We start from the raw sequence: 111,179 nt of genomic DNA, 5'->3' as shown, positions 1-111,179 counted from the left end.
GCAATTTGCGCTTCTTGAGGCGGGCGATCTGCAGTTGGTCGCGCACGCCATTGAGAGACAGCGCATCGATGGCGGCGTCGAGATCGCGGTGTTCGATACGCAGCGCCGCGAGCCGCTTGCGCATTTCCTCTTCGGTCACGTTACGCCAAACTCCTTCGACCCGGTAAACCGGTGCTTGCGCAAGTCTTACGGTCAAACCCGTAAACCTGCACGCTCCGACGCGGTTTGACTTGCAAGATACGGCGATTGTGGGAGCATGACAACGCGCCGCCTGAACGAGTCGGGCACAACACCGATCAAGGCGTCGCCGCCCCCGCACGGGGCAGGCCTGTGCGGGTATCTGACGGGGGCTTTCCCCTTAGGAGGACAACGCATGGAATCGACGCATCTCAGCGCACTCCAGATGAAGCACGCCGGACTTGAAAGGCAAATCCAGATGGAAATGTCCCGGCCCCTCCCCGATGATACGCTGGTGGCCCAGCTCAAAAGAAAGAAGCTGAAACTCAAGGAAGAGCTTTCCCGGCTCAATTGAGCGCCATCCAAGAGGCAAGTGCAGAGCCGCCCCGCAAGGGCGGCTCTTTTGCGTCATGGCAGGTGAATAGCTATCCGCTCCACAATGGTGGACGTATCGGATTGTGCGCAACATTCCCAAAGCGCGCGCACTAGGCTAATCCGTGTCCCATGCTCAGCGCCGTGACCGCCGCCCGCCAGATTCTCACCTCCCTCCACGAGGTCATGGCCTCGCGTGCCGGCGCGCAGGCCAAGCTCAACCAGATCGTCGAAGTGATCGGCAACAACCTCGATTCCGAGGTCTGCTCGATCTATCTCCTGCGCGAGGGCATGCTCGAACTCTTCGCCACGCGTGGCCTCAACCAGGCGGCAGTGCACGTGACGCGCCTTGCCGTGGGCGAGGGTCTGGTCGGGACGATCGCGGGCAATGTCGAGACGCTGAACCTTGCCGAAGCGGCCGCTCATCCGGACTTCGCGTTCCGCCCCGAAACGGGCGAGGAAAAGTTCCACTCCTTCGCAGGCGTGCCCATCGTCCGGCGCGAACGGGCCGTAGGCGTGGTCGCCGTCCAGCATGTCGAGCCGCGCCGCTACGAAGAAGTCGAGATCGAGGCGCTGCAGACCGTGGCGATGGTGCTTTCGGAACTCATCGCCAATGCCGAGCTGATCGACGACGAGGAAACGCTCGGCGTTCCCGCGCACCTCACCGGGCCGGACCGGCTCAAGGGGCTGACGCTGGTCAAGGGTCTCGCCAGCGGGGTCGCGGTGTTCCACCAGCCCCGCGTGACGATCGAGCACGTGGTCGCCGAGGATACCGAGGCCGAGCGCCAGCGGGTCTATCTCGCGTTCGACAAGATGCGCGAGCAGATCGACCGGATGGCCAGCCAGGCCGAGTTCGGCGTGGGTGGCGAGCACGAGGAGGTGCTCGAGACCTATCGCATGTTCGCCTACGACGAGGGCTGGTCGCGCCGCATCAACGAGGCGATCGATTCAGGGCTCACTGCCGAAGCCGCGATCGAGCGGGTCCAGCAGCGCACCCGCATGCGCATGCGTCAGATTGACGATCCGCTGCTGGCCGATCGCATGCACGATCTTGAAGACCTCTCGAACCGGCTGCTGCGCACGGTGTCCGGGCAGGTCGGCACGGCGGCGAGCATGGGGCTGAAGGGCGATGCCATCCTGATCGCCCGCAACCTTGGCCCTGCCGAACTGCTGGAATACGATCGCCGCCGGTTGAAGGGCGTGATCCTCGAGGAAGGTTCGCTCACCGCGCACGTGGTGATCGTGGCGCGTGCCATGGGCATTCCCGTCGTGGGGCGGATGCGTGCGCTTCGCGGGAAGGTGCGCGAGGGCGATCACCTGCTGCTCGACGGCGATCAGGGCGTGGTGGACGTACGCGCCTCACCCAGCCTGATCGAGGCGTTCGAGGCCCGCTTTGCCAAGAACCGCGAACGTCAGGCCCATTACGCGACGATGCGCGAGGTGGAGCCGTTCACGCGCGACGGCACGCGAATCACCGTGCTGATGAACGCAGGCCTGCGCGACGATACGCCGATGCTGGGGATGACCGGGGCAGACGGCATCGGCCTGTTCCGAACCGAATTCCAGTTCCTCGTCTCGGCAACGCTCCCGTCGCGCGAACGCCAGACGCGGCTCTATCGCGACGTGCTCGATGCCGCCGGAGACAAGCCGGTGGTGTTCCGCACGGTCGACATCGGCGGCGACAAGGTCCTGCCCTATCTTCGCCACAACGATGGCGAGGCCGAGGAAAACCCGGCGATGGGCTGGCGTGCCCTTCGCGTTGCGCTCGAACGCGATGGTCTGCTCAAGGTACAGGCGCGCGCGCTCCTCGAAGCTGCGGGCGGGCGCACGCTCAACGTCATGTTCCCGATGGTGACCGAGCCCTGGGAGTTCGATGCGGCTCGCGCCGTGTTCGAAAGTCAGCTGGCTTTCCTGCGCCAGCGCAAGAAGATCCTGCCCGAGGCGATCCGCTATGGCGCCATGCTCGAAGTTCCGGCGCTGGCGGAATGCCTTGATATCCTGGCACCCAGGCTGTCATTCCTGTCGATCGGCACGAACGATCTGACGCAGTTCCTGTTCGCCGCCGATCGCGCGAATCCCAAGCTGGCCGAGCGTTATGACTGGCTCAGCCCCGCCATCCTGCGCTTCCTGCGCCGCGTGGTGAACACGCTTGCCCCGTTCGGTACGGATGTGACCGTCTGCGGTGAAATGGGCGGACGCCGTCTCGAGGCACTGGCCTTGCTAGGCCTTGGCATAACCCGGTTGTCGATCACGCCTGCCGCAGTCGGGCCGGTCAAGGAACTGGTTCGCAAAATTGACGTGAACGAGATTCGCGCCGCGATGAACGGCTGGCTTTCCGAACCGCCTGCCGACTTGCGCTCCGCCATAGCCGAATGGGCGTTCTACCGTGGCATAGAGTGTGATTGACACATGATCGTGATTTGACGCGTGCGCGGCTGGCACCGGCAAAAGTGCGTTTCGTCGCCGAATTCCGCCATTTTTCACCCAAGGGCGTTGACTTTCACGGCATTGCAGCGAAGCCTTGTTAAAGGGTTGCTAAGCACAAGTTGAAGACGGGAGCCACGCCTTGGCTGAAGCCGGCGGTCTGCAGGACATTACCAATGACGATACCACGCTCACGCCCGCCGGAGAACCTGGCAGGCCGCGCGTGAACGACACTCTGCGCGCGGCCCGCGAGGCTGCAGGTCTGGATATCAAGCAGCTTTCCCAGCTTACACGCGTCACTTCACGCCATCTTGAGGCGATCGAAGCGGGTGACTACGCTTCGCTGCCAGGTCGACCCTATGCGCTGGGCTTTGCCCGCAGCTATGCAAAGGCAGTCGGACTGGACGAAAGAGTGATTGCCGATGCGGTACGCGCCGAACTCGACACCCATGCGCCACCGCCACCGCCACGGGTGATAAACCAGTTCGAGGTCGGCGATCCGATCAAGACGCCTACACGGCTGACCGGCTGGTTGGCGGCGGGCCTTGCTCTTGCCATAGCGCTCGCTGGGCTGGTGTTCTGGCGCAGCTATTACCTGCCCTCTGCCGAACTGCCCTCGCTGGTCGGGCCTGAGGAAGCCACGCCTGCGGCTGCGCCCTCTGCTGCGGCTGCCCCGGTCACCCCGCCGATACCTTCCGGACCGGTTGTCTTCACGGCGACCGAGGACCGTATCTGGGTCAAGTTCTATGACGGCCAGGGCAAGCAGATCCTCCAAAAGGAACTGGCCAAGGGCGAAAGTTTCACTGTTCCGGCCGATGCCCTGGACCCCAAGCTTTGGACGGGGCGGCCCGATGCGCTGTCGATCACGATCGGTGGTCAGGCAGTGCCACGGATTGCCGAGAAGGAAGGCATCGTGAAGGACGTGCCCGTGACGGCGTCGGCGCTGCTGGCTCGCGCGGCGGTCCCTGCACCGACGGTCACGGAGAATGCCGTGTCGGCGACCAGACAGCCTGCGGCACCAAGGCGGACGACTGCACGCCGTCGTGCGGATACGGCAGCGACAAGCGCTCCGGCCGAAGGATCGGCGCCGGTCGCTGCGCCGACACCCGCTGCGGCGACGACTGCACCTGCATCCACGGCCTTGCGCTGACACCGTCTCGACTTGGCGGCCCTGATCGGGCAATCTTCGGTTAACGGCTGAACAGCGTTCGCGGGATCGTGCGAGCGCCGCTGTACCGGGCCGCAGTACGGGAATGACCATGACGATGACTCTCCGGCGCGCCGCGCCGCTTGCTGCTATACTGATGGGACTGACTGTCCCTGCCGTCACGCCGCTGTTTGCGCAGTCGGCTGCTCCGAAGGCCTCTGCCGCGCCGGTCGATCCGGAAATGCGCCTGCGCCGGATCGAGGCGGAAATCCGCGCGATGCAGCGCAAGGTCTTCCCCGATGGCGCGGGCAAGACTTTCGTGCCCGAAATCACGCCCGGCCAGGCTGCTGCCGCCCCTGCGACTGCCCCAGCCTCGTCGGCGGTAAGCGATATCCTTGCGCGGATGGACGCGGTCGAAGCGCAGATGTCGCGCCTGACCGCGCAGGTCGAGGAAGGTCAGAACCGGACCGCCAAGCTCGAGGAAAGGCTGGCGAAGCTTGAGGCTGCTGCCGCGTCGGCTGCCGAGCCAGTGGCAGAGTCTCCGGCTCCCCAGGCCACGCCAGTTGCAACGCCTGCCGCGCCAGCGCCCAAGCCTGTCGCGACACCACCTGCAAAGCCCGCTGCAACACCTCCGGCCAAGCCTGCCGCAGCGCCTGCCGCCAAGCCTCTCACACCCTCGGCAGCACGCGTCGCCGCCGTTCAGGCGATCGAGAAGCCCGCCACTGCCGATGCCGGGATGGACGACTACAACTACGGTTTCCGGCTGTGGGAAGCCAAGTTCTATCCAGAGGCGCAGCAGCAGTTGCAGATCTACGTCGATCGCTATCCCAAGCACAGCATGATCAGCTTCGGTCGCAACCTGCTCGGCCGCGCATGGCTCGATGATGGAAAACCAGGCACCGCGGCGCAGTTCTTCCTGCAGAACTACCTTGCCGACAAGAAGGGCGCGCGTGCACCTGACAGCCTGCTTTATCTCGGCATTGCCATGGTCAAGCTCAAGGACACCGAGAAGGCCTGCGGTGCGTTCGCCGAACTCGCCTCGACCTACCCGGACGAGATCGCCGGTCGCCTCAAGGGCCAGTATGATGCCGCGCGCGGCTCGGTGAAGTGCAAGTAATGGTCTCGGGAATAGCCTGACCGCTGCGGCTGCGCGCTTTGCCGCGCAGTGGGCAGCGGTTGCTCCTGAAGGTCGCGTCGGGCTTGCCGTATCGGGCGGGCCGGACAGCCTCGCCATGCTGCTGCTGTTCCACGAAGTTGCGCCGCGCGACTTCTCCGTGGCGACGGTCGATCATGGTCTGCGCCCGGAAAGCGCGAATGAGGCGGCGATGGTCGCTGGCCTCTGCGCGGAACGCGGCATTGCCCACACGACGCTGACGATTTCGCTCGCCAAGGGCAGTGCCGTGCAGGAGCGGGCGCGGGCGGCGCGGTATCACGCACTGGCAGGATGGATGCGTGAACAGGACTTGTGCGCCCTCGTCACCGCCCACCACGCCGACGATCAGGCCGAGACGATGGTGATGCGCCTGAACCGTGGTGCAGGCCTGCGCGGACTTGCCGCAATGCGCAGCGTGGCTCAGGTGCCGGGCGCGGCCGAACTGCCCCTGCTGCGCCCGCTGCTGGGGTGGCGGCGGGCAGAGCTTGGCGCGGTAGTCGAAGCCGCCGGAATCGCCCCGGCACTCGATCCATCGAATCACGACGCCAGCTATGAGCGGGTGCGGGCGCGTGAAGCCATGACGTCAACACAAGCTTTCGACGCCAATGGCTTTGCGACAAGTGCCGCGCATCTGGCGCAGGCCGATGTGGCGCTCGACTGGGCACTGGCGCAGCTGTGGACGCAAGTTGCCGTCGACGCATCCGCCATTCACATCACCCCGCCGCCAGACCTGCCGCGGGTGCTGGCGCTACGCTTGCTGGAACGTGTGATGGCGCATTTCAACGCCCCGTCCCCGCGCGGGGGCGAGCTCGTCCGCTGGCTCGAGTCGCTTGAAGCGAAAGGGGTGGCGACGCTTGGCGGAATCAAGGCCGATGGCCGCGACGGGGCATGGCGTTTTACCCTTGCGCCAAAGCGCCGCGACGCCTGAACCTGCCCTAGCGGGACAGGTCGCTGAAAAACCGCAATTGCTTTATATAGCGATTCAGGCGTTATTGAGATTCTGAAGGCCAATCCTACATTGGCTTCATACCCGCCCGCGTCCCCGGGCGATTGCGGAAAGACAGCGATGAACGACGACCAGCCCCAGGGCAATCCGTGGATCAAGAGCCTCCTCGTCTGGGGCGGGATATTCCTCGCACTCCTGCTCGTCGTCTCGATGTTCGGTTCGCGCGTCGATACGACCGCGACGACCATTCCCTATTCCGCTTTCCGCAGCCAGGTGAGCGAAGGTCTGGTCCGCTCGGTCGAGATCGCGCCGGAGCGGATCACGGGCACGCTCAAGAACGGTGGCCAGTTCGCCACGGTGCCGGTGCCCGGCGATTCGGACCTGCCCAAGCTGCTGGCCGACAACAACGTGCAGTACGCGGGCAAGGCGGCAGAACAGCCGAACATGCTGATGTACATTCTGTTCAACTCGCTGCCGTTCCTGCTGATTCTCGGCGTTGCCTTCTTCGCGCTGCGCCAGATGCAGAAGGGCGGCGGTTCGGGCGCGATGGGCTTTGGCAAGTCCAAGGCCAAGCTGCTCACCGAACGGTCGGGCCGCGTCACTTTCGATGACGTTGCCGGCATCGACGAAGCGCGTGAGGAGCTGGAGGAAATCGTCGAGTTCCTGCGCGATCCATCGCGCTTCTCCAAGCTCGGTGGTCAGATCCCCAAGGGCGCGCTGCTGGTCGGTTCGCCCGGCACCGGCAAGACCCTGCTCGCCCGCGCGATCGCCGGTGAAGCAGGCGTGCCGTTCTTCACAATCTCGGGCTCGGACTTCGTCGAGATGTTCGTCGGCGTCGGCGCAAGCCGCGTGCGCGACATGTTCGAGCAGGCCAAGAAAAACGCGCCATGCATCGTGTTCATCGATGAAATCGACGCCGTCGGCCGCCACCGTGGCCACGGCCTCGGCAATTCGAATGACGAGCGCGAGCAGACGCTGAACCAGCTGCTGGTCGAGATGGACGGCTTCGAGGCCAACGAAGGCATCATCATCATCGCGGCAACCAACCGCCCTGACGTGCTCGACCCTGCGCTGCTGCGTCCCGGCCGATTTGACCGTCAGGTGGTCGTGCCGATCCCCGATATCGAGGGCCGCGAAAAGATTCTCTCGGTGCACATGAAGAAGGTGCCGCTCGCGCCCGACGTCAACCCGCGCACCATCGCGCGCGGCACGCCGGGCTTCTCGGGCGCGGACCTTGCCAACCTCGTCAACGAGGCCGCCCTGCTCGCCGCGCGCCGCAACAAGCGCCTTGTTGCCATGCAGGAGTTCGAGGACGCCAAGGACAAGGTCATGATGGGTGCGGAACGCCGCTCGATGGTCATGACCGACGACGAAAAGAAAATGACCGCCTATCATGAGGCTGGCCATGCCATCGTCTCGGTGCAGGAACCGGCATCCGACCCGATACACAAGGCCACGATCATCCCGCGCGGCCGCGCGCTGGGCATGGTCATGCGCCTGCCTGAGCGTGACAGCTATTCCTATCACCGCGACAAGATGCACGCGAACCTCTCGGTCGCCATGGGTGGCCGCGTCGCCGAAGAGCTGATCTTCGGGCACGACAAGGTGTCGTCGGGCGCTTCGTCGGACATCCAGTACGCCACTTCGCTGGCGCGCTCGATGGTGACAAAGTGGGGCATGTCCGACAAGCTTGGGCCGCTGCAGTACGAAGATCAGCAGGAAGGCTACCTTGGTATGGGCGGATCTGCCCGCCTGTTCGCCTCGGACGAGACCAACAAGCTGATCGACAGCGAAATCCGTGGCCTTGTCGACGGTGCCCATGCGCGGGCGACCGACATCCTCAAGACCAACGAGGACAAGCTCCACCTTCTTGCCCAGGCGCTACTCGAGTATGAGACGCTGACGGGCGACGAGATCAAGGATCTGCTCGAAAGCGGCAAGCTCGACCGTCCGCAAAGCCCGAGTGGCCCGGCCCGTCCGGTCTCGGCACAGGGCTCGGCCGTTCCCCGCGCCGGACGCAAGTTCGGCGGTTCGGCCAGCCCGCAGCCGGCCTGATTCAAGCTTGATCGAAATGCGAAAGGGCGGGGGGAAACCTCCGCCCTTTTCGTTTGCGCGACAGCCTTATCCGCCCGCCTCAACCAGGATTACCAACGCGAACAGCATCATCGCCAGAAAGGCGAACATGCTGAGGAACCACGTCCGCCACCACGCGCCGAACCACGAAAGTCCATAGGCCCCGCGCAATTGCAGCAGCATGTGGATCGGCGGAAGGATGGCGATTACGCCGATGTTTGCGATGCCGAGAGTGTTCCCGATCGTCGCCACGATGCCAAGCAGGGTCATGAAGCAGAGCGAATAGGTGACGAACACGGTGTGATCGTAGAGCCCGAAGCGGCGACTGAACGGGAACAGCAGCCACAGGAACGGTACCGAGATCGGGATCAGTGCCCAGCTCAGCTTGTAGCTGTAGGTCTGCACCTTGTAGAGCGCGAGGCCGGGATTGGCCTTTGCCTTCTTCACCGCCTCGTTGATCCAGCCGATGTCGCTCGCCGTCTCGAGGCCGCTGGTGTCGATGTTCGAAACGCTGACGCCGCTCGCTTTCAGCTTTTCCATTGCGGCGATGTTGTCATTCGATTCGGCGATGCCCTTGTCGATCCTGGCGAGCAGTTCGGGATCGCCAGCGGCTTCCTTGCGCGAGGCCACCAACTCGGCGAGGTCCTTGCGTTCGTTCTTCAGCGCCTGATCCACGGTTACGTTGACGTTGGCGCCGATGTCCCCGCCCAGCGAATTGATCGTGGTGAACAGCAGGAACACGCAGAACAGGAAAAGCGCGATGGGCGAGACGTAAGAGGCGCGCTTGCCGTCAATGTATTCGCGGGTGAGCCTTCCGGGCCTGGCCACGAGCATCGGCAGCGTGCGCCAGATCTTGCCTTCGAAGTGGAATACGCCGTGCAGCAGGTCGTGAAAGAACGCGCCAAGCGTCTTGTGAACGTGTGCGGCCTGCCCGCAGGCGTGGCAGTGGCTGCCGACAAGTGCCGTGCCGCAGTTCAGGCAGGCGGATTCATGGGTGTGACCATCGCTCCGGTATTCTCCAGCCGTCGGCTCGACGGTGCGTGCCGCTGCCAATGCCCCTGCCATGTCGCCGAGTGTCTCGGTTCCGCTCAATGCCATTCCCCCTGTTGCGCTCTCAGCATAACGACCCCGGGCTTGCCCTGCCACACCCTTGAGACATCACGATTTCACCGAACATTAACCTTGAACGTGCAGTCCGGAGCCCAAGAGGGTAAGCAGGACACGTGTTCACGCCACGAGATCAGATGATGGCGCTCGCCGGAGCGGGTGGGGGGAGCGGCTTCGGCCAGCGCACTGCCCCGCCGCGTGCGCCTGTCCTGCCCTCGCGTGCGCAGCGTCTGCTTCGTACGTTCGAGCAGCGGTTAGCACATCATTGGCCCCGCGTGATCGCACCGGTCGAACGCTGGTTCGCGAAAGTCGATCTTGCGCCCGATCTTGCTGAGGACATCGGTAGCGCCCGCTGGTTCCGCGGGTTTGGAACGATGCTCGGTCTTGGCGCAGCGGCTGTGCTGATGTGGCCCGACTTCGCGCCGTTGCAGGCTGCGCCGCTCACTGTTCTCGATGAGGCGGCGCAGGCTGAAATGCGCGTGCAGGGCATCCGTCCACTCGCGCTCGGCGCCGACAATGGCCGCCACATGACCGCGACCTCTGCCGTCATCCCGCTGGCTGCGGCGCCTGAGCGGCCCAGCATCGATCTTTCTGCAACGCTCGGTGCCGGCGACAGCTTCCCGCGCATGTTGCAGCGCGCAGGCCTTGCCAGCACCGACATCGTCCGCGTCATCGATCTGGTGGGCGGGCAGGTGAAGCCCGGCGCAATCCCGGAGGGTACACGCTTTGCTATCAGGCTCGGCGCGCGCTCCAGTCCGGCCCAGCCACGTCCGCTGGAACAGCTCTCGTTCCGTCCGCGCTTCGATCTTGCACTGGATATCCGGCGCAGTGGCGGCGGGCTGGTGCTGGCGTCGAACGCCATTGCGGTGGACACTTCGCCCATGCGCATTCGCGGCATCGTCGGGGCGAGCCTATATCGTTCTGCCCGCGCAGCAGGTGCACCGCCGTCGGCCGTGCAAGACTACCTGCGCACCATCGACGAGCACATGGCCTTCGAGGAAATTGCCCCGGGCGACGAGTTCGACCTCGTCTTTGCCAACCGCCGTGCCGGAACCGGCGAGGAGCAGGCGGGCGACCTACTTTATGCAGGCGTGGTCCGCGCCGGAAAGCCGGTTCTGCAACTGCTGCGCTGGGGCAATGACGGCGCGTTCTATTCGCCGCAGGGCATGGCTGAGGGCGCGCAGGAGACCACCGGCTTCCTTGGCGCGCCGGTCAATGGTCACATCACCTCGGGCTACGGCGCACGCCGCCACCCGATCCTCGGTTACGTCCGCATGCATGCCGGGATAGACTTCGCCGCCAGCTGGGGCGCTCCGATCTATGCTGCCACCGACGGGCGCGTGAGCTTTGCCGGATGGCACGGCGGGCACGGCAACTACGTGCGGCTCGATCACGGCGGTGGCATTGGCACAGGTTACGGTCACATGAGCCGCATCGCTGTGGCTCCGGGCATGAGCGTGCGGCGTGGTCAGGTGATCGGCTATGTCGGCTCGACCGGCCTCTCCACCGGCCCGCATCTGCATTACGAGATGTATCGTGGCGGGCAGACGGTGAACCCGCTGTCGATGACCTCGATCGTGCAGCGCGCCGCGGTTGACCCGGCGCAACTGGCGGCGTTCCGCAGCAAGCTTGCCCAGATCACGGCGATCCCGGCAAATCGCAGCCGGTGATTGCAGCCGCATCGCTGGTTCGCTACGCCTGCAACCATGACCAGCTATCCGATGATCCGCCTGCGCCGCACCCGTGCCACCGCGTGGAGCCGCGCCATGCACCGCGAGGTGCTCGTCACGCCTGCCGACCTGATCTGGCCGTTGTTCGTGACCGAAGGGCAAGGCGTCGAAGACCCGATTCTTTCGCTTCCCGGCGTATCGCGCTGGTCGGTCGACGGGATCGTGGCGCGGGCAAAGGAAGCGGTGGCGCTCGGCATTCCCTGCCTTGCGCTGTTTCCGAACACGCAGGCTGACCGCCGCAGCGAAGACGGCAAGGAAGCCCTGAACCCCGACAACCTGATGTGCCGCGCCATCCGCGCGATCAAGGACGCCTGTGGCGACGACATCGGCGTGCTGACCGACGTCGCGCTCGATCCCTATACCAGCCATGGCCAGGACGGGCTGATTGACGAGCAGGGCTATGTCCTGAACGACGCAACCGTCGAGATGCTCGTCGGCCAGAGCCTCAACCAGGCGGCGGCGGGCGCTGACATCATCGCGCCATCGGACATGATGGATGGCCGCATCGGTGCGATCCGCGAGGCGCTGGAAGGTGCTGGCCACGCCAACGTGCAGATCATGTCCTATGCGGCCAAGTACGCCTCGGCGTTCTATGGTCCGTTCCGTGACGCCGTGGGGTCAAGCGGGCTGCTCAAGGGCAACAAGAAGACCTACCAGATGGACCCGGGCAATGCCGAGGAAGCGCTGCGCGAGGTCGAGATGGATCTGGCCGAGGGCGCGGACAGCGTGATGGTCAAACCGGGCCTGCCTTACCTCGACATCGCATGCCGCGTTAAGGAAACGTTCGGCGTGCCGGTCTTCGCCTATCAGGTGAGCGGCGAATACGCGATGATAGAGGCGGCTGTGGCGGCGGGTGCTGCCGATCGCGACGCGATGGTGCTCGAAACGCTAGTGGCGTTCAAGCGCGCGGGCTGCTCTGGCGTGCTGACCTACCATGCTGCCCATGCGGCGCGCCTGATGAGCAAGTAAATGACCTATCCCGACGTTTCGATCATTCCGTTCAATGGCAAGATGCCGCGCGTCCACGAATCCGCGTTCATTGCGCCGGGCTGCCGGATCATCGGCGATGTCGAGATCGGGCCGGACGTATCCATCTGGTACAACTGCGTGCTGCGCGGCGACGTGAACGCCATCCGCATCGGCGCGCGCACCAATATCCAGGACGGCAGCGTCATCCATGTCGACAGTCCGGCGCCGAACAAACCCGACGGTTTCCCGACGATCATCGGCGAGGACGTGCTGGTCGGCCATCTTGCCATGGTCCACGGCTGCGTGATCGAGGATCGCGGTTTCGTCGGCCTCGGCGCCATCGTGATGAGCGGCGCGCATATCGAGAGCGATGGCATGCTGGCGGCTGGCGCGATGCTGACCGGTGGCAAGCGCGTGCTTTCGCGCCAGCTGTGGAGCGGACGCCCCGCAGCGTACATGCGCGATCTCAACGACGTTGCGATCACCGAGATGCAGCGCGGCGTGCAGCACTACGTCCAGAACGGACAGGCGCATAAGGCAGCTGTCCTTGGCACGACCGAAGGCTGACCTCCCGTCGCCCGCTGCCTTGCGGGCGCTTGCGGACAGTGAAGGACGGCTGGCCGTGCGGGTGACGCCAGGCGCGCGCAGCGAAGGCATCGAGATCGAAGAGGGCCGCGTATCGGTCAAGGTGCGGGCCAAGCCTGAGGACGGCAAGGCCACGACCGCCGTTCTCGAACTGCTGGCGCTGGCGCTGGAAGTCGCGCCGTCGAAAGTGGAAATGTTGCGCGGCGCAACTTCGCGCGAAAAGCTGTTCAGGATTCCTCTGGAACCCTGAACGCAATGGCTACCATCAGCGCGGACCATGCGCTGGCGATCCACAGGCAGCCCATAGGCAGGCGGTCCTGCAGGAATGCGCCCAGCACCGCGCCGGCCAGCAGCCCCATCCACAATTGTGCCCAGGATGTCCAACCGCTCTGCCGCTTGCCTGCCAGCTGCCCCGCCAGCCCGATGCCGAGCTTGACCAGCGCTCCCGTCATGTAGGTAAGGCCCACCGTCACTTCGCCATCGCGCTGGAACGTGTTGTTGAGCGCACCCATGGCGAGAACAAGGCCGCCCATCATCATCGCGTCATGATCAAGGGCGCGGGCGAGCGATGCGGCGAGCAGCAGCAATGTGACCAGCGCCAGCACGGCGGGCTTGCGCAAGACGCCCGCGCGCTCCGAAACGAGAGCGCCACCGGTCACGCCGGATATGAATCCGAGGATCAGCAGGGCGGGCACCAGAGCATCCGCTGGTGCCGTACCGAGCGCTACGCCAAGCCGGGTGGTGTTGCCCGACATGAACGAGACGAAATAGCCGTGCGCCGAGAGGAAGCCGACCGAATCGACGAAGCCGGCCATCGCGGCAAGGGCCATGGCAAAGGCGCGGCGCTGTCGGTCATTGAGGATCACGCAGGCCTTCTAGCGGGCCTGTGCCCGGCTGGGAATCAGTTGCGTGCCATGCCGCGCGCCATCTGTCCCAGCACCTGGCTCAGCCCTTCGGCAATCTCGCGATCGTCCGGCGCGACATCTGTGATGGCGCGGGCCATGCAATCGGCCCATTGCGTCGCCGTTTCTCGCGTGATCGGGAAGGGCTTGTGCATCGACATCATGCACTTGCCGGGATTGGCCTCGAACCACTGGCGCGGGCCGCCGCTCCATCCGGCAAGGAAGCCGGGAAGCGATTCGCGCATGGGGCCAAGATCGGCTGCATGCATATCGCGCAGCGCCTTGTAGGCCGGGTCCGTATCCATCAGGTCATAGAAGCGGTCGGTTATCTGGCGCAGCACGTCGATACCGCCAAGGCGCTCATAGGGACTCGTTGCAGGTGCTTGGGTGGCCAAGGGTCGGGCTCCGGGGGAAGGAATCTGGAGCCTCGGTCCTGCCCTGCCGTTGTCCAAGCGGCATTGACCGGGATCAATCCCGGTGAGGAAGCGCCTTTGCGGCAAGCCCTGCCGCCATGCCACCGAGCACGGCACCGATCGCCCAGTTCGTCGCCACGGCATCCCATTGCCGATACCGCGTCCACTCGCTTCCGGTGCGCAGCGATGCCCAGGCGAGGCGGCCCAGCGCATAGGCGGGCGCGGCGAGCAGAAGGTTTGCCATTATCGTTCTCTCCCGGATAGTTACCGGGAAACGGCACGGCGCGCGCGTGGTTCCGTGAAAGCTCAGTCCGCAATCAGACCTTTGAGCGTCTCCAGCCGATCCGCTTCATGCGCTGGCTTGTCGGTGCGGATGCGGCTGATGCGGGGGAAGCGCATGGCGACGCCCGACTTGTGGCGCTTGCTGGCATGGACCGAATCGAACGCCACCTCGAATACCAGCGACTTGTCGGTCTCGCGCACCGGGCCGAACTTGGCGATCGTGTGCTGACGGACGTGGCGGTCGAGGAACTTCAGTTCCTCGTCGGTGAAGCCGAAGTAGGCCTTGCCCACCGGCAGCAGTTCCGCGCCCGCATCGGGATCGCCGTTCCAGCAGCCGAAGGTGAAATCGGAATAGAAAGATGAGCGCTTGCCGCTGCCCCTTTGCGCGTACATCAGCACGCAATCGATCAGCAGCGGATCGCGCTTCCACTTGTACCACAGCCCGGTCCGCCGCCCCGCCACATAAGGCGAATCGCGCCGCTTCAACATGACGCCTTCGATGGCGTCATCCCGCGCCCGCGCACGGATCTCGGCGAGATCATCGAAGTCCTTGGCCGCGATCACTTGTGAGAGGTCGAACCGACTCGAGTCGAGGCGCGGCACCAGCGCTTCGAGCCGTGCCCGCCGCTGCTCCCACGCCCACTCGCGCAAGTCCTCGCCCTCGTCGATCAGCAGATCGTAGAGGCGCACGAAGGCGGGATAATCGGCGAGCATTGCCTTCGACACCGTCTTGCGGCCCAGGCGCTGTTGGAGCGCATTGAAACTCGCCGCCCCCCCGATCTCGCCACCCTGATGTGCTCCACGCACGAGCAATTCGCCATCGAGCACGCAAGGGATTGTCAGCGCGGCGGTCACTTCCGGGAATGTCCCCGAGATGTCGTCGCCACCGCGCGAATAGACGCGCGTTTCGCCCGCAACGTGGACGATCTGCACGCGAATCCCGTCCCACTTCCACTCCGCCGCGAATTCCGACAGGTCGAGGCTTTCCGCCTCCAACGGATGGGCGAGCATGAACGGCCGGAACAACGGCAGCAGATCGGTTCGCGGCGGGGCCGCACCATTTGCCGCCCAGTCGAACAGCGGAATGTAGGGCGGGGCCTGCCCGTGCCAGTACTCCTCGACGTCTTCCACGCTGACGTCGAAGGCTTGGGCAAATGCCACTTTCGCCAGCCTTGCGGAGATGCCGATGCGCATGGCGCCAGTCGCAAGCTTCAGAAAAGCATAGCGACCATTGACGTCAAGACGGTCCATGAGCTCTGCCACGACGGCAGGCGCGGTGCTGCGTGTGGTGGCGTGCAGTGTATCGACCACTTCGGCGACAGTCGGCGTGGGATGTTGAACACCCACAGGTTCCGGCCAGAGCAGGCTTGCCGTCTCGGCAGTATCGCCCACGTAATCGCGGCTGAGCGTCCACAGCACCGGATCAACCCGCTCGGCCATCAGGCTGCGGATCAGGCTGGCCTTCACTGCCGGAAAGTCCAGCCCGTCGGTCAGTGCGGCCAGCGCCCAGCCCCGGTCCGGATCGGGCGTTTCGCGCAAGTAGTCGGCCAGCAGCGCCAGTTTGGCATTGCGCGATGGGGTGAGCACGAGCGCATCGAGCAGGGCGGCGAAGCGCTCCATCAGTCGTCCTCATCCTCATACCCCACCAGCGCCAGCGCGCGGGCCTTGCGCTGGGTCAGTTCGCACCAGCGCAACAGCGCTTCCTCGCGGCCATGGGTGACCCACGTTTCGGACGGGTTTACTTGCGCGATGGTCTGGGTCAGCTCGTCCCAGTCGGCATGGTCGGAGATGATCAGCGGCAGTTCCACGCCGCGTTGCCGCGCCCGCTGCCGCACGCGCATCCAGCCTGACGCCATGGCGGTGACCGGATCGGGCAGGCGCCTGCTCCAGCGATCATTGAGTGCAGAGGGCGGGCAGACCACGATGGCGTTTTCCAGCGCCGCCTTTGCCACCCCTGCCACCTGCCTCAGATCGCCAAGATCGACGCCGTGCTCCTCATAGAGCCTGCACATCCGCTCCATCGCGCCGTGCAGCCAGATCGTCTCATGATACCCGGCGGCGCGAAGCTCCGCGATTACCCGCTGCGCCTTGCCCAACGCATAGGCCCCGACCAGCACGCACCGCCCAGCGTCATTCTCGCGCGCGGCGAGAAGCTTGGCCATTTCGTCGGCAATCGGCGGATGGCGGAACACCGGCAGGCCAAAGGTCGCCTCGGTCACGAAGACATCGCAGGGCGTCACCGCAAACGGCGGGCAGGTAAGATCGGCGCGGCGCTTGTAGTCGCCGGTCACGACCACACGCTCACCCGCATGTTCGAGCAGGATCTGCGCCGAGCCGAGGACATGGCCTGCCGGGACGTAAGTTGCGCTGACACCACCTTTCAGCCGCACCGTCTCGCCATAGGCCACAGGCGTCGCGGCCGTTTCCAGTACGCCATAGCGCAGCGCCATGATCGCCAGCGTCTCGGGCGTGGCGATGGTGAGCCCATGCCCACCGCGTGCGTGATCGGCGTGGCCGTGCGTGACCAGCGCCGTATCCACCGCCCGCGCCGGGTCGATCCACGCATCGGCGGGGGCAACGTAAAGCCCGTGCGGTTCGGGTCTCAGCCAGGAGAAGTGCAGCGCCATCATCGTGAAATGGACGGTTCGGCCTTTGGGTTCCAGTGCCCTTCGTGCCGTGAAGTTGCGCTGCGCAACTTTGCATCTCTGCGGGAAACCCCTTCCGAAAAAGAAAAAGGCCCACCCCTGATGGGGCAGGCCTTGATCTCTTGCGCGAGGAAGAAGCTTACTCGGCTTCGTCGGCGCTCGGCTCTTCAGTCGCGGCGGAGCCCGCCTTGCCCTTCTTCGCCTTTTTCTTGACCAGCTTGGGTGCGGCCGGGGTCAGCTCGAAGGAGAGCGCATCCTCCTTCAGGCTGACGTGGACCTCGCCGCCATTGGCCAGCTTGCCGAACAGCAGTTCCTCAGCGAGCGGCTTCTTGACCTTTTCCTGGATCAGGCGGGCCATCGGGCGGGCGCCATAGAGCTTGTCATAGCCCTTCTTCGCCAGCCAGCTGCGCGCGTCGGCATCGAACTGGATGTGGACGTTCTGTTCGGCCAGCTGGAGTTCGAGCTGCAGGATGAACTTGTCTACCACGCGGCTGACGACTTCGGTTGGCAGGTAGCTGAACGGCACGATCGCATCGAGACGGTTGCGGAATTCAGGCGTGAACATCTTCTTCACCGCCTCATCGCCCGCGTCGGCCTTCGACACGTCGCCAAAGCCGATGCCCTGCCGCGCCATGTCCGATGCGCCCGCATTGGTGGTCATGATCAGGACCACGTTGCGGAAATCAACGGTCTTGCCGTGGTGGTCGGTCAACCGGCCATTGTCCATCACCTGCAGCAGGATGTTGAACAGGTCGGGGTGGGCCTTCTCGATCTCGTCGAGCAGCAGGACGCAGTGCGGCTGCTGGTCGATGGCATCGGTGAGCAACCCGCCCTGATCGAACCCGACATAGCCCGGAGGCGCACCGATCAGGCGCGAGACCGAGTGCCGCTCCATGTATTCCGACATGTCGAAGCGCTGCAGCGGGATGCCCATGATCTGGGCAAGGCTGCGCGCGACTTCGGTCTTGCCGACGCCGGTGGGGCCGGAGAACAGGAACGAGCCGATCGGCTTGTCTGCATCGCGCAGGCCAGCGCGGCTGAGCTTCATCGCCGAGGACAGCACCTCGATGGCCTTGTCCTGACCGAACACCAGACGCTTGAGATCGCGGTCGAGATGCTCAAGCACCTTCTTGTCGTCCGAGCTGACCGACTTTGGCGGGATGCGCGCCATCGTCGCGATGACCTGCTCGATCTCGCGGGCGGTGATGGTCTTCTTGCGCTTCGAAGGCGGCACCAGCATCTGCATCGCGCCCACTTCGTCGATCACGTCGATCGCCTTGTCGGGCAGCTTGCGGTCATTGATGTAGCGCGCCGAGAGCTCGACTGCGGTCTTGATCGCATCGGGCGTGTACTTGACCTTGTGGTGCTCCTCGAACGCGGTGCGAAGGCCGCGCAGGATCTTGATCGTGTCCTCGATGGTCGGCTCGTTCACGTCGATCTTCTGGAACCGGCGCAGCAGGGCGCGGTCCTTCTCGAAGTGGTTGCGGAACTCCTTGTAGGTGGTCGAGCCGATGCAACGGATCGTGCCCCCCGAAAGCGCGGGCTTGAGCAGGTTCGAGGCGTCCATCGCGCCGCCGCTGGTCGCGCCGGCACCGATCACGGTGTGGATCTCGTCGATGAAGAGGACCGCGTGCGGCATCTTCTCGAGTTCGGAAACGACCTGCTTGAGGCGTTCCTCGAAGTCACCGCGATAGCGCGTGCCGGCGAGCAAGCTGCCCATGTCGAGCGAGTAGATCACCGCCTCGGACAGCACTTCGGGAACGTCGCCTTCGACGATCTTGCGCGCAAGGCCTTCGGCAATCGCCGTCTTGCCCACGCCCGGATCGCCCACATAAAGCGGATTGTTCTTGGAGCGGCGGCACAGGATCTGGATCGTGCGGTCCACTTCGGGGCCACGCCCGATCAGCGGATCGACCTTGCCGTTCAGCGCCTTCTCGTTGAGGTTGACGCAGAACTGGTCGAGCGCGGTTTCCTTCTTCTGGCCCTTGGCGTCGGCCTTCTCCTCCTGCTGCTTGGGGGCCTCTTCCTCGGCGCCCTTGGGCGTGCGGCCTTCGACCTGACGGCCACCCTTGCCGATGCCGTGGCTGATGAAGCTGACGGCATCCAGGCGGCTCATGTCCTGCTGCTGGAGGAAATAGACCGCGTAGGAATCGCGTTCGGAAAACAGCGCGACCAGCACGTTCGCTCCGGTCACGGTGTCCTTGCCCGAGGACTGCACGTGAAGGATGGCGCGCTGGATCACCCGCTGGAACCCGGCGGTCGGCTGCGGATCGGCCTTTTCCTGCGTCTTGAGCGACTGGTATTCCTGATCGAGGTACTGGCGCACCACGTCACCCAGATCGCCAAGGTCCACGCCGCAGGCCTGCATGACCTGCGCCGCATCCGGATCGTCGATCAGGGCCAGCAGGAGATGCTCGAGAGTCGCGTACTCGTGGCTGCGCTCGGATGCATTGGCGAGCGCGGTGTGCAGCGTTTTCTCGAGGCTCTGGGCGAAACTGGGCATGTTGCGGCTACTTTCTGGCTGGCGCCGATGGGTTCCCTGAAGGGGAGAGTGCACACGCGTTATTAACCGTGGCTAAACCACGTGTGAGGGTGAAGACAGATGTCCTGAAGACATCGTCATATCCGGCGATATGGTGACGCCCTCCGGCAAAAGGAAGGGCGTCGCACATCATCCCGCTTCACCTGAAGGCGGGGGCTTTCCGAACAGGGCTTCTGCGGCGGCGCGATGGGCGCTGGCCTTGTCGCGATGCGCTACGGTGCGCATGATTTCCAGCTCGAGCAGGCGGATGCGCTCGTTCAGTTCATCGTGCGAATAGGGGTCGAGCAGCTCTGTTGCCAGCTGGCTGGCCAGATCCCCTTTCGGGCGAGGGCGCTCGTCAATGTCCATTGCGGGCAGTTTGTGCATTGCAGTGCCTTGCTGTCAACGCCTAGCGTGGGCTAGCCAGACGCAAATTGGTATTCGCGCGGACGAGGGTTTTGGATGAGCGGCATTCCTGCAACTATGACGGCAATCGGCTGGGATGCGCCCGGCGGGCCGGACGTGCTTCGTCCCGAACAGGTGGCGGTGCCCGTGCCGGGGCCGGGTCAGGTGCTGGTCAAGGTCGCCTTTGCCGGGGTCAACCGGCCCGACGTGATCCAGCGTCAGGGCTTCTACCCGCCCCCGCCCGATGCCTCGCCCCTGCCGGGACTGGAGATTTCGGGGCAAGTCGTCGCCATGGGCGAAGGCGTGACCTGGCCGTTCACCGGCACGATGGTTTGCGCGCTTGTCGCAGGCGGCGGCTATGCGCAATATTGCATCGCCGAAGCCGCCCAGTGCCTGCAGGTTCCCACCGGCCTTTCGCTGGCAGAGGCGGCGGCGATTCCCGAAACGCTGTTCACCGTCTGGCACAACGTGTTCGAGCGCGGCATGGCGGCGCCGGGTGAGACGATCCTCGTCCACGGCGGCACCAGCGGGATCGGCTCGATGGCGGTGCTGCTGGGCAAGCTGTTCGATGTAAAGGTCATCGTCACCTGTGGTGGCGCAGACAAGTGCGCGCAGGCGCTGGCCATCGGCGCGGCCCACGCGATCGATTACAAGGCCAGCGATTTCGTCGAGGAAGTCCGGCGCATTACCGAAGGCCGGGGTGTCGACATGGTGCTCGACATGGTCGCGGGCGATTACGTGGCGCGCAACATCAAGTGTCTGGCTGACGACGGCCGCCATGTCACCATCGCGGTGCAGGGCGGTCTCAAGGCCGAGATCAACATGGCCGAAGTCATGCGCCGCCGCATCACCCTGACCGGCTCGACCCTGCGCCCGCGCTCGAAGGCGTTCAAGGCGGCGCTCGCTTCCGAGATCCGCGAGACCGTCTGGCCGCTGGTCGCCACAGGCGAACTGCGCCCGATCATGGACCAGACCTTCCCGCTGGCAGAAGCCTCCGCCGCCCATGCGCGGATGGAGCAGGGCAGCCATATCGGCAAGATTGTGCTGGCGGTTTAGGCTGCAGTCGATAGTCGCGCTGCGCGCGATGCCCACCCCCAGCCCCTCCCGCCTGCGGGAGGGGAGTAAAAGCGCAGTGCCGTCATCCCCCCTCCCGCAAGCGGGAGGGGTCGGGGGTGGGAAATGGCGATAGCCAATGAAAAAGGCCGCCCCTTCGCAAGGGCGGCCCTTTCAAACCAGCAATCAGCCCAGCCTCAGCTGTCCGAGATGCCCTCGGCGCGGCGGGCGGCGAGCCAGGCGGCGGCTTCGGCTTCCTGCGCGGCTTCCGATGCGGCCTTGGCCGAGGCATCGCGCTCGGCGCGCAGTTCCTCGATCAGGGCATCGCGATCCGAACCCAGGCGCACGGCGGCAAGGCCGTCGTCCTCGATGCCGGCCTTCTTCGCGGCCTTGGCCACCAGCGAATCCAGTTCGCGCTGCGAGCACAGGCCCAGCGTCACCGGGTCTTTCGGGTTGATGTTCGAGATGTTCCAGTGGCTGCGATCACGGATCGCGGCGATGGTCGTGCGCGTGGTGCCGATCAGCTTGCCGATCTGCGCATCCGAAACTTCCGGATGATTGCGCAGGATCCAGGCAATGCCGTCTGGCTTGTCCTGACGCTTCGAGACCGGCGTGTAGCGCGGCCCCTTGGTGCGGCTGACCGAGATCGGCGCGCGCTGCATCTTGAGCTTGTATTCGGGGTTTGCCTGACCCTTGTCGATCTCGGCCTGGTTGAGTTCGCCCGAGTGGATCGGATCGCGCCCGGTGTACTTCTGGCCGGCCAGATCATCGGCCATCGCCTGCACTTCAAGGATGTGCAGCCCGCAGAACTCGGCGATCTGCTCGAACGTGAGTGCGGTATTGTCGACGAGCCACGACGCGGTGGCGTGCGGCATCAGCGGATACGTGGGCTGGGTGCTCACGGACAATCTCCCGGAAGAGGGACGCCGCAAATGCGGGTCACCTGAAAAGCGGATACAATAAGGGCCGCCCCTTGCGGAGCGGCCTTGAACGGGGTCGATGTAAGACGGGAATGGCGAATCGGCAAGTTTTGTTTTGGAACCCCTCAGCTGACCAGCGTGAGCGAGGGCTCTTCGCCCGCATGGACGCGATGGGCAAAGCGGCCATCGACCTGCGCGCCCTGTTCGATCGTCAGCGCGTCATAAGACACGTCGCCATGAATGCGCGCGGTCTTGAGGATCACCAGTTCGCCCGCCTCGATGGAGCCGTGGACCGTGCCCGAAAGCCGCGCGCTCTGCGCCTTGATCGCGCCGGTCACCGTGCTCTTCTCGCCCTGAACGAGCGCGGCGCAGGTGATGTCGCCCTCGACCGTGCCGTCGATGTGCAGATCTGCACTGGCCGAAAGATCGCCCTTTACGGCAACATCGGGACCCAGAACGGAGAAGGTCGCGGCCATCGTCGTGTTACTCCCCGTTGGTGTGCGCGGTGCTTCCGGCGCGGATTTCCTGAACATGCCTGTTTGCCTCAAGGAACGGGCGCGGGTTGACCGGACGGTCGTTGATCCGCACTTCGAAATGGAGATGTGGGCCCGTGGAGCGCCCGGTATTGCCGATCTTGCCGATCTCGCTGCCGGCCTCGACCTTCTGGCCAAAGCGCGCTTCGGTGCGCGACATATGCGCATAGCGCGTCATCAGGCCGTTGCCATGGCTGACTTCGACGACGTTGCCATAACCCTGCCGCTGACCGACAAAGCTGACCGTCCCTGCTGCTGCGGCATAGATCGGAGCGCCCACCGGACCGCGGAAATCGAGGCCTGCGTGGAACGCAGGGCCACCGGTGAACGGGTCGGAACGATAGCCGAAGCCGCTAGAGATGTATTCGAGGCTCGCGGGCAGCGTGTTGGGGATGCGGCGAAGGCCCTTTTCCAGTGCGGCCATGCGCTCGAGGCTCGCGCCGAGGCGGGCAAAGCGCGGATCGACCGTGTCGTCGCTGCCGGTGAACAGGCGGATCAGCGGGCCGCCCATTCCGTTTTTGGCCTGACCTTCGCGGGCCGAGGCGCGCAGCATCGCGGGGTTGAGCCCGACGCGGCGGATTGCCGTCTCGGCCTGTGCCGAGCGGGCATCGGCAAATCGGGTCAGGCGTTCGATAAAGGCGAGCTGGCGCGCTTCGACTTCGGCGAGGCTTCTGGCTTCGGGCAGTTCCATCGAAATCTTGCGGACCGTCTTCTGCGCTTCGGCGCTGCTGTCGGACACTGTGCCTTGCGGGAGGTCCTTGGGCAGTTCGCCGATCGTCCCTTCGATGGCCTTCTCGATGAAGTCCTGACGGCGGTTGAGATCGTCCGCCACGCCTTCCAGCCCGCCACGATACTTCGCAACGCGGCTTTCTGCCGATGCAACGGCGGCTTCGCGCTCAAGCAATGCGGCGCGGTCGCGCGATGCGGTGAACTGGGAAATCAGCGTTGCCGCCATGACCACGAGCCAGAGCAGCACGGCCCCGGCAACGGCTCCCGCCACAGTCATCTGCAGGCGCGAGGATATGCGGATGAACCGGACCTGCCCTTGCGAGCGCATGAAGAATTCGCGTTCGGGGAACCAGACGCGGACGCGCGCTATCGCATCAGCCACGGCTGGCACAGCCGCAAAGCGGGCAGGCTTTATGGATGGCACAGGCAGGCGACCCCCGAGTCGTTATTCGTGTGGCTTGGTTAATGCAGTTCCCGTCGCGGCGCGGACTAGCCGCCGGGTTCCCGGCTGGCGAATCGGAATCCCGCCAAGTGCGCCGAGTCGTGTGAGTCCCCCGATGAATCGTTTGCATTCTTGTGATGCACCGCATTGCCGCATGTGCACCATTCTCCGAAGCGCTCGCGCCGTAATCCATCCGGATGACAGGCCTTGCCCCCGGTGCTAGGGCGCATCGCATGTCTACTGCATCCGTGTCCCAGCCCGAATCCGTGACCGATCTTGTCGAAGGTCTCGCCCGTTCTTCCCGCGCAGCCCAGCGCGTTCTGGCGCGGATGGATTCGCCAGCCAAGGAACATGCGCTCAAGCTTGCCGCCGCAGCCCTGCGCGCGGCTGAGGCAGACATTCTGGCGGCTAACGCCCGCGACATGGCCAATGGCGAGACCAACGGCCTGACCGGCGCACTGCTCGACCGGTTGAAGCTTACGCCCGAGCGGCTTGCAGGTATTGCCGATGCGGTGGAGCAGGTGGCCAGCCTTGCCGACCCGGTCGGGGAAGTGATCTCGGAAGGCTCGCGTCCCAACGGAATGGTCCTGCAGCGCCTGCGCATTCCTGTGGGCGTCATCGGGATCATCTACGAAAGCCGCCCCAACGTGACCGCCGATGCCGCCGCGCTCTGCGTGCGCTCGGGCAACGCCACGATCCTGCGCGGCGGGTCCGAGGCGGTTCATTCAAACCGGGCGATCCACAAGGCGCTGGTTTCAGGACTCGTTGAAGGCGGCGTTCCCGCCGAGGCGGTGCAACTCATGTCTACGCAGGACCGTGCCGCTGTCGGCGCGATGCTGGCGGCTGCCGGGCTGATCGACATGATCGTGCCTCGCGGTGGCAAGAGCCTCGTCGCCCGCGTGCAGGCCGATGCCCGCGTGCCGGTGCTGGCCCACCTCGATGGCATCAACCACACGTTCGTCCACGCCGCTGCCAATCCTGCCATGGCCAAGGCCATCGTGCTCAACGCCAAGATGCGCCGCACCGGCATTTGCGGGGCGATGGAAACGCTGCTTATCGACGCGACCTATCCCGATCCGCACGGTCTCGTCGAACCGCTGCTCGATGCCGGGTGCGAATTGCGTGGCGATGCCCGCGCCCGCGCCATCGATCCTCGCATCGTGCCGGTCGCCGCTAACGACTGGGACACCGAATATCTCGACGCGATCCTTTCGGTTGCCGTGGTCGATGGCCTTGATGAAGCGCTTGCCCATGTCTCGGCCCATGCCTCGGGCCATACGGACGCCATCGTGACCGAGGATCAGGCCGTGGCTGACCGCTTCCTCACCGAGGTCGATAGCGCGATCGTCATGCATAACGCCTCAAGCCAGTTTGCGGACGGAGGCGAGTTCGGCCTCGGCGCGGAGATCGGCATTGCTACGGGCCGCCTGCATGCTCGTGGTCCGGTCGCGCTCGAAGGTCTCACCACCTACAAGTGGCTGGTGCGCGGTTCGGGGCAGGTCCGCCCCTGAAAGCGCCTGCGGCTCCCCTGACCGGCCTGTTCGGCGGCAGCTTCAATCCTGCGCACGGCGGCCATCGCCGGGTCACGCTGTTTGCGATCGAGGCGCTCGGGCTTGATGAAGTGTGGTGGCTGGTCTCGCCCGGCAACGTGCTCAAGCCGGTGGAGGGTATGGCCCCGCTCGAAGCGCGAATGGCATCAGCCATGGCGATGAGCCGCAATGCGCCGATCCGCGCGACGGCAATCGAGCGCGAACTCGGAACGCGCTTCACCGTCGACGCACTGCGCGCGATCAGGCATCGATACCCTCGGCGGCGGTTCATCTGGCTGATGGGCGCGGACAACCTTGCCCAGTTCCACAAGTGGAAACACTGGCGACAGATCGCGCGCGAGATGCCGATTGCGGTGATCGCGCGTCCGGGTTATGATTCGGCTGCCTTGGCAAGTCCTGCCATGGCCTGGCTGCGCCGCTGGCGTCAGCGGCCCGGACAGTTTGTTTCCGGCGCAATGCGGAGCGCTCCGGCGCTGACCATTCTTCGCTTCGATCCTGACCATCGGTCCGCCAGCGCGATTCGCGCCTATGATCCTGATTGGTCGCACCGCATGTCCGCTGCGGTCCTGCGCGATGCCGTCACGCATCGTCAGGTAAAAGGATCGATTGTAAAGCGAGGAAAATCCTGACCGCGCAATGCCTTTGCTGCCCTTCCACCATGGGGTGGAGAGGTGAAACTCTTGCGCGTTCCAACCGTTATTCCTTGACTCTTGAGCCACGGAGGCCATTTCGCGCGACATGACCAGCGTTCAACCGCTGTCGGCCAAGGCCGACACAGCCCAAAAGACCCCCTACACGCCCGCCGCGCTGCACGATCTCGTGCTGCAGTCGCTTGACGATGATCAGGCGCAGGAGGTCGTTTCGATCCCGCTCGAGGGCAAAAGCTCTGTGGCCGATTACATGGTGATCGCCTCGGGCCGCTCGACCCGTCAGGTCGCCTCGATGGCGCAGAAGCTGGCCGAGCGCATCAAGCACGGCGGCTTCGGCCACGTGCGGATCGAGGGGCTTCCGGCGGCTGACTGGGTGCTGATCGATGCCGGCGACGTTGTCGTCCACCTCTTCCGCCCGGAAGTGCGCACGTTCTACAACCTCGAACGCATGTGGGCCTTCGGAGACGCGGGCGCGGCGTAACTTGCGGTACGCCTTTGGCATCCGCCAAGGGCTTGCGGCGCGGCTTTCTGTTTTTGGCCCACTCCCCGGCCCGACCACCCAGAGCCTACCCGGTGAGGTGATCGTGCCGGGGGAGCGGACTGGTGCCGCTGCTTTTTCGCCAAGGGATTCTCTTGTCGCCGATTCCCGGCTAGACCAGCCCCATGCTGCTCCACGTCATCGCTCGCGGAAAGATCGGCCGTTCGCCCGAGGCGGAGTTGGTCGAGCGCTATGCCAAGCGCATTTCGTGGGGCTGGAAGGTCAGCGAACTGCCTGATCGGGGCGGCACTGTCCCGCAACCCTCGCAAACCCCATCGCGCACCGTGGCGCTTGATGAGCAGGGCAAGCAACTCACCTCCAGCGAGTTTGCCGCGATCCTCGGGCGTTGGCGCGACGATGGCGTGCGCGAGACGCGGTTCCTGATCGGTGCGGCGGACGGCCATGATGACCCTTTGCGTGATTCCGCCGATCTCCTGATCGCTTTCGGCAAGGCCACCTGGCCGCACATGATGGCCCGCGCGATGCTGGCCGAACAGCTCTGGCGGGCAACCAGCATTCTTGCTGGCCATCCCTACCATCGCGAGGGATAGCTGGCGGCATGACGTCACGTTTCCTGTTCATCGCCAGCCTGTTGGCCCTCGCCGGGATTGTCGGCTGGCAGGCCACCGCACAGCAGGGCACGCCCTATGCCGACGCGGGCGAGGCCGGTGAGGTCCTGCGCCGGGCAGGGCAGGCCCTCGCCCAGTCGCGTACCCGTGCCGAGCAGCTCGAACTGGCCGCGCGCAAGGCAGGCGCCGAAGCGGATCGTACCGCGCAGGAAGCCGCCGCCGTCGCCGCACGCATTCAGCAGTCCGAAGCCGAGATCCAGCTCGCGCAGGCCAAGATCACTCTGATCGACCGCCAGCGCGAACGCTTGCGCGCTCGCATGGCCGAGCGGCAGGAGCCGGTCGTGCGGCTCACCGCAGCACTGCAGATGATGGCCCGCCGCCCGCTCGCTTTCAGCCTCGTCCGCGCCGAAAGCTTGCGCGATACGGTGCACTTGCGCGCGGTGATGGAGACCATGCTCCCCGAAGTCCGCCGCCGCACCGCAGGCCTGCGCGCCGAAATCCTGCGCGGTCGCCGCCTGCAGGACGAAGCGCGCCTTGCCGCCAACCAGCGGCGCGAGGGAGAGAAGGGCCTCGCCGCGCGCCGCATAGAGCTTGCCGCACTCGAAAGCCGCCAGCGCCTCGCCTCGCGCGCCGCACAAGGCGTGGCGAGCCGTGAGACCGACCGCGCCCTCGCGCTGGCCGAACAGACCCGCGACCTCTCGGCGCTGATGTCCCGCCTCGAAGCCGATGGTGCCCTGCGCCAGAGCCTTGCCGCACTCCCGGGCCCGGTGCTGCCACCCTCTCGCCCCGGTGAAGTCCTCCGCGTGATCGACGCGCCCACACCGCTGGCGGCAACGGGATCGCCAAAGCTCCCATGGATCATGCCCGTCTCCGGCCAACTCGTGGCCGGCTACGGCGAGAAGTCCTCGACCGGGCTCACCACTGGCGTAGCTCTCGCTCCGGCGGGCGGCGCGCAGATCATCTCCCCCGCCGACGGGCGCATCGCCTTTGCCGGCCCCTATCGCGGCTACGGGCGGATCGTGATCATCGAGCATGCGGGCGGCTGGACCACGCTCGTCACCAATCTTGGCCAGATCGCCGCAAGCGTGGGCGAGAAGGTGGTGCAGGGCTCGCCCATCGGCACGGCCGGGCCTGGACGCCCGGTGCTGACGGTTGAGCTTCGCCGCGATGGCACCCCGGTCAATCCACTCGATCTGCGCGGCTGAAGTCGGCGCTGGTCGAAGCATATCGGCGGTTCATGGCGCTTGCCCTGTCCCAAAACCTCATCTGGCGTTAATTCATCGCCGGTTATAGAACACTTGCAATGAATGCCTCTTCGCGAAAGGCCCCCGGGCACATGAAGTTCGCCCCCTTCCTGCGCGCAACCGCGCTCGTCACTGCCGTCGCGCTGATTCCGGTGGCGACCACCGGCCTTGCCGCGGTCGATGCAAAGTCCGGCCCAGAATTCGGGAAGTTGATGGCCGTCTATGAGCGGATCAAGGCCAACTATGTCGAGCCGGTTGACGACGACAAGCTGCTCAAGGGCGCGATTGACGGCATGCTCGCCACGCTCGACCCGCACAGCGCCTATCTCGATGCCCGCGATTTCGAGAACCTGCGCACACAGACCGAAGGTTCCTACGGCGGCCTTGGCCTGTCGGTGACCATGGACGACGGCGCGGTCAAGGTGATCGCGCCGACCAAGGGCAGCCCGGCTGACCTCGCCGGGGTCAAGGCTGGCGATTTCATCACGCACCTCGATGGCAAGCTGATCTATGGCGGCTCGCTCGACGAGGCGGTTGACCAGATGCGCGGCGTTCCCGGCACGCAGATCAAGCTCAGCGTGTTCCGCCCCGGCCGCGACGAACCGTTTGACGTGACGATCACCCGCAAGATCATCGAACTGAAGCCGGTCGAGTGGGAACTCCAGGGCAACGTCGCGGTGATCTCTGTCTCCAGCTTTAGCGCCGACGTCGGTGCCTCGGTCCAAAGGGCGTGGAACGATGCCAGGGCCAAGGCTGGCGGCAAGGTCACTGGCCTCGTGCTCGACCTGCGCGGCAATCCGGGCGGCTTGCTTGATGAAGCGGTGGCCCTGTCTGACCTGTTCCTCGATCACGGCACCATCGTCTCGCAGCGCGGCCGCTATGCGCGCGATACCGAAGTCTATCCCGCCGAGATCGACACCAAGGGCGACATCGCCAAGGGCGTCCCGATGATTGTGCTGATCGACGAGGGCTCGGCCTCGGCTTCCGAAATCGTTGCGGGTGCCCTGCAGGACCAGCACCGCGCCGTGGTCATGGGCCAGCGCAGCTTCGGCAAGGGCAGCGTGCAGACGCTGATCCCGCTGACCCGCGATACCGCCGTAAAGATCACCACCGCGCGCTATTACACGCCTTCGGGCCGCAGCGTGCAGGAAGGCGGCATCGATCCCGACATTGCCGTGCCGCAGATTTCCGACCCCGACCTGCGCAAGCGCCAGCTGCGCTCCTACCGCGAGAGCGACTTGCGCGGCCACCTGATCAACGAGATCAAGCTGGACGACAAGGATCTCGAAAAGGACAAGGTCGAAGACCCACGCTTCAAGATGACGCCGGAAGAGCTGAAGGCCAAGAACATCAAGGATTTCCAGCTCTACTACGCGGTACAGACGCTGGGCCGCACCGTCCCGAGGAGCGCTCTTGCCGCAAAGCTGAAGCGGTAATAGGGCACGGCCCATGACCTCGCATCAGTCCCGGATCGCCGCCTATGCGCTCGCCCTGATCGTACCCGCAGCCCTGATGGGCGGGGCACTGATCTCGCAGTTCGTGTTCGGGCTCTATCCGTGCCAGATGTGCTGGTGGCAGCGTTATCCGCATATCGCCGCAATCGTGCTCGCGCTTCTGGCGTGCACGATGAAGGGCAAAGGATCAGGCGATCTCACGGTCACGCTCGCCGCCATTGCCATCGGCATTTCCGGCCTGATCGGGGGCTTCCACGCAGGCGTCGAATATGGCTGGTGGGAAGGCGTCACCGCCTGTTCGACCGTGGCAGGCGGCGGCAATCCGCTTGATGCGATCATGAATGCGCCGGTCGTCCGCTGCGATGTTGCCCCTTGGGACCTCTTCGGAATCAGCCTCGCCGGGTTCAACTTCCTGATCTCGATCACCGGCGCGATCCTCGTGCTTGCGCTGCTCGGCAAAGGCCGCAAGGGAACCTGATATGTCCAAAACCGCCGAAATGCTTCGCGTCGACCAGGCCGGCGAATTCGGTGCGACCCGCATCTATGCAGGCCAGCTTGCGGTCATGGGCAATCGTGGCCCTCATTCGGCAGAGATCGCCGCGATGGCCGAACAGGAAGCTGGGCACCGCGCCAAGTTCGATGCCCTGCTTGCCCGTCGCGGCGTCCGTCCCACCGCGCTGCAGCCGGTATGGTCCGCTGCCGGGTTCGCTTTGGGCGCTGCCACCGCGCTGATCGGCCCTGAAGCGGCGATGGCCTGCACCGCCGCGATCGAGACAGAGATCGACCGGCACTATACCGAACAGCTCGAAGAACTGGGCGACCAAGACCCCGAACTCGCCGACATGATCCGCGAATTCCGCGACGACGAACGCGAGCACCGCGACGCTGCGCTTGCGGCGGGTGCGGAGAAGGCTCCTGCTTACCCGCTGATGTTCCACGCCATCCGCCTCGGTTGCCGCGCTGCCATCGCACTTTCAAAGCGGATTTGATTCCCCGCAACGACCGCGCTTCATCTACCATTCACTGCAGGCGCGCCCTATATCGGGCAGAGCCTGACCGGAGACCGATGATGAAGCGCCTGATCCCTGCCGCCCTGCTGCTTTCGAGCGCGCTTGCCGTCCCTGCCCTTGCGCAAGGCGCTGACCAAGGGCTCATCGATCCGGCCGGCGAGAAGGTCAATCAGCTGATCGTCTATGGCGACGATCCCTGTCCCAAGTCCGAAGGCAACACGATCACCGTCTGCGCGCGCAAGGAAGAGGAAGAGCGTTTTCGCATCCCCAAGCCGCTGCGCGACAATCCCAACGCGCTGGTCAATCAGGCGTGGAGCCAAAAGGTTCGCGCCTATGAAACGGTCGGCAACTTCGGCACGAACTCTTGCTCAGCCGTCGGCGCGGGTGGTGCCACGGGCTGCCTCACTCGCCTGATCGACCGCGCATATGCCGAGAAGCGCAACAGCTCCGACGTTCAGTTCGGCAAGCTGATCGAGGAAGAGCGCGCCAAGCGCCTTGAAACGATCGATGCCGATGCGGCTGCCGAACAGGGCCGGGTTGAGCAGATCGAGAAGGAATACGAAGCCCGCCTGAAGCGCGAACGTGAGCAGGCAGGCGAACAGGCTACTCCGCCCGTGGCGACGCCAGCTCAACCCTGATTGCCCACCCCGCTGCGACTAAGCTCGCCTACGGCTCCCTAAGTCTCGCGGCCCTCCCGCCTGCGGGAGGGCAGGCGCTGTGCCTTGTTCCCCCCTCCCGCAGGCGGGAGGGGTTGGGGGTGGGCACCGGCGACAGCCGGTAAATCAACCCAAGGCAATATCCGGCGCGTCTTCCTGCTTCATGCCGACGGTGTGGTAGCCCGCGTCCACGTGATGCGTTTCGCCGGTCACGCCCGATGACAGGTCGGACAGGAAATAGAGCCCCGCGCCACCGACGTCCTCGATGGTCACGTTGCGGCGCAGCGGGCTGTTCAGCTCGTTCCACTTGAGGATGTAGCGGAAGTCGCCGATGCCGCTGGCAGCCAGCGTCTTGATCGGGCCTGCCGAGATCGCGTTGACGCGCACGCCTTGCGGCCCGCAGTCGTTGGCGAGGTACTTCACGCTGGTTTCCAGCGCCGCCTTGGCCACGCCCATCACGTTGTAGTGCGGCACGACCTTTTCCGCGCCGTAATAGGTCAGCGTCAGGATCGAACCGCCATTGGGCATCATCTCGACCGCGCGCTTGGTGACGGCAACCAGGCTGTAGGCCGAGATGTTCATCGTCATCAGAAAGTTGTCGAGCGTGGTATCGTAGAACTTTCCGCGCAGCTGGTTCTTGTCTGAATAGCCGATGGCGTGGACGATGAAGTCGATCGTCGGCCAGCGCGCCTTGAGCGTCTCGAAGGTCTGGTCGAGCGCGGCCATGTCGGACACGTCGCATTCGATCAGGAAATCGCTGCCAAGGCTCGCGGCCAGCGGACGCACGCGCTTTTCCAGCGCCTCGCCCTGATAGGAAAAGGCCAGTTCCGCGCCATGTTCGTGCAGCTGCTTGGCAATGCCCCAGGCGAGCGACTTGTCATTGGCGAGGCCCATGATCAGCCCGCGCTTGCCTTGCATAAGTCCGGTCATGCGTTCTCGTTCTCGCTTCTTGTCTCGTTCCCGGCGCGGCCCTGTTGAGCGCGCGCGCGATTGTCGGCCTGTCCCAGCATGTCGCGCTCTTCCGGCGTTTCGGCAAGTGCGGCGTTGAGTTCGGCCCCCACGACCATCCCTAAGCCGACCAGCCAGAAAAAGAAAAGGGCGATCATCACCCCGGCAAGGCTGCCGTAGGTCAGATCGTAGGAGAAAAAGGTGCGCAACGCAGTTGGGAGCGCCGTGGTCACCGCGATCCACCATGCCGTCACGAACAGCGCGCCCGGCCATTTCGGATAGTCCCGACCGCGATAGGCGCCCGGCGTGAGCGAGATGAACAGCAGCCACAGCGCGCCGTAGAGTACCACCGCAGGCACGAAGCGTGACAGCGACAGGCTGCCCACGAACGAACCGAATTGCGGCAGGAAGGCCTCGATCACTTCCTGTGCCGCACCGATCAGCACCTGCGCGAAGATCGCCAGCAGGATCAGCACGACCGACGCCAGCGTGATTCCCGTAGAAGCGAGGCGATAGCGCCAGAAGGCATGTTCCCAGCGCGTGCCATAGGCCCGCCGCAGGATGTCGCGGATCGTCTCGACCAGACTGCCCACAGTCCACAGACCGACCACACCGCCGATCCACAGCAGCCAGCCGGTGCGCGCCTCGATCACGCTGCGCGCCACCGGCTCGATCGTGGTGGCGACAACCGGGGGCAGGGCGATCAGCACCGTGTCGATCGCGGCCGACCGCTGGCTCGCCTCGCCGATGAACGAGAACAGCGCTGCCCCGGTGATGAAGAACGGAAACAGCGCGATCACGATCATGTAGGCAAGGTTTCCGGCATGGATCGAGCCATCGTTGAACACGCCGGTCCACACGCGCTTGATCACTTCCCACGCCCGGCTTCCCGGCCCGAGCCGCTGGCGCGCTTCGGAGAGGCCTGAACGCCAGCGCAGCGCTTCACGCCGCCGGGCTTCCGGCGACAGGTCGGGAAGGTCGACGAGAGGACGTGCCCCCGGCGGTGTCTGGCCGGAAGCGCTCATGACGGGAGCGTGTCCTCAGACACCAAGTTTGCCGCGAAGGTTGCGCATGTCCGCCCAACCCTCGAGACGCGCTTTCAGGTCCCCGTCATCGGCAGGAAGATCGATCTGCAGCGTGACCAGCTGGTCCCCGCGCGTGCCGTCCTTGCGGGTGAAACCCTTGCCCTTGAGGCGAAGCGTGCGCCCGCTCGAACTTCCCGGCGCGACGGTGAGCATGACGGCGCCGTCGACCGTCGGCACTTTCACCTTGGCCCCGTTCAGCGCTTCGGCGAGGCTGACCGGCAGGTCGAGCCGGATGTTGTCACCATCGCGCTCGTAGAACGGGTGGCTGCCGATCTCGATTGTCACGATGGCATCGCCATTGCCGCCCGGGCCCGGCTCGCCCTTGCCGGCAAGGCGCATCTGCTGGCCGCTTTCGAGGCCGGCAGGCAGCTTGAGGTCAACCGTCTTGCCATCGGACAGGGTGATGCGCTGATTGGCGCGGGTCGCTGCGTCAACGAACGAGACCTGCAGCCGGTAGTTGACGTTGGCACCCTTGGGTGGGGGGCCACGGCGCGCGCCGCCCATTCCGCCCATGCCACCGGCTCCCATACCTCCGCGCCCGCCGAACAGGCCCTCGAAGATATCGCCGATGTCGATGCCTTCCGGCCCTCCGCCGAAGCCGCCCTCGAAACCCCCATCGTGCCGGAAACCGCCTTGGGGGCCGCGAGAGCCGCCAAAGCCGCCGCCAAACGGGCCCATCGGATTGCCGTCGGCGTCGATTTCGCCACGGTCGAACTTGGCCCGCTTGTCCTTGTCCGACAGCAGGTCATAGGCGCGGGTGACCTCGGAGAAGCGCTCCGTGGCCTTGGGATTGTCCTTGTTGGTATCCGGGTGCAGTTCCTTGGCCAGCTTGCGGTAAGCGGACTTGATGTCCTTCTCGCTCGCGCTGCGCGGAACTCCCAGGATCGAATACGGATCTGCCATGGCATCCTAGCTAGGGCGCGCAGGGCCTGCCCGCAAGGTTGGCTTTCCTACATTGCGCGAGAAGAGTAGGCCGGACCCATGCAATTGATCCCGGTCATGGAGAAGCGCCCGAATTCGCGCAGAGTCCCCGCGAAGGCGGGGACCTCGGCGAGCGTCAATCAACGCCCGTCAGGCCCCATGACGGTTCCTCTCTGGACAGTGTAAACAGCGTAAACCCTTTCAGGAAACTCCCGTGAAGTCTGAACAGAATTCCGACGCTATTCCCCACGCCGATCCTTTCGCGATCTTCGAATCATGGTTTTCGCAGGCGCAAGCGAGCGAGCCCAACGACCCCAACGCGATGGCGCTCGCAACGGCGACGCCCGATGGCCATCCTTCGGTGCGCATGGTGCTGCTTAAGGGCCACGGCCCCGACGGCTTCGTGTTCTACACCAACTTCCACAGCCGCAAGGGCGGGGAACTGGCCGCGAACCCCAACGTCGCGCTGCTGTTCCACTGGAAGTCGCTCCGCCGCCAGATCCGCATCGAAGGTGCGATTGCCGAGGTCACACCGGAAGAAGCCGACGCCTACTTCGCCAGCCGCCATCCCGAATCGCGGCTGGGTTCGGCAGCGTCTGACCAGTCCCGCCCTCTGCCGGACCGGCAGGCCTATCTCGATCGCGTGGCAGCGCTGCGCGAGCAATACCCCGATGGCAACGTGCCGCGCCCGGCGCACTGGTCAGGCTATCGCGTGACGCCTGTGGCCATCGAGTTCTGGCAGGACCGCGACTATCGTCTGCACGAACGCCGCCGCTTCGTCAGCGATGGCGCAGGTGGCTGGACCAGCACCCTGCTTTACCCCTAAGGCGCCCGCCATGGACATGACCCGCGCCGACACGCACAACGACCTCAACCGCAAGGCCGCGCTTGCCAGCACCTCGGTGGCAGTGCTTCTTGTCGGCCTGAAGGTCTGGGCGGTGCTCTCGACCGGGTCAACGGCAATGCTCGGGTCATTGGCCGATACTGCGCTCGATCTCGTTGCGAGCCTTGCCACCCTGCTCGGCGTCTGGATCGCCTCGCAGCCCGATGACCACAACCACCGCTTCGGACACGGCAAGGCCGAGGCGCTGGCGGCGATGTTCCAGGTCGTCCTGATCTCGATCTCGGCCATCGGCCTCGCCTTCCGCGCGGTCGGCCAGTTCGTCGGGCAGGCTGAGGTGGCAGAGGCCGAATCGGGCGTGATTGTCTCGACCATCGCGCTGGCCGCAACCTTCGCGCTGCTGGCCTACCAGCGCCACGTGATCCGCCAGACCGGCAGCCTCGCGATCAGCACCGACAACGTTCATTACAAGTCGGACCTGTTCCTGAACCTCGCGGTGATCGCAGCCCTCGTCATCGATACCTACGTCGGGATCAAGGGTGCCGATGCGGTGTTCGCTTTCGGCATCGCGCTGTGGCTCGGCTGGGGCGCATGGAGCGCGTCGCAGGAAGCGATCGAGCAGCTGATGGACCACGAATGGCCGCTGGAAAAGCGCGAGCGCTTCCTTGAAGTCGTGGCCCAGCACCCGGAACTCAAGGGCCTGCATGACTTGCGCACCCGCACCAGCGGCAACCGCGATTTCGTCCAGTTCCACGTCTGGGTCGACGGACGCATGACCGTGACCGAGGCGCACCGTGTTATGGATGAGATCGAGGACAAGCTGACGGCGGAGTTTCCCGGCGTCGAAATCCTCATCCACCCCGATCCGGAAGGTCTGGTCGACGAGGACATGATGGGGGCGGAGAACCTGCTCAATCCCGGTCCTGACGGCACCAGCCCCGCCATCCTTGCCCAAGGTTCGCCAAGCACGGGAGCGCCTGCAACGTGAGCGATTCCAGAGTCCCCTACTTCCACGTCGATGCCTTCACTGCCCGAGCGCTTGGCGGCAATCAGGCCGCAGTGATGATGCTCGAAGCCTGGCCCGACGACGCGACGCTGCAGGCCATCGGCGCGGAAAACATGTTCGCCGAAACCGCGTTCCTCGTGCCCGACCACACCGGGGTGGCGGACTTCGAGCTGCGCTGGTTCACTCCGGCCGTCGAAGTCGCGATGTGCGGCCACGCCACGCTGGCGTCTGGCCATGTGGTGCTTGCGCAAGACCCGATGCGTGGCCGGGTCACCTTTGCCACGCGCAAGGCCGGCATTCTCGAAGTGGCGCGCGATGGCGCACGCTATGTGCTGTCGCTGCCAGCGGTGCCGACCGCACCGGGCGCGTTCGACGAAGCGGTGCCGCTGCTCGGTCAGGGCCAGCCGACAGAGGTGTGGCAGGGCGATGGCTACAACCTGTTCCACTATGCCACCGCCGACGAAGTCCTAGCGCTTGCTCCGGATTTCAAGGCGCTGCTTGCCTTCGGCGACGTGCAATTCATCGCCACCGCTGCCGGATCGGGCCACGTATCGGGTGCCGATATCGTCAGCCGCGTGTTCGTGCCCGGAGGCGGGGTTGATGAGGACGCGGCGACCGGGTCTGCCCATGCCGCGCTGACACCGTTCTGGGCGGCCCGGCTCGGCCGCAACACCTTCAGCGCCCATCAGGCATCGGCGCGGGGCGCGGATTTTGCCTGTCGTCTCGAAGGGGGCCGCGTGCTGCTGGGCGGCGATTGCGTAACCGTGGTCGAGGGTCTTTTCCGTCTACCCTGATCCGGTCTGGCCCTAGCGGTAGAGCGCCACGATATCGCCAAGCCCGTCGACAACCGGCGGGAGCTTGTCGTCCAGCGTCTTGCCGAGGCGGACCACGGTAAGGCCGCGGCTCGGGCTGACCATCACGTACTGGCCGAGATGGCCGATGCACGCGAACAGGTCCTTGGGGCCGCGATCCGGGAAGAGCGAGGCATCGCCGTTCGTAGGGTTACGATTGAGCCAGATCTGCGCACCGTACTGCGCCTCGCGCGGGGAAGGCGTGACCATGAACTCGATCCACTGCCGCGGAATGATCTGCGCGCCCTTGACCGAGCCCTTGTTGCGCAGGAACTCGCCGAACCTGCCCCAGTCGCGCGCGGTGCCGTGGATCAGCGATCCGCCGACGAGCGTGCCCGAGGCGTCGAATTCGGGAAGCATGGATTTCATCCCCGCCGGTTCGAACAGGCGCGTGCGCAAGTAATCGGCTACTGCACGACGGCGGCTTTCGGGATCGCTCGCCGGGCTGAGCACGCGCGCGGCGAGGTCTGCGAGGATCACGCTGGTCGCGGTGGAATACTCGAACTTGCGCCCCGGCTCCGCCTCGAGCGGCTGGTCCTCGGCATAGCGTGCCATGTCGTCACGCCCGTCAAGGAACAGCATCCGCACTTCGTCCGCCTCGTAGACGGGATCGATCGCCTCCGCGTGGCGCAGGCCCGAGCGCATCTGCAGGAGCTGGCGCACTGTGATCTCGCCCCGCGGGTCGCCTGGGCGCTGCCAGGCGGGAACCGGGGCTGATTGATCAAGCCGCAGGCGTCCGTCCGAAACCAGCATGCCGATCATCACCCCGGTGACCGACTTGGCCATCGACCAACTGACGAAGCGCGTGTTCTCGTGGTAGCCCTCGGCATAGCGCTCGGCCACGATCCGCCCGTTCTTCATCACGATCACCGCGCGCGTCTCGCCCATTTCGGGCGCGAACAGGGCATCGACTGCGCGGGCGAGCCTCTCGCGGTTGACGCCGGGGTCCTTGACTACCGCCTTAAGCGCGGCTTCGGAAACCGGCGGCGGAGCATCGGGCGCATTCGTCCCCTGCGAACATCCTGCCAGGACTGGCAGCAGCGCAAGGCTGAGGATAAGGGAGAGCGAGCGGCGGGCCATCGGGCCTGTCCTTTCGTCCAGAATCGGTATCCATGGCAACCGGCAACCACAGTTCCCCCACAGCTCCGTCGCTGACCATCGCCCCGCGCCGCAGCTGGCGGCTTCGCGCTGCGCTGATCGTGGTCGTGCTGCTGGCAGCACTGCTCGCGACGTTCTGGTCCTCGATCCGGGGCTACGGGCAGACCGGGGCGAGCTACGGCGCACGCGTTGCCTGCTCCTGTCGCTATGCCGGTGGCCGCACGCTTTCGGATTGCAAGAAGGATTTCGAGCCGGGAATGGAGCTGGTTACTCTGAGCGAGGACGCCGAGGCGAAGAGCGTGACCGCACGTTTCGCGCTGATGTTCGGCCAGACCGCGACCTATCGCGAAGGCTCGGGCTGCGTGCTGGAGCCGTGGAAGCGCTGACCCCTAGCTGTCCCAGCGTTCGGTCGAATCGATCCAGCCGCCGCCGACTACACGCTCCCCGGCATAGAGCACGGCGGCCTGCCCCGGTGCGACACCGTATTCGGGCTGGAGGAAGCGGATGCGCGCGCTGGCGCCATCGCCGAACGAGCCTTCGAGCGTGACCGGCACTGGCTTTGCCAGCGAGCGCACCTTTGCCGTCAGCGGGCCTTCCGGAAGGGGGCCGATGCGGTTGGTCTCGGTGATCAGCGCGCTGCTCACGGCCAGCATCGGGCGCGGGCCGACGAGGACACGACGCGACGGCGCGTCGAGACCGACCACGTAAAGCGGCTCGGGCTGCCCCCCGATCTCGAGGCCACGGCGCTGGCCCACGGTGTAGTGGATAATGCCGCGATGATGTCCCAACACTTCGCCGCTGGCCGCATGGACGATGTCACCCGGCGCAGCGCCTTCGGGACGGACCGCGCGCACGATCTTGGCATAGTCGCCATCGGGCACGAAGCAGATGTCCTGGCTGTCGGGCTTGGCCGCGACGACAAGACCCATCTGCTCGGCCATTCGCCGGGTTTCGCTCTTGGGCAGGCCACCCAGCGGAAAGCGCAGGAAATCGAGCTGCGCCTCGGTCGTGCCATAGAGGAAGTACGACTGGTCGCGCGCGGGATCGAAGGCGCGGTGCAGTTCGGCGCCGGCGGGGCCCATCACCCGGCGGACGTAGTGCCCGGTGGCGAGGCAATCGGCACCCAGTTCGCGCGCCATGGCCAGCAGGTCGGTGAACTTGGGCCCCATGTTGCAGCGGACGCAGGGGATAGGTGTGCGGCCGTTGAGATAGTCGTCGGCAAATCGCTCGACCACTTCCTCTCGGAAACTCGACTCGTGGTCGAATACATAATGGGCAATACCGAGGCGGTCGGCGACGGCTCGGGCATCGCGAATGTCGTCACCGGCGCAGCAGGCACCCTTGCGGCCGGTTGCCGCACCATAGTCATATAGCTGTAGCGTCACGCCGATGACTTCGGCACCGGTCGCAGCCGCAAGTCCGGCCACGACCGAGCTGTCGACTCCGCCCGACATGGCAACGACGATTCGCCGGGCCGAAAGTGGTCCGGGCAGGTCGAAAAGGTCTGTCTGGGCGAGAGTATCAGGCATCGCGCGCCCATAGGCGTTTTCGCGAAGAAGGGCAAAGTGCCTGTGTTGCCGGGGCCAACTGGGGATAAATCGGTCCTTGCTCCATGAACAAAAGCTAAATTGCTCCTTTACCGGACCTTAGCCATCTCCTGCCTAGAAGCGTGGCATGGACATGAGCTTCAACGATCCCGGCGGATTTGCCACAGGAGAGGGCGCCATCGGGCTGCGCCCTTTAACGTGGCACGGACTGTGCGCGCGCATTTCTGCCGCCCAGGATCTGCGCCGGGCACTCTCGGCTGTCGGGGCAAGCTCTGGCGCAAGTGCGCCGGGCAGCTCCGTTCCTGCCACCGGGAGTTTCCACCGGCAGGCTGCCGCGTTCATCGCATCGGGAATTCCGGGCGTTCCGCCGCACCTGAGCGCGGGTGAACACATCGTTAACCCAAACTCTTCAGCGAATGGCAAAGCGAACCCGGGCACACCGGAAGACCTGAATACAGGGGTGCGGTCCAGCCGCGCCGAAGCATGAGATTCCTATGATCGAGAACCAGAAAATCCGTCCGGCACAAGTGATCGGCCCGCTCGGAGAGCCGCTGACGATCGACAGCCTGCCGCCGCCGAACACAACCCGCTGGGTCGTTCGGCGCAAGGCCGAAGTCGTGGCGGCGGTCAACGGCGGACTGCTGACGATCGACGAAGTCTGCGAACGCTACGGCCTGACGCTCGAAGAGTTTGCCTCGTGGCAGCGAGCGGTTGACCGTTCGGGCATGCAGGGCCTGCGCGTGACCCGCATCCAGCACTACCGCGATCTGTACGAGCGCCAGCTCAAGTACTGATTGCGCCAACCAGCTCCATCCGCAACGGTCGCTTCCACCCGGAAGCGGCCGTTGTTCTTTTGGGCGTCTGTTCTGCACCGCCCGGTCATTGCACAGCGGCATCCTTGCTGCGGCAAAAGCGTTACAAAAAGTTACAGGTGCAAGAAAGACACGGTCCTGAATTGGGCATAAGTCCTTCGTCGAGACGGAATTGCACCTCGTCGGAAGCAGGTCTATTGCATCGGCTTGGCCTGCCAATACGGCGGGGCCGCGTGTTTGCGGCGAGTGCGTTGCGGATGTGACACACCTACTCGAGTTTTGAAGGGGCCGGCCCTCGCCCCGCCAAGGGACGAAGGCAGTGACGAACATGAACTACGAAACGACCATCAATGCCGAAGGACCGCTTTCGCCCCAGTTTTCGGGAGACGAGGGCAGGCCGGGCAACACACGCCGCTTCTGGATCATCGGTGCGCTTGTCGCTGCCGTTGTGGTCGCTGCATGGTTCCTGATGCACCGTGGCAGTGATGCAGGTGCAGGCGACAAGGCAGCGCAGGCGCAGGTCGTGACCGTGGTGGTTCCGGGCGCGACGACGATCACAGGCACGATCACGGCCAGCGGCACGATTGCGGCCCGTCGCGAAATGCCGGTCGGCGTGGCAGGCGAAGGCGGACAGATCGTCAGCGTACTGGTCGACGCGGGCGATTGGGTGAAGGCAGGGCAGGTGCTCGCCGTCATCGACCGCTCGGTGCAGAGCCAGCAAATCGCGAGCCAGGCCGCCAACGTCGAAGTCGCAGCCGCCGATGCACGCCTCTCTCAGGCCAATCTCGACCGTGCGCTCAAACTGGTCGAGCGCGGGTTCATTTCGAAGGCTGACGTCGACAGGCTGACCGCCACGCGCGATGCCGCCGTTGCCCGGGTCCGTGTGGCGCGGGCGAGTCTCGGTGAACTGGGTGCGCGTGCGGCGCGGCTCAACATCGTTGCACCTGCCGCCGGTCTCGTGCTGACCCGTGCGGCAGAGCCGGGCCAGATTGTCAGCCCCGGCAGCGGCGTGCTGTTCTCGATGGCGCGCGATGGACAGATGGAAATGCAGGCCCGCCTTGCCGAATCCGATCTCGCCAGGCTCGCGGTCGGCGCCTCTGCCAAGGTCGTCCCGGTCGGCTCCGAGCGCACGTTTGACGGCCAGATCTGGCAGCTTTCCCCAACCATCGACCAGACCAGCCGCGAAGGCATTGTCCGCATTGCCCTGCCTTATGACCTTGCGCTGCGTCCGGGTGGCTTTGCCACGGCCACGCTGGCTTCGGGCACCGTGACCGCGCCGCTTCTGCCTGAATCGGCGATCCTGAGCGATGACAAGGGTACCTTCGTCTACGTGATTGGCAGCGACAACAAGGCCGAGCGCCGCCCTGTAAAGACCGGGGAAGTGAGCGCACGGGGCATTACGGTGATCGAGGGGCTTTCGGGTCGCGAGCGCGTGGTGCTGCGGGCCGGCGGCTTCCTGAATCCGGGCGACAAGGTCCAGCCGGTCGTTCAGAAGTAAGGGCTGGCGATGAACTTCCAGAACATCTCGGCCTGGTGCATCCGCAACCCGGTCGTCCCCATCGTCCTGTTCATCGGGCTGACGCTCGCGGGCATTGTCTCGTTCATGGGGATGAAGGTCCAGGACAACCCGGACATCGAGTTCCCTGTCGTCATCGTCCAGATCTCGCAGCCCGGTGCCGCGCCGACCGAGATCGAGAACCAGATCACCCAGCGGGTCGAATCTGCCGTCCGGTCGATTGCCGGCGTCGACACGCTGACTTCGACCGCGTCGGAGGGCAGCAGCCAGACGCAGGTCCAGTTCAAAATCGGCCAGGACATCAACGCGGCGGTCAACGAGGTCAAGAACCAGGTCGACCAGATCCGTTCGGACCTGCCTGAAGGCATTCTCGAGCCGCAGGTGTTCAAGGTCGAAACATCGTCCAACCCGATCGCGTACTATGCTGTCGTGGCCGACGATATGACCATCGAGCAGCTTTCGTGGTTCATCGACGATACCATCGCCAAACGTCTGTTGACCGTGCCGGGCATGGCCGAAGTCAGCCGCTCTGGCGGGGTCAATCGCGAGATTGCCGTCACGCTCAACCCGGCGAAGATGACCGCGCTTGGCGTGACTGCAAGCCAGGTCAACGCCGCGCTGCGACAGGTCAATATCAACGCCGCGGGCGGCAAGACGGAAGTTGCCGGATCGCGCCAGTCCGTGCGCGTGCTGGGCAATGCCAAGACGGCCTATGACCTCTCGCAGACCGAAATCTCGCTCTCGGGCAACCGCACCGTGCGTCTGGCCGACGTCGCCGATGTGCGCGATGCCTACAGCGAGCTCACTTCGGTCGCGAAGTTCAACGGCAAGGGCGTGGTCACCTTCTCGTTCTCGCGCGCTCGCGGGGAATCCGACGTCTCCGTCTATGACGGGGCGCTGGAGGAAATGAAGAAGATCGAGGCGGAGCAGGGCGGCAAGATCCACTTCGAACTGCTGTTCACCTCGGTCACCTACACCAAGGACCAGTACCGCTCGTCGATGAACGCCATGGTCGAGGGCGCGGTGCTCGCGGTCGTCGTGGTGTTCCTGTTCCTGCGCGACTGGCGCGCGACGATCGTTTCGGCGCTGGCCATTCCGCTTTCCTCGATCCCCACGTTCTGGGTTCTCGACCTGATGGGCTTCACGCTCAACCAGATGTCGCTTCTGGCCCTCGGCCTGGTTGCAGGTGTGCTGGTGGACGATGCGATCGTCGAGATCGAGAACATCGTCAGACACATGCGAATGGGCAAGAGCGCCTATCAGGCCGCCATTGACGCGGCCGACGAGATCGGCCTGGCGGTGGTGGCCACGACCTTCTCGATCGTCGCGGTGTTCTTCCCCGTCGCGCTCATGCCCGGCGTTTCCGGCCAGTTCTTCAAGAACTTCGGCCTGACTGTGGTCATTTCCGTGCTGTTCTCGCTGCTCGTCGCGCGCATGATCACGCCGATGGTCGCGGCCTACTTCCTGCAGGCCCATGGTGAGGCCGAGCATGGCGGCGGGCCGTGGATGGACAAGTACATGAAGGTGCTGGGCTGGTCGCTCGACACTTCGAAAGCCGCGGCCTACCGCGCCGAGCATCCGCGCCGCCGTTTCCGCGCGCGCCTGCGCGATCATCGCATGTGGATGATGGGCATCGGCATAGGCGCATTCGCCCTGACGATCGTCATGTTCGCCTCGATCCCGGCACAGTTCTTCCCCGATGCGGACAGCGATTCCAGCACCGTGACCATCGAAATGGTGCCGGGGACGACGCTGCAGCAGACCGAGCGCAAGGTTTCGGAAGTCGTATCGCTGCTGGCAAAACAGCAGGAGGTCGAATCGCAGCTTGCTTCGGTGCGCGAGGGGCGGGCCAATATCTACGTCAACCTCCGGCCCGATCGCGTGCGGACCAGCCTCGATTTCGAGCGCGAGCTGACCCCGCAGTTGCAGGCGGTCCCCGATATCCGCGCGAACTTCCAGGCGCAGGGACCAAGTGGTCCAGGTGGCGGTTCGGGACGCCCGATCAGCATCATGCTGGCGGGGTCGGATCCGGAACTGCTCCAGAAGACCGCGCAGACGCTGGTGGACCAGATGGGCACGCTGCCCCTGCTGGTTGCCCCGCGCATCAGCGCCGACTTGCGCCGCCCCGAAGTGATCATCAAGCCACGGCTTGATCTTGCGGCCAATCTCGGCGTGACGACACAGGCACTCAGCCAGGTGATCCGCATCGCGACGCAGGGTGAAATCGACCAGAACAGCGCGAAGTTCTCGCTGTCGGACCGTCAGGTTCCGATCCGCGTGAAGCTGCCTGAATCCTCGCGCCGCGATCTTTCGACAATCGAGAATCTGCCGGTGCCGACAGCCTCGGGTGGCTCGGTGCCGCTATCGCGCGTGGCAGAGATCGGGTTCGGCTCCGGTCCCACCCAGATCCAGCGCTACAACCAGAGCCGCCGCGTCTTCGTTGGCGCCGACTTGCGGCCCGGCGTGGTCAAGGGCGATGCCATGGCCGCCATTGCCAAGCTGCCGATCATGAAGAACCTGCCGCAGGGCGTTTCCAACACGGCGGCCGGTGAAGACAAGTTCCAGGCCGAACTGATGAAGAACTTCGGCATCGCAGTGGCCTCAGGCATCCTGTTGGTGTTCTCGGTTCTGGTGCTGTTGTACCATCGCTTCATCTCGCCGCTGGTCAACATGGGTTCGCTGTTCCTCGCCCCGCTGGGCGGTCTGCTTGCGATCTGGCTGTTGGGTGAGGCCCTGTCGCTGCCGGTGTTCATCGGCATCCTGATGCTGTTCGGCATCGTCGCGAAGAACTCGATCCTGCTGATCGACTTCGCGATCGAGGAAATGGCCACAGGCAAGGACAAGCTCGCCGCCATTACCGAGGCCGGCCACAAGCGCGCGCAACCGATCATCATGACGACGGTCGCGATGGTGGCGGGCATGATCCCGACCGCCGTTTCCGTCGGCGGCGATGGCGGATGGCGCGCGCCGATGGGCATCGTCGTGATTGGCGGGCTGACTCTGTCGACCGCGCTGACCCTGCTGATCGTTCCGGCAGGTTTCAGCCTTGCCGATGGCGTCGAGAAGCGCATCGGACCATGGCTTGCCCGCAAGGTTCTCGGCTACCAGCCGAACGACCGGGCGGACTCCGAGCGGAACGAACCGGTGCGCGAGGCATTACCGGCGGAGTGATTGCAACAACGCCCGAGCCAGCCGGGGCAAGACTCCGGGCCAGCGCGGATTTCACCGCATGACGTCCGGCCGCCTTGCTTCTCGACCTGCAGGCCCGGTGGATCGGGCGCGCCGGATGCGGGTAGTGGCAACATCCCTGCTGCTGGCCATGGCGGTGGTCTACGCTCTGACCCGGCGTTACGAAGGCCTTCATCCCGCGCTCGGCTTCGTCCGCGCCTTTGCCGAAGCCGCGATGGTGGGCGGCCTGGCTGACTGGTTTGCGGTCACCGCGCTGTTCCGCCATCCGCTGGGCCTGCCGATCCCGCACACCGCGATCATCCCCGAGAACAAGGACCGCATCGCCGAGACGATGGCGGCGTTCCTGCAGGCCAACTTCCTCACGCCGCAAGTCGTCGCGCGCAGGATGGGGGCGGTCAACGTTGCCGCCGCCGCTGGCACTTTCCTTGCCGATCCCCGCACCGGTGAGAGCCGATTGCGCGACGGTGCGGCAGGACTGCTGGCCGACGTGCTGGAATCGCTCGATCCGGAAGAGCTCGGCGGCCTCGCCAAGGGCGCCTTGCGGGCGCAGCTGGAGAAGATCGAACTCGCGCCGCTGCTCGGCCAGCTGCTCGGCGCGGCGATTGCCGACGGGCGGCACATGCCGGTGATCGAGAGCCTGATCCGCAAGGCAGCCGAAACGATTGAGGCCAACGAACCGCTGATCCAGGCCACCATCCACGAGCGTGCCAACACCATCCTGCGCTGGACTGGCCTCGACGAGAAGCTCGCCAACGCGATTCTCGACGGGCTCTACAAGCTGCTGGCCGAAACGCTGGTGGTCCGCGACCATCCCCTGCGCCGCAAGATCGAGGAAGGGCTCGAAACCCTCGCGCACGATCTCGTCCATGATGCAGAGATGCGCGCGAAGGTCGAGCGGATGAAGCACGAGGTTCTTGCCAATCCCGCATTCGGACGGTGGCTCGACGGTTTGTGGGAGCGGGGTCGCACGCGCCTGCTGCAGATCGTGCGCAATCCGCGCGGGGCGCTGGGCGGACAGTTCGGCGCAAGCCTTGCCGAGCTTGGTAGCGCGCTGAAGGATGACGTGCGCCTGCAGCGCGTGGTCAATCGCTTCGCCCGCCGGACCATGGTTGGCGTTTCCACGCGCTACGGTGCCCAGATCGTCAGGCTGGTGTCCGAGACGGTCAAGCGCTGGGATGCGCGCACGGTTACTGACCGGATCGAAGGTGCGGTCGGTCGCGACCTCCAGTTCATCCGCATCAACGGCACGCTAGTCGGCGGGCTCGTTGGCCTCACTCTCCACGCACTGGATCTTGCGCTGTGACTCCCGTGATCGAGACAACTCGCCTGACGCTTTCCGAACCCGGACGCGAGGACTACGTGCTCCTGCGCGATCTGGTGTCCGATCCGGAAGTGCACCGCTTCCTCGGCCCGCGGCCGGAAGAACCCACCACCGACATGTTCTCGCGGGCCTTGCGGGCGGCAGGCTCCTGGCATTTCTACGGCTACGGCCTGTTTCTTGCGCATGAGAAGGCGACCGGGAGCTTCGTCGGACAGTTGGGCGTGTTCCACTCCATGCGTGGCTTCGGCAAGGGCATGGACGACATGGTTGAAGCGGGCTGGATCGTTGCGCGCGAGCACTGGGGCAAAGGCTTTGCGCGCGAGGCCATGGAAGCGGCGCTGGCCTGGGTCGAGAAGATGCATGGCATCACGCGGGTCGCCTGCATGATCGAGCGTGGAAACGATGCCTCGGTTGCACTGGCGGAGCGGCTCGGTTTCGTCAGATACGGCGAGCACGAGATCGCCGAAGACGTGGTCGTCGACCTGTTCGAGAGGTTCAGCCCTCGGGGTTGAGCCCTCCGTCACCACCAAGCAGCTTTGCGGCGCGGCGCTGAAGCTCGTCGATGGGGAAGGGCTTGGTCAGGACGTCCACCCCCTGCTCCATCGAATCCTTTTGCAGGACCACGCTGTCGGCATAGCCGGTGACGAACAGGACGCCGAGGCCGGGGATGCGGCGGCGGGCCTCGTCGGCGATCTGACGGCCATTGAGCCCCCCGGGCAGACCGACATCGGTGATCAGCAGGTCGATCCCGTCCTGACGGTCCAGCAAGGCCAGTGCCGCCGCGCCATCACTGGCCTCGATGCAGTTGACATTGATCAGGCCCAGGCCATCGACGATCATCATTCGGACAGTCGGCTCGTCGTCCACCACCAGCACGGTTGCGCCCGGTAGCGCATGAGGCGAACGGCGCGAACTCGCAGGAACGGGTGCCTCTGCCTCGGCATCGTGGCGCGGGAGGTATATGCGCACTTCCGTGCCAAGCCCTGGCGTTGAACGAAGGCGGACCAACCCGTTGCTCTGCCGGGCAAAGCCGTAGACCATCGAAAGGCCAAGGCCCGTACCCTGCCCGGTAGGCTTGGTGGTGAAGAACGGTTCGAACACGCGGTCGAGGTCTTCGGCCGGAATGCCGACGCCTGAATCGCCGACCGTGATGGTCACATAGTCGCCCGCAGCAAGGCCGCGCTTGTCGGCTTCCTCGTCACACAGCGTGACGTTGAGCGTGGAAATCGACAGGCGGCCGCCATCCGGCATGGCATCGCGGGCGTTGATGCACAGGTTGAGCAGCGCATTCTCGAGCTGGTTGGCATCAACCAGAGCAGGCCAGAGCGCAGGGTCAAGTTCGGTCTCGACCGTGATTGCCGGCCCCATGGTGCGGCGCACGAGATCGATGAAGTCCTCGACAAGGCGGTTGGCAGGCGTGGCACGCGGGGAGAGAGTCTGGCGCCGGGAGAAGGCCAGCAGGCGATGGGTCAGCGCGGCCGCACGCTGCGCGGCCCCGAGACCGGCTTCGACATAGCGCGGAACCTCGCCGGTCCGGCCCTGCTCCACGCGGCGGCCGATCAGTTCGAACGAGCCGGTGATCCCCGCGAGCAGGTTGTTGAAATCGTGCGCGAGGCCACCAGTCAGTTGGCCCACAGCCTCCATCTTCTGCGCCTGGCGCAGTGCGCTTTCTGCAAGCTCGCGCTGTGCGAGAGCATCGGCAACCCTCTGTTCGAGCGTTTCGTTGAGCTGGTGCAGTTTTCCTTCCGCACTGACACGTTCAGTGACGTCCTTGAACAACACCGCAACGAGCCGGTCCTCGAAGCGGCCGATCCTGAAGGATGACACTTCAAGATAGCGACCAGTCGCCACCAGTTCATTGCGGAACCGGATCGGCTCACCAGTATGGAGAACCTTGCCGTAGAAGGCGATCCAGTCATCCGCCTCGTCCGGAACCATTTTGCGCAAGTATTGGCCCACCACATTGGGGATGCCGGTGTGACGCTCGTAGGCGGGGTTGGCGAGGACATGGACGTAGTCGCTCAACGGTCCATGCGGACCATCGACGAACTCGATCACACAGAAGCCGTCTTCCATGTTTTCGAACAGGATACGGTATATCTCACGGTCGATTGCCGCGCCTCGGGAAGGACCCGAGGCCGGGAGTGTCGCTGCCGCAAACCCGTTCTTCACGGGTGGACCGGGGCCGGAGTCGTATCGCAGGCACAATTCATCGCTTGCCAAACGCAGTCCGTCGCGTCCGGTTCCCGGAATACTTTCTGCCCGGTGAACGAAAAGGGCCGGAAGGATTGCTCCCTCCGGCCCGATTTCTGTCAGCGAGAGCTGGCTTGGACTTAGAAGTCCATGCCGCCCATGCCGCCCATGCCACCACCCATCGGCGGCATCGCGGGCTTGTCGTCCGGACGTTCGCTGATCGCAGCTTCCGTGGTGATCAGCAGGCCCGAGACCGAAGCTGCGTCCTGAAGCGCGGTGCGCACGACCTTGGTCGGGTCGATAACGCCAGCGGCCTTGAGGTTTTCGTAGACGTCGGTCGAGGCGTTGAAGCCCTGGTTCTCGTCATTCTCGCGCAGCAGGTTACCGGCGACAACCGCACCGTCGTGCCCGGCGTTCGCGGCGATCTGACGCAGCGGGGTCTGGATCGCGCGGCGCACGATGTCGATACCCTTGGTCTGGTCGTCGTTGGCGCCCTTGAGGCCTTCGAGAGCCTTGGTGGCATAGAGCAGCGCGGTACCGCCACCGGGGACGATGCCTTCTTCAACGGCTGCGCGGGTTGCGTGCAGCGCGTCGTCGACGCGGTCCTTGCGCTCCTTGACTTCGACTTCGGTCGCACCGCCGACCTTGATGACGGCAACGCCGCCAGCAAGCTTGGCGAGACGCTCCTGCAGCTTCTCGCGGTCGTAGTCCGAAGTGGTGACTTCGATCTGCGCACGGATCTGCTCGACGCGGGCCTTGATGTCTTCGGCAGCACCGGCACCATCGACGATCGTGGTGTTGTCCTTGTCGATGGTGACCTTCTTGGCCTGGCCGAGCATGGCAAGCGTGACGCTCTCCAGCTTGATGCCGAGGTCTTCGGAGATCATTTCACCGGCGGTCAGCGTGGCGATGTCGCCCAGCATGGCCTTGCGACGGTCACCGAAGCCAGGAGCCTTGACGGCAGCGATCTTCAGGCCACCGCGCAGCTTGTTGACGACGAGCGTTGCGAGCGCTTCGCCTTCGATGTCTTCGGCGATGATGAGGAGCGGACGGCCCGACTGCACAACCGCTTCGAGGATCGGCAGCATCGCCTGGAGCGACGAGAGCTTCTTCTCGTGGATGAGGATGTACGGGTTCTCGAGTTCGACCGTCATCTTCTCCGGGTTGGTGATGAAGTAGGGCGAGAGGTAGCCGCGGTCGAACTGCATGCCTTCAACGACATCGAGTTCGAATTCGAGGCCCTTGGCCTCTTCCACGGTGATCACGCCTTCCTTGCCGACCTTTTCCATGGCTTCGGCAATCTTGTTGCCGACTTCAGCATCGCCATTGGCCGAGATGATGCCGACCTGGGCGATTTCCGACGAACCGGTCACCGGGGTCGAACGTGCCTTGAGGTTCTCGACGACCTTGGTCACGGCGATGTCGATGCCGCGCTTCAGATCCATCGGGTTCATGCCGGCGGCAACTGCGGTCATGCCTTCGCGAACGATCGCCTGGGCGAGAACGGTCGCGGTGGTGGTGCCGTCACCGGCTGCGTCGTTGGCCTTCGAGGCCACTTCGCGCAGCATCTGGGCGCCCATGTTCTCGAACTTGTCCTTGAGTTCGATTTCCTTGGCGACCGAAACACCGTCCTTGGTGATGCGGGGTGCGCCGAAGCTCTTGTCGATCACGACGTTGCGGCCCTTGGGGCCCAGCGTGACCTTCACGGCATCAGCGAGAATGTCGACGCCGCGCAGAATGCGTTCGCGGGCGTCGCGGCCGAACTTTACGTCCTTGGCAGCCATGATGTGTTCCTTTGAATTTCTTGAGTGGAGTTCAGGACAGCAGCGTCGATCAGCCGATCACGCCGAGGATGTCCGATTCCTTCATGATCAGCAGGTCTTCGCCTGCGACCTTGACTTCGGTGCCCGACCACTTGCCGAACAGGACGCGGTCGCCGACCTTGACGTCCAGCGGGGTGATCGTGCCGTTTTCGGCGCGCGCACCGGTGCCGACGGCGACGATTTCGCCTTCAGCGGGCTTTTCCTTGGCGCTGTCGGGGATGATGATCCCGCCAGCAGTCTTTTCCTCGGCTTCGACGCGGCGTACCAGCACGCGGTCGTGCAACGGACGGAACGACATGGGTTTCTCCCTCTTCCATACTAAAAAAACGGGGCTTGGCACTCTCAGTGGGAGAGTGCCAGCGGGCGGGATATGGGAGCAGGCCTGAGGGGCGTCAATGGTCTTGCGCGAGATTCTTTTCACGCTGATGAACAGATCGACTGCCAATCGTTGGGGCGCCCGTCCGCTCAGGCGGGAAGCAGGCCGAGCCTTGCCCTCATGCTCCAGCGCCAGTGCAGCAGCGCGGCAACGAAGATCAGGCCGACCAGCAAGCCGATCCACACCCCAAGGCCGCCGATGTCCGTGAACAGACCCAGCCACAGCGCGGTGCCGACACCGGGCACCCAGTAACCGAAGATCGCGATCAGCATGGGCACGCGCGTATCCTGAAGGCCGCGCAACTGGCTGGCGCCCACCGCCTGCGCTCCGTCGAACAGCTGGAAGGCAGCCGCAACCATCATGTATTGTACGGCCAGCACGACGACGCGCGCATTCTCGGGCGCTGCAGGATCGATGTAGAACTTCAGCAATTCCAACGGGAACAGCAGCATGATCCCGGCCGACAGCGCCATGAAGCCGATGCCGAGCTGCGTGGCGACCCTTCCGGCCAGCGCAATCGCCGCGTTGTCGCGCGCGCCATAGGCAAGGCCGACCCGGATCGTTGCCGCCTGTCCGACGCCGAACGGGACCTGGAAGGCGATGGCTGCGAACTGCAGCGCCAGCGTGTGCGCGGCAAGCTCGACTTCGCCGATGCGGCCCATCGCGAAAGCCGCGCCATTGAACATGCCTGCCTCGGCAATGATCGTGCCGCAGATCGGCAGCCCGATGCGCAGGACATCGGCAAAGCGCTTCCATTCCGGCTTCCACCAGCGTCCGAAGAAACGGTAGCGACGCAGGCGGCGGTCGAACTGGATGACGAGCACGAAGGCCGCCAGCATCGCGGTACTCGTCACCACGCTCGAGATCGCCGAACCGAGCAGGCCCAGTTCGGGTGCGCCAAGGTGGCCGAAAACGAAGATCCAGTTGCCGAGCGCATTGATCGCCACGGCCATGCCGGTGATCGCCGTGCCGATGCCCGGCCGCCCGAGCGTTGCTACCACCGTGCGCAGGAGCGCGGCCAGCACCGCAGGAATGGATGCCCACATCAGCACCTGCAGGAAGGGGACCGCGCGGGCAATCACGCCGGGGTCCTGCCCGGTGATCCGCATCAGCGTTCCGCCCAGCATGCAAACGCCCATGGCGACCAGGGCCGCAAGAAGCCCGGCCCAACCTGCCATGCGCACTGTGCGGCGGACCTCGCGAACCGCGTGGCGGCGGCTGCCCAGCTCGGCGGCAATCAGGGGGGAGGCCGCGCCAACGAGACCGGTCATCGACCAGATCAGCAGGCCAAACAGCGACACCGAGAGCGAGGATGCGGCAAGGGCTTCGGGCCCCAGCCTTGCGACGAAGACAACGTCGACCGCGAAGACCGCCATCTGCAGCAGGTTGGCACCGACGAGCGGCGCGGCGAGCCGCAGCATCGCGCGCATTTCATCGATCCAGCGGTGGGGCGGCTTCTCGAACATCGTGCGGGGCATAGGGCGGGCGGCGCGACAAGGGAAGGCGTCTTCGAGTCGTGCGTTGACCGGTCCAGCGCGACGATTCTCGGGTGGTGCATCAAGTGCAACTTGTGCGACGGATAGCGGCAAGCCTCTGATTTGCGACGTTTTGTCGTTACAAATGTCACAAATGATGTCCGAGGTGCCGCGGCGGTTGACCGCCCTGCAAGGTGGTGACAGCGTCCGCGCCATGGAAGGAACCGCCGATCTGGCAACCAGGCCGCGCGTGGGGCGAAAGTCGGGAGGGCAAGCGGCCGGTGGCTGGAGCCGCCTGCGCGCCTTTGTCGAGACACATCCCCCCCACGGCCCGAACCTGTCGCGCCTCGCGGTCCGGGCGGCGACGCTGCTGCTCGTGCTGGCGGCGGTCCAGGCCGTTGCAAGCCTCGCCTTCTACGATGTGATCGACAAGGAAACGCTGCGCGAGGACCACGCACGCCGCGTGGCCGAGCTGCTGGTGGTCAGCAATCGGCTGCACGAGCTATCGCCCGATTCCCTGGGTACCACGATGAGCACGAGCCATCTCGAGGTCGCACTTGCCGATCGGCCGCAAGCGATTCCGGGTCGCGAAGAGGAGGGCGTGGAGGAAATTCGCCGCTATATCCTGCGCTGGGAGCCAGATCTTGGGCGGCAACGGATCATGCTGGGGCTCGAACCCTCCCGTTTCGGCTACGGAAATCTCGTCGGGGCCATGCAGTTGTCCGATGGGCACTGGCTCAATTTCCGCTCGCGAGACGTTACCTCGGGCTGGCCGATTGCCCTGCGCGCGACCATTCTGACTCTGATCACTGCGGTGGTCGGCTTTGCCTTGGCGCTATGGTCTCTGCGCATCATCACCCGTCCCTTGCGCGAACTGACCGATGCAGCCGACGCCATCGGCATGGGCCAGGTGGTTCCCGTGCGCGAGAGCGGGCCTGACGATCTGCGCAGCCTCGCCCGTTCGATGAACGGAATGCAGGCGCGCATCGCCGGAATGCTTGAGGATCAGGCGCGCTCCTTCGAAGCGATCAGCCACGATCTGCGTACCCCGCTTTCGCGCGTTACCATTGCCGCAGACCTGATCGATGACGCGGAGATCGCAGGTCTTGTCCGCGACGCCACGCACGAGATGGAAGCGATGCTGATGTCGCTCCAGCTCTACCTGCGGGCGCAGCACCTTGCCGCCGAGCCGTTGACGATGGACCTCGGCCTTGCCGTCACCGATCTGGCGCTGGGGACATATCACGGGAAGGTGGATGTCGATGTCGCGCCCGGTGCGGTGGTGCGCACATGGCGCGAGCCGCTGCTGATGGCGCTGCGTCCGCTGGTCGAGAACGCGGTGCATCATGGCGGCAGCGCGCGGATTGCGGTGCGGCCCGATGCCGAAGGGCGCTGGACGATCACCATTTCGGATTCGGGGCCCGGCATTCCGGAAGACCAGTTCGAGCGCATCCTCGCCCCGTTTTATCGGATCGACGAAGCCCGGGCGCGAGATACCGCCGGCTTCGGCCTTGGCATCCCCACGGCACACCGTTTGCTGCAGCGCTTCGGCGGCGCGCTGTCGTTCGCGCGGGCCGAGGGTGGGGGGCTGTCGGTTACCGTGCTGGTACCGCAAGCGCCGGACGCCTGATCGGCTGTCGACCTGACGCACTGAAACGAAAAAGGCGGAGCCGAAGCCCCGCCCTTCCCATCCGCGAACGCTTCAAGACGCCCGCGAAACCTGCAAAGAAGATTACTTGATTTCGACGGTGCCGCCGGCTTCTTCGATCTTCTTCTTGATGTCTTCGGCTTCAGCCTTCGACACGCCTTCCTTGATCGCCTTGGGAGCCGATTCAACGAGGGTCTTGGCTTCGGTCAGGCCGAGCGAGGTGATCGCGCGGACTTCCTTGATGACCTGGATCTTCTTGCCACCGTCGCCGGTGAGGATCACGTCGAATTCGGTCTTCTCTTCAACCGCTTCGGCAGCAGCAGCAGGAGCTGCAGCGACGGCAACGGCAGCAGCGGCGCTGACGCCCCATGCTTCTTCGAGAGCCTTGGCAAGGTCAGCGGCTTCGAGGACGGTCAGCTTCGAAAGTTCTTCAACGAGCTTGGCGATATCAGCCATGGTATTTCACTCCTGATTTGGTGGCGTCCGGCGACTGCGCCGCCGGGCGGAATTCGAACAATCTTATGCGGCTTCCTTGGCGTAGGCGCCGAAGACGCGAGCCAGCTTGGCTGCCGGAGCAGTCGTGAGCTGGGCGATCTTCGTGGCCGGAGCCTGGATGAGGCCGATGAGCGTGCCGCGCAGTTCGTCGAGGCTGGGCATGGAGGCGAGCGCCTTGACCCCGGCTTCGTTGAGAACCTGCGAACCCATTGCACCACCGACGATTTCGATCTTGTCGGTGGTCTTGGCGAACTCGACCACTGCCTTGGCGGCAGCAACCGGATCGACGGACGCAGCGATTGCGGTCGGGCCGGTGAACAAGTCGACCAGACCTTCGTAATCGGTGCCCGTGGCGGCAAGCTTGGCAAGACTGTTCTTCGCAACCTTGTAGGTCGCGCCCGCTTCGCGGATCTTGTTGCGCAGGGCAGTGGACTGGGCCACCGTCATGCCGAGGTTGCGGGTGATGACCACCGCGCCGGCCTCGTTGAAGACACCGCTCAGGAAGGCGACCGATTCGGCTTTCTGCGAACGATCCATGCCTAACTCCTTCACAAATGACCGAACCGGATACCGGTGCGGTCGGCTACGTTTGTCGATGGCCCGAAGACCACCGGCGAGTCCGTGACAAGGGAAGGAGATGCGCCCGAAGGCGCGGGAGGCGCCACGTTCCATCGAGGAGCGAGGGGCCAGAAACTCTTTTCCCCGTCTAGGTTGGAGATTAAGTGCGGACGAATTCCGCACACCAACTGTCTCGGACGGATGATCGGCAAAACCAAAAGAGGCCCACCGGTCGGGGCGGGCCTCTGGCGGATTCGGCTCTGGAAGTCAAGCTTCGGGGGTGTCTGCCCCTTCCGCCTCATATCCCAGCACGTCCCCGGGCTGGCATTCCAGCTCCCGGCAGATCGCCTCGAGCGTGGAGAAGCGGATTGCCTTGGCCTTGCCGGTCTTGAGGATCGAGACGTTGGCCAGCGTCAGGTCGATGCGGTCGGCCAGCTCGGTCAGGGTCATGCGGCGGGCGTGGAGCAGGTCGTCGAGTTTGACATTGATCGGCATCACACGGTCCCTTCCAGCTCTTCGCGCATCTGCGCGCCGGTGCGGAACACGCGGGCCAGGATGAACAGGACCAGCGCGAGCAGCAGGCCATTGGTCGAGAAACCGGCATCGATGTTCACTGAACCGGCATCTCCGGTCGCCTCTTCGAGCATCGACCCGATAATGCCGACGGGCAGCGAAATCGCCTGGATGGCCACGGAAAGCCAAGCCATCACCCGCAGGCGCTCGGCATTGAGAGGCGTGAACGGCTCGCCTTCCTCGACCGTCCTGACGATGGCGCGCAGCTTCTCGACGAAGCGATAGCTGGCGGCGAGCATGACAGCGACAATGGGCAGCATGGCGAGAATGAGCCAGTAGCTCGATGGATCGGCGCCATTCTCGACCAGTTCGGCAACGACCCTGGCGTGCATGACGGCAACGGCGACGACGCCAATGCCGATGCCGACTATGCCGATCACGATCATTACCATCATGAAGGTGAGCAGGGCCTTGGCAAATCCCAGCAGCGGATCGGTTCGAAGTGTGGACATCTGGATACCCTCCTGTTGTGTGAGACGGTCAGGCGGCCAGCGGGAGCTGGTAGGTCGCCATGACCGGACCATCGGCGAGAGCAAGCGATGCCGTGTCCACAGTCGGCAGCCACAGCGTGGCGGCCAGCAGCAGCGAGATGATCGCGGCAGCGGTCTGGGGGATGAAGCGGGGCATTAATCGTTCTCCGATATGGTCGATATCGAAGTTCAATAATGTCGATTCGCCATATCTTCAATCAATAATATTGAAAAACGATATGAATCTTATCGTTTCTCGAAGGAGGCTATGCAGGAGGCGCAAAAAAAGGAGCGGTTCCGTCCTGGAGGGTGGACGGAACCGCTCCCCTTCACCGCGACGTGGCGGACGGGTGAAGTATGCTTCGCAAGCCTCAGACGTGTGCGTACTCGGGCATCTGGTCTGCGCGCGCGTTCTCGCTTGAGGCAGGAGCCTGCGTGGTTGTTGGAACCTCGCTGCGGGCGGCCATCGACTGCACCATGATCCGGGCGCGACGGCGGCGGGCCTTGCGCGAGGTGAAGGGATTGGCCGCATCCGGCGGCGAGGCGACGATGCGCTCGATCAGCGCTTCGCGCTCAGTCTGCGTCGCCACACGGGCGGGCGTGACGCCATGGGCTGGGTCGGTCGGGCGCGGTGGGGCGAGAGGTTCGCTGATCCGACGCTCCGGTCCACTTGCCGGACGCGTAACGACGGGCGGCACGAAGTCCACGTCTTCCTCATAGGGGCGGCGGCGACGGCGCATGGCCAGTGCCGCGCCACCCACGACGAGCAGGGTCGCTGCAGCGCCGACCGGCACGGCCCAATCGTTATCGGAATTGTCCTGCGCCACTGCCGGAGTCGCTGTTGGCGGGGGCGCAGCAGGCACCTCCTCAGCCACCGGCGCCGGTTTGGCAGGTTGTGCGACAGGAGCCACCGGCGCGCGCGCTTCGCTCGAAGGGGCGGCCGAAGGCCTCACCGCTCGCGTGGTGGCGCGCCTCGTCGGCGCAGTTTCCGCGCGGACAGGGGCAGCGGGGGCTGGCGCTGCGATTGCCGGTGCTGCGACGGGCTCCGGCGAGACTGTCGGGATGACGATCGTTGGGGCCGCCGATGGCGTAGCCAGGGTTGGCGCAGGAATCGCAACGACAGGTGCGTCCGTAACGGGCGGGTTCACGTCCTGTGCATGCGCCATTCCTGCAGAAAGCATCAGCATGGCTGAAATCGCCATGGTGTTGCGGGGCGATATGGTGTGGAGTCTGGTCATGTCCGGAAAACGCGACGAAATGCGATTCGGGTTCAGTATTGTCGACGAAGCGAGCCGTTGATGCCCGTGAGCTGCAGTCATTTGCGAACTGCGCAAGATTGTTTCATCTATTCTGAACATCGATTCATCGCAGTGATGTATTTCTTGCGGGCTTGTACCAACCTTAGGCTTTGCAAAATGGTGATGCGGACCAAGCTATCCGGACCGTGGTGCAAACCGGCGATGTCTGCACCTTTGACTTAATAGACCCGCGCTCCTATATGGCGCTCACGTCTGACGCTTCGAGCAAGGCCGTCCCATGCGCAGGGGATGGCTCGGGAAGGAAGCGGAAGGGCTATCCATCTGACGCAAAAGGCTGCGGGCCATGGCTTCCGTTGAACGGGGTGCTGTGCGCTGTGCGGCCTTTTCCCGTTTGGTGGCGCACCCCTTGCGTGTGGCAGGATTTTCGCCGGTTTTCCGGCAGTTTTTGAGAAGAGGCTCGTAACCTTTATGGCTACCAAGGCGACGTCTACCAAGGCGCCCGGCCGTCCCGGCGTGAAGAAGCGGATCCGCAAGATCTTCGGTGACATCCACGAAGTCGTGCAGATGCCGAACCTGATCGAGGTCCAGCGCGAATCGTACGAGCAGTTCCTCCGCTCCGATCCCGCCACGGGCTACGTCTCGGGTCTGGAAAAGACCCTGCGTTCGGTCTTCCCGATCCAGGACTTCGCCGGCACCGCCAGCCTCGATATCAAGGAGCGCGACGGTTACGTCCTCGAAGCTCCGAAATACGACGTGAACGAGTGCCGCCAGCGCGGCATCACCTATGCTGCCCCGATGAAGGTGACGCTCAAGCTCGCCACGTTCGAGGTTGACGCCGAGACCGAGACCAAGTCGCTCATCGATATCAAGGAGCAGGACGTCTACATGGGCGATATCCCGCTCATGACCGAGAACGGGACGTTCTTCATCAACGGCACCGAGCGCGTGATCGTCTCGCAGATGCACCGTTCGCCGGGCGTGCTGTTCGACCATGACCGCGGCAAGACGCACTCCTCGGGCAAGTACCTCTTCGCTGCCCGCGTGATCCCTTACCGTGGTTCGTGGCTCGATTTCGAATTCGACGCCAAGGACATCGTCAACGTCCGTATCGACCGCAAGCGCAAGCTGCCGGTCACGGCGCTGCTTCACGCGCTCGGCCTCGATGACGAAGCGATCCTGCACCACTTCTACGACACCGTGAACTGGGCGCGCGCCGAAGGTGGCTGGAAGGTGCCCTTCGTGCTCGAGCAGTGGCGCGGGTCGAAGCCGATGTTCGACATCGTCGATGCCAAGTCGGGCGAAGTGATCTTCCCCGCTGGTCAGAAGATCAGCCCCCGCGCTGCCAACAAGGCGGCCAAGGACGGTCTCGAAGCCCTGCTCATCCCGACCGAGGAAATCTTCGGCCGCTACGCCGCGCGCGACCTGATCGATGAATCGACCGGCCGCATCTGGATCGAAGCCGGTGACGAAGTCTCGCCGGAAAACCTCGACCTGCTCGACAAGGCCGGGATCGACACGCTCGAACTGCTCGACATCGATCACGTTTCGACCGGTCCGTGGATCCGCAACACGCTCAAGGCCGACAAGGCCCCGGATCGCGATCACGCTCTGGCCGACATCTACCGCGTCATGCGCCCGGGCGAGCCGCCGACGCGCGAAACCGCCGAAGCGCTGTTCGACGGCCTGTTCTTCGATCCTGATCGCTACGACCTCTCGGCCGTGGGCCGCGTCAAGCTCAACATGCGTCTCGGCCTCGATGCCGAGGACACCATCACCACGCTGCGCACCGAGGACATCCTCGCCGTGGTCAAGGAGCTGGTGAACCTCAAGGACGGCAAGGGCGAAGTCGACGACATCGACAACCTCGGCAACCGTCGCGTGCGTTCGGTGGGCGAACTGCTGGAAAACCAGTACCGCGTCGGCCTGCTGCGCATGGAACGCGCCGTTAAGGAGCGCATGTCGTCGGTTGACGTTTCGACCGTCATGCCGAACGACCTGATCAACGCCAAGCCGGCGGTTGCTGCCGTGCGCGAGTTCTTCGGTTCGTCGCAGCTCTCGCAGTTCATGGACCAGACCAACCCGCTGTCGGAAGTGACGCACAAGCGTCGCGTCTCGGCGCTCGGGCCGGGCGGTCTCACGCGTGAGCGCGCAGGCTTCGAAGTCCGCGACGTTCACCCGACCCACTATGGCCGCATCTGCCCGATTGAAACGCCCGAAGGCCCGAACATCGGTCTGATCAACTCGCTCAGCACCTTTGCGCGCGTCAACAAGTACGGCTTCATCGAAACGCCGTACCGCAAGGTCATCGACAACAAGGTCACCGGCGACGTGATCTATCTGTCGGCGATGGAAGAGCAGAAGCACACCGTCGCGCAGGCTTCGGCCGAACTGAACCCGGACGGTTCGTTCGTCGAGGAACTCGTCTCGGCTCGCCAGAACGGCGAATTCGTGATGAGCCCGCGCGATCAGGTCACGCTGATGGACGTTTCGCCCAAGCAGCTCGTCTCGGTTGCCGCCTCGCTCATTCCGTTCCTGGAAAACGACGACGCCAACCGCGCGCTCATGGGCTCGAACATGCAGCGTCAGGCCGTTCCGCTGATCAAGGCGGATGCGCCGTTCGTCGGCACCGGCATGGAAGAAACCGTGGCGCGCGATTCGGGCGCCGCGATCTCGGCGCTGCGCTCGGGCGTGGTCGACCAGGTCGACGCGACCCGTATCGTGATCCGCGCTTCGGGTGACATCGAACCCGGCCAGTCGGGCGTCGACATCTACCGCTTGCAGAAGTTCGAACGCTCGAACCAGTCGACCTGCATCAACCAGCGTCCGCTGGTGAAGGTGGGCGATCTGATCGAGAAGGGCGACATCATCGCAGACGGTCCCTCGACCGAGTTCGGCGAACTGGCGCTGGGCCGCAACGTGCTCGTCGCGTTCATGCCCTGGAACGGCTACAACTACGAAGACTCGATCCTGATCAGCGAACGCATCGTCAAGGAAGACGTCTTCACCTCGATCCACATCGAGGAGTTCGAGGTCATGGCCCGCGATACCAAGCTCGGGCCTGAAGACATCACCCGCGACATCCCGAACGTCGGCGAGGAAGCCCTGCGCAACCTCGACGAAGCGGGCATCGTCTATATCGGCGCGGAAGTTCACCCCGGTGACATCCTCGTCGGCAAGATCACCCCGAAGGGTGAATCGCCGATGACGCCGGAAGAGAAGCTGCTCCGCGCGATCTTCGGTGAAAAGGCCAGCGACGTGCGCGACACTTCGCTTCGCCTGCCCCCGGGCGTTGCCGGCACGATCGTCGACGTTCGCGTCTTCAACCGTCACGGCATCGAGATCGACGACCGTACCCGCGCCATCCAGAACGAGGAAATCGAACGCCTCGCCAAGGACCGCGAGGACGAGCGCGCCATTCTCAACCGCGCAACCTTCAACCGCTTGCGTGACATGCTGCTCGGACAGGTTTCGGCAGCAGCGCCCAAGGGCATCAAGAAGGGCGAAGTCATCGACGAGCAGGTGCTTGCCGATGTCGAGCGTTACGAATGGTGGAAGTTCGCGGTGGCCGACGATGCGCGCCAGCAGCAGCTGGAAGCGGTCAAGGCGCAGTACGATACTGCGGTGAAGGCGATCCAGGAGAAGTTCGAGGACCGCAAGGAAAAGCTCGAGCGTGGTGACGAACTCGCCCCCGGCGTGCTCAAGATGGTCAAGGTCTTCGTCGCGGTGAAGCGCAAGCTGCAGCCGGGCGACAAGATGGCCGGCCGTCACGGCAACAAGGGCATCATCAGCCGCATCCTGCCGCAGGAAGACATGCCGTTCCTCGAGGACGGTACGCCTGTCGACTTCGTGCTCAACCCGCTGGGCGTGCCTTCGCGCATGAACGTCGGGCAGATCTTCGAAACGCACCTTGGCTGGGCCGCCCGCGGCCTGGGCAAGCGCATCGGCGAGGCACTCGACGCATGGCGCGAGGCTAACCCGAACCCCGAAGCCGGCCAGCCGCCGGAAGCGGTGCGCGAGCTGCTCAAGGAGATCTACGGCTCGAACTACACCGACGAGATCGACGCCCGCAACGACGAGCAGATCATCGACTTCGCCCAGTCGGTCCGCCTCGGCGTGCCGATGGGCTCGCCGGTGTTCGACGGCGCGGTCGAGAAGGACGTGACCGACATGCTCCGTCTGGCAGGGCTCGATGAATCGGGTCAGGTCACGCTCTATGACGGCCGCACCGGCGATGCGTTCGACCGCAAGGTGACCGTGGGCATGAAGTACGTGCTCAAGCTGCACCACCTTGTCGACGACAAGATCCACGCACGTTCGATCGGGCCGTACTCGCTCGTCACCCAGCAGCCGCTGGGCGGTAAGGCGCAGTTCGGTGGCCAGCGCTTCGGCGAAATGGAGGTCTGGGCGCTCCAGGCCTATGGCGCGGCCTACACGCTGCAGGAAATGCTGACGGTGAAGTCGGACGACGTGGTCGGCCGCACCAAGGTCTACGAAGCGATCGTCAAGGGCGACGACACCTTCGAGGCCGGCATTCCCGAAAGCTTCAACGTGCTCGTCAAGGAAATGCGCTCGCTCGGCCTCAACGTCGAACTGTCGTCGATCGACGACACGGATGACGACGGTCTCGCGCAGGCGGCGGAGTAAGGATCATGGGCGGCGGCTCGTCCGCCGCCCTCCCCTTCGCAAAGAAATTCACGTCCAACGCCTCGTCATGAGGCAAGGGAACGGCACCAAATGAACGACCTGACCAAATTCACCAACCAGATCGCCAAGCCCGAGACTTTCGACCAGATCCAGATCGGTCTGGCGAGCCCCGAGCGCATTCGCAGCTGGTCCTTCGGCGAGATCAAGAAGCCGGAAACCATCAACTACCGCACGTTCAAGCCCGAGCGTGACGGCCTGTTCTGCGCGCGCATCTTCGGCCCCGTGAAGGACTACGAGTGCCTGTGCGGCAAGTACAAGCGCATGAAGTACAAGGGCGTCGTCTGCGAAAAGTGCGGCGTCGAAGTCACCGTGACCAAGGTGCGCCGCGAGCGCATGGGCCACATCGAACTGGCAGCGCCTGTCGCGCACATCTGGTTCCTCAAGTCGCTGCCTTCGCGCATCGGCCTGCTGCTCGACATGCAGCTCAAGATCCTTGAGCGCATCCTCTACTTCGAAAGCTACGTGGTCACCGAGCCGGGCCTGACCCCGCTCGAAAAGTACCAGACGCTGACCGAGGACGAACTGCTCGATGCGCAGGACGAGTATGGCGAAGACGCCTTCTCGGCCGGCATCGGTGCCGAGGCCGTCAAGCACATGCTGATGAACCTCGATCTCGAGCAGGAGCGCGATGATCTGATGGAAGAGCTGCGGACCACCAAGTCCGAGCTGAAGCCCAAGAAGATCATCAAGCGCCTCAAGGTCGTGGAATCGTTCATCGATTCAGGGAATCGCCCCGAATGGATGATCCTCGACGTCGTGCCGGTCATTCCGCCCGAACTGCGCCCGCTGGTGCCGCTCGACGGTGGCCGCTTCGCGACCTCGGACCTCAACGACCTCTACCGTCGCGTCATCAACCGCAACAACCGCCTCAAGCGCCTGATCGAGCTGCGCGCGCCGGACATCATCGTACGCAACGAAAAGCGCATGCTGCAGGAAGCCGTTGACGCGCTGTTCGACAACGGCCGCCGTGGCCGCGTGATCACCGGCGCCAACAAGCGTCCGCTGAAGTCGCTGTCCGACATGCTCAAGGGCAAGCAGGGCCGCTTCCGCCAGAACCTGCTCGGCAAGCGCGTCGACTATTCGGGCCGTTCGGTCATCGTGACCGGTCCCGAACTCAAGCTGCACCAGTGCGGCCTGCCGAAGAAGATGGCGCTCGAACTGTTCAAGCCGTTCATCTACGCGCGTCTTGATGCCAAGGGTCTGTCGATGACCCTGAAGCAGGCCAAGAAGTGGGTCGAAAAGGAACGCAAGGAAGTCTGGGACATCCTTGACGAGGTTATCCGCGAACACCCGGTCATGCTGAACCGTGCGCCTACGCTGCACCGTCTTGGCATCCAGGCGTTCGAGCCGGTCCTCATCGAAGGCAAGGCGATCCAGCTGCACCCGCTCGTCTGCTCGGCCTTCAACGCCGACTTCGACGGTGACCAGATGGCCGTCCACGTGCCGCTCTCGCTGGAAGCCCAGCTTGAAGCGCGCGTGCTGATGATGTCGACCAACAACATCCTCTCGCCCGCCAACGGCAAGCCGATCATCGTGCCTTCGCAGGACATGGTTCTCGGTATCTACTATCTGTCGATGGACCGTGCCGGTGAGCCGGGCGAAGGCATGATGCTGGCCGACATGGCCGAAGTGCACCAGGCGCTGGAGGCCAAGGCCGTCACGCTGCACTCGAAGATCATCGCCCGCGTTCCGCAGACCGACGAGGACGGCAAGCAGTACCTCAAGCGGTTCGAGACGACGCCGGGCCGCATGCTCATCGGCGAATGCCTGCCCAAGAGCCACAAGGTTCCGTTCGAGATCGTCAACCGCCTTCTCACCAAGAAGGAAATCGGCGACGTGATCGATCAGGTCTATCGCCACACCGGCCAGAAGGACACGGTGCTGTTTGCCGACGCCATCATGGCGCTGGGCTTCCGCCACGCGTTCAAGGCCGGCATCTCGTTCGGCAAGGATGACATGATCATCCCCGACAGCAAGGATGCGCTGGTTGCCGAGACCAAGGAACTGGTTGCTGACTACGAGCAGCAGTACCAGGACGGTCTCATCACCCAGCAGGAAAAGTACAACAAGGTGATCGACGCCTGGAGCCGTTGCGGCGACCAGGTGGCGAACGCCATGATGGAAGAGCTGAAGTCCTCGCCGATCGATCCCGAGACCGGCCGTCAGAAGCCGATCAATGCGATCTACATGATGTCGCACTCGGGCGCTCGTGGCTCCCCGGCGCAGATGAAGCAGCTTGCCGGTATGCGCGGCCTGATGGCCAAGCCTTCGGGCGAGATCATCGAGACCCCGATCATCTCGAACTTCAAGGAAGGTCTGACCGTCCTTGAATACTTCAACTCGACCCACGGCGCTCGTAAGGGCCTCGCGGACACCGCGCTCAAGACCGCGAACTCGGGTTACCTGACCCGTCGTCTGGTCGACGTGTCGCAGGACTGCGTCGTGATCGAGGAAGACTGCGGCACCGAACGGGCGCTGGAAATGCGCGCGATCGTTCAGGGCGGTTCGACGATTGCCTCGCTTGGCGAGCGCATCCTTGGCCGTACCCTCGCCGAAGATCTGATCGAGGCGAAGTCGGGCGAAGTGATCGCCGAGAAGGGCGAACTGCTCGACGAAGCCGCGATTGCCAAGATCGAAGCCGCTGGCGTGCAGTCGGCCCGCATCCGTTCGCCGCTGGTCTGCGAAGCCCAGCAGGGCGTCTGCGGCAAGTGCTATGGCCGTGACCTCGCTCGCGGTACGCCGGTCAACATCGGTGAAGCTGTCGGCGTCATCGCCGCACAGTCGATCGGTGAGCCGGGCACCCAGCTGACCATGCGTACCTTCCACATCGGTGGTGCGGCGCAGGTCAACGAGCAGTCGCACCTCGAAGCGATCTCCGATGGTACCGTGGTCTATCGCGACATCCCGACGATCACCGACAAGCGCGGCCGTCGTCTGTCGCTGGCCCGCAACGGCGAAATCGTGGTCATGGACACCGAGGGCCGTGAGCGCGCCATCCACCGCGTGCCTTATGGTACCCACCTGCTGCACGAGAACGGTGCGATCATCTCGCAGGGCGACCGCCTTGCCGAGTGGGACCCGTTCACCCTGCCGGTGATCACCGAAAAGCCCGGTATCGTGCGCTATCAGGACCTTGTCGATGGCAAGACCCTGACCGAGGCGACCGACGAAGCCACCGGCATGTCGAGCCGCGTCGTCACCGAGAACCGTGCCGCCGGCCGGGGCAAGAAGGAGGACCTGCGTCCTCGCCTGACCCTGCTCGACGACGATTCGGGCGAAGCTGCACGCTACCTGATGGCGCCGGGCACGACGCTTTCGGTCGAGGACGGCCAGCGCGTCGAAGCGGGCGACATTCTCGCCCGTGCTTCGCGCGAAGCCGCCAAGACCCGCGACATCACCGGCGGTCTGCCGCGCGTTGCCGAACTGTTCGAGGCCCGCAAGCCGAAGGACAACTCGATCATCGCCAAGATCGCAGGGCGCATCGAATTCGTGCGTGACTACAAGGCCAAGCGCAAGATCGCGATCATCCCGGAAGAGGGTGAACCGGTCGAGTACCTCGTGCCGAAGAGCCGCGTGATCGACGTGCAGGAAGGCGACTACGTCAAGAAGGGCGACAACCTGATTTCGGGCTCGCCCGATCCGCACGACATTCTGGAAGTGATGGGCGTTGAGGCTCTGGCCGAATACCTCGTTGCGGAAATCCAGGAAGTCTACCGCTTGCAGGGCGTGAAGATCAACGACAAGCACATCGAGGTGATCGTTCGCCAGATGCTGCAGAAGGTCGAGATCACCAACGGTGGCGACACCACCCTGCTGCCGGGCGAACAGGTCGACTACGAGGAAATGCTCGAGACCAACGCGAAGCTCGAAGAGGGCATGCAGCCCGCCGAAGGCAAGCCGGTCCTGCTCGGCATCACCAAGGCCTCGCTGCAGACGCGTTCGTTCATCTCGGCCGCGTCCTTCCAGGAAACCACCCGCGTGCTCACGCAGGCGGCCGTGGAAGGCAAGAAGGACTCGCTGATCGGTCTGAAGGAAAACGTGATCGTCGGCCGCCTCATCCCCGCCGGTACCGGTGCGGGCATGAACCGCCTGCGCGTCGCCGCCTCCTCGCGCGATGCCGCGCTGCGCGCGTCCTATCGCAAGCTTCAGGAATCGCTGATCGCTCCGGCGACGGCAGCCGAAGAGCATGCGGCGGAACTGGCGCAGGGTCCGGAAGCTGCCATCGGCGACGATCCGCTGGCAGCGGTCGAGGGTGAAACCCATGGGCTCGACGCAGACGCCGGTGACTACCTGATCGAAGGCGACGAAGCGTAAGTTTCACCACCTCGACTACAAGTAACACAAAACGAAGGGCCCCGCTGGAACAATCCGGCGGGGCCTTTTTCATGCAGTTCTGCGACAACTCACCGTAAACATCACTATACTGCACCACCGGCCAAATTAACCCGGCTGCTTCATGCCATATCCACTACAGTCATGAGGAGCACCGGCATGATCAGCGAGCAGACCTCGCGTGGCGCCAAACTGGTCGTGGGTCTGATACTGTCCGCGATCGTAATCGTGAGCATTGCCGTCAGCTATATCTGCTTCGGCGGACCGCTACATCGCCAGAACCTGCTTCAGGACGAGCTGCTGGCCGACATCCTTCCGCCACCAGCCTTTGTCGTCGAACCATACCTGCACGCAACGTGGGTCCTGACCGATCCCGGCCATGCCGCCCGCGCGCGGGCAGAGCTTGTCGAGGAGCGCACCCTGTTCGATCAGCGCAAGGCTTACTGGAAGACCGCGCCGATCCCGGAGGAACTGCGCGGCGAAGTGGATGCAACCATCGGGACCGCCGACGCGTTCTGGGCGGCCATCGACAAGCGCTATCTCCCTGCTCTGGATGCCGGCAATCTCGAGGTGATGAAGCAGGTCCACCACGACGAGCTCGCACCCGCCTACCAGAAGCAACACGACGCGGTGGAGCGCCTGGTCGAACGGTCGACCGCCTACCGCACGTCGCTGATGGAACGCGCAGATCGTCTGGTCCTTGGTATGATCGTCGCCTTTGCGGTGATCGCGCTGGCTGTTTTTGCCATCATCCTCCTCGCCGTCCGGATGGTCCGCCAGCGCATCGTCGGGCCGCTCGTCGAAACGGCGGAAACCATGCAGCGCATGGCGGACGGCGACTACCGGAGCGAAGCCAGCGGAGCCGATCGCAAAGACGAGATCGGCGTCATGGCCCGCGCGATCGCCGTCTTCCGCAGCAATGGCCTTGCCCGCCAGAAGGCTCAGGAAGAGCAGCAGGCCGTCGTCGCGGCGCTCTCGGCGGGGCTTGACTGCATGGCCCGGCAGAACCTCGAATATCGCATCGAGCAGGCATTTCCTGAGGGCTACGAGGAACTCAGGACGAACTACAACAGCGCGGTCGAGTCCCTCGCAGCTGCAATGCGCACCGTGCGGGTCGGCGCGGCCAGCGTGCTGACCTCGATCGCAGAGATCCGCGACGCCAGTGACGACCTTGCCCACCGCAACGAACAGCAAGCCGCGAGCCTCGCGCAGACGGCATCAACCATGCAGAGCGTCACCGGCAGCGTGCGCGAGACTGCGCTGGGGGCAAGGAACGTCCACGGTGCGATCAACTCCGCGCATGGAGAGGCAAGCAGCGGCGGGGAGGTGGTGCGTCAGGCCGTAGCCGCCATGGCTGCGATCGAAGCCTCGGCGCAGGAGATCGGCAGTATCATCTCGGTCATCGACGGGATTGCCTTCCAGACAAATCTTCTCGCGCTCAACGCCGGAGTCGAAGCGGCCCGCGCCGGGGAATCGGGCAAGGGCTTTGCCGTCGTCGCGACCGAAGTCCGTGCGCTCGCCCAGCGCTCGGCGGAAGCTGCGCAGAACATCAAGACGCTGATCGAAAACAGCACCAGCCAGGTCGGCGAAGGCGTCCGCCTCGTCGGCGAGACCGGCACCCGACTGACCGGCATCGTCGACCAGATCGCAGCGGTCGACGTGCTGGTGTCACAAATCGCCCAGTCCGCTGCGCGACAGGCGGAAAGCCTCGAGCAGGTCAACGCCGAAGTCGCCGCCATGGACCGGATGACGCAAGCCAACGCGGCGATGGTCGAAGAATCGTCCGCCGCCACGCGCAGCCTGTCAGCCGAAGCCGAGCGCCTGACCACTCTGGTTTCGTCGTTCCGGACGCGTGATGTCGATCATCGCCCCGGCCAGGTCAGCAACCCGCAGAACCTGCGCCGGACCTCTGCCCTCCAGACCGAACGCGCCATGCCTTCCGTCGTCCGATACGGGACATGACGCAAGAAAGGCCGGATGCTCCCACGAGCACCCGGCCTTCCATGTGTCTGATGCCGACGATCAGCGGCCCTTGCGGTGCTCGCCCTTGACCCAGCGGACGGTGCCCGAAGAGGCGCGCATCACGACGCTTTCGGTGGTCATCGTGCCGTTCTTGTGGACCTTGACGCCGGCCAGCAGTGAGCCGTCGGTCACGCCGGTGGCGGCGAAGATGCAATCGCCCTTGGCCAGTTCGATCAGGTCGTACTGCTTGTTGAGGTCCTCGATGCCCCACTTGCGGGCGCGGGCCTTCTCGTCCTCGTTTCGGAACAGCAGGCGGCCCTTGAACTGCCCGCCGACGCAGCGCAGCGCGGCGGCTGCCAGCACGCCTTCGGGAGCGCCGCCAGTGCCCATGTACATGTCGACGCCGGTGTCCTCGTTGGTCACCGCGATCACGCCGGCCACGTCGCCGTCCGGGATCAGCTTGATGCCGCAGCCGAGGGCGCGCAGCTCATCGATAAGGGCCGAGTGGCGCGGACGGTCGAGCACGCAGACGTTGATGTCGCCCGGAGCCACGCCCTTGACGGCGGCGACAGCCTTGACGTTTTCGCTTGGCGACTTGTCGAGATCGATGATGCCTTCGGGATAGCCGGGGCCGACCGCGAGCTTGTCCATGTAGACGTCAGGCGCGTTGAGCAGGCCACCTTCTTCGGCAACGGCCAGCACCGCCAGCGCGTTGGGGCCGTCCTTCGCGGTGATCGTCGTGCCTTCGAGCGGATCGAGCGCGATGTCGATCTTGGGGCCCTTGCCGGGTGCCGCGCCGACCTTTTCGCCGATGTAGAGCATCGGGGCCTCGTCGCGCTCACCTTCGCCGATGACCACGGTGCCGTCCATATACAGTTCGTTGAAAGCAGCACGCATGGCTTCGACGGCGGCGGCATCGGCGGCCTTCTCGTCGCCACGGCCGATCAGGCGCGACGCACCGATTGCGGCGGCCTCGGTCACACGGACCATCTCAAGCACGAGTACGCGGTCGAGGACCTGGGACGGGGCGGGGTTCTTGGTCTTTTCGGTCACGATGGCTCCAGCTCAGACGGGTGGTAACTGTAGTGCTCTACTACCAGATCGGTTCAGCCAGTGTGCATGATCTCACCGGCAAGACCGGCTCGACGCAGCCCCCAAGCTGTGCAAACGTATGCGCAAACATCACTGTGTCGCGCAAAGAGCTTTGCATGGCACGGGTGACGCGGGTGTGACCTGGCACTAGACGCGAGGGAAGGGTTTTGTCGAGACGCAGAGTAGCAGTTCTGGCAGGCATTGCGCTTCTTTTTGGCGCTGCACCGCTTGCTGCGCAAGATTCAGCCGGTGCGCCTGCCGCCCCGATGCAGGGACCCACGGTCACCGGCGCTGCGCAGAGCGATGCCGATGTCGCGCGCAATCTCCTGACCAACTCCCAGACGCAGCGGTGCAGGCCGATGCAGCGTTCGGACGGCACGATCGTCGTCTGCGGCGGCAAGGAAGCAAGCGAGCGCGAGCGCATCCCCCTGCGCGACGAGACCGACAGCGCGAAATCGACCGCCGACGGATTGCCGCGCGCGCCGAACGTCTCGGGCCTGCGCGATTGCAGCCGCGGCTGCATCGGCCTGGGCGGCAAGCCGAACGAGATCTACCTCTTCGACATCAAGGCGCTGCCGCCGCCCCCGCCGGGATCGGACGCAGACCGTATCGCCAAGGGCGAGATTCCTGCGCCCTGAGGCGCAAGCCATCTCACTCTCCGAGAATGTGCATGACCAGCGGCGGTTCGGCGAGAACCGGTGAGCCTTCGAGCAGGCGCAGCGCCTCGGTGATGGCGCTTTCCGGGCCTTCGTGCGTAACCATCGAGACCATCACCGGGGCAGCATCGGCGCCGCCCTTCTGGATCAGGCTCTCGATAGAGACACCAGCGTCGCGCATGGCGGCGGTGATTTCGGCCAGCACGCCCGGGCGGTCGGCCACGGTGAAGCGGATATAGGCCTTGCCGGTGCGGTGGCCGACTTCGGCAGGGGCCGCACGGTCAAGCTCGGCCACGGGGATCGAGAAGGGTGCGCCGATGTCGCCACGGGCGATGTCGATGAGGTCGGCAACGACCGCGCTGGCAGTCGGGCCATCGCCCGCGCCTGCACCCTGGAACAGGAGGCGACCGACGAAGTTGCCCTCGGCAACCACTGCATTGGTCGCGCCATCGACGTGCGCCAGCGGATGATCGCGATGGACCAGATGCGGGTGGACGCGCTGGAACAGGCGGCGGTTGCCCTCGGCGTCGATCTCGGTATCGGCCATGCCGATCAGGCGGATGTAGTAGCCCAGCGCATCGGCCTGCGCGATATCGGCGGCAAGCACGCGGCGGATGCCGGTTGCGATGACCGGCTTGAAGTCCACCGCGGTCCCGAACGCGATCGAGGACAGGATCGAGAGCTTGTGCGCCGCGTCGATCCCGTCGATGTCAAAGGTTGGGTCGCTCTCGGCATAGCCCTTGGCCTGTGCTTCGGCGAGCACGTCGGCGAAGTCCCGGCCGGTGTCTTCCATGGTCGAGAGGATGTAGTTGCAGGTGCCGTTGAGGATGCCATAGACCCGCGCGATCTCGTTCGCGGCGACGCCTTCCTTGAGGCCCTTGATCACCGGAATCCCGCCTGCGACCGCAGCTTCGAACTTCAGCGCGACCTTGGCCGCCTCGGCCTTGGTGGCAAGTTCCACACCGTGGTGGGCAATCATCGCCTTGTTCGCGGTGACGAGGGCCTTTCCAGCCTCGAACGTGGTGCGGGCAAGCGCCAGCGCGGGTCCATCAGCCCCGCCGACCAGCTCGACCACCACGTCGACGTCCGGGCGCTCGCCCAGGATGACCATGTCGTCTTCCCAGGCATAGCGCGAGACGTCGAACCCGCGATCCTTGTGGCGATTGCGCGCGCTGACCGTGGTGATCACGATCGGACGACCGGCGCGCCTTGCGATAAGGTCGGCGTTGGCCTCGATCAGCCGGATCACCCCGCCGCCAACCGTGCCAAGCCCGGCCAGTGCGATGCGCAATGGTTCGCTCATGTCATTCCCGTCCGCTGGAATCTGCTATCTGTGCGCGGCGGGCCTTAGGGGACAAGGGGCACGCGGGCAACAGCCGGTTTGGCGCTCAGCGCTCCACTGCCGGACGGCTGCGCGTGCACTCGCCAAGCTCGGCCGCGACAAAGGCGTAGTCCTCTGCCGCAGCGCGCACCTGGGATGCACTGCCCGACAGACTCGCGCCCGGCGGCATCGAGCTGGGCAGGCTGCAGGCGAGGCGATACCAGGTCAACGTATCTCGCGCGGGCGGGCGGGCCGCCTGATCGACGATCTCGGACAGGCTCACGCCCCAGGTGCGGTTCATGCCAGGCCGGCGGATGACCGAGACCGAGACCGGCGCATTGTTCTCGGTCTGGAGGAAGACCTGCGTTTCGCCTTCGCCGACAAGGTTGCCGGGAACGTAAAGCACTTCACGCACTCCGCTGACACGCGGAGGGGCTTCGGGCGAGAGCATCTCGGTGAGGATTGCACGGGTGCGCATCTCCGTTTCTCCGGACCAGGCGATCTGTGCGCCGCCGTCGACGAGACGCAATTCGCCTGGCCGGCCAGCGACCGTGCGGGCGAAGATCAGGACAACCGCCTTCGACAGCTTGGGCACCTTGCCCTTTGCATCAAGGGGGATGTCGGCGAGATAGCGCACGGTTTCGCCCATTGCCGGGCCGGTCAGCACCGTTTGCGTCCTCGCTTCGACCAGAAGGCGCGCCATGCCCGGGGCAAGGCCGGGCGCCTGTTCGGGCTTCAGCCGCGAGACTTTCCTGACCTGTGCACGCAGGACGACCTCTGCCGCGTCAGCCATCGAGGCAATATCGGCGTAAGTGAGCGCCCCGGCCGCAGAGGTGGTGACACCGTTGGCAGAGCCCCGAATCGGGGCTTCCTGCGCGATCGCGGTGCTGGCAGCGAATCCGGTGGCCAAGGTCAAGGCGGCGGCCGTCATGAGGGCGAACTTGAACGGGAATGCAGGCATTACGGTATCTCCGGCACCACGCAGGCTAGCATGGGCCCTTCGTTTCTGGCTGATTTCAGGCAGTGCAACCCTGAATCACCAGTTAACGGATAAAGCATTTGCGCGCCTTTGGCTTCGCCGTTAAAGATGCGCCCGTTCGGGCAATCCAAAAACAAGCAGCCCGACGCTTGCCGCCGCCAAACCCCCTGGTTTGATGTCGGCGGACCGGGTTGCCGGCAGGGTGGATTGAAATTTGCTGGATTGGCCTTCGGGCAGGACGGTGATCCTGCGCGCGGGCTCCACCTTGGTCAGGGCCGTATTGCGCGTGCTCCGGGCTCAGGTGGGCGATCAGGAGTATTGGAGCTGAATGGCATACGCTGACCAACAGATGAGCGGTAACAAGATCACCGCGCTCATCGTCGTTGCGATTCTTCATGTCGCCGTTGGCTACGCGCTCGTTACGGGCCTGGCTCAAGAGGCGTTCAAGAAGGTCAAAGAGGTGACCTCGGCGGTCAACATCGAGGAAGAGAAGCCGCCGGAGGAACCGCCGCCGCCGCCTCCTCCGAAGGAGAACACGCCGCCGCCGCCGATCGTCGCGCCTCCGCCGCCGATCAGTTTCAACGCGCCTGCTCCGCAGGTGCAGACGGTCAACGAAGCTCCCCCGATGCCTGCTCCGCCGGCACCGGTTGCGCTTCCTGCGCCGCCTGCAGCTCCGCCCCCGCCCCGGTTTACGCCGAAGGCAGCTGTCCCCAAGGGTCAGCCGGGCAACTGGGCAACGTCGAACGACTACCCATCGCGTGCGCTTCGCGAAGAGCGTGAAGGCACCACGGGTTTCCGTGTCACCATCGGCACCGATGGCAAGGTCACGGACTGCCAGATCACCAGGTCTTCAGGCAGCCCCGATCTTGACGAGGCCACGTGCTCCAACGTCCGTCGCCGCGCGCGCTTCCAGCCCGCGACCGATGGCGAAGGGCAGCCGACGACCGGATCGTACTCGAACTCGATCCGCTGGGTTATCCCGAAGGATTGATTCGGCTCACGGATTTGACACGGAAGTCCGGCACCTGACGGCTTTCACGCACTTTGATTTGAATTGAAGAGGAAGACTCGCAATGTCCATCTACGCACTTGCTGCCGCCGCCGCTGGCGCAGCGCCGCAGAAGTCCTTCGGCATCAAGGAAGCGCTGTTTCCCAACGGCCAGCCCAACTGGATCGGTATCGCCACCCTCGTGATCCTCGCGATCATGTCGTTCGGCTCGTTCTACATCCTGTTCACCAAGCTCATGGAGCAGAACAAGATCATGGGCCAGTACAAGAACATCGGCACCTTCTGGCGCGCCGGTTCGCTGCGTGAAGGCGCTGCCAAGCTCGAGAAGAACTCGGCATGGCGCCAGATCGTCGACGACGGCCTCGCTGCTGAAGACCAGCACTCGAAGATGACCGACTCGCTCGAAGCCCATGACTGGCTGCACGGTTCGCTCGCCCGCTCGGAAGCGTTCATCAACGCTCGCCTCGCTGGCGGTCTGCCGTTCCTCGCAACCGTGGGCGCTACCGCACCGTTCATTGGTCTGTTCGGTACCGTGGTCGGCATCTACAACGCGCTGATCAACATCGGCCTCGCCGGTTCGGCCTCGATCGACAAGGTCGCAGGTCCGGTCGGTGAAGCTCTGATCATGACCGCGCTGGGTCTGCTCGTCGCTGTTCCGGCCGTGCTTGCCTACAACTGGCTGCAGGCTCGCAACAAGAAGATCGCCGAACTGCTCTCGGGCTTCTCGACCGATCTGCTGGCGAACATCAACTCGAAGGGCGCTGTGAAGCCGGCCGTTCCGGCTGCTCCGGCTACCCCGGCAGCACCCGTCAAGAAGTAATCAGGATTGGGCCGGATCAACGTCCGGCCCCTTTCCGGAAACGCGAGTCTCGGGCCGGAGCCGATCTCCGGATATCTCCGGCCTCCCTCGCGGCTCAGAACGGATAGGATGTAACCCATGGCAATGTCTGTAGGCGGCGCTGGCGGAGAAGAACGCCCGATGTCGGACATCAACACCACGCCGCTCGTGGACGTGATGTTGGTGCTGCTGATCATCTTCCTCATCGCGGTGCCCGTCGCGATCCAGTCGATCGAAAAGCTCAAGGTTCCTGTTCTTGTCAGCGAGGAATCGCAGGACAAGGTCGAAAACCTGATGCTCTCGGTCGTCTCGACGGACGCTGCAGGCCGTAGCCCGAGGGAGCCCGGTTACGAGGGTTCTTCGCGCACCGGCCAGTGCCGCGTCTATTTCAACAACATCAGTCCGGTGGACAACCAGGAGCTGTACCAGCAGGCTTTCAATCGCCTCGATGCGATCGTGAAGCGTGAAGGCGGCGCCGCCAACATGGATCCGGAAAAGATCCCCGAAGTGCACATCCGCGGCGACGTGAATGTCCCCTGGAAGTGCATCGCTGGTGCGATCTATAACGTCCAGTCCGCTGGCTATCCGAAAGTCGGCTTCATCTCGACCCCGGTCGATCCGAACGGCTAACCCCGTTCCGACCGGGCCAGAGAGCGAACAGGAGTACCAACCATGGCAATGAGCGGCGGCAAGGATGATGGCTCGCCGATGATGGAAATGAACACGACGCCGTTGATCGACGTCATGCTCGTTCTCCTCATCATGTTCATCATCACCATCCCGGTGGCCACGCATGCGGTGAACATCGACCTCCCGCAGCCGACGAACATCCCCAACGACGTCAAGATCGATCCGATCAAGAACAAGCTGGTGCTGACGGCGACCAACCAGATCCTCTGGAACGGTGCAGCCATCAACGAAGGCCAACTGGTCTCGATCATCGCTTCGACGAAGGGGATTGATCCCGAGCCGGAACTGCAGTTCCAGCCCGAGGAATACGCCAGCTACGAGATCGCGAACCGGATGATGAAGATCATCACGGACGCCAAGGTCACGAAGTTTGGCTTCGTTGGAAACGAGAACTTCGCCACCTTCGAAAAGGGTCCTGCATAAGGTCCCTGCCGGAACTGGCTGAGACGAAAGGGGAGCGGGCGCGAGCCGGCTCCCTTTTTGTTTGGGTAACGCTGCGGGGTTTGGCGTGAGATGTGTCTGGCAGTGCGCCGGGGCGCCCACCCCTCTTGTTCTCGCAGAGACGCAGAGGGAGCAGAGGGCGCAGAGAAGGTTACGGGCTTCGCCCGGGGTGACTCACGCGAAGACGCAAAAAAGTTGTGCGCGTTGCAGGCCTTCAGCGTCATTCGGATGAAACGGCAGCAGACCAAGGCGGCTTTTCGTCGCACGCACGACATCTTGGCGTCTTTGCGTGAGATACTCTTTTCTTCCTCGCGCGAAACCCTCTCCTGCGCCCCCGCGAAGGCGGGGGCCTCGGACGGTTTGCTGTGAGGGTCCGTAAGACCACCGAGGTCCCCGCCTCGCGGGGACGCATGAATTCTCACGCAAAGCCGCAAAGGCGCGAAGGTGTTGCGCTTTGGGGTGAGGGTGCGTGTGGTTGGCAGGTGGTTGAGGAGCGGGAAGCCTGCGGCGGGCGCGACGTCTTTGCGTCTTAGCGGCTTTGCGTGCGATTATTCTGTTGCGCTGTTTGCCCACCCCGCTGCGACTAACTTCACTGCGTTCAGTAAGTCTCGCGGCCCTCCCGCCTGCGGGAGGGCTGGATGAAGCGCTGCGTGTCTCTCCCCTCCCGCAAGCGGGAGGGGCTGGGGGTGGGCATCGCGGATACGCGATAAAGCAAAGCATCCGCTGGCGAATGCGGACGGTCACGCCGGTGGGAAAGCACAGATCGCGCGACCGGTGCGGTGCCGTCGTGGCACGCGCGGGGAGGGCGCGGGACCGGTTGCGAGTGGCCGGGGGGCGGTTCCGGACCCCTTGTCGGCTCAGCCTGAGGGCGGACATATGCGAAAGGACGAAGCCTTGGCAGCGGCTCGCGGGCTGCCTTGGCTTCTGGCAAGCGGCTGCGTGAAAAGAACCTGTCGTTTGTGCTGACACTGTCGCACAATCATGGCGGGTTCCGCATCCGCAGCGTCGCTCAGGGTTCGGCGCCGTGCTATCAGCCCTGGGGTGTCCTGTCTGTCCTTGGGTAACGACAGGGTTTTGCCCGGTGGGTCTGGGCTTTACGCCCCGCATTGAACCCACGCGCACTTGCCGCACCGATCGCGCCGAAGGCTTCGGCCACAGCCTGACCTCCGAAGGGAGAGGAGCGGGTTGGCCTTTTGCCCTCTCCTGACCTGTGGGTGGGGCGTATAACCTATATGGTTCGTTTTGTCAAGATGGGTTGCGATCGCAGGCGTTTGGAACGCGCCGTCTTACTTGTCGTCGTTCCGGACTTGATCCGGGACCCCGCTCTTTTCGCAGGGGTGGCGCTGAATAAAAGCGGGGCCCCGGGTCAAGCCCGGGGCGACGGTCGGGTAGCAGAGGGTGCGTATGGGGTCGCGTCAACGGATGGCGTTCAGCCTAATGCCGCAGCCCATTCCGCTTCCTTGAAGCCGACGAGCAAGCCACCGGGGTGTTCTACAATCGGCCGCTTGATGACCGAGGTATTCTCGGACAGCACGGCGGGAGCGCCTTCGCCAGCGAGCGCAGACTTCTGTGCGTCGTCAAGCTTGCGGTAGGTCGTCCCGGCCATGTTGACGACCTTGTCCAGCCCGGCGGCGTCGATCCACCGGGCGATCCTAGCCGGGTCGGCGCCCTGCTTCTTGTAGTCATGAAAGGTGTAAGCGATGCCCTTGCCGTCGAGCCAGGTGCGGGCCCTCTTGACCGTGTCGCAGTTGGGGATGCCGTAGAGGGTGATGCTCATGTGTCCTGCCTGTTGAAGCGGTGCACCCGGGTGGGCGTGCCTGCGAAAAGGGTGTAGCTCTCGTAGTATTCGGCGCGGCCCTTGCCCTGCATCTCGGCGTGATGGGCGACACGCCGCCAGGCCAGAGCGGCGGCTTCGTCTTCCCATTCCGACAGGGCGTTGACTTCGCCATCGTCGGCGGTGTAGCTCTTGAAGCCGAGGTAGCCCGGCTGCCGCCCGGCGAGGACTTCCATTGCGTGGGCATCGACCGAATAGGCGGCGGCATCGATATCGGCGCGCTTGCGGTTGCGGAATACGACGAGGAACATGGAGCTTGCGATAGCGCGGCGCGCGATGCGCCGAAAGGTGGACTTTTCCTCGCATCCCCGGCAAAGGCGTGCCCCATGAGCCTGAACAGCTTCGGTCACCTCTTCCGTTTCACCACCTGGGGCGAAAGCCACGGGCCGGCCATTGGTGCCGTGGTCGACGGTTGCCCTCCCGGTCTTGCGATCAGCGAGGCGCAGATCCAGCCGTTCCTCGACGCGCGCCGCCCCGGCCAGTCGCGCTTCACCACGCAGCGGCAGGAACCGGATCAGGTCCGCATCCTGTCGGGCGTGTTCGAAGGCAAGACTACCGGGACGCCGATCAGCCTGATGATCGAGAACGTCGACCAGCGTTCCAAGGACTATGGCGATGTTGCCAAGGCCTATCGCCCCGGCCACGCCGACTATGCCTATGACGCCAAGTACGGCTTTCGCGACTATCGCGGCGGGGGCCGCTCGTCTGCGCGCGAGACCGCCTCGCGTGTGGCGGCAGGTGCGGTCGCACGTTTGGTCATCCCCGAAGTCTCGATCCTCGCCTGGGTGAGCGAGATCGGTGGCGACAGGATCGACATGGATCATTTCGATGCCGCCGAGATTGGTCGCAACCCGTTCTTCTGCCCGGATTCGTGGGCGGCGGCGCGGTGGGAGAAGCTGGTCGATGATGCGCGCAAGTCGGGTTCGTCGCTGGGCGCGGTGGTCGAATGTATGGCGACCGGCGTTCCGGCAGGCTGGGGCGCGCCGCTCTATGCCAAGCTCGATGCCGAGCTGGCGCACGCCATGATGGGCATCAACGCGGTCAAGGGCGTGGAGATCGGCGACGGTTTCGAAGCCGCGCGCAATACGGGCGAGGGCAATGCCGATCCGATGCGGCCCGGTTCGGGCGCTCCCGAATTCCTTGCCAACCATGCGGGCGGCATCGCCGGCGGCATTTCGACCGGGCAGCCGGTGACGGTGCGCGTGGCGTTCAAGCCGACCTCCTCGATCTTGACGCCCATGCCGACGATCACGCGAGAAGGCGAGGCGACCGAATTGCTCACAAAGGGCCGCCACGATCCTTGCGTCGGCATTCGCGGGGTTCCGGTCGTCGAGGCCATGATGGCGCTGGTTCTGGCAGACCAGAAGCTGTTGCATCGCGGGCAAGTCGGTTAAAAGCGGCGGGCGGCGGTTGAGCCGCGCCTGAAACGTCGTTAGTCTCCCCTGCAACAATATTGCGGGAGCACGTTTCTTGGCCAAGCGCCTTACCCTCTACATCGTGATCGGCATGGTGCTTGGCATTCTCGTCGGGTATCTGCTCAACACCAGCTATCCCAAGGGTGACGCCACGCTGGCGCAGATCGCCGATACGCTGAAGCTGCTGCCCGACATTTTCCTGCACCTGATCAAGATGATCATCGCGCCGCTGATCCTGGCGACGCTGGTGACGGGCATTGCCGGGATGGGCGACAGCGCGGCGCTGGGGCGCATCGGCGGGCGGGCGCTGGCCTGGTTCATCACGGCAAGCCTGATTTCCATCGGGCTCGGTCTGCTGCTGGTGAACCTGTTCAAGCCGGGCGTGGACCTTGAGTTCACCGCTGCCGGACCCGTTGATCTGGCGACGGCAGACTTCACGCTGCGCCACTTCGTGCTCGAGATTTTCCCGACCAGCGCATTGGATGCGATGGCCAAGAACAATGTGCTGCAGATCCTCGTGTTCTCGCTGTTTGCAGGCGTGGCGCTCTCTGCCATCGGCGAGACGGGTGCGCCGATCGTGCGCGGGTGCGAAGCGCTGGCGCATCTGATGCTGCAGATTACCGACTATGTGATGCGCATTGCTCCGCTCGCGGTGTTCGGGGCGCTGGCTTCGGTGATTGCGACCAAGGGCCTTGGCATCGTCATTACCTACGGCGTGTTCGTTTCCGAGTTCTACTTCGGCCTGCTGCTGCTGTGGATCATCCTGCTGACGCTGGGCGGCATCTTCCTCAAGGGCCGCGTGATCATGCTGGCGCGCTACATCCGCGAGCCGATCCTGCTGGCGTTTTCGACCGCCAGTTCCGAATCCGCGCTGCCCAAGCTGTTCGAGCAGCTTGACCGCTTCGGCGTGCCGCGCCGCATCTCGGGCTTCGTGCTGCCGCTGGGCTACAGCTTCAACCTTGATGGTTCGATGATGTACACCAGCTTTGCGACGATGTTCATCGCGCAGGCCTATGGCATCGAGCTGTCGATGGGGCAGCAGATTGCCATGCTGCTGACATTGATGGTCACGTCGAAGGGCATTGCGGGCGTCCCGCGCGCCAGCCTTGTGGTCATTGCGGCAACGCTGACGCAGTTCGGCCTGCCGCTCGAAGGCATCGCGCTGCTGCTGGGCGTTGACACGTTCCTCGACATGGGGCGTACCGCCACCAATGTCGTCGGCAACGCGGTGGCGACTTCGGTCATCACCAAGTGGGAAGGCATGCTCCAGCCACCGCTGGATCCTGATGCCGAGCCGCCGCACGCGCCTGCGCACACCGTGGCCGACGGGCGGGCGGGTCTGAACCTCGATCCTGTCAATTACGAGAAGTAGGCCCTACTTCTCCAGTTCAACCGGGGTAAATTCACCCAGACCGCAGGCACCACGGTTGACCGGGCCGGGGCCAGCGTTGTTCGTGATCACCGTGATGATGTCGACGTTGCACAGCTGGCTCAGCGACGTGCCATAGGCGAAGGCGCGTTCGAAGCCGAGGCTGAAGCAGCGGTTGGGCAGGGTGTTGCGATACCACTGGTTGCCGTTGGTGCGGAAATCGATGGTCCAGTCATCGCGCACCTGGCTTTCGCGGATGTTCTGAATGGGGATGCAGTTCACCGGCTTGCCGACGATCTTGGCCTTGGGAATGTCGGCGCGGTGGCCGTCATTGCCGCCCTTGGCGCTTGCGGTGCAACCCGCAATGGCCAGTGCAAGTGTTGCGATCAGAAACGGAGTCATGCGCTTCATGCCTTGCTCTCCTTCCTTGTTTTGCGGCTTGCTGGTGCCTTTTCGCCTTTTTCCAGAACCTTGCCCTTGAAACCGCAAAGGTCAACCAGCCCGCAGTGCCAGCATTCCGGCGTCCGCGCCTTGCACACATAGCGACCGTGGAGGATCAGCCAGTGGTGGGCGCCGACGCGAAACGGCTGGGGGACGTTTTTCTCCAGCCCTTTCTCAACGGCGAGCGGCGTCTTTCCCTTCGCAAGGCCGGTGCGATTGCCGACGCGGAAGATATGCGTATCGACCGCAAAGGTTTCCGCGCCGAACGCGCAGTTCATCACGACGTTGGCGGTCTTGCGGCCGACGCCGGGGAGCTCGGTGAGCAGATCGCGGTCGGCCGGGACCTCACCGCCATATTTCGCCACGAGAATTTCGGCCATGGCCATGACGTTCTTGGCCTTGGAATTGAACAGGCCGATGGTCTTGATGTGGCTCTTCAGGCCCTCTTCGCCGAGGTCGAGCATGTCCTGCGGCGTCTTGACCAAGGCGAAGAGCTTGCGCGTGGCCTTGTTGACGCCGACATCGGTCGCCTGCGCCGAGAGCGTGACGGCGACCAGCAGCTGGTAGACGTTACCGTATTCCAGCTCCGTTTCGGGAGAGGGATTGGCTTCGGCAAGGCGGCGGAAGAATTCGAAGATGTCCGCCTTCTTCATGTCAGAGCCCCAAATACCTTCACAAACCAAGCACTGCCGGCATAGTGTAGCGGCCCGGTCCCTTGCCGATGATCCACTCTGCCGCGCGGATCGCACCCTTGGCGAATATGCCGCGGTTTTCGGCGAGGTGGGAGAAGGTCAGCCGTTCGTTGTCGGCAAGGAAGTGGACCGAGTGGTCGCCTGCCACGCTGCCGCCGCGCAACGCGGCAAAGCCGATGGTGCCGGCCTTGCGTGCGCCAGTGATGCCATCGCGACCGCGCACGGCTTCGTCGGCAAGGTGAACGCCGCGCCCCTTGGCCGCCGCTTCGCCGAGCAGCAGCGCGGTGCCCGAGGGCGCATCCACCTTCATGCGATGGTGCGTCTCGACAATCTCGATGTCCCAGTCCTCGCCGAGGCGAGAGGCGGCTTCCTGCACCAGATGGGCGAGGAGGGTCACGCCCAGAGAGGTGTTGCCGGTCTGCAGCACCGGGATGCTGACGGCGGCGGAATCGATCAGCCAGTGGTGGCGTTCCTCAAGCCCGGTCGTGCCGATGACGATGGGCACGCCTGTGTGGATCGCCGCATCGAGATTGAACTCGAGCGCGCCGGGTGCCGAGAAGTCGACCAGCACGTCGCTCGCCTGTGCCAGCACGAGCGGGTCGCCGCCCTTGTCGATGCCGCCGGCGAATTCGTGCCCTGCCGCTGCCACTGCTGCCTGCAGCGCATTGCCCATTCGTCCAGCGCTGCCGATGATTCCGATTCTTGCCATTGCCTACCCTTTGCGTCGCGTGCTTCATGGTCGCGATGAAACGCGCGCGCAATATCGTGATCCTGACAGGAGCAGGAATTTCCGCCGAATCCGGCATCGATACGTTTCGTAGCGAAGGCGGGCTGTGGGAAAATCACCGCGTCGAGGACGTGGCGACGCCCGAGGCCTTTGCGCGCGATCCGAACCTTGTCCTGCGCTTCTACGACATGCGCCGCGAGGCGATCCAGACGAAGGAGCCCAACGCGGCGCATCACGCACTCGCCCGGCTGGACCGCGAATGGCCGAAGAAGGCAGGTGGCGAGGTGCTGATCGTGACGCAGAACGTCGACGATCTGCACGAGCGCGGCGGCGCGTTGAACGTGCTGCACATGCATGGTGAACACCTCAAGGCCTGGTGCACGTCCTGCGACACGCGCCACCGTTGGACCGGGCCGATGCTCCATCGCCCGCCGTGCCCCACCTGCGGCATGGCCGCGCTGCGTCCCGATGTCGTCTGGTTCGGTGAGATGCCCTACCGGATGGGGGAGATCTATCAGGCGCTGAGTGGCGCGGACCTGTTCGTTTCCATCGGCACGTCGGGCGCGGTCTATCCGGCGGCGGGTCTTGTGCGCAATGCGCGCGAGCTTGGCATGGATACGCTGGAGCTCAATCTGGAGCGCAGCCAGGGCTCGGCGTGGTTCCACGAGACCCGGCTTGGCCCGGCGTCCGAGGTCGTCCCTGCCTGGGTCGAGGAATTGCTTTCCAGTTAAAGTGTTGCTGGCTTGAAAAGGGTGACACGGCGCCTGTCATTGGCGTGCGAATCATGTTACCTACATTGATGTGAGCAATGTGATCCCCCATCTCGTCCCTATCGCCGTAAAGCCCGCTGACATCGACTTCATGGGCCATGTCAACAATGCCTCGTACCTTACGTGGGTGCAGGACGCAGTGATCGACCACTGGCGCGCGCTTGCCCCTGCCGATGCGGTAGCGGCGCACCTGTGGGTCGCATTGAAGCACGAGATCACCTACCGCCGCCCGACCTTCCTCGAAGACACCGTGATCGCTCACGTGATCCTCGAGAAAGTGCAGGGCGCGCGCGCGTTCTACGAAACCATCATCAAGCGCGGCGAGGAAGTGCTGGCCGAGGTCAAGTCCAGCTGGTGCTGCCTCGATGCCGAGACCCTGCGCCCCGCACGGCTGGCGCGCGATCTGGTCGAGAAGTTTCTGCCTTCCGAAAAGTGAGACTCAGCGCAGCTTGGCGATGCTCAAACCGTCGCTCTTGGCGCGTGTTTTCACCGACTCCTCGCTGCGGGTCAGCGCCTTGGCGATGGCTTTGAAGGCCATGCCTTTCTTGGCAAGCGTGTGCAGCTTGCTGATTTCATCGGCAGTCCAGGCCTGCTTGTGGCGTTCGAAGCGTTCGGCCATGTGCCATTCCATGCGCTGCGTCAGTTGCCGATCAGGCCAAGCGCCTTGGCGACGAGCATGCCGACCATGAGCACAACGCAACCATAAACGAAAGCCCACATCCACGGGCGCGGCACCCGGGCCAGTTCGGGGTGTCCGACGGGAAAGCAGACAATGACCCTTGTGCCGACCGGTGGCTTCGGCTTGCGCCTCCAGACCTGGTCGATGACGTGGTGTTCGCGCCCTTCTGCCTCGAAGTGCAGGCGCATGGCATAGAGCGGACGTCCGCTGTCCCAACCTTGCTCATGGCCGCTGACCACGGCGTCTGCTTCGCGCGAGGGCTGTGTCAGCCGGGGCCAATCCTGCCGTAGCATGGCCCATAATGCGAACAGGCAAAGCGAAATCCCGATGCCGAGGATCGCCTGCTCCATCCCGCGATCAGCCTTGGCGCGTCACGGTGACAATGTAGTTGAGAGCAAGATCGTCGGAGAGGTGCAGGCCTTTCGACACGCTCCACGCGATGCCGAGGGGATTGCCCATCTTCAGGCCCGCAGCATCGAGCAGGTCGTGCAGTTCGACCGGCGTGATGAAATCGTCCCAGTGGTGCGTGCCCTTCGGCACCATGCCGAGGCTTTCAGCCCCCTCGACCAGCAGCAGGCGCGAGCGCGTGGTGCGGTTGGGGGTGGAGAGGATCATCAGCCCGCCGGGGGCGAGCGCGGCTTCGAGCGCAGCGATGAACGCGGCCTTGTCGGCGACGTGTTCGATCACTTCCATCGAGGTGACCAGATCGTATCCGGCAAGTCCGAGCTGGCCGACGTCACCGCAACGATAGTCGATGGCAAGGCCTGACCCTTGGGCATGGAGGCTTGCCGCAGCGATGTTTTCCTTGGCGGCGTCGACTCCGGTCACCTCGGCACCGAGACGGGCCAGCGGTTCGCACAACAGCCCCGCGCCGCAGCCGACATCGAGCGCCCGGCGCCCCGCCAGCGGCTTCACCCCGCGCGAATCGGTGCCAAAGTGTGCATCGATGGCATCGCGGATGAAGGTGAGGCGCACCGGGTTGAGCTTGTGCAGCATGGCCGAGGAGCCCTTGGGGTTCCACCAGTCTGCCGCCAGCTTGCCGAAGTGGGTGGCCTCAGAATCTCTGATGGTGACCGGACGAATGGTATTCGCAGAGGTTGCATTGCTCATATCACGTCCCTAAAGCGCCCGCGCTGCAAGGTCCACCGGCCTTGCGGGCAAGATTCTTACGCGCAAGACTTCAGGAGCAAGCCCTTGGCCCGCATCGTGATGAAATTCGGCGGCACCTCGATGGCCGGAACCGAGCGCATCCGCCGCGTGGCGCGCATCGTGCAGCGCCAGCAGGCCGCGGGGCACGAGGTTGCGGTGGTCGTCTCGGCCATGGCGGGCGAGACCGATCGCCTCGTCAACTTCTGCCGCGAGGCGAACCCGCTCTATGACCCGGCTGAATACGACGTGGTCGTGGCCAGTGGCGAGCAGGTGACTTCGGGCCTTCTGGCGATGCACCTGCAGGCGCTTGGCTGCAAGGCGCGCTCGTGGCTCGGCTGGCAGCTGCCGATCCATACCGACGATGCCCATTCCAAGGCGCGCATCGAAGGCATTGATTCGGAAGCCGTGCTGGCTTCGATGGCTTCTGGCGAGATCGCGGTGATCCCCGGCTTCCAGGGGCTGTCCGACAAGGGCCGCATCACCACGCTGGGCCGTGGCGGTTCGGATACCTCGGCGGTGGCCGTGGCCGCAGCGGTCAAGGCGGATCGCTGCGACATCTACACCGACGTCGACGGGGTCTATACCACCGACCCGCGCATCGTCGCCAAGGCGCGCAAGCTGAAGAACGTGACTTACGAGGAAATGCTCGAACTGGCCTCGGTCGGCTCGAAGGTGCTGCAGACCCGTTCGGTCAGCCTTGCCATGAAGGAAGGCGTGCGCGTGCAGGTGCTGTCCTCGTTCATCGACGACGATGCCCCTGCCGCCGACACGATTCCCGGTACAATGATCGTTTCCGACGAGGAACTTGAAGGACTTGATATGGAACGCCAGCTGATCACCGGCATCGCTGCCGACAAGAACGAGGCCAAGGTCACCCTGACCCGCATCGCCGACCGCCCCGGTGCCGTCGCCGCGATCTTCGGTCCGCTGGCGGCCGCCAACATCAACGTCGACATGATCATCCAGAACATCGCCAAGGACAAGGGCGAGACGGACGTGACCTTCACGGTGCCGATCTCGGACCTCGCCCGCACGCAGGCGCTGCTGGAAGAGCGCAAGGACACGATCGGCTACTACCGCATGCTGGCGAACAGCAAGGTCGCCAAGATCAGCGTCGTCGGTGTCGGCATGCGCAGCCACGCAGGCGTTGCCAGCACCATGTTCCGCGCGCTGGCCGATCGCGGCATCAACATCCAGGCGATCACCACCAGCGAGATCAAGGTCTCGGTGCTGATCGACGAGGACGAGACCGAACTCGCCGTGCGCGTGCTGCACACCGCTTACGAGATGGACGCGGAGTAAGCTTCGGCTATCGCCGAATGCCCACCCCCCACCCCTCCTGCCTGCGGGAGGGGAGTAAGCAGGTGGCGCCCTCCCGCTTGCGGGAGGGGAGCCGCCATCAGCGAATCAGCAGGCCCCAGCCGGACAGGAGCTGTTCGGCCTGTTCGCGCGAGATCACCGCGCCTCTGAACACCCGCGCATCTTCGAGCTGAAGACCGCCAAGGTCCGCTCCGCGCAAGTCTGCGCCCGCAAACTGTGCGCCATCGAGATTGGCTTCGCGCAAGCTGCAGCCTTCCAGCACCGCGCCGCGAAAGTCGGCCTTGGTGAGGTCCGCCTGCGCCAGATCGAGGCGCACCAGCTTTTCCTTGCGGAACGACAGGCCAGGCAGGCGCGCGCCGACCAGCAGGACTTCCTCGAACACGAAGCCCATGCCCTTGGCCATGTGCAGGTCTGCACCGGTCATGCGCGTGGAGACGAAGCGGGCCGAGCCGATGTTGGCGCGGCGGAAGGCGGCATTGTTGAAGTCGCAGGCCGAGACGCGGGCTTCCTCGAGGTCTGCGCCGGTGAGGTTGGCGAAGGGCGCCTTGCACCCGCGCCACGTCGTCCGCATCAGCTTCGTGCCCGAAAGGTCGGCATGGCGCAGGCAGCAGCGCTCGAAGGTCCAGCCGGTCAGGTCGAGCTTCGAGAGGTCGGCTTCATCCAGATCGCAGTCGGTCAGGTGATGCGCGCCTTTTGGAGCCATCGCCAGGAGGTCTGCGCGAGCAAGGGTTCGGTCGGAAACGATGGGGGCGGTTGCTGCGGTCATCGCCAGCGCATAGGCCAGCGCCGCGTATATCCCAAAGCAAAACCCCACCTCCCGGTCCGATCCGGAACCGAGAGGCGGGGCGCGACCCGGGCCAGTCAGGAGATTGAGAAGACCGGCTCAGGGGCTCGGTGGGTGAGGGGGAACCCACTTGCTGCAATCCTTCTACGCCACGGATAACAATCGGTAAAACGGGTTAAATTGGGCAGAGATATCGCTTTTGGCGATCATATGGCCCAAGTCCGGCCTTGTTGCCGACACGATGCGGCCCTAAAGCGCGCGCCGGACTACCGGACGGGACTCTCAAGCTATGACCGCAACACCCAAGACATCTGGCCTGATGCGCCGCGGCGCCGAGTTCCTCGGCACGGAGCACGCGATCCTGTGCGGGGCGATGAGCTGGGTCTCGGAGCGCAATCTGGTCTCGGCGATCAGCAACGCGGGCGGCTTCGGCGTGATTGCCTGCGGGGCGATGACGCCCGAACTGCTCGACACCGAGATCGCAGCTACAAAGGCGCTGACAGACAAGCCTTTCGGCGTGAACCTGATCACCATGCACCCCGCGCTGTTCGATCTGATCGCGGTCTGCGCGAAGCATGGGGTCGGCCATGTCGTGCTGGCAGGCGGCATCCCGCCCAAGGGCAGCGTCGAGGCGATCAAGGCGTTCGGGGCCAAGGTGCTGGTGTTCGCGCCGACGCTGGCGCTCGCGAAGAAGCTGCTGCGTTCCGGCGCCGATGCACTGGTCATCGAAGGATCGGAAGCGGGCGGGCACATCGGGCCGGTGTCCACTTCCGTTCTGGCGCAGGAATTCCTGCCTGCGCTGGCTGCCGATCACGTGGTGTTCGTGGCCGGTGGCATCGGTCGGGGCGAGATGATCGCCAGCTATCTGGAAATGGGCGCGAGCGGCGTGCAGCTCGGCACCCGATTTGCCTGCGCCACCGAATCGATTGCGCACCCCGCGTTCAAGGCGGCGTTCTTCCGGGGCAATGCCCGCGATGCGGTGGCTTCGGTGCAGGTCGATCCGCGCCTGCCGGTGATTCCGGTCCGCGCGCTCAAGAACAAGGGCACCGAGGAGTTTACCGCCAAGCAGGTCGAAGTCGCCAAGATGCTCGACGAGGGCAAGGTCGACATGGCGCAGGCGCAGCTCGAGATCGAGCACTTCTGGGCAGGGGCCCTGCGCCGCGCGGTGATCGACGGCGATGTCGAGCGTGGCTCGGTCATGGCCGGTCAATCGGTCGGCATGGTAAACAAGGAAGAGCCTGTGGCCGAGATCATCGCCCAGCTCATGGCGGAAAGCGAGGAAGCGCTTACCCGGCGCTGATCCGATGGCGGCAAATCGCGCTTCGTTCGGGATCGTCTTTGCGATCGTGCTGATCGACATGCTCGGTTTCGGCATCGTCACGCCGGTGCTGCCCGGGCTGATCATGTCGCTCAAGCATGTCGATGTCGGCACGGCGGCGGGGTACGCGGGCTGGCTGGGCGCGGGCTATGCGTTGATGCAGTTCGTCTTCGCGCCGGTGCTGGGCAACCTGTCGGACCGCTACGGGCGCAGGCCGGTGCTGCTGGCGGCGGTGTTCGTGCTCGGGCTGGATTACCTGCTGCAGGCGATGGCCCCGAACTTCGGCTGGCTGATTGCCGGACGGCTGATTGCAGGCGTGACCGGGGCCAGCTTCTCGCCTGCCTATGCCTATATCGCCGACGTGACCCCGCCGGAAAAGCGCGCGGCAAACTTCGGCATGATGGGGCTGGCGTTCGGCATCGGCTTTGTCGTCGGCCCGGCGCTGGGCGGTCTGCTCGGCTCCATCGACGCGCGCCTGCCGTTCTACACCGCCGCAGGGCTGGCACTGGCCAATGCCGTGTTCGGGTTCGTCTTCCTCAAGGAATCGCTCGGCAAAGAGAACCGCCGCCCGTTCGACTGGCGCCGCGCCAACGCGCTCACATCGCTGCGCGCGCTCAAGGGGCAGAGCCCGACCGTGCTGTGGTTCGTGGCGGCGCTCGGCACGTGGCAACTGGCGCACATAGTCTATCCCGCCGTGTGGTCCTACTTCGCGATTGCCGCCTATGGCTTCAGCGTGCGGCAGGTGGGCGTCGCGCTCGCCCTGGTCGGCTTTTCCAGCGCGCTCGTGCAGGGCGTGGGGCTGCGCATGCTCCTGCCCAAGCTGGGCGAGAGGCGCGCGGTGATCCTCGGTGTTTCAGGGCTGTGCGTTTCGGCGGTGCTCTATTCCACCGCCCACACAACGTGGCAGGTCTATCTCGCCATCGCCGTCGGCGCGCTGCAGGGGTTCGTCCAGTCCCCGATCGCCGCGTTCAACAGCCGCGCGGTCGATGCGCGCAGCCAGGGCGAGTTGCAGGGCGTGGTCCAGGCCATCGGCTCGATCGCGGCGATTGTCGGCCCGCCGATGTACACGCAAGTGCTCGAGCGCTTCAGCGGCCCGCACGCAGTGCTGCACCTGCCGGGCATGCCGATCCTGCTGGCGGCGGCGATCTCGGTGGTTACTCTTGCCCTGTTCCTGAAGGGTGCGTCGTTGCTCGACCGCAGTCAGCTTTCCAGCTCGACATCCCAGTAGAGCCAGTCGCGCCAGGTTTCGTGCAGGTAGTTCGGCGGGAAGGCGCGGCCGCGTTCCTGCAGTTGCCACGTTGTCGGACGGATCGCGCGGTTCATCAGCCGCATGTGCGCCTGTTCGGGTGTCCGTCCGCCCTTCTTGAGATTGCACGGCGCACAGGCCGCCGCGACGTTCTCCCACGACGTGCGTCCGCCAAGGCGGCGCGGGACGATGTGGTCGAAGGTCAGGTTCTCGTGGCAGCCGCAGTACTGGCACTGGAAACGGTCGCGCAGGAACAGGTTGAATCGGGTGAAGGCGGGATATTCGCTGGGCCGCACGTACTGGCGTAGCGCGATCACCGAGGGCAGCTTCATGCCGAAGCCGGGGCTGTGCACCTCACGCTCGTAAGTCTCGATGATGTCGACGCGTTCGAGGAACACCGCCTTGATCGCAGTCTGCCATGACCACAGGCTGAGCGGATAGTAGCTGAGCGGCGTGTAATCGGCATTGAGGACCAGCGCGGGGCAGTTCGCCAGATGCCGGTCATTTTGCAAAACGTCGTTGAAGGCGGTGCTGTCACCGCTGTTGGGCCTGGCCGAAGCCGCCCGATCGATCAGCGCCTTATGGAGCACGTCCGGATCGCTTCCCTGCAGGCAAAGGCAATCGCGCCTCCGCAGGGGCAGTCATGGCTGAGCCTCGTGACCGCAGTGTTACGCATGGGCCCAAGAGACACCTGCGCGAGTCTGCCGTCAAGAGGCTCTCGCGCAGGGTTTCCACAGGACGTTGTTTCAGAACGCGTAAGCGCGCACCAGTTCGTTCAGCAGGTCCCGACCGGTCATGGCCGAACTCACCGCGAGGCGTTCGTTGAGGCCATGCGTCCCGTTGCCGTCAGGATCGCCGAACAGTCCCGGCGGGCCATAGCTGGGGATGCCAATCGCTCCGAGAAAGACGCCGTCGGTGGCGCCGGTCGACATCATCGGCACCATCGGCACGCCGGGATAGTACTTCGCCACCAGCTTCTCGGCAGGCCCGGTAATCTTCGGATCAAGCGGCGGCGCCACGGCATCGGGCCCGCGATTGTCGGTGCGGGCCACGGTCATGCGCGGATCGGCGATGACCTCCTCGAGCGTCTTGCGCACCGCTTCCGCCGAGACGCCGGGGAAGATGCGGCAGTTGATGTTGCTGCCGGCACGCTGGGGCAGGGCGTTGTTTGCGTGGCCCCCGTCGAGCAACGTGGCGACGCAAGTCGTGCGCAGCATCGAGTGGAACGAACGGTCGGTGTTGAGCAGGGCTTCTGCCGCCTTGTCCTGCGGGTTGGCGGCGATGGTGACCATGGCCTTGCCCATGTCGTCGCCGCGCGCCGCTCCGGCCTTGGAAAAGAAGGCACGGGTCGTATCGTTGAGCATCAGCGGGAATTCGAAGTTGCGAATGCGCACCAGCGCGTCGGCGAGTTCATAGATCGCATTGTCGCGCACCGGGGTCGAGCTGTGCCCGCCGGGGTTGGTGGCTTCGATGCGGTAGTTGACCGGCGTCTTCTCGCCCACATGAATGGTCTGGACGACGACCTTGCCGCCTTGGTCGAGGCGCTTGTCGGTCCGGCCGGAGCCGCCTTCGTTGAGCGCAAATTCGGCGGCGATGAGGTCCTTGCGGTTCTCGGTCAGCCATTTCACCCCGTTGAACGCGGTGCTGGTTTCCTCGCCGCAGGTCAGCGCCAGCTTGAGCGTGCGCTTGGGCTTCTGGCCTGCCTTGCGCAGGGTCATGAACATGTCGACCCAGATCGCGTCCAGCGCCTTCATGTCGGCCACGCCGCGCCCGTAGAAATAGCCGCCTTCCTCGATGAAGGTGTAGGGATCGCGGGTCCAGTCCTCGCGCTTGGCGACGACCACGTCGAGGTGGCCGAGGAGGAGGATCGGCTTGGCGGTCTTCGAAGTGCCCGGAAGGATCGCCACGATCCCGCCTTCCCTGGGCGCTTCGGGCACGGCGAAGCGATGGATTTCGGCATCGGTGAAACCGGCCTTGCGCAAGTGGCCCTCGATCTTGTCGGCGAGCGCGGTGCAGCTTCCGGTGGTGATCGAAGTGTCGGTCTCGACCATTTCCTTGAGCAGCTCGCGATAGGCCAGCTGGTCCGGCCGGAGCGCGTTCTCAGCCGCCAGTGCGGGGGTGGAAAGGAGGCCGGTGGCGACCCCGAGGGCGAGAATCTTGCGCATTGTGGAACCCCTGTCGGCGGGGCAGCGTGAGGCCCCGAAAGAGGCATATCAGCAAGATTGCGCGCCCTTGCATACAGCCTTGTGCCGTGCTCGCTCCGAAGTCGACGATTTCACGCCCGTCGCTGTGTAAAACAGGGCGGATTCGCTTGGGTTTTTGCCCTTTCGTGCCTATGTGCAAACTATGGCCAGCACCAACGAAAACACCCCGAACACCAACGCCTATGGCGCCGATTCCATCAAGGTTCTCAAGGGCCTCGACGCGGTCCGCAAGCGCCCCGGCATGTACATCGGCGATACCGACGACGGCTCGGGGCTGCACCACATGGTGTTCGAGGTTTCGGACAACGCGATTGACGAGGCGCTGGCCGGGCACTGCGATCTGGTGCTGATCGAACTGAACCCCGATGGCTCGGTCTCGGTCGAGGACAACGGCCGCGGCATCCCGACCGACATTCACGCCGAAGAGGGCGTCTCGGCCGCCGAAGTGATCATGACCCAGCTCCATGCGGGCGGGAAGTTCGAGAACACGTCTGACGACAACGCCTACAAGGTTTCGGGCGGTCTGCACGGCGTCGGCGTCTCGGTGGTCAACGCCCTGTCCGAATGGCTGGAGCTGACCATCTGGCGCGACGGCAAGGAGCACTGGATGAAGTTCGCGCACGGCGATGCCGTTGCGCCGCTCGAAGTGCGTGGGCCCGCTCCTGAAGGCAAGAAGGGCACCCGCGTGACCTTCCAGGCCAGCCACGACACCTTCAAGAACGTGCTCGAGTTCGATTTCGACAAGCTTGAGCACCGCTACCGGGAACTCGCCTTCCTCAACTCGGGAGTGCGCATCCTGCTTCGCGACAAGCGCCACGAGGAGGTCAAGGAGCACGATCTCTACTACGTCGGCGGCATCGCGGCCTTCGTGAAGTACCTCGATCGCAACAAGCAGGCGCTGATGCCCGAACCGGTGGCGATTTCGGCCAATCGCGATGGCATCGGCATCGACGTCGCGCTGGAATGGAACGACAGCTACTACGAAAACGTGCTGTGCTTCACCAACAACATCCCGCAGCGCGATGGCGGCACACACCTGGCCGCATTCCGCGCGGCGCTGACCCGTACGCTGAACGGCTATGCCGAGCGTTCGGGCATGCTCAAGAAGGAGAAGGTCACCCTTACCGGTGACGACATGCGCGAGGGCTTGACCGCCATCGTCTCGGTCAAGCTGCCTGACCCGAAGTTCTCCTCGCAGACCAAGGACAAGCTGGTCTCCTCCGAAGTGCGCCAGCCGCTCGAAAGCCTGATGGCCGACAAGATGGCCGAATGGCTTGAGGAAAATCCCGCGCACGGCAAGGCGATCATCCAGAAGGTGATCGATGCCGCCGCCGCACGCGAAGCGGCCAAGCGCGCCCGCGAATTGACCCGCCGCAAGGGCGCGATGGACATCGCCTCGCTGCCGGGCAAGCTCGCTGATTGTCAGGAACGCGATCCCGCCAAGTGCGAACTGTTCCTGGTCGAGGGTGACTCGGCAGGCGGCAGCGCCAAGCAGGGGCGTGACCGCAAGACGCAGGCGATCCTGCCGCTCAAGGGCAAGATCCTCAACGTCGAGCGCGCCCGCTTCGATCGGATCATCGGTTCGAAGGAAGTCGGCACGCTGATTCAGGCGATGGGTACCGGCCTGCGCGACGAGTTCAACCTCGAAAAGCTGCGCTATCACAAGATCGTGATCATGACCGACGCCGACGTCGACGGCGCGCATATCCGCACGCTGCTGCTGACGTTCTTCCACCGCCAGATGCCCGATATCATCAAGGCCGGCCATCTCTTCATCGCCCAGCCACCGCTCTACAAGGTCGCCAAGGGCCGCAGCGAGGTCTACCTCAAGGACAACGCCGCGCTCGATCGTTACCTCGTCGAAGCCGGCCTTTCCGGGCGCGTGCTGGAAACCACCGGCGGCGCGCGCAGCGGTCCCGATCTGGAAGCACTGGTCGAACACGCGCTGCGCCTGCGCAACCTGATGGCTTTCGTGCCACGCCGCTACAATCCGGCGATCATCGAAGCGCTGGCCCTGTCCGGCTCGCTCGAGCACGCCATTGCCGGGGCCGAGCGCGATGCGGCGCTGGCCCGCGCCGCCGACTGGCTGAACCGCGGCGATGGCGAAGCGCGCTGGACCGTCGAGCTTGCCGAAGAAGGCGGCTACCACGTCAAGCGCGTGTGGCGCGGGGTGACCGATCATCACGTGATCGAAGCCGGGTTCCTCGTCAGTGCCGAAGCGCGCAAGCTCGCCAAGCTCGCCGCCGAAAACGCCGAAGTCTATGCCGGTATGGCCCGTCTGGTCCGCGCCAGCTCCGCGCCGGTCGATGCCGAGCCCGTGGCTGTGGCCGAAGGGGAAGAGGATGCTCCCGCAGCCGCCCCTGCCGCCAAGGTCAAGGATGCGATCACCCGGCCTTCGGAACTGCTCGACGCGGTCTTCGCCGGTGGCCGCAAGGGCCTGTCGATCCAGCGCTACAAGGGTCTTGGCGAAATGAACGCCGAGCAACTCTGGGAAACCACGCTCGATCCCGACAACCGCTCGCTGCTGCAGGTGAAGGTCGAGGACGCCGACATTACCGACGAAATCTTCACCCGCCTGATGGGCGACATCGTCGAACCGCGCCGCGAATTCATTCAGGAAAATGCGCTGAACGTGGCCAATCTGGACGTTTGAGGATGGCGTTTACCGACGATATCCCGTGGGATCAGCCCGCCACGATGATCGACCTTGAAGGTCGCGCCCCGATCATCGGCACGATCCGCGACTGCGCGCTGCACTATGGCCTCTACAAGCCCCATGCGCGCGGCAATGCGCGCGTCCTGCTGACCAAGCCGATCCATCGCGAAGGCCGGGCGACGCGCACGTGGCTGCTCGATCCTTCGGAGATTGCCGAACTGGCCGACCGGCTAACGCGCGAGACGAATTGACCCGCAGCTTTTGACCGTCACCCCGGCGAAGGCCGGGGCCCATGTGCTCTCGTTACAGGTCATGGATCCCGGCCTGCGCCGGGATGACGGAAATGTGGGATAGTTTTAGTCCGCCCGCATCGCCGCCGATGCAAGACTCTCGGCCTCGATCAGCAGTTCGTCATCAGCAGCGCCCGCTGGCGTCGTCTCGCGCCCGATCATCACCAGCACCGGCACCGCCAGTGGACTGACGCGGTCCAGCTCCACGTGGACCAGCTGCCCCTGTGCCCGGTCGAGCAAATCCCCCAGACGGCCGACATCAGTCATCCGCGCCCGCGCATCGGCCCAGGCGGCTTCGATCAGCAGGTGGTCCGGTTCGTACTTGCGCAACACGTCGTAGATCAGGTCGGTCGAGAAGGTCACCTGCTTGCCCGATTTGCGCTTGCCCGGATGCTGCCGCTCGACCAGCCCGGAAATCACAGCCACCTCGCGGAAGGCGCGGCGCAGGAGGTGCGATTCCTGCACCCATTCCACGAACTCATGCGCCAGAATATCGGGCGAAAGCAGCGGCGCCGGGTCCTCCACCGGCCGCGCGCTCCACACGGCGAGCGAATAGTCGTTTGCCACGAACCCCAGCGGCACCAGCCCGCGCTCGTTCATCCGCCGCGTGATCAGCATGCCGAGCGACTGGTTCGCGTTCCACCCCTCGAAGGTGTAATAGACGGTGTAGTGCTTGTTCTGATACGGAAAACTCTCCGCCAGCAGCATTCCCGGCCCCGGCAACCTGCTGCGCCAGTCCTGCATTTCCAGCCACTCGCGCACGTCATCGGGAAAGCGCGACCAGCCCGCGCGGTCCACCAGCAGGCCCCGTACCCGGTCCGAAAGGTGCGTCGTCAGCGGCAGGCGTGCGCCCATGTAGCTCGGGATCTGTCCCGGCTTCTTCGCCGCGCGCACGATCAGTTCCAGGTCGCGCACGCCTTCGACCTCAAGGTCCATGCCGGCAAAGCGGATCGTGTCGCCCGGCGAGAGCGTCGCGCCGAAGCTCTCCTCCACCTTGCCCAGCGAGCGGCCGTTGCGGAATCGCACCTCGAGCATTTCGGAATCGACGATGATCCCCGCGTTCAGCCGGAACCGTGCAGCATGTTCGGGATGGGTCAGCCGCCAGGTGCCGTTGCGGTCCCGCACGATGCGTTTGAACCGGTCGTAGGCCCTAAGCGCGTACCCGCCCGTCGCGACGAACGCCAAGACCCGCTGCCACTGCGCCTCGTCAATCCAGCGATAGGGATGGGTCGAACGCGCCTCGGCATAGAGCGCGTCTTCGTCAAACGGACCCGCGCAGGCGCAGGCCATCACGTGTTGTGCCAGCACGTCGAGGCCGCCGGGGCGGAAGTCCTCGCCATCGCGCTTGCCCTCATGCACCGCTTCCTGTGCGGCAAGGGCCTCGAGAAACTCGAAACGGTTGCCGGGAGCCAGTAACGCGCGGCTTGGGCAGTCGAGCCTGTGGTTGGCCCGCCCGATCCGCTGCAACAGGCGCGAGGAGCCCTTGGGCGCGCCCATCTGCACCACCAGATCGATGTCACCCCAATCGACACCGAGGTCGAGGCTGGCAGTGCAGACCAGAGCGCGCAATTCCCCCCGCGCCATCGCCCCTTCCACCTTGCGCCGCGCTTCCTTGGACAGCGAGCCATGGTGGATGCCGATGGGCAGGTGATCGTCGTTCACGTCCCACAGCAGCTGGAAGATGTATTCCGCCAGAAACCGCGTGTTTGTGAAGATCAGCGTGGTCCTGTTGCGGCGGATCTCGTCATAGAGCTGCGGCACCGCCCATGCCGCTGCATGGCCGCCCCAGGGCACACGCTGGTCCTCGGGGTTCATGATGGAAAGCTCGGGCTTCGCGCCTTCCTCCCCCTCCACCAACCGCACCGAAGCGGCATCGCCATCGGGCGCGAGCCAGGCGCAGAAGTCCTGCGGATCGGCCACCGTCGCCGAAAGCGCCACGCGTCGCATGTCTGGCGCAAGCGCCTGCAAACGCGCCAGCGACAGCGCCAGCAGATCGCCGCGCTTGCCCGTGGCAAAGGCATGCACCTCGTCCACGATCACCCGCTTCAACCAGGCGAACATCGTCGCAGCTTCCGGATAGCTCAGCAGCAGCGAAAGCGATTCAGGCGTGGTCAGCAGCACATGCGGCGGCTTGGCCCGTTGCCGCGCCTTGCGGTCGGACGGCGTATCGCCGCTGCGCGTCTCGACCCGGACATTCAGCCCGATCTCGCCAATCGGGGTGAGCAGGTTGCGCTGCACATCATGCGCCAGCGCTTTCAGCGGAGATACGTAGAGGGTGTGCAGCCCGTCTTCCGGTGGATCGTCACCCGCAAAGTCTGCCAGAGTCGGCAGGAACCCCGCCAGCGTCTTGCCCGCACCCGTATCGGCTACCAGCAGCGCATGCTGCCCCTCGCGCGCGGCCTCAAGAATCTCGCTCTGATGCCGCCGCACGCGCCAGCCGCGAGCGGTGAACCAGTCGGTGATGGAGGCGGGCAACGTCATCACCCTCAAGATAGGGATCGCCTCAAAGAACCGAAAGGATTGCCTCGCGCTCCTTGGCCGATCCCTTCCACGCAAGGGTCGCGTCGAGCAGGGCAATGGTCACGGCGCATTGGTCGGCGTCCGATCCCTTGTTGCCCATCGCCTGGCTCACGCGCTTGTCCGGAAGGCCGGTGGCGGTCATGACCTTTTCGACCAGCGCTCCCGGCACGCTCGCCGTTCCTGGCGCGATCCGTTTTGGTGGCCCGAGCTGGCGCGCATCGAGCATGCGCGTTGCCAGATCCCGCTCACGCAACTGCAGCGCCACAGGTATCGACACTTCAGGCGCCAGCCTGCGCGTGCGGACGTAGGCCATGCATTGCGCATCACCTGCCTTGCGCGCCGCGCGCAGGATATCGGCGCGGATGCGCTGTACGTCGGCCAGAAGCTGGCCCTTCTCGACCAGCGCGGTCATGTACATGCGCTCGCGCACCAGATCGTGGACCTTGGAGACATAGACCTCGTCGCTGCTGCCGTCGCTGCGCGCGATGGTGCGGTTGGCGCTGAACAGCGCGGCGAGATCGGGCTGCAGCGATTGCAACCCGTCAAACGTGATCTCCGGCCCGAACACCGTCGTCACTGCGCGGTTGATGATCTCCTGCTCGCGCGCCGTATCGGCAGCGGACAGCTCGATCGGTGGCACCGGCGGCGGCGCGTTGTTCCGGTCACTGTCGCTGAAGGCAAAGCGCAGCACCTGCACCAGCAGGATCACGCCGAAGATTACCAGCCGCCCGTTGCTGAACCAGCCTTGCCCGACGTTGCCGCCCGACGACTTCTCCCACAGCGCGACCCGCCAGGGATCGAAGTGGTGCTCCAGTTCGGGAAAATTGCGCCGTATTCCTTCGAGCAACTGCTCCACTTCCGCGCGCTTGACGAACCAGCCGCGGCGGCTGCCCTGTTGCGCGGGCGTGGTCAGTTCCCTCCACGCCTTGTGCAGCGGGTGCTTGGGGTCTTCCACCTTCTCGCGGAAGCGCAGGCCTCGCAGGCGGGCGTTGAGGAAAGCCACCGCAGGCCGCTCGGAAACCTGCCCGCGCTCGCTTTCCCAGCCGAACAGCGCGGCAGCAGGTTCGAGCAGCGGGGCCGAGCGCGGCCAGGCATCGGCGAGAATGCGCGCCAGCCAATTGTCGATCTCGTCGAAGGCGGTCACACTGACCGTTTCGGCATGACGCAGCACGGCTTTCAGATGGCCCAGCGCCATCGCCTCCTCCCAGCCTTCCAGCGGGGGAAGCTCGTCGTCATGGGCTTCGGGCAGGAGCAGGCGATAGAGCGCCTGTTCGTGCGCCCATGCCGGCATTACGGCATCCGATGTCGCCTCAAGGCCCAGCAGCACCGGGCGCGCAAACGGATCGCGCGCCACCGCAATGGCCTGATCCGCCGGAGCCTGCGCCGCCGAGAAGCCGCTGACCACGTCAAGCTTTGGCGCCGCACCGCCCAGCCGTGTCGTCAGACTCGGGTCGGATTCGCCCTTGGCCTCGGGCGCGGCATAGAGCCAGTTGGAGGGTTCAGGTTCCGGCTCAGTAGAAGCTTCCGTTTCTTCAAGCGGAGTCACGCCCGCGAATGGATCGAAGTCGTCCTCGGCAGGGGGCTTGGTGGCCTGCATCCTTGCCCAACGCAGCGCCGCATCGCGCGCCTCGCGTAACCGGGCGTAGCCATCGACGTCCTTGTCGACGTCCATCGCCTTCAGGCGCTCGGCATAGGCACGCCGGATCGCCGCCACTTCGGGCGTCTTGGCAATCCCGAGGACTTTCCAGGCCTGGGTCGGTGTCATGTCGTTGGTGTCAAAGCGGCGGGTTCGCTTCGAGCATGTCGAGCAGTTCGGTCAGCCCTGCCGCCGCATCGGTGATCCGGCGGGGGTCCTGGCTGTCGAGCGCGGCCACGAACATGCGCGTCCGGTCGCCGACTACGGCGCGGATGTCGCCGAGGAACTCCTCGTAGCAGCGCTCCGCCCGCGCGAGCAGCGCCTGATTGCCCGCTTCCTCGCGAGGGTGATGCTTCAGCGCGGCCAGCGCCTTGCGCCGCGATTCCAGATCGTTCGCGGCCCGGCGATCTTCCTCGTCGATGATCACCAGGTTGTGCTTCGCGCCGGTCAGCGGCACTTCCACGTCAACCTCGAGCAGGCCCGAACTGTCGTAGGAAAAGCGCACGTCGATCGACACTTCGCCTGCGGGACGCGGCGGCACGGGAACCTTGAGCTGGCCGAGGTGGACATTGCCCGAAACCTCGCGCGCCTCGCCCTGATAGATCTTCACCTCGATCTGCTTCTGGTTGTCGGCCATCGTGCTGTAGAGCCCGGAGCGGCTGACCGGGACCGGGGTATTGCGCTCGATGATCGGCGAGAACAGGCCCTGCTGCACCGTGCCGCGCGCCGAATGCTCCGCAGTCTCGATGCCGAGCGTAAACGGGCAGACATCGGTGATGCGGATTTCCTCAAGGCCCCCGTCGCGCGCGATCAGCCCGCCCTGAATCGCCGCGCCCAGCGCCACGGCATGGTCGGGGTGGACCGAGGAATTGGGGAAGCGCCCGAACAGCCGGGTGATCGCCTTGCGCACCACCGGCATGCGCGTCGCCCCGCCGACGAGCACGACCTCGCTCAAGCTTGCCGCATCGATCTGGCTGTCGCGCAGCGCGCGCACCACCGGATCGCGCAAGCGCTTGATCAGCCCTTCGGCCTGCGCTTCGAACTCGCTGGTGGTGACCGTGGTGGAAAGTCGCTGGTTGTCCACGGTCAGCGCGAATTCGGTCTCCTGCGCCTCGCTCAGGGCGCGTTTGGCCTTCTCGGCGGCCTGCAGCAGCAGCGCCTGCGCGCGTTGCTCGCCCAGCTTGCCGAGCAGCCCGTCAGGATCGAGCCGCCCGCGTACCGCCGTTGCCAGTGCCGAGTTGAAATCGTCGCCGCCCAGCCGGTTGTCGCCTGCAGAGGCGCGCACCTCGACGATGCCTTCAAACATCTCGACGATGGAGACGTCGAACGTGCCGCCGCCAAGGTCGAACACCAGAAACGGCTCGCGCTCCTCCTTGTCCTGCAGCCCGAAGGCGAGCGCGGCGGCGGTCGGCTCGTTGATCAGGCGGCGGACGGTCAGCCCCGCCAGCTCTCCCGCGCGCCGGGTGGCCTTGCGCTGGCGGTCGTTGAAATAGGCAGGAACCGTGATCACCGCTTCGGTCGGGCGCGTGCCGGTCAGCGCGGTCACATCGTCGCGCAGCGCCATCAGCACCAGCGCGGAAAGATCCTCGGCGGAGAACTCCTTCTTGCCCAGCTTCACCTTGCGGTCGGTGCCCATGTAACGCTTGAAGCTGGTCGCGGTCGCCCCGTCTTTCAGGCCCACGCGCTCGAGCGCGGCGGCGCCGACCAGCGTCGTGCCATCGGGCAGGACCGAGACGGCCGAAGGCGTCAGCAGTGCGCCCAGCGCATTGGGCACCAGCTGCGCCTGTCCCCCGCCATTGTCGTCTGCCTGCCACAGGGCCACCGCGCTGTTGGTGGTCCCCAGATCGATCCCGATGAGCATTCGTCTTCCCGTTCTGGTCAAGCGGCGTGATGCGACAGGCCTTGCGCGCTTGGCAAGCGCAAAGCGCTGCATCCTGTCGCGCGACGGGATGGCCGCTGGATGCGTCAGGATGCGGGGGCAGGGAGCGCTCCGGTCCGTTTCCTCTTCACGACAATCATTTTGAATGGAGAAGAGCCATGGCCCAAGGCACGGACTGGAATTCGCGCGACCGCTGGCAGGACGAGGAGCGACGGCCGAGCCGCGACTATTCCGGCGAGTTCGCGCCCGAGTTTGCGCGCGACCGTCTTGATCGCAACGACCGGGATCGAGACCAGTGGAGCCGCTCGGGCTCGACCGGCGCCGCCACCCCGCGCAACGATCCTCCGTCGCAATGGCAGGGCCGCGACATGCGCGGCGATCGCCGCACGCATGACTGGGAGGTGGGTGACCGAAATTATGCCGGTACGGGGCAATCGGCCGCACAGCGTCGCCCGCGTTACCGCGACATCGGCTTCGGTGGAAGCGACACCGCAGACTACTTCACCGCTGAAGACTATGGCGAGGGAAGGCGGGCCTGGAACGGTCCGACCGGACAGGGCGCCTACGGCACCGGCAGCAGCGGCGGTTATCCTTCGTCTTACGGCTACAGCGGCAGCGGGGCCTATACCGGTCGCGATCCGCGCGGCTTCTTCGACCGCGCTGTCGACGAGGTGCGCGGTTGGTTCGGCGACGAAGATGCGCTCGAAAGGCGTGAGGAAGACCATCGCGGGCGCGGCCCCAGCGATTACACGCGGTCGGACGAACGCATTCGCGAGGACGCCAACGATCACCTGACCGACGATTCCCGGATCGATGCTCGCCAGATATCGGTCACCGTGACCGAGGGCGAAGTGACTCTTTCGGGCACTGTCACCAGCCGGATGGACAAGCGCCGCGCCGAAGACATCGTCGAGGCGATCAGCGGCGTGAAGCACGTGCAGAACAACCTTCGGGTAAAGACCGGCAGCGGTCTCGAAGGGCAGGGTGGAACGCTCGGCTGGGGCAATGGCGACCGCTCGGTTACGCCGGACGCTTGATCCCCACCGCGGCAAGGCGGGCATCGACTTCGGCCAGGAGCCGGTCGAGCCCGTCCTCGTCGCGGGCCTCGGCGCGCACCACCAGCACGTCCTCGGTGTTCGAGGATCGCAGCAGCCACCAGCCGTCCGGCGTATCCACGCGAACGCCATCGGTATCGTTGACTTGCCGCCCGTCACCCCTGAGCGCCGCCAATACTTGCGCGACCGCAGCCACCTTGCGTTCGCGCGCCACGGCAAAGCGCAGTTCGGGCGTGGCGACCATTTCCGGCATCGCATCACGCAAATCCGTAAGCGACTGTCCGATTCGGACTGTCGCCGCGATCAGGCGGACGGCGGCATAGAGCGCGTCGTCATAGCCGAAGTACTTGTCGGCAAAGAACACGTGCCCGCTCATTTCCCCGGCCAGTGGTGAACCTGTTTCCTTCATTTTGGATTTGATCGGAGAGTGTCCGGTCTTCCACATCAGCGGCACGCCGCCCAGTTCGGCGATGCGCGCAAACAGGGTCGAACTGGCCTTCACATCCGCGATAATCGTGGAGTTTGGCTGCTCGTGCAGCAGTTCCTGCGCATAGATTGCCAGCAGCTGATCCGCCCAGACCACCCGGCCCTTGCCGTCCACCGCTCCGATCCTGTCGCCATCTCCGTCGAAGGCCAGTCCAAAGTCGAGGTTTCCCGCCACGACAGCCGCTCTCAGATCGGCGAGATTGGATTCCACAGTCGGATCAGGATGATGGTTGGGAAAATGGCCGTCCACGCTCGTGTAAAGAAGGACATGCCGTCCAGGCAGTCGCGCCGTCAGCGCCTCGATGACGGGGCCGGCAGCACCGTTGCCGGCATCCCAGCCGATGCCCATGCGGCTGAGGGCAGCCGGATCGATCCCGTCCAGGGCGCCGATCAGGCAATCGACGTAGGCGGTGGCAATGTCGGCGTTCTCGATGCTGCCCCGGCCGGACGTCCAGTGGCCTTCACCGGCGATGCGCCCGAGATCCTCTATGTCCCCGCCAAAGAAAGGAGCCCCTTCAAGTACCATCTTGAAGCCATTGTGATTGGCGGGATTGTGGCTGCCGGTTACGTGAACGCCGCCCTGCACCTCTGGGGTTAGGGCGCCCGCTGCAGGCGTCGCCGCAAAATAGAGCATCGGGCTGGGGCCAAGTCCGATCCGCACCACGTCCACGCCGCTGGCGGTCAGCCCTTCGACCAGCGCGTGTTCGAGCACGGGCGAACTGACACGCCCGTCATAGCCCACCGCGACCCGCGATCCACCACGCGCTCTAACCACGCTGCCAAAGCTGCGTCCAACCGCCCGCGCATCGTCTGCGCTCAGCGTCTCGCCGAACACCCCGCGAATGTCATATTCGCGCAGGATCGAGGGGTGGAACTCGTGGGCCAATTTGCCCGCCGCCTCAGCTGCCGCGCCGGTCCGAGAGCCGTGCCAGCAGCAGGTCGCGTGCGGCGTTGGCTTCATGCACCGCCTCGTTGCTGCCGCCCCGGTCCGGATGGACCTTCTGGATCAGCCGCCGATGTGCCTCGATCACCTCGTCATAGCCCGCCGCCTCGCCAAGCCCGAGGAGATTGCGGGCCCGCTTTTCGTTTGCCGCGCGCGGATCGCCCTGCAGCAGTTCCCACGGCCAGCGCCCCGACAGCAGCTTGCAGGCAATGCTGACAAGGGCGGCAAGCGTGAGCAGCTTGATCATCAGGCTGCGCTTTCCAGCTTGGGTTCGGGCGCGTTCTTGGCCGGCACAGGCAGGTTCAGCCCCATGACCAGCGTGCGCAGTTCCTGCCGCGCCACCAGATGGCTGGTGCCCAGCTCGCCCAGATGGCCCTTGTCGAGCAGGGTCAGCCCGCTCGGGAACAGCTCGCGATAGATCACGCGTTCCGAAAGGCCGCTCGCCACGCGGAAGCCGACGCGCTTTGACAGCTCAGTCAGCGCCTGGTCGATGCGGCGCTGGTTGCGCGCTTCGGTATAGCCGGTGCGGTTGCGCACCACGACCCAGTCCATCTCGCGCCGCGAATCCTTGATCGTCGCCATTGCCCGCTTCTTGCGCGCTTCCCAGATCAGCTCGGCATAGAACGACAGGCGGCGCACCTTGAAGGTCTCGGCGTCCACCTGCCCGATCAGGTCGAAGTCGACGAAGCTGTCGTTGAGCGGTGTGACCAGCGTATCCGCACGCGTCGCCACGTGGCGGGCCATCACGTCGTCGCGCCCCGGCGTATCGTAGATGATGAAGTCGCAGGTTTCGGCCAGCCGCTCGCTCAGCGCGTCCAGCTCCTCGACATTGTCCCCGCCGAACACTTCGAACGTCGCCGTCGGCAGCGCGATCTCGCGGCGCTTCATCGTCTCGGCGCGGTTCTCGAAATAGCGGTGCATCGTGCGCTGGCGGTGGTCGAGGTCGATCGTTGCCACCCGGGCGCCCTGGTAGGCCAGCGCCACGGCGACGTGCACCGCCGTGGTGGACTTGCCGGTGCCGCCCTTTTCGTTGGCGAAGACAATGCGGTGCGGGCCATTTGACAAGGCTGGAATCTCTCTCGGTTGTTGGCGCGTCAGGCTTGCGAGAGGCGTTCGCCGCCCGTATCGCCCGTCGGGTCAGACTTAGGGGAGTGGCTGCCAAGGTGCAAACGATCAACCGGCTGGAAGACCTGCGCAAAGCGGTCGACGCGCTCAAAAACGGGGGAAAAACCGTTGCCTTCGTCCCCACCATGGGCGCGCTGCACGAAGGCCACCTGACGCTGGTACGTGAGGCCCGCCAACGCGCCGATCACGTCATTGCCTCGATCTTCGTCAACCCGCGCCAGTTCGGCCCGAACGAGGATCTCGACGCCTATCCGCGCCGCCTCGCCGCCGATGCTGCCCTGCTCGAGGCCGAGGGCGTCGCCATCCTGTGGGCCCCCACAGTCGATCAAATGTATCCGGACGGCTACGCCACCAACATCAGCGTCTCGGGCGTGAGCGAAGTCGCCTGCGGAGCCGCGCGCCCCGGCCATTTCGATGGCGTGGCGACCGTGGTGTGCAAGCTGTTCAACCAGGTCCGCCCCGACTTTGCCCTGTTCGGCGAGAAGGACTGGCAGCAGCTCGCGATCATCCGCCGCATGGCGCGCGACCTCGACCTGACCCAGCCCCACGTTTCGAACATCATCGGCGTCGAGACTGTGCGCGAGCCGAGCGGCCTCGCCATGAGCAGCCGCAACCAGTACCTGACGGAAGACGAGCGCACGCAGGCCGCAGGCCTTTCGGCTGCCATGCGCCGTGCCATCGCCGCAATCGAAGGTGGTGCCGATGTCGCGCAAACGCTCGCCACGCTGAACGCAGACATCCTCGCCACCGGCTTTGCCTCGGTCGACTATGCCGACTTGCGCGACGCCGCCTCGCTCGAAGCGCTGGAACACTATGCCGGGCAACCCGCCCGCCTGCTCGTCGCCGCGCGCATCGGCGCGGCCCGCCTGATCGACAACATGCCCGTAGGACCGCAATGAACCCGATTCACCCTACCGCCTCGTTCAAGGACAACCTTGCCCTGCTGCCCTCGATCGAGGGCATTGCACGCATCGACCTGATCGATGCCACAGGCGCCGTTGTCGCCAGCATTGCCAACGAGCCGGGCAAGCAGGGTTCGCTCAAGGTCTACAACTATCTCAAGCTGTGCTTCGGAAAGCTTGATGAAGCTGCGGCGAAGCATGGACTGGCGGTGTTCGGCGAGCATACGCCTGATGCCATGGCGCGTCCCGGCGCGCATCCGAACATCGATCGCCTGCTGGCCGTCGATGCCGCCGGACTCGAGATCACGGTGCTCGCGAAGTAGCAAAGACGCGTCCGGGGTTGTTCAGAACTCCGACCAGTCATGCGATGGAACCGCCTTCAGCGCGGCATTGCCCCGGCTCTGGTAGATCGGCTGTGGGGCCGGTGCTGCGGAGCGAAGCGGCGTTGCACCGCGCCTGCCTGTCTCGAACCGTTGTACAACGCCAACGAGTTCTGCGGCCTCTTGCGACAATGATCGTGCCGCCGCCGTGGATTCCTCGACCATGGCTGCGTTCTGCTGGGTGACGCGGTCCACCTCTGCCACCGCCGTGTTGATCTGCTGCAGGCTGACGGCCTGCTCCTGCGCCCAGGCCGCAATCTCCGAGACGAGGGTGTTGATCTCGCCTACGCGATTGAGGACTCCGGTCAGGACGAGGCCGGTCTGCCCCACCAGGTTCACGCCGGAGGCGACCTGTTCGCTCGAGGTCGAGATCAGCGTGCGAATATCGCGTGCCGCGTCGGCAGAGCGCTGGGCAAGTGCCCGCACTTCGGTGGCGACAACGGCAAAACCCTTTCCGGCATCGCCGGCCCGCGCCGCTTCGACACCGGCGTTCAGGGCCAGCAGATTGGTCTGGAAGGCAATGCCATCGATCAGCCCGATGATCTGGCTGATTTCATCGGCAGATTTGGCGATCGCGGCCATTGCATCGACGGCCTTGTCCACGACTGCGCCGCCGTTGCTGGCCTCTTCCTGCGTCCGCGTAATCGAGTTCTGCGCATCGTCTGCCGATCTTGCCATGGCCTCGACGCCGAGCGTAACCTGATTGAGCGCAGCCGAAGTTTCCTCGACGCTTGCAGCCTGCTTCTCGTTCCGCCGGGCAAGATCGTCCGATGCCGTGTTGATCTCCTCAGAACCGTTCATGACGCTCTGCGCGGTGTGGTTGACGCTGCTGATGGCCTTGCTCAGCGCATCGACGGCGCGATTGAAGTCGAGGCGGAGATCTTCGTAACCACCGGGAAAAGGCTGCTCGATGGCGCAGTTCAGCCTGTTGTCGGCAAGTGCACCCAGCGATGTCTTGAGCGCCGACACGACCAGCTCCTGTGCGACCTTCGCTCTTTCGACCTGCAGGGCGTTCTCCGTGAAGATCGCCATGGCCTTGGTCATCCGGCCCACGCAATCTCGGTGGTCGGTATGATGGATTTGGCTCCGGGTATCCCCGGCGGCCAGCGCTTCCATCCGCACCACGGTGTTCACATAGGGCGTGCAGATGCGCTCCTTGGCGATCAGCGTCGTGACGATGATTGCGACGAGCGATGCCAGGGCAATGCCAATTGGCACTGTTGGTGATGCCAGATTGTAAACCCCGAGGATGGTTGCAATCAGCCCCACGCTCGACAGCGTGCTGTAGGCGATCAGGAGTATCGTGAACTTCTGCCGGATAGGAGCATCACGTTCGAACCATGTCAGCATTGCAACTCATCCTGCACCTTTGCCCGACCACCTGCGCGTAAAGGTTCGCAGCGAGCCTGCCTTGTCATCGCAGAATGTGGGAGAAGTGCCCAAACAATGCCCAAAGGTGCATAAGGATTTGCACTAGGGTTTGGGCCGCATCTTCTTAGTGAACCGGCGGATCAACCGCCGGCACCGCTCCAACCGGTGCAACCGGCTCACCTTCGGTCCGTGGCGGCAACGCGTTCTCCGGCACGTCTTCGATCATCATGTCGCGCGAGGATACGTGTTCGAGGTTGCGCACGCGCACTGCGATCGTTTCGCCTTCAAAGGTCAGTTCGTTGAAGCTTGGCGGAGTGGAGCGGACGCGCTGGCTCAGCGTGCCGGCGCCGATCATCCGCACCGGGCCGTTGGGCGTCGGGTGGATGAGGTCGAAAGCGTCGTGGACGTGGCCTGAAAGCACGGCGAGCACATTGCGCCTGGCGAGTTCGGCAAGTGCATGGTTGCCGCCCCGGGTCAGCGCCTTGCCGCGCGTTCCGGCCTCCACCAGCGGATGGTGGCAGGCGACGATGGCGCGTGTGCCTTCAGGAAGCGCGTCGATGGCGGACAGGGTATGAGCCAGTGCGGCCTTGCCCACCGTGCCCTTCGACCAGTTGAGACGGAACTGCGCGCGTGCAGTAGTCTTGAGCGGCACGATCTTCGCACCCGGAATCGGCAGCTCGCGCTCCAGCACGCCCTCGATCGAGCGGAAGCGGCGATACGGATCGGTGAAGCGCTCGATCAGGTTGAAGTAGGGCAGGTCGTGATTGCCGACCTCGACGGTTACCGGCACGTCGAGCGCCTTGATCCAGTGGCAGGCGGCAGCAAACTCGCGGTGCCGCGCGCGCATCGTCAGGTCGCCAGTTATCGCCACGGCATCGGGCTTCTCGCGCGCGATGCACTGCGCCACCCAATCGAGCGCGCGGCGGTCTTCAAGGCCGAAATGGATGTCGCTGATGTGAAAGATGCGGGTCATGCGCGCCGGTTGATCGTCGCTGCGGGCGCGGCGGTCAAGGTCCCGTGGACGCGGTGGAAATGAAGTCCAGCGCAAAGGTATCGCAGGTGATCCGCTCTTCCCGCCCGCCTTCGCGCCGTTCGCCATCGATCATCAGTGCGATCGGCCCTTCGCTGGCCAGCGTGACCGCCCGGAACCTGCCGAGTTCGTCATGCGGTCCCTGGCGGAAATCGCGCTTCACCAGCATGGCAAAGCCTTGCGCGGCGAACTCGCCAATGTCGGAGAAATCATAGCCGTCGGCTTCCAGCTCATCGCCGCTGCAGCCGATGCGGACCGCGCGATAGCCTTCGGCCTTTCCAGCGGCCGGATCGGTCAGGCGCACGCCCGGGCCGTCGCGGGTTTCGCGAAGAGCGTTGCCGAAGGTCTCGGCAATCGCGGCGAGATCAAGGTCCCGCACGCCTTCGCGCACGTCGGCCCACATCGCGCCGGGTCCTGCCAGCACTTCGATCAGGCCTGCGCCCTGCGCGGTGCGGATGGCGGGGCGACGGATCTTGCGCGCGCCGGGGAGCGCGCCGGTGATCGCCTCGGCCGGAACGTCGCCATGGAGCGATTTGGCGAGGAGGTTCTGCGTGCCGCCGGGCAGGACCAGCAGCGCGCCGCCCCAGCCTTCCAGCGCAGAAGCGGCCGCGTTGACCGTGCCGTCGCCGGTAAAGACAGCGAGCGTTGCGACGCCTGCGGCGTCCAGCGCCTTGCGCGTCGGCAGGTCCTCATCGGGAAAGCGGATCACGCGTTCCGGGGCGCAACCTGCTGCGGCAAGCGATGCGGCGAGGTCGTCGACGGCGGCATCGCTGTTGCTGCCGCTTGCCGCATTGGTGAGAAGCCAGAGAGGGGAGAGTTCCATCACGCCCAGAACCGGTGGCGCCATTCAAAGTTCCGGGCCAAAGTTCCGGGCCAAAGTTCCGGGCCAAAGTTCCGGGCCAAAGTTCCGGCCCAGGGTTTCGCGTCACACCTTGTCGGTCAGGATCAGCCAGGCCGAGAAACTGTTGAGCATCGAATAGACCACATAGGCAATCGGGCCGCCGACATTGCCTTCCGATGCGAAGAGCAGCGCGCCTAGCAGCAGCGCGAACTCCACGAGCATGGTGAACCGTCCGCCGAGGCTGTGCACGATCCACGGCATGCGGCCGATCATCGGGTGTCCGCTGTCCATCACCGCGCGATGAAGGGCGAAGTTGCCGATGCCGAGGAGGAAGGTGATCAGAATCGCCATGAACGGCGATGACCCTAGGGAATCACCATCGAATTGTCACACCTGCAGTTCGTGGAGTTGGAATTGCATTTCGTCGGACGGGCTAAGCACTTGTCGGACGTAACGGAAAGCTGGTCGAGGCGCGCAAGATTTCATCGCCGGTCGGGCGTAGCGAGAATGCATGCGGTGCACCGGAAGAGCCGGACAGCCGCTGAAACGCCCCCCAGCCGGTTCCCTCGCCGGCACCCCGTCGAAGGAAGTTGCCATGTTCGCCAAGACCCTGTTCTCCGCCGGCCTCCTCGGCCTCGCTCTCGCCGCCAGCCAGCCTGCCCAGGCCGCCGAAAAGCTGGTGCGCTACCACGATCTCGATCTGTCCACCAAGGACGGCAGCAAGGAGCTCGATGCCCGTCTGCGCAAGGCCGCCAAGGACGTTTGCGGACTGAGCCAGCCCGATCTGCCCTCGTCCGAATGGGAATCGGCCCGCCAGTGCTTCGCCAAGTCGCTCGCCGATGCCCGCAAGGCCAAGTCCGGCGCAGTGCAGGCCACAGCGCTTGCCGCAGCCAAATCCAAGTCCGACCTTGCTGTCCGCTGATCCCGGCAGCTTGCACAACCCGGCGGATCCAGTCCCCCACCGGGTCAAACTTGAGGGGTCGTCCAGAAACGGGCGGCCCCTTTTTCCTCAGCTCACCTCGCGCAGCGCGGGGCTGGGTGCCTGCTGTTCAAGCTCGGCGCGATCCCGCCAAGTCAGGTCTTCGGGCGAAAGCCTGCGACCGTCATGCGACTGGATGCCGATTGGTGCGATGGGCTGCCCGTCGCGCGCGTCGCACAGCACCGGATTGGCCGGAACGCCCAGTTCCCACTTCTCGCCCCACTGGCGCAGCGCCAGCATGGCGGGGAGAAGGTCGATGCCCTTGGGCGTCAGGCGGTATTCGATGCGGCGGCGATCATCGGCGCAGTGTTCGCGCTTGAGGATGCCCGCCTCGACCAGACGCGACAGGCGGTTGGACAGGATATTGCGGGCAATGCCGAGCTGCTCGAGAAAATCCTCGAAGTGGCGCACGCCGTTGAACCCCGCGCGCAGGATCATGAAGGACCATCGCTCGCCCATCGCTTCAAGCGCGCAGGGCAGGCCGCACTGGGCGATTTCACCCAAAGGTTCACGAAGCTTATCCATGTCATCCTTTGCATAGCCCATTTGCAGGACCTGTTTAAGTTTCTAGTTGCAACCTGAAACCTATATTGATAGGTAGCGATTCGCAACGGAAATAGCATCCTCTCCAGAACCCCGCAATTTCCGAAGCCCTAAACAAGGTAATCCAGGGGAAGAACAATGTTTGCACTCAAGACCAACAGCGCCCTGCGCCAGCTCCTCCCGGCCGTGCTTGCCCTCGTCGGCACCACGGTCAGCTTCGCCGTGACGGCTGAAACCGCTCGTGCTGCCAGCAACGGACCGTTCTATTCGGTCACGCTGACCCGTCCGATGGATGGCACGCAGAAGCTCGTCCAGAAGGGCGTGCTGTGGAAGTGCGACGGCGCAGAATGCTCCGCCGCCCGCGACACCTCGCGCCCGGTGATCGTCTGCGCCCGCCTCGCCCAGAAGGTCGGCCCTGTCGCCCGCTTCGCCACGCCCGAAGGCGAACTCGCCGCACAGGACCTCGCCCGCTGCAACGAAGCGGCTGCCGGATAAATCCGACTTTCGATCTCCAGCGCATTCCCGGAACGATACCCTGCCGGGGGTGCAATCCCTGACCGTGAAGGTCATTGGGCCGCGAACGGGACGCCTGTTCGCGGCCCCTTTTTTCGCTATGGTCGCGCCATGCGAATGCCCTCCACAGTTACCCCCCTGCTCGGCGGAGTTGCCCTTCTGCTCGGCGGAGTTGCCCCTTTGCCCCCCCAGAGTTGGAAACTTGCCGCAGCCACTCCTGCGCTATCTTCGCAGACCCGCGAGGACCTGCGCTGTTCGGCTGCATTTGCGGTGGTCGCGCTGGAGCAGGCGGGCGGCGATGCGCTTGCCGGGTGGCCCTTACTGGCGGTGCGCGGCAAGCGTTTCTTCGCCGATGCCGGGCAGAAGGCGATGGCCGAAGGTGCGCTCACCCGCGAACAGGTGCGCGAACTCATCACCGCCGACGTGACCGCCCTGCAGAGCGCCCCCGATCCCGACAAGGCCTTGGCCGCGCTTGCAAAACCCTGCGTCGCCCGGCTCGACGAAACGGTCGCCCCGCTGGCCACGCCGAACCTCAAGCAATGCGCCGCCATCTTCGATCTTGCCTATGACGAAGTCCATGGCCGCGAAGGCATGACTCCTGCGGCGCAGGACCTCAAGACACTCGCGTCGGTGCTGGCAGCGCGCGAACGCGAGGCGCTGATCGCGGCTGGAGGCACAGGTGACGATGCCGACCGCGCGCTGGCCGAAGCACGCACGGCGATGAGCGTCATGGACCCCGACGGGACAGCGCAGGCCGAGAAGTACGATCTCGCCCGTTGCTACGACCTCGCAAAACCTGCCGAGAAGTCGCACTATTGAGCGTTGGGGCAGCGCTCCCCATATTCGCGGCCAAG

At 64.8% G+C, this 111,179-nt stretch carries 106 protein-coding genes (1 of these 106 cut by a window edge); 54 read left to right on the top strand and 52 right to left on the bottom strand.

Annotation, left to right across the window (positions count from 1 at the left end; translation table 11 throughout):
• Positions 1 to 139, bottom strand: the 5' portion of a protein-coding gene (locus ACZ1JW_RS06325) for a YdcH family protein (RefSeq protein WP_144904618.1). It extends 59 nt beyond the left edge of the window; only the first 139 of its 198 coding nucleotides appear in the window; it begins with the start codon at positions 137 to 139; its stop codon lies beyond the left edge, outside the window.
• Positions 140 to 256: 117 nt separating this feature from the next.
• Between ACZ1JW_RS06325 and ACZ1JW_RS06320 the strand changes: the two genes are divergently transcribed.
• From ACZ1JW_RS06320 to ftsH, 6 genes are all read left to right on the top strand, one after another.
• Complete coding sequence (locus ACZ1JW_RS06320) at positions 257 to 532, top strand: YdcH family protein (RefSeq protein WP_465124356.1); 276 nt, start codon at positions 257 to 259, stop codon at positions 530 to 532.
• 149 nt (positions 533 to 681) lie between these two features.
• The gene (ptsP, locus tag ACZ1JW_RS06315; RefSeq protein WP_465142364.1) at positions 682 to 2,955 is read left to right on the top strand and encodes a phosphoenolpyruvate--protein phosphotransferase; all 2,274 of its coding nucleotides are present in this window, start codon (positions 682 to 684) and stop codon (positions 2,953 to 2,955) included.
• Positions 2,956 to 3,115: 160 nt separating this feature from the next.
• Positions 3,116 to 4,123 (top strand): helix-turn-helix domain-containing protein, encoded by a 1,008-nt coding sequence (locus ACZ1JW_RS06310; protein WP_465142363.1) that lies wholly within the window; start codon positions 3,116 to 3,118, stop codon positions 4,121 to 4,123.
• Between the two features lie 109 nt (positions 4,124 to 4,232).
• Positions 4,233 to 5,237, top strand: coding sequence for a tetratricopeptide repeat protein (locus ACZ1JW_RS06305; RefSeq protein WP_465142362.1), 1,005 nt, complete (start codon positions 4,233 to 4,235; stop codon positions 5,235 to 5,237).
• 115 nt (positions 5,238 to 5,352) lie between these two features.
• Positions 5,353 to 6,201, top strand: coding sequence for a tRNA lysidine(34) synthetase TilS (tilS, locus tag ACZ1JW_RS06300; RefSeq protein ID WP_465142361.1), 849 nt, complete (start codon positions 5,353 to 5,355; stop codon positions 6,199 to 6,201).
• A 138-nt stretch (positions 6,202 to 6,339) separates the two neighbouring features.
• Positions 6,340 to 8,274: an ATP-dependent zinc metalloprotease FtsH gene (gene ftsH / locus ACZ1JW_RS06295; protein ID WP_465142360.1), complete on the top strand. Its 1,935-nt coding sequence runs from the start codon at positions 6,340 to 6,342 to the stop codon at positions 8,272 to 8,274.
• 66 nt (positions 8,275 to 8,340) lie between these two features.
• Here the strand turns inward: ftsH and ACZ1JW_RS06290 are convergent, their stop codons facing one another.
• Positions 8,341 to 9,390, bottom strand: a complete 1,050-nt coding sequence (locus ACZ1JW_RS06290; RefSeq protein ID WP_465142359.1) for a DUF3667 domain-containing protein — start codon at positions 9,388 to 9,390, stop codon at positions 8,341 to 8,343.
• A 125-nt stretch (positions 9,391 to 9,515) separates the two neighbouring features.
• On the opposite strand from ACZ1JW_RS06290, the gene ACZ1JW_RS06285 reads away from it, so the two are divergent.
• From ACZ1JW_RS06285 to ACZ1JW_RS06270, 4 genes are read left to right on the top strand one after another with little or no spacing between them, the layout of a single operon-like run.
• Positions 9,516 to 11,069 carry a peptidoglycan DD-metalloendopeptidase family protein gene (locus tag ACZ1JW_RS06285; protein ID WP_465142358.1) on the top strand — a complete coding sequence of 518 codons (1,554 nt, stop codon included), beginning with the start codon at positions 9,516 to 9,518 and terminating at the stop codon, positions 11,067 to 11,069.
• A gap of 36 nt (positions 11,070 to 11,105) precedes the next feature.
• Positions 11,106 to 12,098, top strand: a complete 993-nt coding sequence (gene hemB, locus ACZ1JW_RS06280) for a porphobilinogen synthase (protein WP_465142357.1) — start codon at positions 11,106 to 11,108, stop codon at positions 12,096 to 12,098.
• Positions 12,099 to 12,665 (top strand): gamma carbonic anhydrase family protein, encoded by a 567-nt coding sequence (locus ACZ1JW_RS06275; RefSeq protein WP_465124364.1) that lies wholly within the window; start codon positions 12,099 to 12,101, stop codon positions 12,663 to 12,665.
• Positions 12,646 to 12,933: a DUF167 domain-containing protein gene (locus ACZ1JW_RS06270; RefSeq protein WP_465124365.1), complete on the top strand. Its 288-nt coding sequence runs from the start codon at positions 12,646 to 12,648 to the stop codon at positions 12,931 to 12,933. Before ACZ1JW_RS06275 ends, ACZ1JW_RS06270 begins: the two co-directional genes overlap by 20 nt.
• Here the strand turns inward: ACZ1JW_RS06270 and ACZ1JW_RS06265 are convergent.
• From ACZ1JW_RS06265 to ACZ1JW_RS06235, 7 genes are all read right to left on the bottom strand, one after another.
• Positions 12,911 to 13,549: a YoaK family protein gene (locus ACZ1JW_RS06265; RefSeq protein ID WP_465142356.1), complete on the bottom strand. Its 639-nt coding sequence runs from the start codon at positions 13,547 to 13,549 to the stop codon at positions 12,911 to 12,913. The two genes, ACZ1JW_RS06270 and ACZ1JW_RS06265, sit on opposite strands and share 23 nt — an antisense overlap.
• A gap of 35 nt (positions 13,550 to 13,584) precedes the next feature.
• Positions 13,585 to 13,980, bottom strand: coding sequence for a group II truncated hemoglobin (locus ACZ1JW_RS06260; RefSeq protein WP_465142355.1), 396 nt, complete (start codon positions 13,978 to 13,980; stop codon positions 13,585 to 13,587).
• 73 nt (positions 13,981 to 14,053) lie between these two features.
• The gene (locus ACZ1JW_RS06255) at positions 14,054 to 14,242 is read right to left on the bottom strand and encodes a hypothetical protein (RefSeq protein WP_465124368.1); all 189 of its coding nucleotides are present in this window, start codon (positions 14,240 to 14,242) and stop codon (positions 14,054 to 14,056) included.
• A gap of 62 nt (positions 14,243 to 14,304) precedes the next feature.
• Entirely contained in the window at positions 14,305 to 15,900 is a 1,596-nt protein-coding gene (locus ACZ1JW_RS06250) for a cisplatin damage response ATP-dependent DNA ligase (protein ID WP_465142354.1), read from the bottom strand.
• Positions 15,900 to 16,910 (bottom strand): ligase-associated DNA damage response exonuclease, encoded by a 1,011-nt coding sequence (locus ACZ1JW_RS06245; RefSeq protein WP_465124370.1) that lies wholly within the window; start codon positions 16,908 to 16,910, stop codon positions 15,900 to 15,902. The genes ACZ1JW_RS06250 and ACZ1JW_RS06245 overlap by 1 nt, the downstream gene beginning before the upstream one ends.
• Positions 16,911 to 17,064: 154 nt before the next feature.
• Positions 17,065 to 19,428 carry an ATP-dependent Clp protease ATP-binding subunit ClpA gene (gene clpA, locus ACZ1JW_RS06240; RefSeq protein WP_465142353.1) on the bottom strand — a complete coding sequence of 788 codons (2,364 nt, stop codon included), beginning with the start codon at positions 19,426 to 19,428 and terminating at the stop codon, positions 17,065 to 17,067.
• Positions 19,429 to 19,596: 168 nt separating this feature from the next.
• Positions 19,597 to 19,833 (bottom strand): DUF1192 family protein, encoded by a 237-nt coding sequence (locus ACZ1JW_RS06235; protein ID WP_465142352.1) that lies wholly within the window; start codon positions 19,831 to 19,833, stop codon positions 19,597 to 19,599.
• Positions 19,834 to 19,908: 75 nt separating this feature from the next.
• On the opposite strand from ACZ1JW_RS06235, the gene ACZ1JW_RS06230 reads away from it, so the two are divergent.
• Entirely contained in the window at positions 19,909 to 20,907 is a 999-nt protein-coding gene (locus ACZ1JW_RS06230; protein WP_465142351.1) for an NAD(P)H-quinone oxidoreductase, read from the top strand.
• Between the two features lie 194 nt (positions 20,908 to 21,101).
• On the opposite strand, the gene ACZ1JW_RS06225 is transcribed toward ACZ1JW_RS06230, so the two are convergent.
• The 3 genes from ACZ1JW_RS06225 to ACZ1JW_RS06215 all read right to left on the bottom strand — a co-directional run bounded on the left by ACZ1JW_RS06225 (position 21,102) and on the right by ACZ1JW_RS06215 (position 23,414).
• Positions 21,102 to 21,779 (bottom strand): DUF1013 domain-containing protein, encoded by a 678-nt coding sequence (locus ACZ1JW_RS06225; protein ID WP_465142739.1) that lies wholly within the window; start codon positions 21,777 to 21,779, stop codon positions 21,102 to 21,104.
• A gap of 170 nt (positions 21,780 to 21,949) precedes the next feature.
• On the bottom strand, positions 21,950 to 22,300 hold the full coding sequence (locus ACZ1JW_RS06220; RefSeq protein WP_465142350.1) for a bactofilin family protein: 351 nt from the start codon (positions 22,298 to 22,300) through the stop codon (positions 21,950 to 21,952).
• 7 nt (positions 22,301 to 22,307) lie between these two features.
• Positions 22,308 to 23,414 (bottom strand): M23 family metallopeptidase, encoded by a 1,107-nt coding sequence (locus tag ACZ1JW_RS06215; protein ID WP_465142738.1) that lies wholly within the window; start codon positions 23,412 to 23,414, stop codon positions 22,308 to 22,310.
• A gap of 347 nt (positions 23,415 to 23,761) precedes the next feature.
• Between ACZ1JW_RS06215 and ACZ1JW_RS06210 the strand changes: the two genes are divergently transcribed.
• The 9 genes from ACZ1JW_RS06210 to ACZ1JW_RS06170 all read left to right on the top strand — a co-directional run bounded on the left by ACZ1JW_RS06210 (position 23,762) and on the right by ACZ1JW_RS06170 (position 31,181).
• Positions 23,762 to 25,039 (top strand): glutamate-5-semialdehyde dehydrogenase, encoded by a 1,278-nt coding sequence (locus ACZ1JW_RS06210; protein ID WP_465142349.1) that lies wholly within the window; start codon positions 23,762 to 23,764, stop codon positions 25,037 to 25,039.
• Positions 25,003 to 25,707, top strand: a complete 705-nt coding sequence (locus tag ACZ1JW_RS06205) for a nicotinate-nucleotide adenylyltransferase (protein WP_465142348.1) — start codon at positions 25,003 to 25,005, stop codon at positions 25,705 to 25,707. Before ACZ1JW_RS06210 ends, ACZ1JW_RS06205 begins: the two co-directional genes overlap by 37 nt.
• Positions 25,708 to 25,816: 109 nt before the next feature.
• Positions 25,817 to 26,209, top strand: a complete 393-nt coding sequence (gene rsfS, locus ACZ1JW_RS06200; RefSeq protein ID WP_465142347.1) for a ribosome silencing factor — start codon at positions 25,817 to 25,819, stop codon at positions 26,207 to 26,209.
• A 182-nt stretch (positions 26,210 to 26,391) separates the two neighbouring features.
• Positions 26,392 to 26,817 carry a 23S rRNA (pseudouridine(1915)-N(3))-methyltransferase RlmH gene (locus ACZ1JW_RS06195; protein WP_465142346.1) on the top strand — a complete coding sequence of 142 codons (426 nt, stop codon included), beginning with the start codon at positions 26,392 to 26,394 and terminating at the stop codon, positions 26,815 to 26,817.
• Between the two features lie 8 nt (positions 26,818 to 26,825).
• Positions 26,826 to 28,040, top strand: coding sequence for a murein hydrolase activator EnvC family protein (locus ACZ1JW_RS06190; protein WP_465142345.1), 1,215 nt, complete (start codon positions 26,826 to 26,828; stop codon positions 28,038 to 28,040).
• A gap of 131 nt (positions 28,041 to 28,171) precedes the next feature.
• Complete coding sequence (locus tag ACZ1JW_RS06185) at positions 28,172 to 29,515, top strand: S41 family peptidase (RefSeq protein WP_465124381.1); 1,344 nt, start codon at positions 28,172 to 28,174, stop codon at positions 29,513 to 29,515.
• Positions 29,516 to 29,528: 13 nt separating this feature from the next.
• Complete coding sequence (locus tag ACZ1JW_RS06180) at positions 29,529 to 30,011, top strand: disulfide bond formation protein B (protein WP_465124382.1); 483 nt, start codon at positions 29,529 to 29,531, stop codon at positions 30,009 to 30,011.
• A gap of 1 nt (position 30,012) precedes the next feature.
• The gene (locus tag ACZ1JW_RS06175; RefSeq protein ID WP_465142344.1) at positions 30,013 to 30,522 is read left to right on the top strand and encodes a demethoxyubiquinone hydroxylase family protein; all 510 of its coding nucleotides are present in this window, start codon (positions 30,013 to 30,015) and stop codon (positions 30,520 to 30,522) included.
• 77 nt (positions 30,523 to 30,599) lie between these two features.
• Positions 30,600 to 31,181, top strand: coding sequence for a hypothetical protein (locus tag ACZ1JW_RS06170; protein WP_465142343.1), 582 nt, complete (start codon positions 30,600 to 30,602; stop codon positions 31,179 to 31,181).
• Between the two features lie 144 nt (positions 31,182 to 31,325).
• Here ACZ1JW_RS06170 and fabI read toward each other — a convergent pair whose 3' ends face one another.
• From fabI to ACZ1JW_RS06155, 3 genes are read right to left on the bottom strand one after another with little or no spacing between them, the layout of a single operon-like run.
• Complete coding sequence (fabI, locus tag ACZ1JW_RS06165; RefSeq protein ID WP_465124385.1) at positions 31,326 to 32,129, bottom strand: enoyl-ACP reductase FabI; 804 nt, start codon at positions 32,127 to 32,129, stop codon at positions 31,326 to 31,328.
• Positions 32,126 to 33,172, bottom strand: a complete 1,047-nt coding sequence (locus ACZ1JW_RS06160; RefSeq protein ID WP_465142342.1) for a YihY/virulence factor BrkB family protein — start codon at positions 33,170 to 33,172, stop codon at positions 32,126 to 32,128. The genes fabI and ACZ1JW_RS06160 overlap by 4 nt, the downstream gene beginning before the upstream one ends.
• Positions 33,173 to 33,187: 15 nt before the next feature.
• A complete protein-coding gene (locus ACZ1JW_RS06155) occupies positions 33,188 to 34,135 on the bottom strand; it encodes a DnaJ C-terminal domain-containing protein (RefSeq protein WP_465142341.1) in 948 nt (315 codons plus the stop codon).
• A 232-nt stretch (positions 34,136 to 34,367) separates the two neighbouring features.
• Between ACZ1JW_RS06155 and pdxH the strand changes: the two genes are divergently transcribed.
• From pdxH to ACZ1JW_RS06140, 3 genes are read left to right on the top strand one after another with little or no spacing between them, the layout of a single operon-like run.
• Positions 34,368 to 34,979, top strand: coding sequence for a pyridoxamine 5'-phosphate oxidase (gene pdxH, locus ACZ1JW_RS06150; protein ID WP_465142340.1), 612 nt, complete (start codon positions 34,368 to 34,370; stop codon positions 34,977 to 34,979).
• 10 nt (positions 34,980 to 34,989) lie between these two features.
• Positions 34,990 to 35,982 (top strand): cation diffusion facilitator family transporter, encoded by a 993-nt coding sequence (locus ACZ1JW_RS06145; protein ID WP_465124389.1) that lies wholly within the window; start codon positions 34,990 to 34,992, stop codon positions 35,980 to 35,982.
• Positions 35,979 to 36,794: a PhzF family phenazine biosynthesis protein gene (locus tag ACZ1JW_RS06140; RefSeq protein ID WP_465142339.1), complete on the top strand. Its 816-nt coding sequence runs from the start codon at positions 35,979 to 35,981 to the stop codon at positions 36,792 to 36,794. The genes ACZ1JW_RS06145 and ACZ1JW_RS06140 overlap by 4 nt, the downstream gene beginning before the upstream one ends.
• Before the next feature lie 12 nt (positions 36,795 to 36,806).
• On the opposite strand, the gene ACZ1JW_RS06135 is transcribed toward ACZ1JW_RS06140, so the two are convergent.
• Positions 36,807 to 37,931 (bottom strand): serine hydrolase domain-containing protein, encoded by a 1,125-nt coding sequence (locus ACZ1JW_RS06135; protein WP_465142338.1) that lies wholly within the window; start codon positions 37,929 to 37,931, stop codon positions 36,807 to 36,809.
• 32 nt (positions 37,932 to 37,963) lie between these two features.
• Between ACZ1JW_RS06135 and ACZ1JW_RS06130 the strand changes: the two genes are divergently transcribed.
• Positions 37,964 to 38,335 carry a hypothetical protein gene (locus tag ACZ1JW_RS06130; protein WP_465124392.1) on the top strand — a complete coding sequence of 124 codons (372 nt, stop codon included), beginning with the start codon at positions 37,964 to 37,966 and terminating at the stop codon, positions 38,333 to 38,335.
• Positions 38,336 to 38,338: 3 nt separating this feature from the next.
• On the opposite strand, the gene mnmA is transcribed toward ACZ1JW_RS06130, so the two are convergent.
• On the bottom strand, positions 38,339 to 39,478 hold the full coding sequence (mnmA, locus tag ACZ1JW_RS06125; RefSeq protein ID WP_465142337.1) for a tRNA 2-thiouridine(34) synthase MnmA: 1,140 nt from the start codon (positions 39,476 to 39,478) through the stop codon (positions 38,339 to 38,341).
• A 145-nt stretch (positions 39,479 to 39,623) separates the two neighbouring features.
• On the opposite strand from mnmA, the gene ACZ1JW_RS06120 reads away from it, so the two are divergent.
• The 6 genes from ACZ1JW_RS06120 to ACZ1JW_RS06095 all read left to right on the top strand — a co-directional run bounded on the left by ACZ1JW_RS06120 (position 39,624) and on the right by ACZ1JW_RS06095 (position 46,846).
• Positions 39,624 to 39,983, top strand: a complete 360-nt coding sequence (locus tag ACZ1JW_RS06120; RefSeq protein WP_465142336.1) for a hypothetical protein — start codon at positions 39,624 to 39,626, stop codon at positions 39,981 to 39,983.
• 7 nt (positions 39,984 to 39,990) lie between these two features.
• Entirely contained in the window at positions 39,991 to 40,290 is a 300-nt protein-coding gene (sciP, locus tag ACZ1JW_RS06115; protein WP_465124395.1) for a CtrA inhibitor SciP, read from the top strand.
• A 346-nt stretch (positions 40,291 to 40,636) separates the two neighbouring features.
• A complete protein-coding gene (locus ACZ1JW_RS06110) occupies positions 40,637 to 41,806 on the top strand; it encodes an efflux RND transporter periplasmic adaptor subunit (RefSeq protein WP_465142335.1) in 1,170 nt (389 codons plus the stop codon).
• A 9-nt stretch (positions 41,807 to 41,815) separates the two neighbouring features.
• Positions 41,816 to 44,995: an efflux RND transporter permease subunit gene (locus ACZ1JW_RS06105; protein ID WP_465124397.1), complete on the top strand. Its 3,180-nt coding sequence runs from the start codon at positions 41,816 to 41,818 to the stop codon at positions 44,993 to 44,995.
• A gap of 115 nt (positions 44,996 to 45,110) precedes the next feature.
• Positions 45,111 to 46,316 carry a DUF445 domain-containing protein gene (locus tag ACZ1JW_RS06100; RefSeq protein WP_465126435.1) on the top strand — a complete coding sequence of 402 codons (1,206 nt, stop codon included), beginning with the start codon at positions 45,111 to 45,113 and terminating at the stop codon, positions 46,314 to 46,316.
• A gap of 5 nt (positions 46,317 to 46,321) precedes the next feature.
• Positions 46,322 to 46,846 carry a GNAT family N-acetyltransferase gene (locus ACZ1JW_RS06095; protein ID WP_465142334.1) on the top strand — a complete coding sequence of 175 codons (525 nt, stop codon included), beginning with the start codon at positions 46,322 to 46,324 and terminating at the stop codon, positions 46,844 to 46,846.
• On the opposite strand, the gene ACZ1JW_RS06090 is transcribed toward ACZ1JW_RS06095, so the two are convergent.
• The 4 genes from ACZ1JW_RS06090 to ACZ1JW_RS06075 all read right to left on the bottom strand — a co-directional run bounded on the left by ACZ1JW_RS06090 (position 46,830) and on the right by ACZ1JW_RS06075 (position 52,204).
• The gene (locus ACZ1JW_RS06090) at positions 46,830 to 48,506 is read right to left on the bottom strand and encodes an ATP-binding protein (RefSeq protein WP_465142333.1); all 1,677 of its coding nucleotides are present in this window, start codon (positions 48,504 to 48,506) and stop codon (positions 46,830 to 46,832) included. The two genes, ACZ1JW_RS06095 and ACZ1JW_RS06090, sit on opposite strands and share 17 nt — an antisense overlap.
• A gap of 161 nt (positions 48,507 to 48,667) precedes the next feature.
• Entirely contained in the window at positions 48,668 to 50,311 is a 1,644-nt protein-coding gene (gene groL, locus ACZ1JW_RS06085) for a chaperonin GroEL (protein ID WP_144904690.1), read from the bottom strand.
• Between the two features lie 49 nt (positions 50,312 to 50,360).
• Positions 50,361 to 50,648, bottom strand: a complete 288-nt coding sequence (gene groES / locus ACZ1JW_RS06080) for a co-chaperone GroES (RefSeq protein WP_067746536.1) — start codon at positions 50,646 to 50,648, stop codon at positions 50,361 to 50,363.
• A gap of 167 nt (positions 50,649 to 50,815) precedes the next feature.
• A complete protein-coding gene (locus ACZ1JW_RS06075) occupies positions 50,816 to 52,204 on the bottom strand; it encodes an MATE family efflux transporter (RefSeq protein ID WP_465142332.1) in 1,389 nt (462 codons plus the stop codon).
• A gap of 151 nt (positions 52,205 to 52,355) precedes the next feature.
• On the opposite strand from ACZ1JW_RS06075, the gene ACZ1JW_RS06070 reads away from it, so the two are divergent.
• On the top strand, positions 52,356 to 53,831 hold the full coding sequence (locus tag ACZ1JW_RS06070) for an ATP-binding protein (RefSeq protein ID WP_465142331.1): 1,476 nt from the start codon (positions 52,356 to 52,358) through the stop codon (positions 53,829 to 53,831).
• A gap of 102 nt (positions 53,832 to 53,933) precedes the next feature.
• On the opposite strand, the gene rplL is transcribed toward ACZ1JW_RS06070, so the two are convergent.
• The 6 genes from rplL to ACZ1JW_RS06040 all read right to left on the bottom strand — a co-directional run bounded on the left by rplL (position 53,934) and on the right by ACZ1JW_RS06040 (position 57,183).
• Entirely contained in the window at positions 53,934 to 54,305 is a 372-nt protein-coding gene (rplL, locus tag ACZ1JW_RS06065) for a 50S ribosomal protein L7/L12 (protein ID WP_144904696.1), read from the bottom strand.
• Positions 54,306 to 54,368: 63 nt separating this feature from the next.
• Positions 54,369 to 54,881 carry a 50S ribosomal protein L10 gene (gene rplJ, locus ACZ1JW_RS06060; RefSeq protein WP_144904697.1) on the bottom strand — a complete coding sequence of 171 codons (513 nt, stop codon included), beginning with the start codon at positions 54,879 to 54,881 and terminating at the stop codon, positions 54,369 to 54,371.
• A 288-nt stretch (positions 54,882 to 55,169) separates the two neighbouring features.
• On the bottom strand, positions 55,170 to 55,397 hold the full coding sequence (locus tag ACZ1JW_RS06055; RefSeq protein ID WP_465124403.1) for a helix-turn-helix domain-containing protein: 228 nt from the start codon (positions 55,395 to 55,397) through the stop codon (positions 55,170 to 55,172).
• Entirely contained in the window at positions 55,397 to 55,927 is a 531-nt protein-coding gene (locus tag ACZ1JW_RS06050; protein ID WP_465142330.1) for a DUF2975 domain-containing protein, read from the bottom strand. The genes ACZ1JW_RS06055 and ACZ1JW_RS06050 overlap by 1 nt, the downstream gene beginning before the upstream one ends.
• A gap of 28 nt (positions 55,928 to 55,955) precedes the next feature.
• Positions 55,956 to 56,102: a hypothetical protein gene (locus tag ACZ1JW_RS06045; RefSeq protein ID WP_465142329.1), complete on the bottom strand. Its 147-nt coding sequence runs from the start codon at positions 56,100 to 56,102 to the stop codon at positions 55,956 to 55,958.
• 214 nt (positions 56,103 to 56,316) lie between these two features.
• Positions 56,317 to 57,183, bottom strand: a complete 867-nt coding sequence (locus ACZ1JW_RS06040) for a hypothetical protein (protein ID WP_465142328.1) — start codon at positions 57,181 to 57,183, stop codon at positions 56,317 to 56,319.
• 489 nt (positions 57,184 to 57,672) lie between these two features.
• Here ACZ1JW_RS06040 and rpoB point away from each other — a divergent pair, with 489 nt between their 5' ends.
• The 3 genes from rpoB to ACZ1JW_RS06025 all read left to right on the top strand — a co-directional run bounded on the left by rpoB (position 57,673) and on the right by ACZ1JW_RS06025 (position 68,202).
• The gene (gene rpoB, locus ACZ1JW_RS06035) at positions 57,673 to 61,848 is read left to right on the top strand and encodes a DNA-directed RNA polymerase subunit beta (RefSeq protein WP_465142327.1); all 4,176 of its coding nucleotides are present in this window, start codon (positions 57,673 to 57,675) and stop codon (positions 61,846 to 61,848) included.
• A 90-nt stretch (positions 61,849 to 61,938) separates the two neighbouring features.
• Positions 61,939 to 66,222 carry a DNA-directed RNA polymerase subunit beta' gene (gene rpoC / locus ACZ1JW_RS06030; protein WP_465142326.1) on the top strand — a complete coding sequence of 1,428 codons (4,284 nt, stop codon included), beginning with the start codon at positions 61,939 to 61,941 and terminating at the stop codon, positions 66,220 to 66,222.
• A 177-nt stretch (positions 66,223 to 66,399) separates the two neighbouring features.
• Positions 66,400 to 68,202, top strand: coding sequence for a methyl-accepting chemotaxis protein (locus tag ACZ1JW_RS06025; protein WP_465142325.1), 1,803 nt, complete (start codon positions 66,400 to 66,402; stop codon positions 68,200 to 68,202).
• 60 nt (positions 68,203 to 68,262) lie between these two features.
• Here the strand turns inward: ACZ1JW_RS06025 and glpX are convergent, their stop codons facing one another.
• Positions 68,263 to 69,192 (bottom strand): class II fructose-bisphosphatase, encoded by a 930-nt coding sequence (glpX, locus tag ACZ1JW_RS06020; protein WP_465142737.1) that lies wholly within the window; start codon positions 69,190 to 69,192, stop codon positions 68,263 to 68,265.
• Positions 69,193 to 69,560: 368 nt separating this feature from the next.
• Between glpX and ACZ1JW_RS06015 the strand changes: the two genes are divergently transcribed.
• Entirely contained in the window at positions 69,561 to 69,932 is a 372-nt protein-coding gene (locus ACZ1JW_RS06015; protein ID WP_465142324.1) for a hypothetical protein, read from the top strand.
• Positions 69,933 to 69,945: 13 nt separating this feature from the next.
• On the opposite strand, the gene ACZ1JW_RS06010 is transcribed toward ACZ1JW_RS06015, so the two are convergent.
• Both ACZ1JW_RS06010 and ACZ1JW_RS06005 read right to left on the bottom strand, forming a co-directional pair.
• Entirely contained in the window at positions 69,946 to 71,253 is a 1,308-nt protein-coding gene (locus ACZ1JW_RS06010) for a homoserine dehydrogenase (RefSeq protein ID WP_465142323.1), read from the bottom strand.
• A gap of 85 nt (positions 71,254 to 71,338) precedes the next feature.
• On the bottom strand, positions 71,339 to 72,232 hold the full coding sequence (locus tag ACZ1JW_RS06005; protein WP_465142322.1) for a hypothetical protein: 894 nt from the start codon (positions 72,230 to 72,232) through the stop codon (positions 71,339 to 71,341).
• Between the two features lie 346 nt (positions 72,233 to 72,578).
• On the opposite strand from ACZ1JW_RS06005, the gene ACZ1JW_RS06000 reads away from it, so the two are divergent.
• The 4 genes from ACZ1JW_RS06000 to ACZ1JW_RS05985 all read left to right on the top strand — a co-directional run bounded on the left by ACZ1JW_RS06000 (position 72,579) and on the right by ACZ1JW_RS05985 (position 75,210).
• Entirely contained in the window at positions 72,579 to 73,241 is a 663-nt protein-coding gene (locus tag ACZ1JW_RS06000) for an energy transducer TonB (protein WP_144904723.1), read from the top strand.
• 82 nt (positions 73,242 to 73,323) lie between these two features.
• A complete protein-coding gene (locus tag ACZ1JW_RS05995; RefSeq protein ID WP_465124415.1) occupies positions 73,324 to 74,079 on the top strand; it encodes a MotA/TolQ/ExbB proton channel family protein in 756 nt (251 codons plus the stop codon).
• 117 nt (positions 74,080 to 74,196) lie between these two features.
• Positions 74,197 to 74,727, top strand: a complete 531-nt coding sequence (locus ACZ1JW_RS05990) for an ExbD/TolR family protein (protein ID WP_465124416.1) — start codon at positions 74,197 to 74,199, stop codon at positions 74,725 to 74,727.
• 42 nt (positions 74,728 to 74,769) lie between these two features.
• Positions 74,770 to 75,210 carry an ExbD/TolR family protein gene (locus tag ACZ1JW_RS05985; RefSeq protein ID WP_465124417.1) on the top strand — a complete coding sequence of 147 codons (441 nt, stop codon included), beginning with the start codon at positions 74,770 to 74,772 and terminating at the stop codon, positions 75,208 to 75,210.
• Between the two features lie 1,447 nt (positions 75,211 to 76,657).
• On the opposite strand, the gene ACZ1JW_RS05980 is transcribed toward ACZ1JW_RS05985, so the two are convergent.
• On the bottom strand, positions 76,658 to 77,005 hold the full coding sequence (locus ACZ1JW_RS05980; protein ID WP_465142321.1) for an arsenate reductase: 348 nt from the start codon (positions 77,003 to 77,005) through the stop codon (positions 76,658 to 76,660).
• On the bottom strand, positions 77,002 to 77,313 hold the full coding sequence (locus ACZ1JW_RS05975; RefSeq protein WP_465142320.1) for an antibiotic biosynthesis monooxygenase family protein: 312 nt from the start codon (positions 77,311 to 77,313) through the stop codon (positions 77,002 to 77,004). Before ACZ1JW_RS05975 ends, ACZ1JW_RS05980 begins: the two co-directional genes overlap by 4 nt.
• A gap of 75 nt (positions 77,314 to 77,388) precedes the next feature.
• Here ACZ1JW_RS05975 and aroC point away from each other — a divergent pair, with 75 nt between their 5' ends.
• Together aroC and ACZ1JW_RS05965 are read left to right on the top strand one after the other, a co-directional pair.
• Positions 77,389 to 78,456 carry a chorismate synthase gene (gene aroC / locus ACZ1JW_RS05970; RefSeq protein WP_465142319.1) on the top strand — a complete coding sequence of 356 codons (1,068 nt, stop codon included), beginning with the start codon at positions 77,389 to 77,391 and terminating at the stop codon, positions 78,454 to 78,456.
• A gap of 76 nt (positions 78,457 to 78,532) precedes the next feature.
• The gene (locus ACZ1JW_RS05965; protein ID WP_465142318.1) at positions 78,533 to 79,849 is read left to right on the top strand and encodes a dicarboxylate/amino acid:cation symporter; all 1,317 of its coding nucleotides are present in this window, start codon (positions 78,533 to 78,535) and stop codon (positions 79,847 to 79,849) included.
• A 3-nt stretch (positions 79,850 to 79,852) separates the two neighbouring features.
• On the opposite strand, the gene ACZ1JW_RS05960 is transcribed toward ACZ1JW_RS05965, so the two are convergent.
• Genes ACZ1JW_RS05960 through dapB form a run of 3 tightly spaced genes read right to left on the bottom strand, consistent with a single transcriptional unit; the run spans position 79,853 to position 81,688 of the window.
• Positions 79,853 to 80,257 (bottom strand): hypothetical protein, encoded by a 405-nt coding sequence (locus ACZ1JW_RS05960; RefSeq protein ID WP_465124422.1) that lies wholly within the window; start codon positions 80,255 to 80,257, stop codon positions 79,853 to 79,855.
• Positions 80,254 to 80,940 (bottom strand): endonuclease III, encoded by a 687-nt coding sequence (gene nth, locus ACZ1JW_RS05955; RefSeq protein WP_465142317.1) that lies wholly within the window; start codon positions 80,938 to 80,940, stop codon positions 80,254 to 80,256. Before nth ends, ACZ1JW_RS05960 begins: the two co-directional genes overlap by 4 nt.
• A 19-nt stretch (positions 80,941 to 80,959) precedes the next feature.
• Positions 80,960 to 81,688, bottom strand: a complete 729-nt coding sequence (gene dapB, locus ACZ1JW_RS05950; protein ID WP_465142316.1) for a 4-hydroxy-tetrahydrodipicolinate reductase — start codon at positions 81,686 to 81,688, stop codon at positions 80,960 to 80,962.
• Between the two features lie 35 nt (positions 81,689 to 81,723).
• On the opposite strand from dapB, the gene ACZ1JW_RS05945 reads away from it, so the two are divergent.
• Both ACZ1JW_RS05945 and ACZ1JW_RS05940 read left to right on the top strand, forming a co-directional pair.
• On the top strand, positions 81,724 to 82,437 hold the full coding sequence (locus ACZ1JW_RS05945; RefSeq protein ID WP_465142736.1) for an NAD-dependent deacylase: 714 nt from the start codon (positions 81,724 to 81,726) through the stop codon (positions 82,435 to 82,437).
• A 70-nt stretch (positions 82,438 to 82,507) separates the two neighbouring features.
• The gene (locus ACZ1JW_RS05940) at positions 82,508 to 82,912 is read left to right on the top strand and encodes an acyl-CoA thioesterase (RefSeq protein ID WP_465142315.1); all 405 of its coding nucleotides are present in this window, start codon (positions 82,508 to 82,510) and stop codon (positions 82,910 to 82,912) included.
• Positions 82,913 to 82,915: 3 nt separating this feature from the next.
• On the opposite strand, the gene ACZ1JW_RS05935 is transcribed toward ACZ1JW_RS05940, so the two are convergent.
• Genes ACZ1JW_RS05935 through ubiG form a run of 3 tightly spaced genes read right to left on the bottom strand, consistent with a single transcriptional unit; the run spans position 82,916 to position 84,265 of the window.
• Complete coding sequence (locus tag ACZ1JW_RS05935; protein ID WP_465142314.1) at positions 82,916 to 83,095, bottom strand: hypothetical protein; 180 nt, start codon at positions 83,093 to 83,095, stop codon at positions 82,916 to 82,918.
• A 20-nt stretch (positions 83,096 to 83,115) separates the two neighbouring features.
• Positions 83,116 to 83,505: a DUF3592 domain-containing protein gene (locus ACZ1JW_RS05930; RefSeq protein WP_465142313.1), complete on the bottom strand. Its 390-nt coding sequence runs from the start codon at positions 83,503 to 83,505 to the stop codon at positions 83,116 to 83,118.
• A 7-nt stretch (positions 83,506 to 83,512) separates the two neighbouring features.
• Entirely contained in the window at positions 83,513 to 84,265 is a 753-nt protein-coding gene (ubiG, locus tag ACZ1JW_RS05925) for a bifunctional 2-polyprenyl-6-hydroxyphenol methylase/3-demethylubiquinol 3-O-methyltransferase UbiG (protein WP_465142312.1), read from the bottom strand.
• 84 nt (positions 84,266 to 84,349) lie between these two features.
• On the opposite strand from ubiG, the gene ACZ1JW_RS05920 reads away from it, so the two are divergent.
• Positions 84,350 to 85,606, top strand: a complete 1,257-nt coding sequence (locus ACZ1JW_RS05920) for an aspartate kinase (RefSeq protein WP_465124430.1) — start codon at positions 84,350 to 84,352, stop codon at positions 85,604 to 85,606.
• Between the two features lie 97 nt (positions 85,607 to 85,703).
• Here ACZ1JW_RS05920 and ACZ1JW_RS05915 read toward each other — a convergent pair whose 3' ends face one another.
• Positions 85,704 to 86,390, bottom strand: coding sequence for a pentapeptide repeat-containing protein (locus ACZ1JW_RS05915; protein ID WP_465142311.1), 687 nt, complete (start codon positions 86,388 to 86,390; stop codon positions 85,704 to 85,706).
• Between the two features lie 307 nt (positions 86,391 to 86,697).
• On the opposite strand from ACZ1JW_RS05915, the gene ACZ1JW_RS05910 reads away from it, so the two are divergent.
• Entirely contained in the window at positions 86,698 to 87,708 is a 1,011-nt protein-coding gene (locus tag ACZ1JW_RS05910; protein ID WP_465142310.1) for an NAD(P)H-dependent flavin oxidoreductase, read from the top strand.
• Positions 87,709 to 87,712: 4 nt separating this feature from the next.
• The gene (locus ACZ1JW_RS05905) at positions 87,713 to 88,954 is read left to right on the top strand and encodes a TCR/Tet family MFS transporter (protein ID WP_465142309.1); all 1,242 of its coding nucleotides are present in this window, start codon (positions 87,713 to 87,715) and stop codon (positions 88,952 to 88,954) included.
• Here ACZ1JW_RS05905 and ACZ1JW_RS05900 read toward each other — a convergent pair.
• Positions 88,927 to 89,562 carry an HNH endonuclease gene (locus ACZ1JW_RS05900; RefSeq protein WP_465124434.1) on the bottom strand — a complete coding sequence of 212 codons (636 nt, stop codon included), beginning with the start codon at positions 89,560 to 89,562 and terminating at the stop codon, positions 88,927 to 88,929. The two genes, ACZ1JW_RS05905 and ACZ1JW_RS05900, sit on opposite strands and share 28 nt — an antisense overlap.
• Before the next feature lie 156 nt (positions 89,563 to 89,718).
• Entirely contained in the window at positions 89,719 to 91,137 is a 1,419-nt protein-coding gene (locus tag ACZ1JW_RS05895) for a M20/M25/M40 family metallo-hydrolase (RefSeq protein ID WP_465124435.1), read from the bottom strand.
• 181 nt (positions 91,138 to 91,318) lie between these two features.
• Here ACZ1JW_RS05895 and gyrB point away from each other — a divergent pair, with 181 nt between their 5' ends.
• Together gyrB and ACZ1JW_RS05885 are read left to right on the top strand one after the other, a co-directional pair.
• Entirely contained in the window at positions 91,319 to 93,829 is a 2,511-nt protein-coding gene (gene gyrB, locus ACZ1JW_RS05890) for a DNA topoisomerase (ATP-hydrolyzing) subunit B (protein WP_465124436.1), read from the top strand.
• A 2-nt stretch (positions 93,830 to 93,831) separates the two neighbouring features.
• Positions 93,832 to 94,083: a hypothetical protein gene (locus ACZ1JW_RS05885; protein ID WP_465142308.1), complete on the top strand. Its 252-nt coding sequence runs from the start codon at positions 93,832 to 93,834 to the stop codon at positions 94,081 to 94,083.
• Positions 94,084 to 94,188: 105 nt separating this feature from the next.
• Here the strand turns inward: ACZ1JW_RS05885 and ACZ1JW_RS05880 are convergent, their stop codons facing one another.
• Genes ACZ1JW_RS05880 through ACZ1JW_RS05870 form a run of 3 tightly spaced genes read right to left on the bottom strand, consistent with a single transcriptional unit; the run spans position 94,189 to position 100,139 of the window.
• On the bottom strand, positions 94,189 to 96,603 hold the full coding sequence (locus ACZ1JW_RS05880) for a ligase-associated DNA damage response DEXH box helicase (protein WP_465142307.1): 2,415 nt from the start codon (positions 96,601 to 96,603) through the stop codon (positions 94,189 to 94,191).
• Between the two features lie 22 nt (positions 96,604 to 96,625).
• Complete coding sequence (locus ACZ1JW_RS05875) at positions 96,626 to 98,407, bottom strand: hypothetical protein (protein ID WP_465142306.1); 1,782 nt, start codon at positions 98,405 to 98,407, stop codon at positions 96,626 to 96,628.
• 10 nt (positions 98,408 to 98,417) lie between these two features.
• Complete coding sequence (locus tag ACZ1JW_RS05870; protein ID WP_465142305.1) at positions 98,418 to 100,139, bottom strand: Hsp70 family protein; 1,722 nt, start codon at positions 100,137 to 100,139, stop codon at positions 98,418 to 98,420.
• 176 nt (positions 100,140 to 100,315) lie between these two features.
• On the opposite strand from ACZ1JW_RS05870, the gene ACZ1JW_RS05865 reads away from it, so the two are divergent.
• Complete coding sequence (locus ACZ1JW_RS05865; RefSeq protein ID WP_465124441.1) at positions 100,316 to 101,194, top strand: BON domain-containing protein; 879 nt, start codon at positions 100,316 to 100,318, stop codon at positions 101,192 to 101,194.
• On the opposite strand, the gene pgmG is transcribed toward ACZ1JW_RS05865, so the two are convergent.
• Genes pgmG through ACZ1JW_RS05850 form a run of 3 tightly spaced genes read right to left on the bottom strand, consistent with a single transcriptional unit; the run spans position 101,178 to position 103,706 of the window.
• Positions 101,178 to 102,584 carry a phosphoglucomutase/phosphomannomutase PgmG gene (pgmG, locus tag ACZ1JW_RS05860; protein WP_465126437.1) on the bottom strand — a complete coding sequence of 469 codons (1,407 nt, stop codon included), beginning with the start codon at positions 102,582 to 102,584 and terminating at the stop codon, positions 101,178 to 101,180. The two genes, ACZ1JW_RS05865 and pgmG, sit on opposite strands and share 17 nt — an antisense overlap.
• A 13-nt stretch (positions 102,585 to 102,597) precedes the next feature.
• A complete protein-coding gene (locus tag ACZ1JW_RS05855; protein WP_465142304.1) occupies positions 102,598 to 102,888 on the bottom strand; it encodes a J domain-containing protein in 291 nt (96 codons plus the stop codon).
• The gene (locus ACZ1JW_RS05850) at positions 102,888 to 103,706 is read right to left on the bottom strand and encodes a division plane positioning ATPase MipZ (protein ID WP_465142303.1); all 819 of its coding nucleotides are present in this window, start codon (positions 103,704 to 103,706) and stop codon (positions 102,888 to 102,890) included. The genes ACZ1JW_RS05855 and ACZ1JW_RS05850 overlap by 1 nt, the downstream gene beginning before the upstream one ends.
• Before the next feature lie 98 nt (positions 103,707 to 103,804).
• Here ACZ1JW_RS05850 and panC point away from each other — a divergent pair, with 98 nt between their 5' ends.
• Together panC and ACZ1JW_RS05840 are read left to right on the top strand one after the other, a co-directional pair.
• Complete coding sequence (gene panC, locus ACZ1JW_RS05845) at positions 103,805 to 104,665, top strand: pantoate--beta-alanine ligase (RefSeq protein WP_465142735.1); 861 nt, start codon at positions 103,805 to 103,807, stop codon at positions 104,663 to 104,665.
• Positions 104,662 to 104,991, top strand: a complete 330-nt coding sequence (locus ACZ1JW_RS05840; protein ID WP_465142302.1) for a DUF2322 family protein — start codon at positions 104,662 to 104,664, stop codon at positions 104,989 to 104,991. The genes panC and ACZ1JW_RS05840 overlap by 4 nt, the downstream gene beginning before the upstream one ends.
• A 21-nt stretch (positions 104,992 to 105,012) precedes the next feature.
• Here ACZ1JW_RS05840 and ACZ1JW_RS05835 read toward each other — a convergent pair whose 3' ends face one another.
• The 4 genes from ACZ1JW_RS05835 to ACZ1JW_RS05820 all read right to left on the bottom strand — a co-directional run bounded on the left by ACZ1JW_RS05835 (position 105,013) and on the right by ACZ1JW_RS05820 (position 108,641).
• Entirely contained in the window at positions 105,013 to 106,398 is a 1,386-nt protein-coding gene (locus ACZ1JW_RS05835; protein WP_465142301.1) for a methyl-accepting chemotaxis protein, read from the bottom strand.
• A 145-nt stretch (positions 106,399 to 106,543) separates the two neighbouring features.
• On the bottom strand, positions 106,544 to 107,392 hold the full coding sequence (locus tag ACZ1JW_RS05830) for a metallophosphoesterase family protein (protein WP_465124447.1): 849 nt from the start codon (positions 107,390 to 107,392) through the stop codon (positions 106,544 to 106,546).
• Positions 107,393 to 107,426: 34 nt separating this feature from the next.
• On the bottom strand, positions 107,427 to 108,296 hold the full coding sequence (locus tag ACZ1JW_RS05825; protein ID WP_465124448.1) for a diacylglycerol kinase family protein: 870 nt from the start codon (positions 108,294 to 108,296) through the stop codon (positions 107,427 to 107,429).
• A 78-nt stretch (positions 108,297 to 108,374) separates the two neighbouring features.
• Positions 108,375 to 108,641 (bottom strand): hypothetical protein, encoded by a 267-nt coding sequence (locus ACZ1JW_RS05820; protein WP_465124449.1) that lies wholly within the window; start codon positions 108,639 to 108,641, stop codon positions 108,375 to 108,377.
• 244 nt (positions 108,642 to 108,885) lie between these two features.
• Here ACZ1JW_RS05820 and ACZ1JW_RS05815 point away from each other — a divergent pair, with 244 nt between their 5' ends.
• A complete protein-coding gene (locus tag ACZ1JW_RS05815; RefSeq protein ID WP_465124450.1) occupies positions 108,886 to 109,212 on the top strand; it encodes a UrcA family protein in 327 nt (108 codons plus the stop codon).
• An 87-nt stretch (positions 109,213 to 109,299) separates the two neighbouring features.
• Here the strand turns inward: ACZ1JW_RS05815 and ACZ1JW_RS05810 are convergent, their stop codons facing one another.
• On the bottom strand, positions 109,300 to 109,794 hold the full coding sequence (locus ACZ1JW_RS05810; protein ID WP_465124451.1) for a winged helix-turn-helix transcriptional regulator: 495 nt from the start codon (positions 109,792 to 109,794) through the stop codon (positions 109,300 to 109,302).
• A 156-nt stretch (positions 109,795 to 109,950) separates the two neighbouring features.
• Here ACZ1JW_RS05810 and ACZ1JW_RS05805 point away from each other — a divergent pair, with 156 nt between their 5' ends.
• Both ACZ1JW_RS05805 and ACZ1JW_RS05800 read left to right on the top strand, forming a co-directional pair.
• Complete coding sequence (locus tag ACZ1JW_RS05805) at positions 109,951 to 110,307, top strand: CC_3452 family protein (RefSeq protein WP_465142300.1); 357 nt, start codon at positions 109,951 to 109,953, stop codon at positions 110,305 to 110,307.
• 135 nt (positions 110,308 to 110,442) lie between these two features.
• Positions 110,443 to 111,144, top strand: a complete 702-nt coding sequence (locus tag ACZ1JW_RS05800) for a hypothetical protein (protein ID WP_465142299.1) — start codon at positions 110,443 to 110,445, stop codon at positions 111,142 to 111,144.
• The last annotated feature ends 35 nt before the right edge of the window (positions 111,145 to 111,179 follow it).

The organism is Novosphingobium sp. BL-A-28-Hi1-0D (genome assembly GCF_055521755.1).
Note: the sequence above shows the minus strand (reverse complement) of the source record. Positions and strands in the feature narration are given on the sequence as shown.

Coding starts and splice junctions, on each gene's coding strand:
- aroC (WP_465142319.1), top strand. CDS start 77,389: ATGAGCCTGAACAGCTTCGGTCACCTCTTCCGTTTCACCACCTGGGGC.
- ptsP (WP_465142364.1), top strand. CDS start 682: ATGCTCAGCGCCGTGACCGCCGCCCGCCAGATTCTCACCTCCCTCCAC.
- ACZ1JW_RS05815 (WP_465124450.1), top strand. CDS start 108,886: ATGTTCGCCAAGACCCTGTTCTCCGCCGGCCTCCTCGGCCTCGCTCTC.
- ACZ1JW_RS05990 (WP_465124416.1), top strand. CDS start 74,197: ATGGCAATGTCTGTAGGCGGCGCTGGCGGAGAAGAACGCCCGATGTCG.
- ACZ1JW_RS06250 (WP_465142354.1), bottom strand. CDS start 15,900: ATGGAGCGCTTCGCCGCCCTGCTCGATGCGCTCGTGCTCACCCCATCG.
- groES (WP_067746536.1), bottom strand. CDS start 50,648: ATGTCGTTCCGTCCGTTGCACGACCGCGTGCTGGTACGCCGCGTCGAA.
- ACZ1JW_RS06220 (WP_465142350.1), bottom strand. CDS start 22,300: ATGGCCGCGACCTTCTCCGTTCTGGGTCCCGATGTTGCCGTAAAGGGC.
- ACZ1JW_RS05885 (WP_465142308.1), top strand. CDS start 93,832: ATGGCGTTTACCGACGATATCCCGTGGGATCAGCCCGCCACGATGATC.
- ACZ1JW_RS06120 (WP_465142336.1), top strand. CDS start 39,624: ATGGACATGAGCTTCAACGATCCCGGCGGATTTGCCACAGGAGAGGGC.
- ACZ1JW_RS05805 (WP_465142300.1), top strand. CDS start 109,951: ATGTTTGCACTCAAGACCAACAGCGCCCTGCGCCAGCTCCTCCCGGCC.
- ACZ1JW_RS05835 (WP_465142301.1), bottom strand. CDS start 106,398: ATGCTGACATGGTTCGAACGTGATGCTCCTATCCGGCAGAAGTTCACG.
- gyrB (WP_465124436.1), top strand. CDS start 91,319: ATGGCCAGCACCAACGAAAACACCCCGAACACCAACGCCTATGGCGCC.
- ACZ1JW_RS06135 (WP_465142338.1), bottom strand. CDS start 37,931: ATGGCCCGCCGCTCGCTCTCCCTTATCCTCAGCCTTGCGCTGCTGCCA.
- ACZ1JW_RS05910 (WP_465142310.1), top strand. CDS start 86,698: ATGACCGCAACACCCAAGACATCTGGCCTGATGCGCCGCGGCGCCGAG.
- ACZ1JW_RS05995 (WP_465124415.1), top strand. CDS start 73,324: ATGTCCATCTACGCACTTGCTGCCGCCGCCGCTGGCGCAGCGCCGCAG.
- glpX (WP_465142737.1), bottom strand. CDS start 69,192: ATGGTCCGTGTGACCGAGGCCGCCGCAATCGGTGCGTCGCGCCTGATC.
- ACZ1JW_RS06145 (WP_465124389.1), top strand. CDS start 34,990: ATGGACATGACCCGCGCCGACACGCACAACGACCTCAACCGCAAGGCC.
- ACZ1JW_RS05945 (WP_465142736.1), top strand. CDS start 81,724: ATGAAACGCGCGCGCAATATCGTGATCCTGACAGGAGCAGGAATTTCC.
- ACZ1JW_RS06210 (WP_465142349.1), top strand. CDS start 23,762: ATGTCTACTGCATCCGTGTCCCAGCCCGAATCCGTGACCGATCTTGTC.
- ACZ1JW_RS06045 (WP_465142329.1), bottom strand. CDS start 56,102: ATGCCCCGCTTCATCCCCCAGACCGCTGCCGCGATCATCTCGCTGCTG.
- ACZ1JW_RS06025 (WP_465142325.1), top strand. CDS start 66,400: ATGATCAGCGAGCAGACCTCGCGTGGCGCCAAACTGGTCGTGGGTCTG.
- ACZ1JW_RS05975 (WP_465142320.1), bottom strand. CDS start 77,313: ATGTTCCTCGTCGTATTCCGCAACCGCAAGCGCGCCGATATCGATGCC.
- ACZ1JW_RS05880 (WP_465142307.1), bottom strand. CDS start 96,603: ATGACGTTGCCCGCCTCCATCACCGACTGGTTCACCGCTCGCGGCTGG.
- ACZ1JW_RS06100 (WP_465126435.1), top strand. CDS start 45,111: ATGCGGGTAGTGGCAACATCCCTGCTGCTGGCCATGGCGGTGGTCTAC.
- rpoC (WP_465142326.1), top strand. CDS start 61,939: ATGAACGACCTGACCAAATTCACCAACCAGATCGCCAAGCCCGAGACT.
- ACZ1JW_RS06290 (WP_465142359.1), bottom strand. CDS start 9,390: ATGGCATTGAGCGGAACCGAGACACTCGGCGACATGGCAGGGGCATTG.
- ACZ1JW_RS05810 (WP_465124451.1), bottom strand. CDS start 109,794: ATGGATAAGCTTCGTGAACCTTTGGGTGAAATCGCCCAGTGCGGCCTG.
- ACZ1JW_RS05875 (WP_465142306.1), bottom strand. CDS start 98,407: ATGACACCGACCCAGGCCTGGAAAGTCCTCGGGATTGCCAAGACGCCC.
- ACZ1JW_RS06215 (WP_465142738.1), bottom strand. CDS start 23,414: ATGCGCTCGCAAGGGCAGGTCCGGTTCATCCGCATATCCTCGCGCCTG.
- rplL (WP_144904696.1), bottom strand. CDS start 54,305: ATGGCTGATATCGCCAAGCTCGTTGAAGAACTTTCGAAGCTGACCGTC.
- ubiG (WP_465142312.1), bottom strand. CDS start 84,265: ATGAGCAATGCAACCTCTGCGAATACCATTCGTCCGGTCACCATCAGA.
- ACZ1JW_RS05840 (WP_465142302.1), top strand. CDS start 104,662: ATGAACCCGATTCACCCTACCGCCTCGTTCAAGGACAACCTTGCCCTG.
- ACZ1JW_RS05905 (WP_465142309.1), top strand. CDS start 87,713: ATGGCGGCAAATCGCGCTTCGTTCGGGATCGTCTTTGCGATCGTGCTG.
- ACZ1JW_RS05830 (WP_465124447.1), bottom strand. CDS start 107,392: ATGACCCGCATCTTTCACATCAGCGACATCCATTTCGGCCTTGAAGAC.
- rsfS (WP_465142347.1), top strand. CDS start 25,817: ATGACCAGCGTTCAACCGCTGTCGGCCAAGGCCGACACAGCCCAAAAG.
- ACZ1JW_RS06130 (WP_465124392.1), top strand. CDS start 37,964: ATGGCAACCGGCAACCACAGTTCCCCCACAGCTCCGTCGCTGACCATC.
- ACZ1JW_RS05820 (WP_465124449.1), bottom strand. CDS start 108,641: ATGGCGATTCTGATCACCTTCCTCCTCGGCATCGGCAACTTCGCCCTT.
- groL (WP_144904690.1), bottom strand. CDS start 50,311: ATGGCTGCCAAGGACGTAAAGTTCGGCCGCGACGCCCGCGAACGCATT.
- ACZ1JW_RS06190 (WP_465142345.1), top strand. CDS start 26,826: ATGACGTCACGTTTCCTGTTCATCGCCAGCCTGTTGGCCCTCGCCGGG.
- ACZ1JW_RS06040 (WP_465142328.1), bottom strand. CDS start 57,183: ATGACCAGACTCCACACCATATCGCCCCGCAACACCATGGCGATTTCA.
- ACZ1JW_RS05985 (WP_465124417.1), top strand. CDS start 74,770: ATGGCAATGAGCGGCGGCAAGGATGATGGCTCGCCGATGATGGAAATG.
- ACZ1JW_RS06105 (WP_465124397.1), top strand. CDS start 41,816: ATGAACTTCCAGAACATCTCGGCCTGGTGCATCCGCAACCCGGTCGTC.
- ACZ1JW_RS06255 (WP_465124368.1), bottom strand. CDS start 14,242: ATGGCAAACCTTCTGCTCGCCGCGCCCGCCTATGCGCTGGGCCGCCTC.
- ACZ1JW_RS06170 (WP_465142343.1), top strand. CDS start 30,600: ATGATGAAGCGCCTGATCCCTGCCGCCCTGCTGCTTTCGAGCGCGCTT.
- ACZ1JW_RS06000 (WP_144904723.1), top strand. CDS start 72,579: ATGGCATACGCTGACCAACAGATGAGCGGTAACAAGATCACCGCGCTC.
- rplJ (WP_144904697.1), bottom strand. CDS start 54,881: ATGGATCGTTCGCAGAAAGCCGAATCGGTCGCCTTCCTGAGCGGTGTC.
- ACZ1JW_RS06225 (WP_465142739.1), bottom strand. CDS start 21,779: ATGCCGCACGCCACCGCGTCGTGGCTCGTCGACAATACCGCACTCACG.
- ACZ1JW_RS06155 (WP_465142341.1), bottom strand. CDS start 34,135: ATGGCAGATCCGTATTCGATCCTGGGAGTTCCGCGCAGCGCGAGCGAG.
- ACZ1JW_RS06305 (WP_465142362.1), top strand. CDS start 4,233: ATGACGATGACTCTCCGGCGCGCCGCGCCGCTTGCTGCTATACTGATG.
- ACZ1JW_RS05930 (WP_465142313.1), bottom strand. CDS start 83,505: ATGGAGCAGGCGATCCTCGGCATCGGGATTTCGCTTTGCCTGTTCGCA.
- ACZ1JW_RS06005 (WP_465142322.1), bottom strand. CDS start 72,232: ATGCCTGCATTCCCGTTCAAGTTCGCCCTCATGACGGCCGCCGCCTTG.
- ACZ1JW_RS05855 (WP_465142304.1), bottom strand. CDS start 102,888: ATGATCAAGCTGCTCACGCTTGCCGCCCTTGTCAGCATTGCCTGCAAG.
- ACZ1JW_RS06185 (WP_465124381.1), top strand. CDS start 28,172: ATGAAGTTCGCCCCCTTCCTGCGCGCAACCGCGCTCGTCACTGCCGTC.
- ACZ1JW_RS06180 (WP_465124382.1), top strand. CDS start 29,529: ATGACCTCGCATCAGTCCCGGATCGCCGCCTATGCGCTCGCCCTGATC.
- ACZ1JW_RS06245 (WP_465124370.1), bottom strand. CDS start 16,910: ATGATGGCGCTGCACTTCTCCTGGCTGAGACCCGAACCGCACGGGCTT.
- nth (WP_465142317.1), bottom strand. CDS start 80,940: ATGAAGAAGGCGGACATCTTCGAATTCTTCCGCCGCCTTGCCGAAGCC.
- ACZ1JW_RS05800 (WP_465142299.1), top strand. CDS start 110,443: ATGCCCTCCACAGTTACCCCCCTGCTCGGCGGAGTTGCCCTTCTGCTC.
- ACZ1JW_RS05960 (WP_465124422.1), bottom strand. CDS start 80,257: ATGAAGCGCATGACTCCGTTTCTGATCGCAACACTTGCACTGGCCATT.
- ACZ1JW_RS06275 (WP_465124364.1), top strand. CDS start 12,099: ATGACCTATCCCGACGTTTCGATCATTCCGTTCAATGGCAAGATGCCG.
- ACZ1JW_RS06235 (WP_465142352.1), bottom strand. CDS start 19,833: ATGCACAAACTGCCCGCAATGGACATTGACGAGCGCCCTCGCCCGAAA.
- hemB (WP_465142357.1), top strand. CDS start 11,106: ATGACCAGCTATCCGATGATCCGCCTGCGCCGCACCCGTGCCACCGCG.
- ACZ1JW_RS06320 (WP_465124356.1), top strand. CDS start 257: ATGACAACGCGCCGCCTGAACGAGTCGGGCACAACACCGATCAAGGCG.
- ACZ1JW_RS05895 (WP_465124435.1), bottom strand. CDS start 91,137: ATGCGCAAGATTCTCGCCCTCGGGGTCGCCACCGGCCTCCTTTCCACC.
- clpA (WP_465142353.1), bottom strand. CDS start 19,428: ATGCCCAGTTTCGCCCAGAGCCTCGAGAAAACGCTGCACACCGCGCTC.
- ACZ1JW_RS05825 (WP_465124448.1), bottom strand. CDS start 108,296: ATGGCGCCACCGGTTCTGGGCGTGATGGAACTCTCCCCTCTCTGGCTT.
- ACZ1JW_RS06050 (WP_465142330.1), bottom strand. CDS start 55,927: ATGTCCACACTTCGAACCGATCCGCTGCTGGGATTTGCCAAGGCCCTG.
- fabI (WP_465124385.1), bottom strand. CDS start 32,129: ATGACCGGACTTATGCAAGGCAAGCGCGGGCTGATCATGGGCCTCGCC.
- ACZ1JW_RS06070 (WP_465142331.1), top strand. CDS start 52,356: ATGATGTCCGAGGTGCCGCGGCGGTTGACCGCCCTGCAAGGTGGTGAC.
- ACZ1JW_RS05865 (WP_465124441.1), top strand. CDS start 100,316: ATGGCCCAAGGCACGGACTGGAATTCGCGCGACCGCTGGCAGGACGAG.
- ACZ1JW_RS06055 (WP_465124403.1), bottom strand. CDS start 55,397: ATGCCGATCAATGTCAAACTCGACGACCTGCTCCACGCCCGCCGCATG.
- ACZ1JW_RS06160 (WP_465142342.1), bottom strand. CDS start 33,172: ATGAGCGCTTCCGGCCAGACACCGCCGGGGGCACGTCCTCTCGTCGAC.
- ACZ1JW_RS05870 (WP_465142305.1), bottom strand. CDS start 100,139: ATGCTCATCGGGATCGATCTGGGGACCACCAACAGCGCGGTGGCCCTG.
- rpoB (WP_465142327.1), top strand. CDS start 57,673: ATGGCTACCAAGGCGACGTCTACCAAGGCGCCCGGCCGTCCCGGCGTG.
- ACZ1JW_RS05935 (WP_465142314.1), bottom strand. CDS start 83,095: ATGGCCGAACGCTTCGAACGCCACAAGCAGGCCTGGACTGCCGATGAA.
- ACZ1JW_RS06015 (WP_465142324.1), top strand. CDS start 69,561: ATGCAGGGACCCACGGTCACCGGCGCTGCGCAGAGCGATGCCGATGTC.
- mnmA (WP_465142337.1), bottom strand. CDS start 39,478: ATGCCTGATACTCTCGCCCAGACAGACCTTTTCGACCTGCCCGGACCA.
- ACZ1JW_RS06195 (WP_465142346.1), top strand. CDS start 26,392: ATGCTGCTCCACGTCATCGCTCGCGGAAAGATCGGCCGTTCGCCCGAG.
- ACZ1JW_RS05915 (WP_465142311.1), bottom strand. CDS start 86,390: ATGACCGCAGCAACCGCCCCCATCGTTTCCGACCGAACCCTTGCTCGC.
- dapB (WP_465142316.1), bottom strand. CDS start 81,688: ATGGCAAGAATCGGAATCATCGGCAGCGCTGGACGAATGGGCAATGCG.
- tilS (WP_465142361.1), top strand. CDS start 5,353: ATGCTGCTGCTGTTCCACGAAGTTGCGCCGCGCGACTTCTCCGTGGCG.
- ACZ1JW_RS06010 (WP_465142323.1), bottom strand. CDS start 71,253: ATGAGCGAACCATTGCGCATCGCACTGGCCGGGCTTGGCACGGTTGGC.
- ACZ1JW_RS06075 (WP_465142332.1), bottom strand. CDS start 52,204: ATGCCCCGCACGATGTTCGAGAAGCCGCCCCACCGCTGGATCGATGAA.
- sciP (WP_465124395.1), top strand. CDS start 39,991: ATGATCGAGAACCAGAAAATCCGTCCGGCACAAGTGATCGGCCCGCTC.
- ACZ1JW_RS06175 (WP_465142344.1), top strand. CDS start 30,013: ATGTCCAAAACCGCCGAAATGCTTCGCGTCGACCAGGCCGGCGAATTC.
- ACZ1JW_RS06110 (WP_465142335.1), top strand. CDS start 40,637: ATGAACTACGAAACGACCATCAATGCCGAAGGACCGCTTTCGCCCCAG.
- ACZ1JW_RS05980 (WP_465142321.1), bottom strand. CDS start 77,005: ATGAGCATCACCCTCTACGGCATCCCCAACTGCGACACGGTCAAGAGG.
- ftsH (WP_465142360.1), top strand. CDS start 6,340: ATGAACGACGACCAGCCCCAGGGCAATCCGTGGATCAAGAGCCTCCTC.
- ACZ1JW_RS06230 (WP_465142351.1), top strand. CDS start 19,909: ATGAGCGGCATTCCTGCAACTATGACGGCAATCGGCTGGGATGCGCCC.